The organism is Massilia rhizosphaerae (assembly GCF_016093545.1).
Taxonomy (GTDB): domain Bacteria; phylum Pseudomonadota; class Gammaproteobacteria; order Burkholderiales; family Burkholderiaceae_D; genus Telluria; species Telluria rhizosphaerae.
Genome location: NZ_JADKYX010000008.1, coordinates 113,492 through 228,834, shown reverse-complemented (window position 1 = coordinate 228,834; position 115,343 = coordinate 113,492). Strand labels below are relative to the sequence as shown.

The 115,343-nt window shown below is 63.9% G+C and carries 99 protein-coding genes, 2 tRNA genes and 1 pseudogene (2 of these 102 running past the window's edge); 74 read left to right on the top strand and 28 right to left on the bottom strand.

Going from position 1 to position 115,343, the window contains the following annotated elements:
- Together ISF28_RS14420 and ISF28_RS14415 are read left to right on the top strand one after the other, a co-directional pair.
- A protein-coding gene (locus ISF28_RS14420) for an RHS repeat-associated core domain-containing protein (RefSeq protein WP_198117873.1) crosses the window boundary here: on the top strand, nt 1-1,120 show its end. The gene continues 3,155 nt to the left of window position 1, outside the view; the window shows 1,120 of its 4,275 coding nt (coding positions 3,156-4,275); its start codon lies off the left edge, out of view; its stop codon occupies nt 1,118-1,120.
- Between the two features lie 776 nt (nt 1,121-1,896).
- Complete coding sequence (locus tag ISF28_RS14415) at nt 1,897-2,535, top strand: hypothetical protein (protein WP_198117872.1); 639 nt, start codon at nt 1,897-1,899, stop codon at nt 2,533-2,535.
- Nucleotides 2,536-2,651: 116 nt separating this feature from the next.
- Here the strand turns inward: ISF28_RS14415 and ISF28_RS14410 are convergent.
- The 3 genes and pseudogenes from ISF28_RS14410 to ISF28_RS14400 form a co-directional block, all read right to left on the bottom strand.
- Nucleotides 2,652-3,474: pseudogene (locus ISF28_RS14410) on the bottom strand (IS5 family transposase).
- Between the two features lie 46 nt (nt 3,475-3,520).
- On the bottom strand, nt 3,521-4,540 hold the full coding sequence (locus tag ISF28_RS14405) for a CapA family protein (RefSeq protein ID WP_198117871.1): 1,020 nt from the start codon (nt 4,538-4,540) through the stop codon (nt 3,521-3,523).
- Between the two features lies 1 nt (nt 4,541).
- On the bottom strand, nt 4,542-5,186 hold the full coding sequence (locus ISF28_RS14400; RefSeq protein WP_198117870.1) for a dienelactone hydrolase family protein: 645 nt from the start codon (nt 5,184-5,186) through the stop codon (nt 4,542-4,544).
- A 395-nt stretch (nt 5,187-5,581) separates the two neighbouring features.
- On the opposite strand from ISF28_RS14400, the gene ISF28_RS14395 reads away from it, so the two are divergent.
- The 35 genes from ISF28_RS14395 to ISF28_RS14225 all read left to right on the top strand — a co-directional run bounded on the left by ISF28_RS14395 (nt 5,582) and on the right by ISF28_RS14225 (nt 35,281).
- Nucleotides 5,582-6,385, top strand: a complete 804-nt coding sequence (locus ISF28_RS14395) for an ABC transporter ATP-binding protein (RefSeq protein ID WP_198117869.1) — start codon at nt 5,582-5,584, stop codon at nt 6,383-6,385.
- Complete coding sequence (gene mlaE / locus ISF28_RS14390) at nt 6,382-7,161, top strand: lipid asymmetry maintenance ABC transporter permease subunit MlaE (protein ID WP_198117868.1); 780 nt, start codon at nt 6,382-6,384, stop codon at nt 7,159-7,161. Before ISF28_RS14395 ends, mlaE begins: the two co-directional genes overlap by 4 nt.
- A gap of 18 nt (nt 7,162-7,179) precedes the next feature.
- Nucleotides 7,180-7,653 carry an outer membrane lipid asymmetry maintenance protein MlaD gene (mlaD, locus tag ISF28_RS14385; protein WP_198117867.1) on the top strand — a complete coding sequence of 158 codons (474 nt, stop codon included), beginning with the start codon at nt 7,180-7,182 and terminating at the stop codon, nt 7,651-7,653.
- Nucleotides 7,650-8,555, top strand: coding sequence for an MlaA family lipoprotein (locus ISF28_RS14380; protein ID WP_229519082.1), 906 nt, complete (start codon nt 7,650-7,652; stop codon nt 8,553-8,555). Before mlaD ends, ISF28_RS14380 begins: the two co-directional genes overlap by 4 nt.
- Nucleotides 8,556-8,632: 77 nt before the next feature.
- A complete protein-coding gene (locus ISF28_RS14375) occupies nt 8,633-9,286 on the top strand; it encodes an MlaC/ttg2D family ABC transporter substrate-binding protein (RefSeq protein WP_198117866.1) in 654 nt (217 codons plus the stop codon).
- 2 nt (nt 9,287-9,288) lie between these two features.
- The gene (locus ISF28_RS14370) at nt 9,289-9,564 is read left to right on the top strand and encodes an STAS domain-containing protein (protein ID WP_198117865.1); all 276 of its coding nucleotides are present in this window, start codon (nt 9,289-9,291) and stop codon (nt 9,562-9,564) included.
- A gap of 108 nt (nt 9,565-9,672) precedes the next feature.
- Nucleotides 9,673-10,632 (top strand): ABC transporter ATP-binding protein, encoded by a 960-nt coding sequence (locus ISF28_RS14365; RefSeq protein WP_198117864.1) that lies wholly within the window; start codon nt 9,673-9,675, stop codon nt 10,630-10,632.
- Nucleotides 10,629-11,396, top strand: a complete 768-nt coding sequence (locus tag ISF28_RS14360; RefSeq protein ID WP_198117863.1) for an ABC transporter permease — start codon at nt 10,629-10,631, stop codon at nt 11,394-11,396. The genes ISF28_RS14365 and ISF28_RS14360 overlap by 4 nt, the downstream gene beginning before the upstream one ends.
- Nucleotides 11,397-11,402: 6 nt before the next feature.
- Nucleotides 11,403-11,639, top strand: coding sequence for a BolA family protein (locus ISF28_RS14355; RefSeq protein ID WP_198117862.1), 237 nt, complete (start codon nt 11,403-11,405; stop codon nt 11,637-11,639).
- Between the two features lie 6 nt (nt 11,640-11,645).
- Complete coding sequence (gene murA / locus ISF28_RS14350) at nt 11,646-12,896, top strand: UDP-N-acetylglucosamine 1-carboxyvinyltransferase (protein WP_198117861.1); 1,251 nt, start codon at nt 11,646-11,648, stop codon at nt 12,894-12,896.
- A 50-nt stretch (nt 12,897-12,946) separates the two neighbouring features.
- On the top strand, nt 12,947-13,621 hold the full coding sequence (hisG, locus tag ISF28_RS14345; protein WP_198117860.1) for an ATP phosphoribosyltransferase: 675 nt from the start codon (nt 12,947-12,949) through the stop codon (nt 13,619-13,621).
- A 4-nt stretch (nt 13,622-13,625) separates the two neighbouring features.
- Nucleotides 13,626-14,954: a histidinol dehydrogenase gene (hisD, locus tag ISF28_RS14340; RefSeq protein WP_198117859.1), complete on the top strand. Its 1,329-nt coding sequence runs from the start codon at nt 13,626-13,628 to the stop codon at nt 14,952-14,954.
- Nucleotides 14,955-14,959: 5 nt separating this feature from the next.
- Entirely contained in the window at nt 14,960-15,790 is an 831-nt protein-coding gene (locus tag ISF28_RS14335) for a DNA-methyltransferase (RefSeq protein ID WP_198117858.1), read from the top strand.
- Nucleotides 15,787-16,896: a histidinol-phosphate transaminase gene (hisC, locus tag ISF28_RS14330; protein WP_198117857.1), complete on the top strand. Its 1,110-nt coding sequence runs from the start codon at nt 15,787-15,789 to the stop codon at nt 16,894-16,896. The genes ISF28_RS14335 and hisC overlap by 4 nt, the downstream gene beginning before the upstream one ends.
- A gap of 20 nt (nt 16,897-16,916) precedes the next feature.
- A complete protein-coding gene (gene hisB / locus ISF28_RS14325) occupies nt 16,917-17,507 on the top strand; it encodes an imidazoleglycerol-phosphate dehydratase HisB (RefSeq protein WP_075793780.1) in 591 nt (196 codons plus the stop codon).
- A 22-nt stretch (nt 17,508-17,529) separates the two neighbouring features.
- The gene (hisH, locus tag ISF28_RS14320) at nt 17,530-18,171 is read left to right on the top strand and encodes an imidazole glycerol phosphate synthase subunit HisH (protein ID WP_198117856.1); all 642 of its coding nucleotides are present in this window, start codon (nt 17,530-17,532) and stop codon (nt 18,169-18,171) included.
- Nucleotides 18,172-18,195: 24 nt separating this feature from the next.
- The gene (hisA, locus tag ISF28_RS14315; RefSeq protein ID WP_198117855.1) at nt 18,196-18,972 is read left to right on the top strand and encodes a 1-(5-phosphoribosyl)-5-[(5-phosphoribosylamino)methylideneamino]imidazole-4-carboxamide isomerase; all 777 of its coding nucleotides are present in this window, start codon (nt 18,196-18,198) and stop codon (nt 18,970-18,972) included.
- A 9-nt stretch (nt 18,973-18,981) separates the two neighbouring features.
- Nucleotides 18,982-19,743: an imidazole glycerol phosphate synthase subunit HisF gene (gene hisF, locus ISF28_RS14310; protein ID WP_198117854.1), complete on the top strand. Its 762-nt coding sequence runs from the start codon at nt 18,982-18,984 to the stop codon at nt 19,741-19,743.
- 18 nt (nt 19,744-19,761) lie between these two features.
- The gene (hisI, locus tag ISF28_RS14305) at nt 19,762-20,196 is read left to right on the top strand and encodes a phosphoribosyl-AMP cyclohydrolase (RefSeq protein ID WP_198117910.1); all 435 of its coding nucleotides are present in this window, start codon (nt 19,762-19,764) and stop codon (nt 20,194-20,196) included.
- Entirely contained in the window at nt 20,193-20,534 is a 342-nt protein-coding gene (locus ISF28_RS14300) for a phosphoribosyl-ATP diphosphatase (RefSeq protein WP_198117853.1), read from the top strand. Before hisI ends, ISF28_RS14300 begins: the two co-directional genes overlap by 4 nt.
- Nucleotides 20,535-20,551: 17 nt before the next feature.
- Nucleotides 20,552-20,926, top strand: coding sequence for a histidine triad nucleotide-binding protein (locus ISF28_RS14295; RefSeq protein ID WP_198117852.1), 375 nt, complete (start codon nt 20,552-20,554; stop codon nt 20,924-20,926).
- 96 nt (nt 20,927-21,022) lie between these two features.
- Nucleotides 21,023-21,274 (top strand): Sec-independent protein translocase subunit TatA, encoded by a 252-nt coding sequence (gene tatA, locus ISF28_RS14290; RefSeq protein WP_198117851.1) that lies wholly within the window; start codon nt 21,023-21,025, stop codon nt 21,272-21,274.
- Nucleotides 21,275-21,292: 18 nt separating this feature from the next.
- Complete coding sequence (gene tatB / locus ISF28_RS14285; RefSeq protein WP_198117850.1) at nt 21,293-21,802, top strand: Sec-independent protein translocase protein TatB; 510 nt, start codon at nt 21,293-21,295, stop codon at nt 21,800-21,802.
- A 49-nt stretch (nt 21,803-21,851) separates the two neighbouring features.
- A complete protein-coding gene (tatC, locus tag ISF28_RS14280) occupies nt 21,852-22,607 on the top strand; it encodes a twin-arginine translocase subunit TatC (protein ID WP_198117849.1) in 756 nt (251 codons plus the stop codon).
- Nucleotides 22,608-22,845: 238 nt separating this feature from the next.
- Nucleotides 22,846-23,058 carry a hypothetical protein gene (locus tag ISF28_RS14275; protein ID WP_198117848.1) on the top strand — a complete coding sequence of 71 codons (213 nt, stop codon included), beginning with the start codon at nt 22,846-22,848 and terminating at the stop codon, nt 23,056-23,058.
- A 122-nt stretch (nt 23,059-23,180) separates the two neighbouring features.
- Nucleotides 23,181-24,137, top strand: coding sequence for a hypothetical protein (locus tag ISF28_RS14270; protein WP_198117847.1), 957 nt, complete (start codon nt 23,181-23,183; stop codon nt 24,135-24,137).
- Nucleotides 24,134-25,450: an HlyD family secretion protein gene (locus tag ISF28_RS14265; protein WP_198117846.1), complete on the top strand. Its 1,317-nt coding sequence runs from the start codon at nt 24,134-24,136 to the stop codon at nt 25,448-25,450. The genes ISF28_RS14270 and ISF28_RS14265 overlap by 4 nt, the downstream gene beginning before the upstream one ends.
- Entirely contained in the window at nt 25,447-27,603 is a 2,157-nt protein-coding gene (locus ISF28_RS14260; protein ID WP_198117845.1) for a peptidase domain-containing ABC transporter, read from the top strand. Before ISF28_RS14265 ends, ISF28_RS14260 begins: the two co-directional genes overlap by 4 nt.
- Before the next feature lie 141 nt (nt 27,604-27,744).
- A complete protein-coding gene (locus tag ISF28_RS14255; RefSeq protein ID WP_198117844.1) occupies nt 27,745-28,302 on the top strand; it encodes a PAAR domain-containing protein in 558 nt (185 codons plus the stop codon).
- Nucleotides 28,299-29,090 (top strand): polymorphic toxin type 44 domain-containing protein, encoded by a 792-nt coding sequence (locus tag ISF28_RS14250; protein ID WP_198117843.1) that lies wholly within the window; start codon nt 28,299-28,301, stop codon nt 29,088-29,090. The genes ISF28_RS14255 and ISF28_RS14250 overlap by 4 nt, the downstream gene beginning before the upstream one ends.
- An 11-nt stretch (nt 29,091-29,101) precedes the next feature.
- A complete protein-coding gene (locus ISF28_RS14245) occupies nt 29,102-29,473 on the top strand; it encodes a hypothetical protein (protein WP_198117842.1) in 372 nt (123 codons plus the stop codon).
- Nucleotides 29,474-29,608: 135 nt separating this feature from the next.
- Nucleotides 29,609-32,437 (top strand): type VI secretion system Vgr family protein, encoded by a 2,829-nt coding sequence (locus tag ISF28_RS14240; RefSeq protein WP_198117841.1) that lies wholly within the window; start codon nt 29,609-29,611, stop codon nt 32,435-32,437.
- Nucleotides 32,438-32,440: 3 nt separating this feature from the next.
- On the top strand, nt 32,441-32,992 hold the full coding sequence (locus tag ISF28_RS14235) for a hypothetical protein (RefSeq protein ID WP_198117840.1): 552 nt from the start codon (nt 32,441-32,443) through the stop codon (nt 32,990-32,992).
- Nucleotides 32,993-33,002: 10 nt separating this feature from the next.
- A complete protein-coding gene (locus tag ISF28_RS14230; RefSeq protein WP_198117839.1) occupies nt 33,003-34,760 on the top strand; it encodes a C40 family peptidase in 1,758 nt (585 codons plus the stop codon).
- Between the two features lie 20 nt (nt 34,761-34,780).
- Nucleotides 34,781-35,281: a hypothetical protein gene (locus ISF28_RS14225; protein ID WP_198117838.1), complete on the top strand. Its 501-nt coding sequence runs from the start codon at nt 34,781-34,783 to the stop codon at nt 35,279-35,281.
- A gap of 106 nt (nt 35,282-35,387) precedes the next feature.
- Here ISF28_RS14225 and ISF28_RS14220 read toward each other — a convergent pair whose 3' ends face one another.
- From ISF28_RS14220 to ISF28_RS14210, 3 genes are all read right to left on the bottom strand, one after another.
- On the bottom strand, nt 35,388-37,253 hold the full coding sequence (locus tag ISF28_RS14220; protein WP_198117837.1) for a DUF885 domain-containing protein: 1,866 nt from the start codon (nt 37,251-37,253) through the stop codon (nt 35,388-35,390).
- Nucleotides 37,254-37,416: 163 nt separating this feature from the next.
- Nucleotides 37,417-38,238: a hypothetical protein gene (locus ISF28_RS14215; RefSeq protein ID WP_198117836.1), complete on the bottom strand. Its 822-nt coding sequence runs from the start codon at nt 38,236-38,238 to the stop codon at nt 37,417-37,419.
- Nucleotides 38,239-38,295: 57 nt separating this feature from the next.
- Nucleotides 38,296-40,233: a S9 family peptidase gene (locus tag ISF28_RS14210; protein ID WP_198117835.1), complete on the bottom strand. Its 1,938-nt coding sequence runs from the start codon at nt 40,231-40,233 to the stop codon at nt 38,296-38,298.
- A gap of 419 nt (nt 40,234-40,652) precedes the next feature.
- On the opposite strand from ISF28_RS14210, the gene ISF28_RS14205 reads away from it, so the two are divergent.
- A complete protein-coding gene (locus ISF28_RS14205; RefSeq protein WP_229519081.1) occupies nt 40,653-41,387 on the top strand; it encodes an alpha/beta hydrolase in 735 nt (244 codons plus the stop codon).
- A gap of 31 nt (nt 41,388-41,418) precedes the next feature.
- Here the strand turns inward: ISF28_RS14205 and ISF28_RS14200 are convergent, their stop codons facing one another.
- Both ISF28_RS14200 and ISF28_RS14195 read right to left on the bottom strand, forming a co-directional pair.
- A complete protein-coding gene (locus ISF28_RS14200; RefSeq protein ID WP_198117834.1) occupies nt 41,419-45,597 on the bottom strand; it encodes a DEAD/DEAH box helicase in 4,179 nt (1,392 codons plus the stop codon).
- Nucleotides 45,598-45,605: 8 nt separating this feature from the next.
- Nucleotides 45,606-47,549 carry a dipeptidyl-peptidase 5 gene (locus ISF28_RS14195; RefSeq protein ID WP_198117833.1) on the bottom strand — a complete coding sequence of 648 codons (1,944 nt, stop codon included), beginning with the start codon at nt 47,547-47,549 and terminating at the stop codon, nt 45,606-45,608.
- A gap of 150 nt (nt 47,550-47,699) precedes the next feature.
- On the opposite strand from ISF28_RS14195, the gene hemE reads away from it, so the two are divergent.
- From hemE to ISF28_RS14180, 3 genes are all read left to right on the top strand, one after another.
- A complete protein-coding gene (hemE, locus tag ISF28_RS14190; protein ID WP_198117832.1) occupies nt 47,700-48,782 on the top strand; it encodes a uroporphyrinogen decarboxylase in 1,083 nt (360 codons plus the stop codon).
- A gap of 541 nt (nt 48,783-49,323) precedes the next feature.
- Entirely contained in the window at nt 49,324-51,330 is a 2,007-nt protein-coding gene (locus tag ISF28_RS14185) for a primosomal protein N' (protein WP_198117831.1), read from the top strand.
- A gap of 158 nt (nt 51,331-51,488) precedes the next feature.
- Nucleotides 51,489-52,925, top strand: a complete 1,437-nt coding sequence (locus ISF28_RS14180; RefSeq protein WP_198117830.1) for a dihydrolipoyl dehydrogenase — start codon at nt 51,489-51,491, stop codon at nt 52,923-52,925.
- A 29-nt stretch (nt 52,926-52,954) separates the two neighbouring features.
- Here the strand turns inward: ISF28_RS14180 and ISF28_RS14175 are convergent, their stop codons facing one another.
- On the bottom strand, nt 52,955-53,440 hold the full coding sequence (locus ISF28_RS14175) for an SRPBCC family protein (protein WP_198117829.1): 486 nt from the start codon (nt 53,438-53,440) through the stop codon (nt 52,955-52,957).
- Nucleotides 53,441-53,736: 296 nt separating this feature from the next.
- Here ISF28_RS14175 and ISF28_RS14170 point away from each other — a divergent pair, with 296 nt between their 5' ends.
- The 9 genes from ISF28_RS14170 to ISF28_RS14130 all read left to right on the top strand — a co-directional run bounded on the left by ISF28_RS14170 (nt 53,737) and on the right by ISF28_RS14130 (nt 65,393).
- On the top strand, nt 53,737-55,800 hold the full coding sequence (locus ISF28_RS14170) for a UvrD-helicase domain-containing protein (protein WP_198117828.1): 2,064 nt from the start codon (nt 53,737-53,739) through the stop codon (nt 55,798-55,800).
- A 109-nt stretch (nt 55,801-55,909) separates the two neighbouring features.
- Nucleotides 55,910-58,105 (top strand): DUF4214 domain-containing protein, encoded by a 2,196-nt coding sequence (locus ISF28_RS14165; RefSeq protein ID WP_198117827.1) that lies wholly within the window; start codon nt 55,910-55,912, stop codon nt 58,103-58,105.
- A gap of 106 nt (nt 58,106-58,211) precedes the next feature.
- Nucleotides 58,212-58,415 (top strand): SlyX family protein, encoded by a 204-nt coding sequence (locus tag ISF28_RS14160; protein WP_198117826.1) that lies wholly within the window; start codon nt 58,212-58,214, stop codon nt 58,413-58,415.
- Nucleotides 58,416-58,906: 491 nt separating this feature from the next.
- On the top strand, nt 58,907-60,133 hold the full coding sequence (locus tag ISF28_RS14155; protein WP_198117825.1) for a GNAT family N-acetyltransferase: 1,227 nt from the start codon (nt 58,907-58,909) through the stop codon (nt 60,131-60,133).
- Between the two features lie 213 nt (nt 60,134-60,346).
- On the top strand, nt 60,347-60,706 hold the full coding sequence (locus tag ISF28_RS14150; RefSeq protein WP_198117824.1) for a hypothetical protein: 360 nt from the start codon (nt 60,347-60,349) through the stop codon (nt 60,704-60,706).
- 874 nt (nt 60,707-61,580) lie between these two features.
- On the top strand, nt 61,581-62,012 hold the full coding sequence (locus ISF28_RS14145) for a hypothetical protein (RefSeq protein ID WP_198117823.1): 432 nt from the start codon (nt 61,581-61,583) through the stop codon (nt 62,010-62,012).
- A gap of 32 nt (nt 62,013-62,044) precedes the next feature.
- Nucleotides 62,045-62,653: a TMEM175 family protein gene (locus tag ISF28_RS14140; protein WP_198117822.1), complete on the top strand. Its 609-nt coding sequence runs from the start codon at nt 62,045-62,047 to the stop codon at nt 62,651-62,653.
- 226 nt (nt 62,654-62,879) lie between these two features.
- Entirely contained in the window at nt 62,880-65,006 is a 2,127-nt protein-coding gene (locus ISF28_RS14135; protein ID WP_198117821.1) for a M3 family metallopeptidase, read from the top strand.
- 105 nt (nt 65,007-65,111) lie between these two features.
- Nucleotides 65,112-65,393, top strand: a complete 282-nt coding sequence (locus tag ISF28_RS14130) for a DUF4404 family protein (RefSeq protein WP_198117820.1) — start codon at nt 65,112-65,114, stop codon at nt 65,391-65,393.
- 178 nt (nt 65,394-65,571) lie between these two features.
- Here the strand turns inward: ISF28_RS14130 and ISF28_RS14125 are convergent, their stop codons facing one another.
- Together ISF28_RS14125 and ISF28_RS14120 are read right to left on the bottom strand one after the other, a co-directional pair.
- The gene (locus ISF28_RS14125) at nt 65,572-66,342 is read right to left on the bottom strand and encodes an FRG domain-containing protein (protein ID WP_198117819.1); all 771 of its coding nucleotides are present in this window, start codon (nt 66,340-66,342) and stop codon (nt 65,572-65,574) included.
- Nucleotides 66,343-66,365: 23 nt separating this feature from the next.
- Nucleotides 66,366-67,139, bottom strand: coding sequence for a DUF4747 family protein (locus ISF28_RS14120; protein WP_198117818.1), 774 nt, complete (start codon nt 67,137-67,139; stop codon nt 66,366-66,368).
- A gap of 365 nt (nt 67,140-67,504) precedes the next feature.
- On the opposite strand from ISF28_RS14120, the gene ISF28_RS14115 reads away from it, so the two are divergent.
- On the top strand, nt 67,505-69,769 hold the full coding sequence (locus ISF28_RS14115; RefSeq protein ID WP_198117817.1) for a YgiQ family radical SAM protein: 2,265 nt from the start codon (nt 67,505-67,507) through the stop codon (nt 69,767-69,769).
- 216 nt (nt 69,770-69,985) lie between these two features.
- On the opposite strand, the gene ISF28_RS14110 is transcribed toward ISF28_RS14115, so the two are convergent.
- Both ISF28_RS14110 and ISF28_RS14105 read right to left on the bottom strand, forming a co-directional pair.
- Entirely contained in the window at nt 69,986-71,122 is a 1,137-nt protein-coding gene (locus tag ISF28_RS14110; protein WP_198117816.1) for an AI-2E family transporter, read from the bottom strand.
- Complete coding sequence (locus ISF28_RS14105; protein ID WP_198117815.1) at nt 71,119-71,601, bottom strand: cyclic nucleotide-binding domain-containing protein; 483 nt, start codon at nt 71,599-71,601, stop codon at nt 71,119-71,121. The genes ISF28_RS14110 and ISF28_RS14105 overlap by 4 nt, the downstream gene beginning before the upstream one ends.
- A gap of 245 nt (nt 71,602-71,846) precedes the next feature.
- Here ISF28_RS14105 and ISF28_RS14100 point away from each other — a divergent pair, with 245 nt between their 5' ends.
- Entirely contained in the window at nt 71,847-73,001 is a 1,155-nt protein-coding gene (locus ISF28_RS14100) for a GGDEF domain-containing protein (protein WP_198117814.1), read from the top strand.
- Nucleotides 73,002-73,012: 11 nt separating this feature from the next.
- Here the strand turns inward: ISF28_RS14100 and ISF28_RS14095 are convergent, their stop codons facing one another.
- The 4 genes from ISF28_RS14095 to ISF28_RS14080 all read right to left on the bottom strand — a co-directional run bounded on the left by ISF28_RS14095 (nt 73,013) and on the right by ISF28_RS14080 (nt 74,970).
- The gene (locus ISF28_RS14095) at nt 73,013-73,651 is read right to left on the bottom strand and encodes an ABC transporter ATP-binding protein (RefSeq protein ID WP_198117813.1); all 639 of its coding nucleotides are present in this window, start codon (nt 73,649-73,651) and stop codon (nt 73,013-73,015) included.
- Nucleotides 73,642-74,715 (bottom strand): hypothetical protein, encoded by a 1,074-nt coding sequence (locus ISF28_RS14090; RefSeq protein ID WP_198117812.1) that lies wholly within the window; start codon nt 74,713-74,715, stop codon nt 73,642-73,644. Before ISF28_RS14090 ends, ISF28_RS14095 begins: the two co-directional genes overlap by 10 nt.
- Nucleotides 74,716-74,776: 61 nt before the next feature.
- A tRNA-Asp gene (locus ISF28_RS14085) sits at nt 74,777-74,853 on the bottom strand.
- 41 nt (nt 74,854-74,894) lie between these two features.
- Nucleotides 74,895-74,970, bottom strand: a tRNA-Val gene (locus tag ISF28_RS14080).
- A 359-nt stretch (nt 74,971-75,329) separates the two neighbouring features.
- Between ISF28_RS14080 and ISF28_RS14075 the strand changes: the two genes are divergently transcribed.
- The 5 genes from ISF28_RS14075 to ISF28_RS14055 all read left to right on the top strand — a co-directional run bounded on the left by ISF28_RS14075 (nt 75,330) and on the right by ISF28_RS14055 (nt 84,229).
- Entirely contained in the window at nt 75,330-77,552 is a 2,223-nt protein-coding gene (locus tag ISF28_RS14075) for a TonB-dependent receptor (protein WP_198117811.1), read from the top strand.
- Between the two features lie 616 nt (nt 77,553-78,168).
- On the top strand, nt 78,169-80,022 hold the full coding sequence (locus ISF28_RS14070; protein WP_198117810.1) for a S8 family peptidase: 1,854 nt from the start codon (nt 78,169-78,171) through the stop codon (nt 80,020-80,022).
- Nucleotides 80,023-80,237: 215 nt separating this feature from the next.
- The gene (locus ISF28_RS14065; RefSeq protein WP_198117809.1) at nt 80,238-82,028 is read left to right on the top strand and encodes a S8 family peptidase; all 1,791 of its coding nucleotides are present in this window, start codon (nt 80,238-80,240) and stop codon (nt 82,026-82,028) included.
- Between the two features lie 138 nt (nt 82,029-82,166).
- Nucleotides 82,167-83,243, top strand: coding sequence for a DNA polymerase IV (gene dinB / locus ISF28_RS14060; RefSeq protein ID WP_198117808.1), 1,077 nt, complete (start codon nt 82,167-82,169; stop codon nt 83,241-83,243).
- Between the two features lie 89 nt (nt 83,244-83,332).
- Entirely contained in the window at nt 83,333-84,229 is an 897-nt protein-coding gene (locus ISF28_RS14055) for a recombination-associated protein RdgC (protein ID WP_198117807.1), read from the top strand.
- Nucleotides 84,230-84,356: 127 nt separating this feature from the next.
- On the opposite strand, the gene ISF28_RS14050 is transcribed toward ISF28_RS14055, so the two are convergent.
- The gene (locus tag ISF28_RS14050; protein ID WP_198117806.1) at nt 84,357-85,979 is read right to left on the bottom strand and encodes a catalase; all 1,623 of its coding nucleotides are present in this window, start codon (nt 85,977-85,979) and stop codon (nt 84,357-84,359) included.
- An 89-nt stretch (nt 85,980-86,068) separates the two neighbouring features.
- The gene (locus ISF28_RS14045) at nt 86,069-86,554 is read right to left on the bottom strand and encodes an asparaginase domain-containing protein (protein WP_198117805.1); all 486 of its coding nucleotides are present in this window, start codon (nt 86,552-86,554) and stop codon (nt 86,069-86,071) included.
- Nucleotides 86,555-86,688: 134 nt separating this feature from the next.
- Here ISF28_RS14045 and ISF28_RS14040 point away from each other — a divergent pair, with 134 nt between their 5' ends.
- Nucleotides 86,689-87,453, top strand: a complete 765-nt coding sequence (locus ISF28_RS14040) for an L-asparaginase (RefSeq protein ID WP_198117804.1) — start codon at nt 86,689-86,691, stop codon at nt 87,451-87,453.
- 116 nt (nt 87,454-87,569) lie between these two features.
- Here the strand turns inward: ISF28_RS14040 and ISF28_RS14035 are convergent, their stop codons facing one another.
- Nucleotides 87,570-88,571: a D-2-hydroxyacid dehydrogenase family protein gene (locus ISF28_RS14035; RefSeq protein WP_198117803.1), complete on the bottom strand. Its 1,002-nt coding sequence runs from the start codon at nt 88,569-88,571 to the stop codon at nt 87,570-87,572.
- A 442-nt stretch (nt 88,572-89,013) separates the two neighbouring features.
- Between ISF28_RS14035 and ISF28_RS14030 the strand changes: the two genes are divergently transcribed.
- From ISF28_RS14030 to ISF28_RS14005, 6 genes are all read left to right on the top strand, one after another.
- A complete protein-coding gene (locus ISF28_RS14030) occupies nt 89,014-90,879 on the top strand; it encodes a phosphoenolpyruvate carboxykinase (GTP) (RefSeq protein ID WP_198117802.1) in 1,866 nt (621 codons plus the stop codon).
- 244 nt (nt 90,880-91,123) lie between these two features.
- Nucleotides 91,124-93,007 carry an acid phosphatase gene (locus tag ISF28_RS14025; RefSeq protein ID WP_198117801.1) on the top strand — a complete coding sequence of 628 codons (1,884 nt, stop codon included), beginning with the start codon at nt 91,124-91,126 and terminating at the stop codon, nt 93,005-93,007.
- A gap of 104 nt (nt 93,008-93,111) precedes the next feature.
- Nucleotides 93,112-93,429, top strand: coding sequence for a CU044_2847 family protein (locus ISF28_RS14020; protein WP_198117800.1), 318 nt, complete (start codon nt 93,112-93,114; stop codon nt 93,427-93,429).
- A 116-nt stretch (nt 93,430-93,545) separates the two neighbouring features.
- On the top strand, nt 93,546-95,483 hold the full coding sequence (locus tag ISF28_RS14015; protein WP_198117799.1) for a CHAT domain-containing protein: 1,938 nt from the start codon (nt 93,546-93,548) through the stop codon (nt 95,481-95,483).
- Nucleotides 95,480-95,971: a hypothetical protein gene (locus ISF28_RS14010; protein ID WP_198117798.1), complete on the top strand. Its 492-nt coding sequence runs from the start codon at nt 95,480-95,482 to the stop codon at nt 95,969-95,971. The genes ISF28_RS14015 and ISF28_RS14010 overlap by 4 nt, the downstream gene beginning before the upstream one ends.
- 130 nt (nt 95,972-96,101) lie before the next feature.
- Complete coding sequence (locus tag ISF28_RS14005; protein WP_198117797.1) at nt 96,102-97,676, top strand: GH39 family glycosyl hydrolase; 1,575 nt, start codon at nt 96,102-96,104, stop codon at nt 97,674-97,676.
- An 18-nt stretch (nt 97,677-97,694) separates the two neighbouring features.
- Here the strand turns inward: ISF28_RS14005 and ISF28_RS14000 are convergent, their stop codons facing one another.
- Both ISF28_RS14000 and ISF28_RS13995 read right to left on the bottom strand, forming a co-directional pair.
- Nucleotides 97,695-99,089, bottom strand: coding sequence for a YfcC family protein (locus ISF28_RS14000; protein WP_198117796.1), 1,395 nt, complete (start codon nt 99,087-99,089; stop codon nt 97,695-97,697).
- 13 nt (nt 99,090-99,102) lie between these two features.
- Nucleotides 99,103-100,221: a succinylglutamate desuccinylase/aspartoacylase family protein gene (locus ISF28_RS13995; RefSeq protein ID WP_198117795.1), complete on the bottom strand. Its 1,119-nt coding sequence runs from the start codon at nt 100,219-100,221 to the stop codon at nt 99,103-99,105.
- 291 nt (nt 100,222-100,512) lie between these two features.
- On the opposite strand from ISF28_RS13995, the gene ISF28_RS13990 reads away from it, so the two are divergent.
- The 4 genes from ISF28_RS13990 to ISF28_RS13975 all read left to right on the top strand — a co-directional run bounded on the left by ISF28_RS13990 (nt 100,513) and on the right by ISF28_RS13975 (nt 106,252).
- Nucleotides 100,513-101,469, top strand: coding sequence for a MurR/RpiR family transcriptional regulator (locus tag ISF28_RS13990; RefSeq protein WP_198117794.1), 957 nt, complete (start codon nt 100,513-100,515; stop codon nt 101,467-101,469).
- A 20-nt stretch (nt 101,470-101,489) separates the two neighbouring features.
- On the top strand, nt 101,490-104,207 hold the full coding sequence (locus ISF28_RS13985; protein ID WP_229519079.1) for a TonB-dependent receptor: 2,718 nt from the start codon (nt 101,490-101,492) through the stop codon (nt 104,205-104,207).
- The gene (locus tag ISF28_RS13980) at nt 104,194-105,420 is read left to right on the top strand and encodes a cyanophycinase (RefSeq protein ID WP_198117792.1); all 1,227 of its coding nucleotides are present in this window, start codon (nt 104,194-104,196) and stop codon (nt 105,418-105,420) included. Before ISF28_RS13985 ends, ISF28_RS13980 begins: the two co-directional genes overlap by 14 nt.
- 85 nt (nt 105,421-105,505) lie before the next feature.
- On the top strand, nt 105,506-106,252 hold the full coding sequence (locus tag ISF28_RS13975; protein ID WP_198117791.1) for a hypothetical protein: 747 nt from the start codon (nt 105,506-105,508) through the stop codon (nt 106,250-106,252).
- Nucleotides 106,253-106,261: 9 nt separating this feature from the next.
- On the opposite strand, the gene uvrA is transcribed toward ISF28_RS13975, so the two are convergent.
- Nucleotides 106,262-109,111, bottom strand: coding sequence for an excinuclease ABC subunit UvrA (gene uvrA / locus ISF28_RS13970; protein WP_198117790.1), 2,850 nt, complete (start codon nt 109,109-109,111; stop codon nt 106,262-106,264).
- 492 nt (nt 109,112-109,603) lie between these two features.
- Between uvrA and ssb the strand changes: the two genes are divergently transcribed.
- The 6 genes from ssb (at nt 109,604) to ISF28_RS13940 (ending at nt 112,135) form a co-directional block, all read left to right on the top strand.
- Complete coding sequence (ssb, locus tag ISF28_RS13965) at nt 109,604-110,104, top strand: single-stranded DNA-binding protein (protein ID WP_056437874.1); 501 nt, start codon at nt 109,604-109,606, stop codon at nt 110,102-110,104.
- A gap of 168 nt (nt 110,105-110,272) precedes the next feature.
- Nucleotides 110,273-110,812, top strand: coding sequence for a type IV toxin-antitoxin system AbiEi family antitoxin (gene abiEi / locus ISF28_RS13960; protein ID WP_198117789.1), 540 nt, complete (start codon nt 110,273-110,275; stop codon nt 110,810-110,812).
- Entirely contained in the window at nt 110,805-111,161 is a 357-nt protein-coding gene (locus ISF28_RS31400; protein ID WP_198117788.1) for a nucleotidyl transferase AbiEii/AbiGii toxin family protein, read from the top strand. Before abiEi ends, ISF28_RS31400 begins: the two co-directional genes overlap by 8 nt.
- Nucleotides 111,139-111,684 carry a nucleotidyl transferase AbiEii/AbiGii toxin family protein gene (locus ISF28_RS31395; RefSeq protein ID WP_502572575.1) on the top strand — a complete coding sequence of 182 codons (546 nt, stop codon included), beginning with the start codon at nt 111,139-111,141 and terminating at the stop codon, nt 111,682-111,684. The genes ISF28_RS31400 and ISF28_RS31395 overlap by 23 nt, the downstream gene beginning before the upstream one ends.
- Nucleotides 111,685-111,698: 14 nt before the next feature.
- Complete coding sequence (locus tag ISF28_RS31190) at nt 111,699-111,842, top strand: winged helix-turn-helix transcriptional regulator (protein WP_198117786.1); 144 nt, start codon at nt 111,699-111,701, stop codon at nt 111,840-111,842.
- Nucleotides 111,839-112,135 (top strand): putative quinol monooxygenase, encoded by a 297-nt coding sequence (locus ISF28_RS13940; RefSeq protein WP_198117785.1) that lies wholly within the window; start codon nt 111,839-111,841, stop codon nt 112,133-112,135. The genes ISF28_RS31190 and ISF28_RS13940 overlap by 4 nt, the downstream gene beginning before the upstream one ends.
- Before the next feature lie 50 nt (nt 112,136-112,185).
- Here ISF28_RS13940 and ISF28_RS13935 read toward each other — a convergent pair whose 3' ends face one another.
- The 5 genes from ISF28_RS13935 to ureE form a co-directional block, all read right to left on the bottom strand.
- Complete coding sequence (locus tag ISF28_RS13935) at nt 112,186-112,779, bottom strand: hypothetical protein (protein WP_198117784.1); 594 nt, start codon at nt 112,777-112,779, stop codon at nt 112,186-112,188.
- A 367-nt stretch (nt 112,780-113,146) separates the two neighbouring features.
- On the bottom strand, nt 113,147-113,671 hold the full coding sequence (locus ISF28_RS13930) for a HupE/UreJ family protein (protein WP_198117783.1): 525 nt from the start codon (nt 113,669-113,671) through the stop codon (nt 113,147-113,149).
- On the bottom strand, nt 113,668-114,300 hold the full coding sequence (gene ureG, locus ISF28_RS13925) for an urease accessory protein UreG (RefSeq protein WP_198117782.1): 633 nt from the start codon (nt 114,298-114,300) through the stop codon (nt 113,668-113,670). The genes ISF28_RS13930 and ureG overlap by 4 nt, the downstream gene beginning before the upstream one ends.
- A gap of 19 nt (nt 114,301-114,319) precedes the next feature.
- Complete coding sequence (locus tag ISF28_RS13920; protein ID WP_198117781.1) at nt 114,320-114,982, bottom strand: urease accessory protein UreF; 663 nt, start codon at nt 114,980-114,982, stop codon at nt 114,320-114,322.
- Nucleotides 114,979-115,343 carry the 3' portion of an urease accessory protein UreE gene (gene ureE / locus ISF28_RS13915; RefSeq protein ID WP_198117780.1) on the bottom strand. It continues 157 nt past the right edge of the window, so only the last 365 of its 522 coding nucleotides appear in the window; its start codon lies beyond the right edge, outside the window — the gene reads right to left on this strand; the stop codon is at nt 114,979-114,981. The genes ISF28_RS13920 and ureE overlap by 4 nt, the downstream gene beginning before the upstream one ends.

The window sequence follows — 115,343 nt, the reverse complement described above, 5'->3', positions numbered from 1 at the left end:
CAACCTGGTGATGGACACCCAGAGCAACCGGCTGAGCAGGTGGAGCACCGTCGCGAACGACCAGTACCGCAATTTCACCTACGACGTGTTCGGCAATCTCTCGTACGAGGTCAGCACGGGGAGCGTTGGATGGAGTTATCGACACGACGCCTTCAACCGCCTGGTGAGCTACACGGTTGTGCCCCCAGGGTCTGGCGGGAGCTATACCCTTGGCACTTACACCTATAACGCGTTCAACCAGCGCGTGCGCAAGGTGACGCTGCAGTACGGCACGACCAACTTCGTGTACGGACCAAGCGGGGAATTGCTGGCCGAGTCCGGCCCAACCTCTACCGACTACGTTTGGCTGAACGGCCAATTGTTCGGGATCGCGCGCGCGGGACAGTTCTACGCCAGTCACAACGACCAAGTCGGGCGGCCGGAGGTGTTGACGGACAGCGGCGGCACGCCGGTGTGGCGGGCGGATAATACGGCGTTCAACCGGACGGTCACGCTGAATACGGTGCCGTTGAATATCGGGTTTCCGGGGCAGTACTATGATGCGGAGTCGGGGCTGTGGTACAACTGGAATCGGTATTATGATGCGACGCTCGGGCGATATATCGAGAGTGATCCCATCGGCTTGGCAGGTGGCGTTAACACCTATGCATATGTCGGGGGGAACCCGATAAGCAGATTTGACCCGTATGGGTTGCGTGATGTTGATGTGTATATATGGCGCGCTGAAGGCACCACGAGTGTCGGTCATGTAATGGTCACAGAGGCAAACACCACGCAGGTGATACTTAGTCAATTTCCTAGCAATGGATTACCTATAGGGCCGAACGAGACAAAATCCTTTGCGGAGACGCTGGCCGCAGAGCGGCGGCCAGCGTCTGAGGTTTGGCGGATTAAGGTTCCCAATGACGCCGCGTTTGATGCGTCAGCAGCACGGGAGCGCGGCCTGAAGCGCTGGACAGCGATCACTTCGAATAGCTCCACCCAGTGCTCAATTGCTGCTTCAAGGGCGTTAAAAGCCGGTGGGGTTGGGCTCAATACAGTCACGACCGACACACTTATGCCGGGGTTCTTTGCAAATGCATTGCAATCGACTCCTGGGGTTGGTGTTCGACTTCGGTAGTGATATATGTCGAAAGGTTCCTGATCATGAAGGTGATTGCGGCAATATATTCACTGGTGTTGGGCGGGGTCGCACTGTGGACATGGGTTGTATACTTTCATTACAAAGGTACAGTAGGCGAGCATCTCCTTCCCGGAATTCTTTTGCAGCTCGTAACACTGCCGTCCTCTCTCCTAACGGAGTGGATAGTTGAACTGGTGCCGTGGGTTCTGAGTAGTCCAGTCGCAATTCTGTCAATAATGACTGGACTCGGCGGAATTCAGGCGGCAGTGGTTTGGTTGGTCGCTCTGCGTTTCAAGTTTCCGGGGGCTTAACGTATATGCATATGTGGATGGAAATCCGGTTAGTAGTTTCGACTTTCTTGGACTATGTGAGTGCAAAGTAAAAGCGGAACTTACGGCCGTTGGGCCAGGGCAGGCGAATGGCGATGGAGCTCTGTTCTCAGCGTATCCCAAGAGTACAGGAGGCTCTATTCGTGGCGGGACTATGGGCACTGTGGCAGTTCAGAGAGGTTTTCTCGGCCTCACTACTCGACAACTCAGGCAATATGGTACCCAAATTAGCATTACGGTTGAGGATGGTGGCGCTATTGCTGCAAATGGCGGGCCTTCAGGGGCGCTTACTGTCTCGGATTACGGGGATCAAAATATTCAGAATACTCCCGGTGTGGCGATGGATATATATCGTTTTGGCACTATGAGTGGCGCCAAGGCATTCGGTAGAAGGAAAATGGATATTGGGATTAAGGCGCCAGATGGAATAGGAGCAGTATGTCCATGAAGCTAAAAATCTTTTCTTGTGTATTTTTTTTCTTTAGTTTCATTTGTGTTTGTATGCAATCGCGGGCTTCGTGCTTGGGGGAGCGATCTGGTAAAGGTGAATTTCAATGGAGTGAAGCTAATTCCATTCGATCACGTAATGGAAGCTGGCAGTTGGAGGTACATCCTGTACTCACTAGTGATGAGAATGAATCACCTGTTGTTCTAAGACAGTGCGCAACGGATCGAAGCAAAGTTGTTTTAATTCTCGAACGTAGTGCAAGCGTTTATTTTTCATTGAGTGGTAATGAATTTATTATTATCAATCGTCCGGTGAGGAATAAATATGAGATATTGACTGGGAAGTCGGCTTATTTGTTGGCTAATGAGCGGCACTTGTTGAATAGAAGCGTGGGTACTCTAATCTATGACGCGATTTCAAAATCACTGTATCCGTCTCAGCCAGTGTTTTTTTTGCCCAAGCTTGAAAATTGGGAGAATGGTTTGATGAGATTTGTGATTAGTGGTCAAGCGGCTGTTGACGGAGCTCAAGAGATCTCAGACTATTGCTTTCAAGTTGAATATCGAGTGACCGATGGGAATGTAAATGTTAAGCCTGCAGAAGCCAAGGGTGGAATGTGTGTATTTAATCCATGAGACACTTGAGCCGGTTGCAAAACTATTTCTCTGAGCGAGACGGAATCAGAAAGGTGCGCTGTCCGAGCGCGTTTTCGTGATGCCGGACGAGTTCCTTGAGGATTATGGCGGCGGGATCATGGCCGATGTCGTGATGAGGACGTGGCGATACCGCCCACAAGACTGCGTCGATGATACCCGGTCCACTTCTCCCAGATTTTGCGGCCAAGCCGGCGTGTGGCATCCAGGATGGCGTTACGGGCCGCGGCGCCAGGACGTCGATCTTTCCACGGCTTGCATTGCGGCGCGTCGGGATAATCGCCGGCGCACCACGCCGCTCGATAGCCGCATGACAGTCCTTCGTGTCATAGGCGCCGTCGCCACTGACGCGGGCGATCATCTCGTCAGTGTCGATCTGATCGAGCAGGCATGGCAGCATCGGCGCATCGCCGGTGCCGTTGTCGGACACTTCGATGGCCCGGATTTCCAGCGTGTCCACGTCGATGCCGAGATGGACCTTGCGCCACTGACGACGGTAGTCGGTGCCATGCTTTTTGGTCTTCCATTCGCCTTCGCCCAGCATCTTGATGCCGGTGCTGTCGACCAGCAGGTGCAGTCTCGTCGTCGTCGGGTGCGCTCCGATCGTCACCGCCAAATTCTTCTGACGCCGGCTGATCGTGCTGAAGTCGGGTACTTTCCAGTCGAGGCCGGACAGTTTGAGAACGCTTTGCGCCATATCCATCGCCTGGCGCAAGGGCAGATTGAACAGCCCTTGATGGTCAGGCAGAACTGGATTGCCGCTTCGCTGTACGTCGGGCTGCGGCCGCGCTTACCGCTGGCACAGCCTTGCCAGTGCATGTCCTTGTCCAGCCAGATGAGCAGCGAGCTACGCGTCTTCAGCGCCGCATTGTATTCTTTCCAATTGGTCGTTCGGTACTTCGGCTTTGCAGGCACACTCATGCCGTCAGTTTACCCGTGCCCCGTCTTTCCCGCTGCCGGGGCGGATTTATGCAACAAAGCCCTCGTGCGCCGTGGCGGCGTCCGGTTCGATGGCGAGCGTATCGCCATCGAGCCGCGCAGCAGTCCCCAGGTCGCGGCACAGCGCCTGCATGCGCGTGTGAATCCACGTGCGCTGCGTGTGGTCGGCCGGCGCCGCGCGGCCGTGGCGGATGAAGATCGGGTGCAGCACGATGCGCTCGAGGGCGTCGTCGCCCAGGCGCACCTCGAACAAGAGTTGGTGGTCGTTGCGCAGCTCCGGGTCGACGGCGTAGTCGTCGACGAGGTCGCCGGCCGCGTACAGGATCGGACAGCCCCGGTACAGCTCGACGCCGTGGAAGACGTGGGCGCTGTGCCCGTAGACGATCTTCCAGCCTACGTCGATCGCGGCGCGGGCTAGGCGGCGCAGGTGGGCGCTCGGTGCCGTCACCATGTTCGGGCCCCAGTGCAGCGACAGGATGGGCCAGCGCACGCCGGCCGTGCGCAGGGGCGCGAGCGCGCACGCGAAGGCGTCGACGGCGGCCGCCTCGTCGTGCAGGTCCAGCCAGGCGATGCCGGGATGGTCGTCCGTCGCGGCGAAATCGTCCTGGTGGTCGCAGAACGCCGCCATCCCGACCAGCACGTCGCCGCACGGCACGACGGCCGGCGACTGCGCCCACGCGAGGTCGGGGCCGGCGCCCGTGTGGGCGATGCAGCGGGCGTCCAGGGTGCGCAGGGTGTCGGCCAGGCCCTGCACGTCGTAGTCGAGGCTGTGGTTGTTCGCCAGGCTGACGAGCCGCACGCCGGCATCGAACAGCGCCTGCCCGGCGCCGGGCAGGGCGCGGAAATAAAACGCCTTGGGGGCGCCGTGCCACTGCAGCGCGCTGTCAGTGAGCGCGCACTCCAGGTTGACGATGGCGAGATCGGCCGCGCGCAGCAGTGGGGCGACGGCGCCCAGCGGCGCGTGGATGCCGTCGCGCAGCATGACGTCGCGCACGTGGCGGCCCAGCATGGCGTCGCCGCCGAACATGAGGCGCAGGTCGGCAGTCATGTCAGTCGGGCCGGAAGTGCAGGGCGAACCAGTCGGCGGCTTGTTGCGCCACGTCGTCCAGCGCGCCCGGTTCCTCGAACAGGTGCGTGGCGCCGGGCACGATGGACAGCCGTTTCATGCAGCCCAGCTCGCCATAAGCTTGCTCGTTCAGGGCGATGACGGGCTCGTCGGCGCCGCCGACGATCAACAGGGTGGGTGCCTCGACGGCGCGAAGCGTGTCGCTGCCGGCCAGGTCGGGCCGCCCGCCGCGCGAGACGACGGCCGCGACGGGCACCGCCGGGTCGGCCGCCAGTTGCAGCGCGGCGGCGGCGCCCGTGCTCGCGCCGAACAGGCCGAGGGGCAGGGCCATCGTCGCTTCCTGCGCGCCGAGCCAGGCGGCGGCCGCGCGCAGGCGGGCCGTCAGCAGGGGAATGTCGAAACGGTTATGGTATTGCTTGTCCTCGTGCGGCGTGAGCAGGTCCAGCAGCAGGGTGCCGATGCCGGCGTCGCGCAGCACGTGCGCCACGTGGTTGTTGCGCGGGCTGAGCCGGCTGCTGCCGCTGCCGTGCGCGAACAGGACGACGCCGAGCGGATCGTGGGGCAACTCGAGCATGCCTTCCATCGCCGCCGCGCCGCTGTCGATGCGGACCAGGGCCTTCGTCGTCATTGCCGATCCTCCTTTTGATGGTTGGACCGTCGTCGCAAGCGAAGATTCGCCGCTTAATTGTTAAAAATAGCACGCTCACGCATCGTGCGACAGGCCGGCGTCGCGCCGTTCCCGGCAACCGGCACGCGCCGCGTTCGGCGGCGCTGGACGGCGGTCCATGACGGCGCATACAAGCTGGTTTCCGTATGGCATTTGTTACGGTTAGGTAATGGTTCGAAACAATGTGGCGTATGCATAATTTAGTAAAAACAAGCACTTATGCTCGAAAATATCTGACTCATTATTTAGTAATGTTGTAATATCACGTCGATAACATGGCCGGAATCGGGGCGCGTCCTGCAGGCCTTGCCGTTTCTGCACTACAATACGGGATTCTCCAAATACCCATATTCACTGTGTCCAACCTCGTCGAAATCCGCGATCTGCATTTTTCGTATGGCGATCGCCCGATCCTGCAGAACCTGAGCATGGACTTCCCGCGCGGTAAGCTGATTGCCGTCATGGGCGGCTCCGGTTCGGGCAAGACGACGGTGCTGCGCCTCATCGGCGGACAGATCAAGCCGCAGCAGGGCACCGTCGCGGTGAACGGCGAGGTCGTGAACCGGCTCGACACGGATGGCCTGTATCGCCTGCGCCGCAAGATGGGCATGCTGTTCCAGTTCGGCGCCCTGTTCACGGATTTGACGGTATTCGAGAACGTGGCGTTTCCGCTGCGCGAGCACACGGAACTGCCGGAAGAATTGATCCGCGACCTGGTCCTGATGCGCCTGAACGCCGTCGGCCTGCGCAACGCGGCCGGCCTCAAGCCGAACGAGATCTCGGGCGGCATGGCGCGCCGCGTCGCGTTGGCGCGCGCCGTCGCGCTCGATCCGGACCTGATCATGTACGACGAGCCGTTCGCCGGCCTCGATCCGATCTCGATGGGCGTGACGGCCAACCTGATCCGCAACCTGAACGACGCGCTCGGCTCGACGTCGATCGTCGTCTCGCACGACGTGAACGAGACTTTCATGATCGCCGACTATGTGTATTTCCTTTCCGCCGGCAAGATCGTCGCCGCGGGCACGCCGGACGAGATGCGCCGCTCGACCGACCCGTACGTCAAGCAGTTCGTGAACGCGGAACCGGACGGGCCCGTGCCGTTCCACTATCCAGGCAAGTCGCTGGCCGAAGACCTGGGCCTGGGGGGCAAGCGATGACCAATTTCCTGGCATTCATCGGTGCCTTCGTCCTCGACACCTTCGCCCGCATCGGCTTCGTCACGCGCTCGTTCTTCGGGCTGGCGGCCAAGGCGCCGGGCGCGCTGCGCCGGCCGGCATTGATTTCGGAACAAATCCACTTCATCGGCAATTACTCGCTGCTGATCATCACCGTGTCCGGCCTGTTCGTCGGCATGGTGCTGGGCCTGCAGGGTTATTACACGCTGAGCCAGTTCGGCGCCTCGGAAAAGCTCGGCCAGCTGGTCGCATTGTCGCTGCTGCGCGAGCTGGGGCCGGTCGTGACGGCCCTGCTGTTCGCCGGCCGCGCGGGCACGTCGCTGACGGCGGAAATCGGCCTCATGAAGGCCGGCGAGCAATTGACGGCCATGGAGATGATGGCCGTCAACCCGATCCAGCGCGTGCTGGCGCCCCGTTTCTGGGCCGGCCTGGTCGCGATGCCGGTGCTGGCCGCCGTGTTCTCCGCCATCGGCGTGATCGGCGGCTACCTGGTCGGCGTCAAGCTGATCGGCGTCGACGAGGGCGCGTTCTGGTCGCAGATGCAGGCGAACATCGACGTGCGCCGCGACATCATGAATGGCGTCATCAAGAGCTTCGTGTTCGGCATGGCCGTGACGTTCACGGCGCTGTTCCAGGGCTATGAAGCGCAGCCGACGCCGGAAGGCGTGTCGCGCGCCACCACGCGGACCGTCGTGATCGCGTCGCTGATGGTGCTGGGCCTGGACTTCGTCATGACCGCCTTGATGTTCAACAAATAATCTAGTTGGGAAAAACTTATGCATCGCAAATCCATTGACGTCTGGGTCGGCCTTTTTGTTCTGTTGGGTGCGCTATCGCTCCTATTCCTGGCGCTCAAAGCCGGTAACATGAGCACGATTTCGTTCAGCAAGACGTACTCGATCACGGGCAAGTTCGACAATATCGGCGGCCTGAAGCAGCAGTCGGCCGTCAAGAGCGCGGGCGTGGTCGTGGGCCGCGTGGGCGATATCGCGTTCGACGACAAGACCTTCCAGGCCATCGTCCGCCTGGATCTGAATCCCGCGTACAAGTTTCCGAAGGACAGCTCGCTGAAGATCCTGACCTCGGGCTTGCTGGGTGAGCAATACATCGGCATCGAAGCCGGCGGCGACACGAACAATCTCGTCGAAGGCGACCGCATCACCCGCACGCAATCGGCCGCCGTGCTCGAAGATTTGATTAATCAATTTATTTACAGCAAGGCAGCCGAAGGAAAGGACGGTGGCAAATGATGAACCGCAATGACTCCGCCGCGCCGCGCACCCGCACCGGCCTGGCGCTGACACTCGGTGCAGCCGCGTTGCTGAGCGGCTGCGCGACGACCGCGAATCCGAAAGATCCGTTCGAGAAGTTCAACCGTGCGATGTTCAGCTTCAACGACACGGTCGACCGCGTCGCCCTGAAGCCGGCCGCCACCGCCTACAAGAACGTCGCCCCCAGCTTCGTGCAAACGGGTGTGAACAATTTTTTTGGTAACTTGACGGATCTGTGGAGCTCGCTGAACAATTTCGCCCAGCTCAAGGGGCAGAACGGCATGAACGATTTCATGCGTTTTGCCGTGAACTCGACCCTGGGCCTGGCCGGCGTGCTGGACATCGCCACGCCGGCCGGCATGCGCAAGCACAACGAAGACCTCGGCCAGACCCTCGGTTATTGGGGCGTGCCGAGCGGTCCGTACTTGATGTTGCCTTTGCTGGGCCCATCTACGGTGCGTGACACCGCGGCCTTGCCGGGCGACTGGTGGGGGGATTCGTGGACCCATGTGAACGATATTCCGTGGCGCAACGGCGGCATTGCCCTGCGTGCCGTCGACCAGCGCGCCAGCGTGCTGGACGCGTCGAACCTGCTGGAAGACGCCGCCCTCGATCGCTACGAGTTCATCCGTGACGGTTACATGCAGCGCCGCAGCAGCAAGGTGCTCGACACGGACAAGGCGCAGGAGCGCGCCGACAAGGTCCACGAAAAGCTGGAAAAGGTGAAGGAAAAGGTCGAATCCAAGCTGGGCGTGCAACTGGGGCCGAAGCCGGAGCCCGAAGATGACGGGGAACTCCCCGCGCCTGCGCCCGCGGCAGGTTCGGCACCGAATAATCCGCCCGTTCCGGCGCCCGTGTCATCCGAACCGGCCCGGAAATAGTTAACTACGGTACAGCCAGGCCGTCCGCGCAGCACGCGGGACCGCCGGGCCAGACCCAACCAAGATAAAGGAAGCGTATGAAGCCCATCGCACAATTGATCGTTACCGCCGCAGCCGTGGCTGTTTCCACCAGCGTCCTGGTGGCGCCGGCCCGTGCCGCCATCGAAGCACCGGACGCCCTCGTCAAGCGCGTCAGCACCGACGTCATCGACAGCGTCAAGGCCGACAAGGACATTCAGGCCGGCAATACCAAAAAGATCATGGACCTGGTGAACGCCAAGATCCTGCCGTACGTCGACTCCGACAAGATGACCGCGCTGGCCGCCGGCCGCTTCTGGCGCCGGGCGACGCCGGAGCAGCAGAAGCAGTTGGCGGAAGAATTCCGCACGCTGCTCGTGTACACCTACGCCGGCGCGCTGTCGCAGATCAAGAACGAAACCATCGAATTCAAGCCGTTCCGCGCCGATCCGTCCGACCCGGAAGTCGAGGTGAAATCGCAGGTCAACCTGACCCGCGGCGAGCCGATCACCCTGAACTACCGCCTGTCCAAGGGCCCGCAAGGCTGGAAGATCTTCGACCTGAACGTGATGGGCGCCTGGCTGGTGGAAACCTACAAGAGCACCTTCGCCTCGGAAATCAGCAAGGGCGGCATCGACGGCCTGATCAAGAAGCTGCACGACCGCAACGAGCAGCTGGCCAACAAGCCCCTGAACAAGGCGCCGCAGAAGTAAGCATGGCGGAAGCGAACCCCATGCTCTCGCTCGAAGCCCTGACCTTCGGCAACGCCCAGGCGGCGTTGGCGCAGGGCTGCGCGGCCGTGTCCGCCGGCGAAACCGTGTTCGACCTCGGCGGCGTCAAGGCGGCCGATTCCTCGGCCCTGGCCCTGATGCTGGCATGGCAACGCCGCGCGCAGGAGCAGGGGCGCAGCCTCAAGTTCATCAACGTGCCGGCCAACGTCGATGCGTTGGCAAAGTTGTACGGCGTGGACGGGTTGTTGGGACGCGCCTGACCCGCCGGCATCCGCATCCGAAAACGCCACGGCCCGGAACGCCGTGGCGTTTTCTTCTATAATGGCCCGTTTTCCCCGTACGGTTTCGATCCCCCCGATCCCCAACGCATGACAGCAGCCATCCAGATCGACAGCGTCGAGAAAAGCTACAAGGGCTTCAAGGCCCTCAAGGGCGTTTCATTGAACATCGAGCAAGGCGAATTCTTCGGCCTGCTCGGCCCGAACGGCGCCGGCAAGACCACGTTGATTTCGACCATCGCCGGCCTCATTCGCCCGGACGTGGGCAGCGTGCGCATCCACGGCCACGACGTCGTCCGCGATTTCCGCGAGGCGCGCATGAAGCTGGGCGTCGTGCCGCAGGAACTGGTGTTCGACCCGTTCTTCACCGTGCGCGAGACGCTGCGCCTGCAATCGGGCTACTTCGGCCTGAAGAACAACGACAAATGGATCGACGAGGTCATGGAAAACCTCGACCTCACGCCCAAGGCCGACGTCAACATGCGGGCGCTGTCCGGCGGCATGAAGCGCCGCGTCCTCGTCGCCCAGGCCCTCGTGCACAAACCGCCCGTGATCGTGCTGGACGAGCCGACGGCCGGCGTCGACGTCGAACTGCGCCAGACCCTGTGGAAGTTCATCTCGCGCCTGAACCGCGAGGGCCACACGGTCGTCCTGACGACGCACTACCTGGAAGAAGCGCAGGCGATGTGCCAGCGCGTGGCCATGCTCAAGACGGGCAATGTCGTCGCGCTGGACACCATGGCGCAGCTGCTGCGTCGCGTGTCCGGTTCGTCGCTCGTCGTGCACCTGAAGCACGGGACCTTGCCGGAAGGCCTGCGCCACCTCGTCGCCCACGACGAGCACGACGAAGGCAAAGGAAATGGTAACGGCGACGGCGGCAACAAATACACCCTGCGCGTGAACGAATACAGCGAGGTGGAAGGCATCCTCGCGCGCCTGCGCGAATCCGGCGCGGAGATCGACGAGATGCAGCTGCAGCAGGCCGACCTGGAAGACATTTTTATCCAGATCATGGAAGGCGCATCTCAAGCTGGAGCAACCGTACGATGAACCTGTTCTCCGTGGGCTTCAAGACCCTGTTTTACAAGGAAATCCTGCGCTTCTGGAAGGTCGCCACGCAGACGGTCGCCGCGCCCGTCGTCAGCGCCATGCTGTACCTGCTGATCTTCGGCCACGTGCTCGAGGGCCGCGTGGAGATGCTGGATGGCGTCAACTACACGTCCTTCCTCGTGCCCGGCCTCGTGATGATGAGCGTGCTGCAGAACGCGTTCGCGAATTCCTCGTCGTCGCTGATCCAATCGAAAATCACGGGCAACCTCGTGTTCATCCTGCTGCCGCCGCTGTCGCACGTGGAGATCCTGTCGGCGTACGTGACGGCGTCCGTCGTGCGCGGCCTCGCCGTCGGCCTGGGCGTGTTCGTCATTACGGCGTGGTTCGCGCACCTGAGTTTCGTCGCCCCGCTGTGGATCGTCGGGTTCGCGCTGCTGGGCGCGGGCATCCTCGGCACGCTGGGCGTCATCGCCGGCATCTGGGCGGAAAAGTTCGACCAGCTGGCCGCATTCCAGAACTTTTTGATCACGCCAGCAACATTTTTGGCCGGCGTGTTCTATTCCATCAAGAAACTTCCGCCGTTCTGGCTTGCAGTCTCGCATTTCAACCCGTTCTTTTATATGATTGACGGGTTCCGCTATGGTTTCTTTGGCCAGTCCGACGTGTCGCCCTGGACCAGCCTGGGCATCGTCGCCATCTTCTTCGTGGCCTTGGCCGCTATCGCAATCAATCTGCTTCGCCGCGGCTACAAGCTGCGTCACTGACAAAACATGGTTACTACACCCGAACTGATTCACGGCTACCTCCAGAAAGGCCTGGAGTGCACCCACCTGGAAGTGGAGGGCGACGGCCAGCATTTCAGCGCCGTCATCGTGTCCCCCGCGTTTGCCGGCAAGAGCCGCATCCAGCGCCACCAGATCGTCTACGCCGCCCTGGGCGACCGCATGCGCGAGGAGATCCACGCCTTGTCGATGAAGACGCTCACTCCGGACGAGTACCAAGGATAACAACGCATGGACAAGCTCCAGATCGTCGGCGGCAAGCGCCTTTCCGGTGACATCCCCATCTCGGGCGCCAAGAACGCGGCGCTCCCGATCCTGTGCGCGGGCCTGCTGACGGCGGACGACCTGCGCCTGTCGAACGTGCCGCGCCTGCACGACGTGCGCACGATGCTGCGCCTGCTCGAGCAGACCGGCCTCAAAGTCACGCAGGACGACGAGAACGTCGTGCTGAACGGCGCCGCCATCAACACCCTCGTCGCACCGTACGAACTGGTGAAGACGATGCGCGCGTCGATTCTCGTGCTGGGCCCGATGCTGGCGCGCTTCGGCGAAGCCAAGGTGTCGCTGCCGGGCGGCTGCGCGATCGGTTCGCGTCCCGTCGACCAGCACATCAAGGGCCTGCGCGCGATGGGCGCCGAGATCACGATCGAGGGCGGCTACATCCACGCGAAGGCGCCGCGCCTGAAGGGCGCCCGCATCTACACGGACATGATCACCGTCACCGGCACCGAGAACCTCCTGATGGCCGCCACCCTGGCCGATGGCGAGACGGTATTGGAAAATGCCGCGCGCGAGCCGGAAGTGACGGACCTCGCGAACATGCTCGTCGCGATGGGCGCGAAGATCGACGGCATCGGCACCGACCGCCTCGTGGTGCAGGGCGTGGACAGCCTGCACGGCACCGAACATTCGGTCATTTCCGACCGCATCGAAGCGGTCACGTTCCTGTGCGCCGTGGCGGCGACGGGCGGCGACATCCGCATCACCCGCACCCGCACGGACATCTTCGACGTCGCGCTCGACAAGCTGCGCGAGATGGGCGTCGCCTTGAGCGTCGAAGGCGACAGCATCCGCGCGCGCATGGACGCCAGGCCGCAGCCGGTGTCGTTCCGCACCACGGAATATCCCGGCTTCCCGACCGACATGCAGGCCCAGTTCATGGCCGTGAACACGATCGCGAACGGTCCGAGCCGCGTCACCGAAACCATCTTCGAGAACCGCTTCATGCACGTGCAGGAAATGAACCGCCTGGGCGCGCAGATCTCCACCGAAGGCAACACCGCATTCATCAAGGGCGTCGACCGCCTCGTGGGGGCGCCCGTGATGGCGACCGACCTGCGCGCGTCGGCCTCGCTCGTGATCGCCGGCCTGGCCGCCGAGGGCACGACCCTCGTCGACCGCATCTATCACCTGGACCGCGGGTACGACCGGATGGAGGCGAAGTTGTCGGCGGTGGGCGCGGATATCGTACGCATCAAATAAAGCACGCGGGCCGGCCCGTGAACGGACCGGCGCGCCAGAACGGCATTCACATGAACGACACTACTCGGGACAGCTCGCAGCTGATCCTTGCCCTGTCCAAGGGCCGCATCTTCGAAGACACGCTGCCGCTGCTGGCCGCGGCCGGCATCGAGGTCCTGGAAAATCCGGAAACCTCGCGCAAGCTGATCCTCGCCACCAACGATCCCGGCATCCGCGTGCTGATCGTGCGCGCCACCGACGTGCCGACCTATGTCCAGCATGGCGCCGCCGACTTCGGCGTCGCCGGCAAGGACGTGCTGCTCGAGCATGGCGGCGAGGGCCTGTACCAGCCGATCGACCTGCGCATCGCCTGCTGCCGCATGTCCGTCGCCGTCAACGCCGGCTTCGACTACGACAACGCCGTGCGCCAGGGCGCGCGCTTGCGCGTGGCCACCAAGTTCGTGCACACGGCGCGCGAGCACTTCGCCAAGAAGGGCGTGCACGTCGACCTCATCAAACTGTATGGCTCGATGGAGCTGGCGCCGCTGGTCGGCCTGTCCGACGCCATCGTCGACGTCGTGTCGACGGGCGGCACGCTGCGCGCCAACAACCTGGTCGAAGTCGAAAAGATCATGGAGATCTCGTCGCGCCTCGTCGTCAACCAGGCCGCGCTGAAACTGAAGCGCGAGCGCCTGCAACCGATCATCGACGCGTTCGAACGCGCATCCAAGCAGCAGCAAGGCTAACGACATGTCCATCACGATCCGCAAACTCGATTCCACCGCCGCCGACTTCCAGCAGACGCTTTCCAACCTGCTGGCGTTCGAAGCCGAGACCGACGACGCCATCGAATCGGCCGTCGCCAGGATCCTCGCCGACGTCAAGGCGCGCGGCGACGCCGCCGTGCTGGAATACACGAACAAGTTCGATCGGCTCCCGAACGGCGGCGCCACGAGCATGGCCGCCCTCGACGTCGAACAGGAAGAACTGCAAGCCGCATTGGACTCGCTGCCGGAGTCGCAACGCGCCGCGCTGCGCGCCGCCGCGGAGCGCATCCGCGTGTTCCACGAGCGCCAGAAGCAGGAACTGAACGGTTTTACCTACACGGAGCCCGACGGCACCGTGCTGGGCCAGCGCGTCACGCCGCTGGACCGCGTGGGCATCTACGTCCCCGGCGGCAAGGCCGCGTATCCGTCGTCCGTGCTGATGAACGCGATCCCCGCGCAAGTGGCCGGCGTGAAGGAAATCGTGATGGTCGTGCCGACCCCGGACGGCGTCAAGAACCGCATGGTGCTGGCGGCCGCCGCGATTGCCGGCGTCACGCGCGTGATCACCATCGGCGGCGCGCAGGCCGTCGGCGCGCTGGCCTACGGCACGGCGACGATTCCGCCGGTCGACAAGATCGTCGGCCCGGGCAATGCCTACGTGGCCGCCGCCAAGCGCCGCGTGTTCGGCGTCGTCGGCATCGACATGATCGCCGGTCCGTCCGAGATCCTCGTGCTGTGCGACGGCACGACGGACCCGGACTGGGTCGCGATGGACCTGTTCTCGCAGGCCGAACACGACGAGCTGGCGCAGGCGATCCTGCTGTGCCCCGACGCCGGCTACATCGCGCAAGTGGAAGCGAGCATCCACAAGCTGCTGCCGACGATGCCGCGCAAGGACACCATCGCCACGTCGATGACGGACCGCGGTGCCCTCATCAAGGTGCGCGACATGGAGGAAGCGTGCGCGATCGCCAACGCCATCGCCGCCGAGCACCTGGAGATTTCGGCCGAGGATCCGCTCAAGTGGGCCGACAAGATCCGCCACGCGGGCGCGATGTTCCTGGGCCGCTTCTCGTCCGAATCGCTGGGCGACTATTGCTGCGGCCCGAACCACGTGCTGCCGACGTCGCGCACCGCGCGCTTCTCGTCGCCGCTGGGCGTGTACGATTTCCAGAAGCGTTCGTCGATCCTGTTCGTCTCGCAGGCCGGCGCGCAAACGCTGGGCCGTGTCGCGGCCGAACTCGCGTACGGCGAAGGCCTGCAGGCCCACGCGCGCAGCGCAGAATTACGGATCGAAGAAGGGAAGAACTGAGCGTCATGACATCCTGGCTCGATCAGGTCTTCTGCGAGGATGCGCTGGCCGGCATGGCGCGCATCCCCGACGGCAGCATCGACCTGATCCTGACGGACCCGCCTTATAATCTCGGCAAGGATTACGGCAACGGCTCGGACCAGCAGAGCGTGGAGGATTACCTCGCGTGGACCGAGCGCTGGATCGACGTCGCGCTGCCCAAGCTGAAGGACAACGGCAGCCTGTACATCTTTCTCACGTGGCGCTTTGCGCCCGAAATCTTCGTCATGCTCAAGCGGCGCATGACGATGATGAACGAGATCATCTGGGACCGCCGCGTCCCCTCGATGGGGGGCAGCACGAGGAGCTTTTCCTCCGTGCACGACACCATCGGCTTCTTCGTGAAGCGCAAGGATTATTATTTCGACTTGGACTCCGTGCGTATCCCGTACGACGCCGAGACGAAGAAGGCGCGATCGCGCTCGATCTTCGTGGGCGCCAAGTGGCTGGAAGTGGGTTACAACCCGAAGGACCTGTGGAGCGTGTCGCGCCTGCATCGCGAACATGCGGAACGGGTCGACCATCCGACGCAGAAACCGCTCGAGATCATCGAGCGCATGGTCAAGGCGTCATGCCCGCCGGGCGGCGTCGTGCTCGACCCGTTCATGGGCAGCGGCACGACGGCGCTGGCCGCCAAACGCATGGGCCGGCATTTCGCCGGTTTCGAATTGAACCCCGCCTACTGCGCGATCATCGCGGAACGCTTGTCCGCCCCCGCGCAGCCGGCCACGAAAAAACGCAAAGGCCCCCGTGCCGATGTGTCAACCACCGCCACCGAAGGAGTGAACCAGGAATGACCCGCATCGACAACCTCATCGCCAACACGATCCGCGAAGACGTCCGTGCCGGCCATCATTACGTCGTCCCGGATTCGAGCGGCTACATCAAGCTGGACGCGATGGAAAACCCGTACCAGCTGCCGGATGCGTTGCGCGCGGAACTGGCCCAGCGCCTTGCGGACGCCGTCCTGAACCGCTATCCGGTGCCGTCGTACGCGGGCATCAAGGAACGCATCCGCGCCAAGCTGGGCGTGCCGGCCGGATTCGACGTCATCCTCGGCAACGGCTCCGACGAGATCATCTCCATCTTGTGCACCGCCTGTGCGCGCCAGAGTCCGAACGATAAAGGCGGACGCGCAGTCGTGCTGGCGCCGACGCCGGCCTTCGTGATGTTCCAGCGCTCGGCCCAGTTCGCGGGCATGGATTTCGTCGGCGTGCCGTTGAAAGCCGATTTCTCGCTGGACCGCGCCGCCATGCTGGCCGCGATCGCCAAGCACAAGCCGGCTCTCGTGTTCCTCGCCTACCCGAACAACCCGACCGGCAACCTGTACGACGAGGCCGACATGGTCGCCATCATCGAGGCGCTGGGCGAGCACGGCATCGCCGTCGTGGACGAGGCCTACCAGCCGTTCGCCCGCACGAGCTTCATGGACAAGCTGCCGCAGTATCCGAACCTCGTCGTGATGCGCACGCTGTCCAAGCTGGGCCTGGCCGGCATCCGCCTCGGGTACCTGGCCGCCGCACCCGTCCTGCTGGAACAATTCGACAAGGTGCGTCCGCCGTACAACGTCAACGTCCTGACCCAGGTGGCGGCCGAATTCGCGCTCGACCACGTGGACGTGCTGGACGAGCAGGCCGCCCGGTTGAACGAAGCGCGCGAGATTCTCGCCGCGGCGATGGCCGCGCTGCCGGGCGTGACGGTGTTCCCGTCCAGCGCGAATTTCATCACCTTGCGCGTGCCGGACGCGGAAAAGACCTGCGCTAAACTGTTCGCGGAACGGGTGTTGATTAAAAATTTGAGTAGAATGCATGAATTGCTGGCCAATTGCATCCGTGTTACGGTCAGCACCCCGGAAGAGAATTCCGTATTCCTGAATGCCCTGAAGGCTTCGCTGCAAGCCTGAATACCGCCGAGCACCTTGCAATGACCCGCACCGCAGAAATCACGCGCAACACCAGCGAGACGCAGATTCGCGTCGCGCTGAACCTGGACGGCACCGGCCGCCAGAAACTCAATACCGGGGTGCCGTTCCTCGACCATATGCTCGACCAGATCGCCCGCCACGGGCTGATCGACCTGGAAGTCGAGGCCGTCGGCGACCTGCACATCGACGATCACCACACCGTCGAGGACACCGGCATCACGCTCGGCATGGCTGTGGCCAAGGCCATCGGCGACAAGAAGGGCATCCGCCGCTACGGTCACGCCTACGTGCCGCTGGACGAGGCGCTGTCGCGCGTCGTGATCGACTTTTCCGGCCGCCCGGGCCTGGAATGGCATGTGCCGTTCACCCGCGCGACGATCGGCCGCTTCGACGTCGACCTCACCATCGAGTTCTTCCGCGGCTTCGTCAACCACGCCGGTGTGACGCTGCATGTGGATAACCTGCGCGGCGTGAACGCGCACCACCAGTGCGAGACTGTTTTCAAAGCGTTCGGCCGTGCGCTGCGCATGGCCGCCGAGCTGGATGCGCGCGCCGCCGGCACGATCCCGTCCACCAAGGGCAGCCTGTAAAGAATTCTCGAAAAACCGAATCATGAACAAGATTGTTGTGGTCGACTACGGCATGGGCAACCTGCGTTCGGTTGCGCAGGCGCTGCGCGCCGTCGCGCCCGAAGCCGACGTCCAGATTTCCGGCGACGTGGCCGCCATCGACGCGGCCGATCGCATCGTCCTGCCCGGCCAGGGCGCCATGCGCGACTGCATGCGCAGCCTGCGCGAGTCCGGCGTCGAGGACGCCCTGCTGCGCGCCGCCAAGACCCGTCCGATGATGGGCGTGTGCGTGGGCGAGCAGATGCTGTTCAACGCGAGCGACGAAAACGGCGGCGTGCCCGGCCTGGGCCTGTTGCCGGGCAGGGTCGTGCGCTTCGACCTCGACGGCAAGCTGCAGCCGGACGGCTCGCGCTTCAAGGTGCCGCAGATGGGCTGGAACCGCGTGCGCCAGTCGCGCGCCCACCCGCTGTGGGACGGCGTCGCCCCGGACAGCTATTTTTATTTTGTGCACAGCTACTATGCCAAGCCGGCCGACGCGCACGACGCCATCGGCGAGACTGACTACGGCGGCATGTTCTGCTGCGCGGTGGCGCGCGACAATATCGTCGCCACCCAGTTCCACCCCGAGAAAAGCGCGGCCGCCGGCCTCCGCTTGTATCGTAATTTCGTCCACTGGAATCCCTGAATTTTTTCTCAACCGACTACGACCATGCTGCTGATCCCCGCCATCGACCTGAAAGACGGTCACTGCGTTCGCCTCAAACAGGGCGATATGGACCTTGCCACCGTGTTCTCCGAAGATCCCGCCGAGATGGCGCTGCACTGGCTCAAGAAGGGGGCGCGCCGTCTGCACCTCGTCGACCTGAACGGTGCGTTCGCGGGTAAACCGAAGAACGAAGAGGCGATCAAATCCATCCTGCAAGTCGTGCAGGACTACGCCGTGGAGCACGACCTGGACGAGATCCCGGTCCAGCTGGGCGGCGGCATCCGCGACCTCGACACCATCGAGCGCTACCTGGACGACGGCATCACCTACATCATCGTGGGCACCGCCGCCGTCAAGAACCCCGGCTTCCTGCACGACGCCTGCGGCGCCTTCCCGGGCTCCATCATCGTCGGCCTGGACGCCAAGGACGGTAAAGTGGCAACCGACGGCTGGAGCAAGATGTCCGGCCACGAAGTCATCGACCTGGCCAAGAAATTCGAAGGCTATGGCGTCGAATCGATCGTCTACACCGACATCGGCCGCGACGGCATGTTGAAAGGCGTGAACATCGAAGCGACGGTGCGCCTGGCGCAGGCCGTCAGGATCCCGATCATCGCCTCGGGCGGCCTGCACAACCTGGCCGACGTGGAAGCGCTGTGCGCCGTGCAGGACGAGGGCATCGAAGGCGTGATCTGCGGCCGCTCGATCTACGAAGGCACGCTCGACCTGACCAGCGCGCAGGAACGCGCGGACGAACTGACCGAGGGCGCACAAGCCTGACCTGATCCTATGCTCGCAAAACGCATCATCCCCTGCCTGGACGTCACCGGCGGCCGCGTGGTCAAGGGCGTCAACTTCACCGAACTGCGCGACGCCGGCGACCCCGTCGAGATCGCGCGCCGCTACAACGAGCAGGGCGCCGACGAGATCACCTTCCTCGACATCACGGCGTCGTCCGACGGCCGCGACCTGATCCTGCCGATCATCGAGGCGGTGGCGTCGACCGTGTTCATCCCGCTGACCGTGGGCGGCGGCGTGCGCAAGGTCGAGGACGTGCGCCGGTTGCTGAACGCCGGCGCGGACAAGGTGTCGATGAACACCTCGGCCGTGACCAACCCGCAGCTCGTGTACGACGCATCGCAGAAGCATGGCGCCCAATGCATCGTCGTCGCCATCGACGCCAAGCAGGTCGCGCCCGGCAAGTGGGAAGTCTTTACCCACGGCGGCCGCAACCCGACCGGCCTCGATGCCGTCGAATGGGCCCGCAAGATGGAAAGCCTGGGCGCCGGCGAACTGCTGCTCACCAGCATGGACCGCGACGGCACGAAGTCCGGCTTCGACCTGGGCCTGACGCGCGCCGTCTCGGACGCCGTCGGCATCCCCGTGATCGCCTCGGGCGGCGTGGGCGGCCTGCAGGACCTGGCCGACGGCGTGCTGGAAGGCCATGCCGACGCCGTGCTGGCGGCCAGCATCTTCCACTACGGGCAGCACACTGTCGGCGAAGCCAAGCGCTTCATGGCGGAGCGCGGCATTCCGATGCGCCTCGACTGATCGATGGAACCGACGACCATGGTGACCCCGACCACCCCCCCGACGATCCCCGCCCAACCCTGGCTCAAGAAGGTCAAATGGGACGAGCACGGCCTCGTGCCGGTGATCGCCCAGGAAGCCGGCACCGGCGACATCCTGATGTTCGCCTGGATGAACCGCGAAGCCCTGGCCAAGACCGTGGAGCTTGGCGAGGCCGTGTACTGGAGCCGTTCGCGCAAGAAGCTGTGGCACAAGGGCGAAGAGTCCGGCCACGTGCAGAAAGTGCTGGAAATCCGCCTCGACTGCGACGAAGACGTGGTGCTGCTGAAGGTCGAGCAGGCCGGCGGCATCGCCTGCCACACCGGTCGCCATTCCTGCTTCTTCCAGAAGTTCGAGGACGGCGACTGGCACAACGTCGAGCCCGTGCTGCAGGACCCGGACACGATCTACAACAACTCGAAAAAAACGAAATGAGCACGCAACTGGAACGCCTGGCGGCCGTCATCGAATCCCGCAAGCCGGCCAACGGCGGCGACCCCGCGGCCTCGTATGTGGCGAAGCTGTTCGCCAAGGGCGACGACGCCATCCTGAAAAAGATCGGCGAGGAAGCCGTCGAGACCGTGATGGCGGCGAAAGACGTCCGCGCCGGGGCCGACCCGTCCAAGCTGCTGTACGAAACGGCCGACCTGTGGTTCCATTCGATCGTCCTGCTGGCGCAGTTCGGCCTCACGCCGCAGCAGGTGCTGGACGAACTGGCGCGGCGCGAAGGCATTTCCGGCATCGCGGAGAAAGCGGCGCGTCCGCAAGACTAAGACCTGGAGCGTAGAACATGGATAACTGCATCTTCTGCAAGATCGCCGCCAAGCAGATCCCGGCCAGCGTGGTGTACGAGGACGATGAACTGCTCGCCTTCAAGGACATCAACCCGGCCGCGCCCGTCCACCTGCTCGTGATCCCGAAGCAACACGTGGACAGCCTGTCCGATTGCACGGACGCGCACGCCCAGGTGCTGGGCAAGATGCTGGCGCTGGCGCCCAAGCTGGCGGCGGAACACGGCATCGCCGTGAAAACCGGCCCGGACGGCCGGCGCAGCGGCGGTTACAAGACGCTGTTCAACGTCGGACCGGACGGCGGCCAGGAAGTCTATCACCTGCACTTGCACGTGTACGGCGGCCCGCGGCCGTGGCGTGGTCTCGGTACGTAATTCCCAAAGGAAAGAAGGCATTCCCGCCCCGTATGCCTTATACTGGTGTGGCTTTAGCTTACGCTGATCGGGCTGCCGCCCGGCAAGGAGAATACAATGGGTTCGATGAGTATCTGGCACTGGCTGATCGTGCTGGTCGTGGTGGTGGTGGTGTTCGGTACGGGCAAGCTGCGCAATGCGGGCCCGGACCTGGGCAAGGCCATCAAGGGTTTCAAGGATGGCATGAAGGGCGAGGAAGACAAGCCGTCCGGCAATGCGTCGCAGCCACAGCAGCCACAGCAGCCGCAGCAGCAGGTCGCCGACAAGTCGACGATCGACGTCGACGCGCGCGAAAAGACCCGCCATTAAGCCTGTCACTGACCACGCATGATCGATCTCGGTCTTACCAAACTCGCCGTCATCGGCGCGGTGGCGCTGGTCGTGATTGGCCCCGAGAAATTGCCTAAGGTGGCGCGCATGGCCGGCACCCTGTACGGCCGCGCCCAGCGCTACCTGCACGAGGTGAAATCCGAGGTCTCGCGCGAGATCGAAATGGAAGAGTTGCGCAACCTGCACAAGGACATCCAGGACAGCGCGCAGAGCTTCAAGTCCGAAGTCGAGACCTTCAAGTCCGACGTCGAGAATACCGTCTCGACCCATCTGAACGACGTCGAGTCGGCCTGGCGCGGCGACACGGCCGTCATGCCGACGGCGACGGCCACGCCGGACGACATCGAGCGCAAGGCGCGCGACTTCCGCCGCAAGAAGCTGGCGAAGACGTCGAGCATGCCGGCCTGGTACAAGAACCGCCAGAATACGCGCCAGCACGTGTTGTCCGGCGCCGCGCGCGTGCGCAAGTTCCGTCCCGGCCCTACCTCCAACACCAAATTTTTCTAGATGATGGCAGGCATAGCTGCAAACGCCAGCCGCCACACACTTGCGCCAGATGACTGAAGAAACCGCGGGCGAAGAAACCTTCATCTCCCACCTGGTCGAGCTGCGCGACCGCCTGATCAAGGCGACCTACGGCATCGTCCTCGCGTGCGTCGTGCTGCTGCTGTGGCCGGGGCCGGCGCGCATCTACGATTTCCTCGCCGCCCCGATGCTGGCCGCGCTGCCGGCCGGTTCCAAGATGATCGCCACGGGCGTCGTCGCGCCGTTCCTCGTGCCGATGAAGGTCACCTTGCTGATCGCGTTCATCGTCTCGCTGCCGTGGGTGTTTTACCAGGTCTGGGCCTTCGTCGCGCCCGGCCTGTACGCGCACGAAAAGCGGCTCGTGCTGCCGCTCGTGATCTCGTCGTCGATCCTGTTCATCGCCGGCGTGGCGTTCTGCTATTTCCTCGTGTTCGGCCGCATCTTCCACTTCATCGGCAATTTCGCGCCGAATTCCATCGCCGTGATGCCCGACATCGAGAACTACCTCGATTTCGTCATGTCCATGTGCCTGGCGTTCGGTGCCACGTTCGAGGTGCCGGTCGTCGTCGTGATCCTCGTGCGCATGGGCATCGTCAGCGTCGCAAAACTGCGCTCGATGCGCCCGTACGCCATCGTCGGCGCGTTCGTGATCGCCGCCGTCGTCACGCCGCCGGACGCCGTCAGCCAGCTGGCGCTGGCCGTGCCGATGTGCCTGCTGTTCGAGCTGGGCCTCATCATGGCGCCGATCTTCGTGCGCGTGACCCAGGCGCCCGAAGAACACGCCTGATCCTGACGGCGGCCGCTCCTGGCCGCCGGTGTGGGTCCCCATCTTGCTCACAGTTTCGTTCCTGTTTGCAACGACATTTCTCAAAGTAAATTTGCGGCAAGGTTGAGCTAACGCCAGGGATGGGTTTGTCCCGTTCCAAACTGGCGGGTTCACGAGCCGCTTAGCATGATCTCCAGGGAATCGGCCGTGGCCGGTCCCCGGCGGGCGCCTTGCCCGGTTTTACTCAATGGAGAACACCATGCGCAATTTGAAGAGCAATGAGCTGCAACACGTCTACGGTGGCGGTTGTTCGGGCGGCGGCAGTGGCGGCGGCAGCGGCCACAGCCACAGCCATAACCACAGCCATAGCCACAATCACAGCCACAGCCATGGAAAGAGCCACAGCCATGGCCGGAGCCACAGCCACGGACGCAGCCACAGCGGCGGCGGCGGTGGCGGCTGCGGCTGCTGATTCGCTTTGCGCCGTCCGGCCCCGCTAGGCCGGCACGAACGCGGTGTGCGCCGGGACGATTGTCATCGATGTTCCCGGCGCCCGTCCGCACGCTGTGAGTTCACTCGAGCAGGAGCCCCGCCATGAAACGAGAACCCGCCCCGGTCGCCGCCATCGCCCCGCTGGAGCAAACGCCCCACTACGAAGCCTGGCTGCTCGGACAAGCGCCCTTGCGCAAATACCTCGATTTCGTCGGCGACGTCGGCATGCCCGGCCTGAGCGGCGCGCGGCCAGATCTCGTGCGCGAATGGACGGCGGCCGAGCTGGTGTACGAGGAGTTGGCGCGCACCGAGGCCGGCAGCGCCGACCACCCTTCCTGCCCGCCGCTCGACCCCGCGCTCGTGCCGCTCGTCGAGCAGGTGCGCTCGAGCCCGCGCTACACGCGCACGTTCGACAGCCTGCCCACCCGCATCCAGATGGTCGACCTGGCCCATCTGGTCGTCTGCCAGAACCACGTCACGCAGACGTTCGTCGACGCGATCTGCGCACGCCTCGGACCCGACCCCGACCCCGCCACGCTGTTCCGCAGCTGCCTGCCGCTCGACGAAGGCGCGGGCCCGGTCGAGATCCGCGCGCTGGGCTCGAAACGCTATCAATTCCGCTCGCCGTCCACCGATTTCCGCTTCCACGAACCGGTGATGCTGCGCGAGGACCAACTGTGCGGGCACGAAGCCTTCGGCGCGATCGCGGGCGCGCTCGGCCTGGTCGTCGGTTTCAGCTGCAACTTCCTGAACGCCGTGTGCGACGCCGACAGCGGCCGCCTGCTGCTGCACAACGGCTACCACCGCGCCTGCGCGCTGCTCGCGCTGGGCGTGCGCTACGCGCCCTGCGTCGTGCAGACGGTCGGCTCGCGCGACGAGCTGGACATCGTCGCCAAGCCCGTCGTGGCCAGCGACCCGGGCTACTTCTTCAACGCGCCGCGCCCGCCGTTGCTCAAGGACTTCCTCGACCCGCGCATCTGCAAGCGCGTGCCGATCAAGCGGATGATGCGCGTCATCGAACTCAGTTACGAAGTGCGCGACTACTACATGGAAGCATGATGGACGGCTCGGGGGGCGGCTACGACCCGGACGACGACGCGGCGCTGCCGCTGTTCCGGCCGGAGCTCCTGCGCGAACGGCAGACCCCGTGGCTGGGCACCGTCCTGCTCAAGCCGCGGCCGATGCACGTCTGGTTCGGCGCCCTCGCCGCGCTGACGGTGGCCGCCATCGTCAGCGCGCTGTGCCTGGCCAGCTATACCAGCAAGGCGCGCGTGTCCGGCTGGCTCGTGCCGGCGCAGGGCATGGTGCGCGTGTATGCGCCGCATGCCGCGGTGGCGACGCGCGTCTTCGTGCGCGAGGGCGACGCGGTCGCGGCGGGCCAGCCGCTGGCCGCGCTGTCGGCCGAGGAACGCAGCGCGGCCCTGGGCGATACGCAGGCGCGCGTGGCGCGCGAGCTCGAGGCGCAGCGCGACAGCCTGAGCGCGGAAGGGCAGAGAAGCGACCAGCTGCTGCGCCAGCAGCGCGCCAACCTGGCCGAGCGCGTGGCCGCCATGCGCCGGGAAGAGCAGAGCATGGAAGAGGAGATCGCGCTGCAGAAGACCCGCACCGACATGGCGCGCCAATGGGAGAAGCGGCTGCGCGACCTGCAGAAGATCGGCTTCGTGCTCGAACAGCAGGTGCGCAGCGCGGCCGAGGACACGGTCGAGCAGGCCGCGCGCGGGCAGACGCTGGAGCGCAACCTGATCACCCTCGGGCGCGAGCGCGCCGCCCTCGAGGGCGAATTGAAGGACATCCCGCTGCGCATCGCCGCGCAGGAGGAGACGGTCAAGCGCGGCCTGGCCGTCACGGCGCGCGACCTGGCCGAGACCGAGGCGCGGCGCGCCCTGACGATTCCCGCGCCGCAGGCCGGCACCGTCACCGCCATCCACGCCACGCCAGGGGCCGCCGTGCATCCGGAGACGCCGCTGCTGTCGATCGTGCCGCAGGGATCGCGGCTCCAGGCGCACCTGTACGCGCCCAGCCGCGCGGTCGGTTTCGTGCGCGCCGGGCAGCGCGTCCTGCTGCGCTACCGCGCTTACCCGTACCAGAAATTCGGCCACTACCGCGGCACCATCGCGAGCGTGTCGCGCAGCGTGATCGAGCCGTCCGAACTGCCGCCCGGGTTCGCGTCCGGCGGCGCGCCGGGCGGTTCGGGCGAGCCGCTGTACCGGATCGTCGTCGACCTCGAGCGCCAGGACGTGACGGCCTACGGCAAGCCGGTGCCGCTGCAGAGCGGCATGCAGCTCGACGCCGACATCCTGCTCGACCGCCGCCGGCTGTACGAATGGGTACTCGACCCCTTGTTCACGCTGACCGGGAGCTGGCACCGATGACGCAGACCGACTACGGCGCCATGCTGGGCATGCGCCTGCCGCTGATCCTGCAGACCGAGGCGGCCGAATGCGGCCTCGCATGCCTGGCGATGGTCGCCGCCTACCACGGCGGCGACACCGGCCTGTCGGCGCTGAGGCGCCGCTTCGGCCTGTCGCTGCGCGGCGCGTCGCTCAAGGACATCGTCGCCATCGCCGGCCAGGTCGGGCTCGACGCGCGCCCGCTGCGCCTGGAGCCGGACGAACTGCCCTTGCTGTCCACGCCCTGCATCCTGCACTGGGACCTGAGCCACTTCGTCGTGCTCAAGCGCGCGAGCGCGGGCGCCGTCGTGATCCACGACCCGGCCTTCGGCGTGCGCCGCCTGTCGCGCGCCGAGGCGCAGCGCCATTTCACGGGCGTCGCGCTGGAACTGAGTCCGGCCCAGGCGTTCGTGGCGCCCGAACCGGAGCCGCGCCTGCGGGTGCGCGCGCTGTTCGGCCGCATCGTCGGCGTCAAGCGCTCGCTGGTGCTGCTGGCGGCGATGGCGCTGGCGATCGAGACGCTGGGCGTGACGACGCCGTTCCTGATGCAATGGATCGTCGACGAAGCGCTGGTGAGCGCCGACCACGACCTGCTGCTCACGCTCGCCTGCGCGCTGCTGTTCATGCTGATGCTGCGCGTGGCGATCAACGCGATGCGCGGCGCCACCCTGATCGCGATCTCCAGCACGATCAAGGTGGCGGGGCGCGGCGGCCTGTTCGGGCATCTCGTGCGGCTGCCGGCCCGCTATTTCGAGAGCCGCCACCTGGGCGACGTCATGTCGCGCTTCGGCGCCCAGGAAATCATCCTGCAGGCGCTCACCACGGACCTGGTCGAGATCCTGCTCGACGGCCTGATGTCGGCGGTGACGCTGGTCGCCATGCTGTGCTACGCCCCGGGCCTGGCCGGCCTCGTGCTCGCCGGCGGCCTGCTGTACGCGCTGGTGCGGGCGCTGTCGTATTCCTCGCTGCGCAACGCCCAGGCCGAATCCATCATCTGGGGCGCGCGGCGCGACAGCCATTTTCTCGAAACCCTGCGCGGCATGAAGACCATCAAGCTGTTCAACGCGCAGGCGTCGCGCCAGACGCACTGGGTCAACCTGCTCGTGCAGACGGTGAACCGGCAGGTGACGACGCAGCAGCTGGGCGTGATGTTCCGCGCCGTGAACGGGGCCGTGATCGGCGTGGTCGGCGTGCTGGTGATCTGGCTGGGCGCCGAACGCGCGCTGGCCAACGCGTTCTCGATCGGGATGCTGCTCGCCTTCATCAGCTACAAGGACCAGTTCCTGTCCCGGATCAGCGCCCTGATCGACAAGACGCTCGACTTGTGCATGCTGCGCCTGCACGCCGAGCGCCTCGCCGACATCGCGCTGACCCCGGCGGAACCGGACGACGCCGCGCACACCGGCATGCCCTGCCGGGCGCCGCTGGCCATCGAACTGCGCGGCCTGCGCTTCCGCTACGGCGCCACCGATCCGTGGATCCTGGACGGGATCGACCTGACGATCGCGCCGGGCGAATCGGTGGCGATCGTCGGCCCGTCCGGCTGCGGCAAGACCACCTTGCTGCGCCTGCTGGCCAGCCTGCTCGAACCGACCGCGGGCGAAGTCGTCGTCGACGGGCGCCCGCTGGCGCCGGGCGCGGTCGGCCGTTACCGCGCGCTGATCGGCGTCGTGCTGCAGGACGACCAGCTGTTCGCCGGCTCCATCGCCGACAACATCAGCTTTTTCGCCGACGCGCCCGACCAGGAGCGCATCGAAGCGTGCGCGCGCCAGGCGGCCGTGCTGGACGACGTGCGCGCGATGCCGATGGGTTTTCATACGCTGATCGGCGACATGGGCACCGTGCTGTCGGGCGGCCAGAAGCAGCGGGTCCTGATCGCGCGGGCGCTGTACCGTGAGCCCGGCCTGCTGCTGCTGGACGAAGCCACCAGCCACCTGGACCTGGCGCGCGAACGCTCGGTCAACCTGGCGGTCGCGCAGCTGCCGATGACGCGCATCGTCGTGGCGCACCGGCGCGAGACGATCCTGGCGGCCGACCGCATCGTCGTGCTGGAAAAGGGCAAGGTCGCGGCCGACCTGCGCGGACCCGAGGGCCGCGCGCGCTTTCTCGAGATGAGCGCGGCGACCCTGGAGTAGCGGCGTTTTACGGACAGCTGCCGATCACCTAACCACCTGACCGACCTCCATCGTTGTGAAATCGCCGAGTCGCGTGCGATACAATTCATTTTGTTGCTGTTAGAATATTAACTTTATTCTAACGACGACTGTGTCACGACAATGAGCATCATCGGCTGGATACGTGAAGGTGACGCCGCCTCCTGCGGCGGGCACGTCGAACACGGGCACCCGACCTATATGAGCCACGGCAAGCCGCTTGCCCACGACGGCAGCCCCATGAAATGCAGAAAGAACTGCGTGGTCAAGGCGGAAGAGCACCACTTCACCCTGCCGGACGGCCTGCCGCAGGCGCTCCATGGCGACAAGACCAGCGGCGGTTGTCCGCTGATGTCGACCCTCAACGGCATCCATGGCATCGACGACCCATCCGGCGCACCGGTCGCCACAGCCTATTTTCAGCCGGCGGCAGCTGCGCTGGCGGCTGGCGTCGCCGCCGCGCCGCTGGACGACGAGCCGTGGGTTCCCGGACGATACGACGACCGCTATGTGCTGGTGGGTGCGAGCGACGGCGAACCGCTGGCCCACGTCGATTACGCGATCGAGCGCGAGGACGGCAGCGTCGAGCACGGCACCACCGACGCGGAAGGCCACACTCACTTGCTCAAGCAGACGCTGGAACAGGAACATGTGCGCATCTACTTGGTAGACAACGCATGAGCACCGTGCTGGACAAGAACGGCAGGCCGATGCGCCTGGTCGCGGCCACGAATACGACCCCGGTGGCCGACGCCGAGGCCAAGAAACTGCGCGTCTGCAACCATGGTAACGACGTGGTCGCCATTGCCGAGTACATGGTCGCGGAAATGCAGCGCAACCCGTTCAGCGAGCAGGGCAGGAAGATGACGGAGGCGAACGCCTACGACATCCGCAAGGAAATGGACGCCTGGAATGCGCTGCCGTGGTACGCAAAATTTGGCGGCCCGCCCGACTATGGCGGTATCGCCATGGGCAAGAAGACGGCAGCTTATACCATCTGGGCCGAGCGGGTCGGGCCTGGACGGCCCTGGGATCACAAGCCGATCCTGGCCAAGCGCCTGAACAAACAAAATATCTTCCGCAAGGGCTGGCAACGCTACGGCGACAACGACTACTTCTACGATATCTGGTCCAACATCCATTATGGCTACGTGGGCGTCGCCTGCGGTTTCAGTCCCGACGAGTTGCTGGGTGGTGCCGGGCTGGCCCAGGCCGGCAGCGACATCGGTCGCGATCTCGCGAGGTTGCGCTTTCCGCGGGTCCAGCACCATCCTGAGAATGGCAACTGGGCCAATGCGCTCGACGATATTCCAGACCATATTTCCATCAAGCTGGGCGTGGACCTATACATGCAGGCCAAGCCGGCCGCGCTGACGGTGGCGCTGCTTCTCAAGGCCATCGCCGGCGTGCCCATTCCGTGGGGCACGGACGACAACAGGGCCAAGCGCCCGCACCAATGCTCTCCATGAAAAGCTCATCCATGCTTAAAAAACTGCTGGCCATTGCCGGGGCAATCGCTGCGCTTTGGCTCGTGTTCGCCGTGAACTCTTTTACGTTGCCGGTTGTCTTCCTGCATTACTCCGCTGCCGCCACTGCGCCCGTGACTTATTTCTTCAACGAAGACAACGACATCGTCAAGGACCATCTGGTGCCCGGCGAGAGCATCGAGTTCCGTACCGCCCGCCGTCTCCATACCGATTATTTCATCGACGTGAGCCTGCCGTTCGCAAGCCGTGACGGCGTGGAAATCAGGCAGCCGTTCAGCCGCGTCGACATCTATATCGGGCCCGATACGAAGATCGAGCGCACCGTGGTGAAAACCGACTTCCTGGCCCGCGTCGCTTCCAAATAGTGCCGTTCGACACAACCTGTAACACCATTCAATTGCATTACGGGATTATTTGCTTAAAATGCACGTGTGTTACTGAGGGAAATTATTCGTGTTACTTTTTAAAGCGGCGCGGCAAGCGTAGGGAACAGGAAGCAGATGCAAACAGCTGTCCAAACAATCCATGATCTGATCGTCGGCGCCGCGCAAAACAAGCGCATTCTGCGCGTCTACTTCCCGCACGCTGACGGTCCTGACGCACAATTGCTGGCCAACCAGCTCGACGCATTCGAGTCCTTGTCGCGCGACTTCGAGTACCGCGTCGAACTGCTCTCCGACAGTGCCATGCTGGCCCTGAAGGAGATGCAGGGCAAGCTGATGACCGTTGAACTGGTACGCGGCGACGGCAGCCTGCGTTATTTCAGCGGCTACGTCTTCAGCTTCCGGTTGGTGCGCACCGACGGCGGCTTCGTATTTTACGAAGCCATCCTGGGGCCCTGGCTGAAATACCTCAGCCTGCGCAAGGACAATTACTTGTTCCACGGCAAAGCGCTGCGCCAGCAGACCGAAAGCATCTTCGCCGACTATTCCGTCCTGCCCGACTGGGATTGCCGCATCCAGGGCGAGGACCCGCCGATGACGGACGCATGTCAGTTCGACGAGACCGACCACAACTACCTGCACCGCCGCTGGGAGGCGGCCGGCTGGCACTACTGGTACGAGCACACGGCGCAGGGACACAAGCTGGTGTTGTCCGACGACTCGCGCTACGCCGACGCCATCGACGGCACCGGCCAGGTGCGTTTCCAGAGCCAGGGTGGCGCAGTCGAGGAGGACGGCATCGCCCAGTGGTCGCCGGTGCGCACCATTGCGCCGTCCAGCGTGGCCTTGACTGCATTCGACTTCAAGCAGCCGCAGCCTGCCCAGGTCACCATGCCGACGGTGAACCAGCAGGGAAGCGTGCTCGGTGTCGAATCCTACGAATACACCGGCGCCTACGGTTTCAACGGCCGCCAGGACGGCGACCGCCTGGCGCGGCTGCGCATGGAAGAGGCGGAAGCAGCCGCCAAGCACTTCGAAGGAAGGGGCAACAACCGCTTCGTCCAGCCGGGACGCTGGTTTCGCCTGTGCGACCATTTCCTCGTCGACGCCGGCTTCTCCGGCGACGACGGCAAGGACGAATTCCTGGTGCTGGAAGTGCGCCATCTGGCGCGCAACAATTATTTGCAGAACACCCTGCCAGCGGATTACAGCAATACCATGCACTGCATCCGCAAGCAGATTCCCTGGCGGCCTGGACGCGGCTACAACAGCACCGACACGCGCATCCTCGCCCCGCAGACGGCCACCGTGGTGGGCCCGCAGGGACCGGACAGCATTCATACCGACGAGTACGGCCGAATCCGCGTCCAGTTTCACTGGGACCGCGAGGGCGTAGAGGACCAGCGCAGCTCGGCCTGGCTGCGGGTGGCCAGTTCCTGGGCCGGCGGCGAGCTGGGCGCGGCAGCCGTGCCCCGTGTGGGCAGCGAGGTGATCGTGCAGTGGCTGGGCGGCTCGCCGGACCGGCCCATCGTCACCGGCAGCGTTTTCAACGAGCGTAACATGCCGCCCTGGCAACAGCCGACCCAGCACGCGCTGACTGGCCTGCGCAGCCGCGAGCTGGCACCCAACACCGGCAATGCCGCAGGCGGGCGCAGCAACCACCTGATCCTGGACGACACCTACAACAAGATCCAGGCGCAGCTCAAGAGCGACCACCAGCACAGCCAGCTTTCGCTGGGCTACATCACGCGGGTCGAAGACAACAGCGGGCGCAAGGACGAACGCGGCGAGGGCTGGGAACTGGCCACGAACGCCTGGGGTGTGGCGCGCGCCGGCATGGGCATGCTCCTCACCACCGAAGCGCGCGACAATGCCGCCGGGCACGCCAAGGACATGGGCGAGACGGTCGGCCGTCTGAACGCCGCGCGTGAGCGCCACGACAAGATGGGTGACCTGGCCCAGCAGCACCTGGCGCAACAGTCGGGCGTCGACCAGGCCGTTGCCGGCGCGGCGCTCGCCGCGCAGAACGAGGCCATCCGCGGTAGCGGCAAGGCCCAGGGAGAATTGAGCGAACCGCAGCTCGTGTTGTCCAGCCCGGCCGGCATCGCCGCTAGCACCGCGCGCAGCATGCATCTGCAGAGCGACCGCCACACCGTGCTCACCACGGGCGAACACCTGTCGATCTCGACCGGGAAGAGCCTGCTGGCCAGCCTGACCGAGAAACTCAGCGTGTTCGTCTACAAGGCGGGCATGAAACTGTTTGCGGCCAAGGGCAAGGTAGAGATCCAGGCGCAGAGCGACAACGTCGAGATCATCGCCGAACAAGTACTCAAGCTGATCAGCACCAAGCAAAACATCGAGATCGCGGCGGACAAGGAAATCCTGCTGCATGCGGGCGGCAGCTTCATCCGCATCAGTGCCAAGGGCATCGAACAAGGCACTTCCGGCAAATGGGAGGTCCACGCGGCCAGCCATGCCGCGACCGGCCCGCAGAACCTGGACGCGTCGTTTGCCGCGATGCCGGCCGCCGAAGTCGGCCCGCACAGCCTGCGCTTTGCCTTCCCCGGCGCCGATGCCACCGTCGTGGCCTTGGGCATGGTCGGCAAGCCGTACCGTATTCTCGACAAGCTCGGCAAGCAGGTCGCTACCGGCGTAGTCGGCCATGACGGCCGCCTGCCGCGCCTCGAATTCCCGGACAACGACCAGCTTACGCTACATGTTGGCGAGGATAGCTGGCGCAGCGTCAAGCTGGAGGCGAGCGAACCGATGCCCGAGTTCGAACGGCTGGACGACGAGTTCTACCGTGAGGAGGACGAAGAGGAGCCGGCATTCGAACCGGAAGACTTCGGCCCTTATGCCTCCCGGCTGGAAGGTCTCGATGCATCGCTCCACCTGAGTCCCAATCTGCTTCGCAAACTCATTACCAATCCCGAAGGGGACGATTAAGTCATGATCAAGAGCATTTTCAAAACACTCGTGCTGGCGTCGTGCGTGGCACTGGCAGGCGGCGCCATTGCCGCGACGCCGACCGGCGCCAGCAGCGTGTCTTCGGAACAGCAAGGCATGCATCAGTGGCAGGTCTTGGGTGGCAAACTTATTTTGATCAATGGTACGTACCAGGACATTCTTGTCTATAAGCGCAGCCTGACGTTTTACTTCGAGAGCAAACCTGGCGAAGAGTGGATGCATGCCCCGATCATCGATGGCGACAAACGCAATGCACTCACCTGGTTCAGCATTTCCCAGGGTGAGCAGACCGTCGCGGATGCTGCCGTGGTGGCCCACGTCAACAACGTCGAGCTTGTGATCGCCGAAACGAAACCGCGCGTCGTCGCGCCGATCTCGGTCACCTGGTACCGGTTCACCGAGGCCGGCGACAACGAGACGGACGGCCCGGCTTATTTCTTCAAGAAGACCTCCTCCACGACCTATCCCGCCAATGCGAAATTGACGGTCGACCAAGTGTTGCAAAAGGAAGTCGCCGCCAAAATGAAGAAATAGGATTGCAGCCATGAGTCGCGAATTCATCAGTGCCAGATACGACGCCGATACCTTGACCGTCGATTACGCCAGCGACGATGGTACGCACCTGCTGCGTACCGGCGGCACGATTGCATGGCGCTTCAACAACCCCGGCAACATCCGTCCGCCTCGGAAGGGCAAGCAGATGATCATGGGCGCCATTGGCGTCGGCAAGACCAAGAAAAATGCCTCATTCCTGATATTCAGGAGTTACGCCGAGGGCCGACTGCAGAAGAAGCAATTGCTGCGTCGCGCCTACAACGACCGTACCATTTATACGATGCTGACCGGTATTCCCAACCCAGATGAACCAGGGACGCTGATGAAGGGCTATGCGCCGGCCACGGACAAGAACGATCCGCTTCGTTATGCCAATGCGATCAGCAAGCATACAGGTTTGCCGATCACGACCAGGCTGAGCGACATTTCCGACGCCAAGATGGAAGAGGTCCTCGATGCCATGGAAAAGTTCGAGGGCTTTCATGCTAATCAGAATACGCGCCACGAACTGGAAGTGCCGACGACGCTGGTAACGGTGTCCGACGGCGCCATGCCGAAGCCGGACCTTCCGACGCAGATCAAGATCGGTGACAAGACCTACGAAAAAAAGACGGACCCCAGCGGCCAGTTACCCAGGATCGCCCACACGGAACCCGGCAAGAAGGTCGAGATTCATTTCCCCGATGTGACCGGCGTCTGGAAAAAACAGTTCGAGTTCGTGATGGACGGCGTGTCCAGTGCCTACGTGCTGCTGCACGACCTGGTCAGCTACGAAGCACCCACCGCGCCGAAGAAGCCGCCGGCCAGCGTCACCAACCCGGCGCGCAAGCCGTTCGACCACGTCGTGGCGCACAAGGAAACCCTCGGCATCCTGGCGGGACGCTTCGGCACGACCGTGGGCGAGATCGTGAAGGACAATCCCGCCATCAAGGATCCCGCCAAGATCTACGTCGGCCAGGTGATCGGCATCTACGGCCCGCCGTCGGGCAGGCGAAAGACCCCCGCGGCGCGTCCGGTGCCCACGGCGAAACCGAAGCCGGCGGCGGGCGCGAAGGCACCCGCCACGCCACCTGCGACCAGCGCCGACCTGACGCGCAGCAAGAAAGGCACGGGCGAGCCGTTGGCCATCGTGCCGGCCGACCAGAAGACGGCGCCGTGGATGCCGGTGGCGATCGAGGAAGCGAAGAAATGGGCCGGAATGAAAGAGGACGTCATCACCAAGACCGGGAATTTCCACAAGCGGCTCGGGCTGGGCGGCAACATGGTCACCACGCCCTGGTGCGCATCGTTCGCCAATTATTGCCTGATGACGGCCGGTGCGCCCTACGAGAAGAGTGCGTCGTCGCAGTTTGCAACCTGGTCGAAGAAATTCAAGAAGATCGACAAACCGGTGTACGGTGCTCTCATGGTGATGCGCAATTATTTCGCGGGCACGAACAAGGCGCATGGCACCGGGCACGTGACCTTCGTGTATGGCAAGACGACGGACGGTGATATTGCCGGCCTCGGTGGCAACCAGAGCGATCGATTGAAGCTGTCGCTGTATAAAGTTACGGATGTGTCTGCCAGGTTCAAGCTGAATGGCACGCCGCTCGAGCAAAAACTCCATGGCTTCTATATTCCGGTGACGTACGAGGAATACGCTAAGTCGCAACCAGAGCCTGAAATCGTCGATATCGACGACGCCAACAAGAATTTCCTGAATATCGCCTACGCTGTCTCGAGTACGAACGAAAAAACACAATGATGACGATCTCTTTCAAACACATGCTAACGCTGGCAGCGCTGATCGCCTGCGCTGCGGCAGCCCATGCCGGCTCTCCCGACGGATTGAGTATCGCCGCCGTCGGGAACGCCTCGGGCGCGCCTTATACTGGCGCGATCAAGCAATTCGTCGCGGACCACAAGGCCCACAAGGTCGCCGACTGTAACAAATACATGCTGAATGTCGCCAACGTCTATTTCACGAACCTGCCGCCGCAGCTGACCGGCGACCTGGCCGTGGCGGCCGTGAACGACAAGACCAAGCGCAAGCGGCTCGGCAAGCTGCTGACGCGCTTTCGCGATGCAACGATCGAGCACGGCTTCGATGCCGCGCTGGCGTACGAGGTCAAGGATGGGAAAGTGCGCCTGTATGGCATCTCCGGCGACCCCGACGACAAAGTCCTCGTATCGAGCCTGACCCTGGACGAGGCGCAGGACCAGAAAAAATTCAATGTTGCCGTGTGCAAGGCAGTTGCCGCCTTGTTCGTGTTGACGGCGCCTTGACTATCGTTGGTGTGCCAGTGCGAACACCTGCTGCGCCTAGCCATCGGTCACCACGAGCGCATCGCCGCCTGCCCGCTCGCGCGGGGATCGGCGGCGTGCGCTTCACTTACCGCATCAACTCCCCGATGATCTTCACGGGCGCATTCCCGTAGCTGAGGAACTGGTCGTGGAATTGCTTGAGGTTGAAGCGGTCGCCCAGTTGCTCCTTGCGGCGTTCGCGCAGTTCCATGATGTCGCTGTAGCCGCTGAAATAGCTGGAGAGCTGCACCGACGACAGCTGCGCGCGGCGCCATTTTTCGGCCGCTTCCTGCGGCGTCTGGAAGGCCTGGCGCACCAGCAGGTCCATGGCCTGGTCGCGCGTCATGCCCAGCACGTGCACGCTGTAGTCGAGGATCGCGTTGGACACGCTGCGCAGGTTCCACTTGCACCACATCAGCCACAGCTCCGGCGCGTTGTCGCCATAGCCCGAATCCAGCATCATGCGCTCGCCGTACACGGCCCAGCCTTCGACCATCGCGCCATTGCCGAACAAGGCCTTCACCAGCGACGGCGAACGGTTCGCGTTCATCAGCTGCGTGTAGTGGCCGGGAATCGCTTCATGGATGTTCAGGATTTGCAGCATCCAGTTGTTGTACTCGCGCAGGCTGCTTTCGGCCTGCTCGGGCGTGAGGTCGTCCAGCGGCGTCACGTTGTAGTACGTTTTGTCGCGCGGACGGTACGGGCCCGGCGCGTCGATGCTGGCGCCGGCCACGCCGCGCTGGTACAGCGGCGTCTCGCGCACGACGAGCGGCTTGCTCGGGTCGATCGACACGAGGTCGTGCGAGACGACCCAGTCCTGCAGCTGCGGGATCTGGCGGCGGATCTCGGGCAGGAAGTTCGCCGGCGTCGTGTGCTGCAGCGAGAGCTTGTCGATCACCATGCCGATTTTTTTATACCGGTCGGTCGGCTTCGGGGTGCTGCCCATCGTCTTGTCCCACAGCTGGTCGGCCAGGCCGTCCATGCGGGTCAGGAGTTCGTCGCGCGCGGCCAGCGCCTTGCGGTAGGTCTGCTCGCCCGTGTTGGCCGACTGGATCTCGAAGGCGAATTTTTGTTCGTACAAGTCCTTCCCGATGCGGAACGAGCGGGCGCGGTGCATCTGCATCTGCGATTTGTCGAGGTCCGTCAGGAAGTCCACCCAGCCCAGCACCGCCGTGCCCGCGTTCGCGACGCGCAGCGCGAAGATCGCCTTCTCCTGCGGCGTCAGGATCGAGTCCTGCGCGGCCTGGCCGAGGTCCGCCAGCACGACGAGCGTGCCCGGCGCCTGCTGCAGCGCGAGCTGCGTGTGCTCGTGCGTCGGGTTGACGATGGACGCGCGCGCGGCCTGGTAATACGCCGGCACGTAGGCCAGGCGCTTCAGGATCGTGCGCAGGCGCTGCGCCTTGGCCGCGTATTCCGTGTTCAGGATCAGGTCGAGCGGCTGCGCCACGTTGTACTCGGCCGGGTTCCATTCGAATTCGCGGAACGTCGTCAACTGCCAGCGGTCGTATTTCAGCTTGTTGAGCAGGACGGCGAGGTCCGTGCGCTGGTTCGGCGACAGCCTGTCGGCGTTCAGCTTGCCGAACTTGTCGAGCCATTCGTCGATGAAGGCGAGCCGCTTCGCGCGCGAAGCGGCGTCGGGAATCGTGATTTTCGCGGCCACGTCGAACTTGCCGACGGAGATGCCGTCTTCCGGATCGATGCGCCACAGCGCGGTGAGGAATTGCATGGACAGCGAGTCCATGAAGCGGTCGTTGCGGTTCTGCGGCGCGGCGACGATGCGCGCGGCGGGCTTGTGGACGGCGTGTGCCTTCGCGGTGTGTGTCTTCGTGGCGTGCGCCCTGGTCTTGGCGCTGCCGCTCGCGGCGGCCTTGTGATGGTGCTTGGGGCGCGCACTCGCCGGCGCCAGCGCGACGCTGGTCAGCAGGACGGCAAGTGCGATTTTCGATTTCATCATGTTCTATCTGCCTGGGTGAATGAAGGGCCAGATGGGGGGGCGTCAGATTAGCATCATTCGAGATGCTTGAGGGCATCTGAAACAATACGTCACGAACGTGCCATGACGGCAACCGTCGTCAACGTCCCCGCAATGGCGCTCATCGGCAATAAAATCAGACCCATTAGAACCGGTAGGCCACCTTTACACCCGCTTCCGTGGTTCGGTTACGGGGCTCCTGGATGTACTTCTGCCCATAGCTGTCCCGGTCCGGCATGCCGTTGACGAGCAAGGGTGCCGTGTCCGACGCCTCGATCCGCCAGTAATCGATGTACGGCTGGACCTCCCAGTGTTGCGTCGCATAAGCCAGATGCAGCTTGACGCCGAAGCCGACGCGCTGCGTGCTGGACACATCGCCGTATTCCTGCTGCGCATCCGACAGGCGGGTATCCTGGCGACCGTGCAGCAAGGGGTCCCACTCGACGCTGGCCTCGGCCCGTGCGCCGTCGTGCAGGGCGTGTGCGAGCGTGACGCCGACGGGCAGGTAAAACATGGCATTGGTGCGCCGGTTGCCGGCCTGGCCCAGGCTGTTCACGCCGCGCAGATCGTTGTACAGGTAGCGATAGCCCAGGCCCGCGAACGGCGCGACGTCCAGGCCGCCGTACCGCAGCAGGCGTCCAGCCAGGGCGCGTGCCTCGACATAGTAGTCGCGCTTGTCGCTTTCGGCAGCGGACCCATAGCGCGCGTCGGAGCGGTAGTCGACGTTGCCGGTAACATAGCGCAGGGCGGCTGCGCCGAAATAATCCGCTGCAAGCCCGCCGTTCACGCCGAACTCGGCGGCGACTTTGCTGCCTTCGATCTTCATGATGCCGGGCTCGCGGTATGCATAAGACGCAATGCCGATGCCGGCGCTGAAAGAGGGTGCCGCGGCCTGGCCGTCTTGCGCATGCGCCTGTACCGACAGGAGCGCAAGCAGACCGGGCATAAACAATTTACGCAGTTTCATGGAATCGTCGATCGGGTTCAAGGGAGAGTGACGGCCGGATGACGGGCCGCGGCGCTGTCAAAACAGGAAATAGCCGAGTTCGTAGAAATCGAAACCGCCGTCCGATCCACCGAGGCAGCGCGCAAGAAACCGCTCGCTCTTGCGGTACAGCTTGAGCCTGTCCTTCCAGTTGGTGAAGTCGTGGCCGGCGCCCGGCACCGACCAATATTCGAGCGGCTTGCCGGCGCGCTGCGCCGCCTGCGCGAAGGCGGCGGCCGTGGCGGCGCTGACCCGGTCGTCGGCGCTTCCCTGCACCAGCAGCAGCGGCCGGGACAGGCGATCCGCCAGGAACGCCGGGGACCGCCCCCGCATCGTCGCGCGCTGTGCGCTTTGGGCGGGATCGCCGACATAGCGCCGCACCAGGGGGCCATCGAAATGCCATGCGGGCGCCAGGTCCTCGACGAGCTCGATCAGGTCGAGCGGGCCGTTGACGGCAATCCCGCACGCAAAACGTTCGGGCGCCGTCGTCACGCCCATCGCGGCCGCGTAGCCGCCATAGCTCCAGCCCATGATGCCCACTTTGCCGGGCACCGCCAGGCCCTGCGCCAGCGCCCAAGCGGCCGCGTCGTCGAGATCGTCCTGCATCTTGCCGCCCCATTCATCGAATCCGAGCGCCTCGAAGTGCCGGCCGTATCCGGTTGAGCCGCGAAAATTAACGTCCAGCACCGCGTAGCCACGATTGGCCAGGAACTGCGTCTGCGCGTCGTAGCCCCAGACGGTCCTGCTCCATGGTCCGCCATGCGCCAGGACGATCAAGGGATGTGGACCCGCGCCATCCGGCCGGGTCAGGTAGCCATGCAGGCGCGTGCCGTCGCGGCTCGGCAGTTCGACGGGCTCCATGCGGCGCAGCGCGCGGCGGAACGTCCTGGTGCTGGCGGCGCCAACCAGCACCGTTTGCCCCGTGTCGAGATCGGCCAGGTAGTACTCCTTGCCGGTATCGGTCGTCAGGCTCAGCACCAGCTTGCGTACCGCGTCATCGGTATTTTCGATGCCCAGCCGCACCGGCCGCCGTGCGGCGAGGATCTCCTCGACCTTGCCGAGCCGCGGATCCAGGACGACGTTGCGCGGATAGTCCGGCTCGCTGACGGCGACCAGCGGCACGCCGCTGGCGGGATCGGTATAGACGGTCGAGATGTCGACCGCCGCATCCTCATGGATCAGCCTCGTCTTCCCGGTATCGATGTCCAGGCCGATCAACGCGACCCGGTCGGCGTCCTTGTTGCTCAGCAAATATGCCTGGCGCGATGCGGTCGACACGCTGAGCACGGTCACCCGGTCATCGTCGTTCCACGTGTACACGTCGGCGTAGCCGCCTTCGGACGTCAGGACCTGGAATGTATTGCGCGCCTTGTCGGTACGGATCCTGCCAGCCAGGCGGCCGGCCGTATCGGTCAGCCACGCCCGGACCGTTCCATCGTTTTCCGCAATTAATTCGGACTTGCCGGAAGCAAGGCTGACCTCGAACAGATCGAAATAACGCCGGTCGCGCGCATTATTCGACACGAGGATGTGATCATTATCGCCGGCAATCTCGCTGACGATGAGTGACGTTCCCTTTTCTCCAGGGGTGTATACCGAAAACGATTCCGTGCCTTCTTTCGCGCTCAACACGGCAACGACACGGTTGGCCGTGCCGGATAGCGCCAGCGAATCGGATACGACATGCTGGCTGTCGCGCGTCCAGGCGAAATTCCAGATGTCGTGGGAATTTTTCGAAAATACGCGGCCGCTTTCCAGATCCTTGATAAACAAGGCCAGGGACGTTCCTTTCACGGCAAGCCAGGCGATCTTTTTGCCGTCCGGCGAAATCTTGTAGGCGAAATTCGAATCCCGATTAGTGGCGAATTCGTGCGTCGCGATCCATTGACGCGCACCGTCTTCCGCCGCGTTTGCGCGGGAAACGGCACATCCACCGAACAAGACCAGCAAACCCAGGAAAACAAACAGCTTCCACAAGCACTTCACGATTCCCTCACCATCTCAACCTCATGCTGCCGGGTCATGCCGTGATAGCCGCACCGATGCAAATTACCTGATAGAAATAATACTTTACTATAAATTTTTACATTTCCGGTAACTCATCACGTAGACCGGTCGGTTCATCACATGCCTGCCCACTGAGCCACGATCTGGAAGACACTTCCAATACGCCCGAGAAGGGACGTCTAATGAAAACCGTGACAGGGGACACAGTGCGTACATGTTTCTTGATTAGTCTGGCTGCTTTCTTGATCAGCTTCGCCTCGGCCCGCGCTGCGACTTGGCAGCCGTCGCCGGGACATCTACAAATTCCCATTTGGCCTGGTGCAATACCCAATGCAATATCTACCCAACAGCCAGAGTCGGTAGTCGCTGCGACAGAACACGGTGGATGGATGCAGATCAATGACGTCAGCAATCCAACGATGACGGTGTACCCGCCGAAGGGTGTGAACACCAGAGCCGCCATCATCGTATTTCCTGGTGGAGGATTCCGAGTCCTGGCCATTGATTTGGAAGGGACAGAAATCTGCGACTGGCTGACATCACGTGGGATCACTTGCGTATTGCTCAAGTACCGTGTCCCCGGAGGGAACGACTACTGGGATGAAAAATGTCGGTGCAGGATCTTTCCGAAAATACCACTTGCGCTACAGGATGCTCAGCGCACCATTAAGCTGGTGCGGTCGAAGGCAAGAGAACTGAACCTAAACCCGCGAAAGATTGGCGTCATCGGCTTCTCGGCAGGGGGATATCTGGTCGCGCAGACCAGCAACATTGTTGCGCCTGCCTATGCGCCGGTCGATGCCGTAGACAAGCTAAGCAGTCGCCCTGACTTTGCTATTGCGCTTTATCCGGGTCACCTTTGTCGCTCTGGAGCACTCGAATCAAGCATTCATGTAACGAAAGAAACGCCGCCGACATTTCTGCTGCAAGCTTGGGACGACCCGGTCGACCCCATCTGCAACAGCACGCTCTATGCCCGGGCGCTCGATCAGGCAGGTGTACCGGCAGAGGTTCATTTTTTTGCAAAGGGAGGGCACGCTTTCGGTCTTAGGGACAAAGACCATCCGATTGCGGCCTGGCCATCGATGGTGGAAAGCTGGCTCAAGGAAACAGGAGTTCTATAAAGGAGGGGACCATCGATTTTGTCAGGCGTGCTTATTGTTCGGGTACGAGTCCGCGACCGATACCGGCCGGACGCGGGCTCGCCGACCCCGCCAGCCCCGCCTGCAGCATGGCCAGCATGTCCGCCGGCGACATGCGCGCGGCGAGGTCCGTCCCTTCCAGCAGGCTGTCGGCCAGGTCGCGCTTGTGCCGGTGCAGGTCGACGATGCCTTCCTCGATCGTGTGGCGCGCCACCAGCCGGTAGATCGTGACGGGCCGCTGCTGGCCCATGCGGTGCGCGCGGTCGCTGGCCTGGTCTTCCACTGCCGGATTCCACCACGGGTCCATGTGGATCACGTAGTCCGCCGCCGTCAGGTTGATGCCGACGCCGCCGGCCTTCAGCGAGATGAGGAACAGGTCGCCGTCGCCGGCCTGGAACGCGTCCACGCGGCGCTTGCGCTCCTGCATCGGCGTCGATCCGTCGAGGTACTGGTAGCGGATGCCGCGCTCGTCGAGATGCTTGCGGATCAAGGTGAGGTGGTCGACGAACTGGCTGAACACGAGCGCCTTGTGGCGGTTCTCCAGCAGTTCGTCGGCGAGGCGCGCGAACGTTTCCAGCTTGCTGCTGCGGATGCCGCTGTCCGGCGCCACGAGGGCCGGATTGCAGCACGCGCGGCGCAGCTTCATCATCTCCGCCAGGATCTGGATCTGTTTTTGCGATTGCGGTGCCTCGAGGGCCGCGAGGCGCTCCAGGGCTTCCCGCCGCAGCGATTCGTACAGCGCCATCTCTTCTTCCGACAGCTGCACGGGCAGCACGACCTCCGTGCGCGGCGGCAGCTCGGACAGCACCTGCGCCTTCGTGCGGCGCAGGATGAACGGCTGCGTGAGGCGGCGCAGCCGCGTGCGCGCGGCCAGTTCCGCGCGCTTGTCGGTTGCCTTTTCGATCGGGCCGGCGAACCGCATCTGAAACTGGTCGCTCGTCCCGAGCAGGCCGGGATTGATGAACCGGAACAGGTTCCACAACTCGCCCAGGTGATTCTCCAGCGGCGTGCCGGTGGCGACCATGCGGAAGTCGCCTTGCAGCGACATCACGGCGTTCGACCGGCGCGTGTATGCGTTCTTGATCGCCTGCGCCTCGTCAAGCACGATCGTGTGCCAGCGGATGCCGTCGAACAGCGCGGACTCCAGCTGCAGCAGGCCGTAGCTCGCGACGATCACGTCGAACGGGCCCGCCTCCTTCAGCATCGCGGCGCGGTCGCCGGGCCCGAACAGTTTCACGTTGAGGGTCGGCGCGAAGCGCTCGGCTTCCGCCAGCCAGTTCGTCGCGACGGACGTCGGCGCCACGACGAGCGTCGGCCCGCCCGGCGCGCGCGCCAGGATCAGCGCGAGCGCCTGCAGGGTCTTGCCGAGTCCCATGTCGTCCGCGAGGCAGGCACCGACGCCCCAGTGCGCGAGGCGCGCCAGCCATTCGAAGCCTTCGACCTGGTAGTCGCGCAGCTCGGCCTGCAGGGTGTTCGGCAGTTGCGGCCGGAACGCAGCATTCTCCCGCATGTGCTTTAAGTGCGCGCGCCAGGCCTTGTCCGCGTCGACGCCGCCGGCGTCTTGCGCCATTTCTTCCAGCGCGAAGCTGGCGAGCGGGTGGAAGCGCAGCGCCTCCTGGTCGGCATCGCTGTAGGCCGATAAATCCAGCAGGCGGCGGTGCAACTCGTGCGTGAGCGCGAGGAACTGGTTGTCGCCGAGCGCGATGAAACGGTCCTCGCGCACGCGCGCGAGCAGCTCGCGCAAGTCCATCACCTTGTTCTCGTCGACCTGCACCTCGCCGTTCGCGGCGAACCAGTCCTTGTCGCGCCGGATCTGCAGGCGCACGGACTTCGACGTGATCTTCTTCGACACGCGGAACGACTCGCCTTCCGGCCACGCGACGAGGACCTTGGCCGCATCCAGCTCCTGCAATTGCACGACCAGTTCCAGGCAGTGGATCGGCGCCGCGAGCAGCCATTCGCCGTGCTCCATCTCCGCCTGCTCCAGCGCGGGCAGGTCGGCCAGCAGCTGGCGCTCGGCCTCGCGTTCCGCGTTCAAGTCGCGCCGCGCTTCCGTGCGCACGCCGGCCACGTCGGCGATCACGCTTTCGGCGCCGTCGCCCGGACGGAAGTACGGACCGGTGCCGGGCAGCGGCCGCACCATCACCTGGATGCGCAAGCCCTGCTGGTAGGGCAGCAGGTTGACGTGCAGGCGCGGGTCGGCCGCCACCTGCTCGATGTCGGCCGCGCTGCCGCCGATGTCCGACTGCACGGTGACGATCGCCGAGATCGCGCCGATCGCCTGCAGCACGCGCATTTCCGCTTCGAGCGGCACTTCCAGGCCGTCGCCCACGATGGCGCCGATGCGGCGGTGCTCCTCCTTCACGCGCACGATGCGCAGGCGCGTGGGCGTCTCCTTCACGACGACCACGTCGCCCTGCTGCTCGCGCAGGGGCGGCACCAGCGAGATCACGACCTTGCCGCCGCCGGCGCGCACGACCAGCTGCGGCTCGCCCGGCAGCAGTTCGACGCGCGTGCCGGGGGAATCCATCCAGAACAGCAGCGGATGGCCGACCAGCGCGGCCAAGGCCTTGTCCAGATCGAATTCGTAGCGCGTGCCCGTGCCGCTGTAGTAGCGGTAGGCGCCGATGCTGGCGGCGGCTTGCACGTCCTGCGCGGTGAGGAAGTCGAGTTCCGCCGCGTCTTCCGCGAGGCGCTTGAGGCCCAGCGGCCGGCCGCGCGTCCAGCCGCCCTGCGCGTCGCGCTTCTGCTCGCGCGGCTCGATGGCGCGCACGCCCAGGTGCGCATCCCACCCGATGAACCACGCCAGGCGCGATTCCTTCACGACTTCCACGTTGACGGGCGGCTGCAGGTTGATGAGGGCGTTCAGCTGGCGCTCCCACGGCTGCTCGCGCTCGAACCACAGCGCGAGGTCGACGAAGCGGTGCCGCTGGCGCAGCGCGATCGCCTGCTTGTCGATGCCCACCATCCCCATTTGGCCCAGCACGGACGCGATCTGCGCCGCGATGAAGTCGAAGCCCGCGGCATGCGCCAGCTCGAACTGCTGCTCCAGCATGCCGCGCTTGTCCGCCAGCTGCGGCATGCCGAGCCACCAGTGCAGCAAGGCCCGGAACATCACCGGCTGCAGGCTGGTTTCCCAGTTGCGCGACGGGAGCACCTCGGCATCGACGGTGCCGCCGCGGATCTGGCGCAGCATCGACAGCTGCTGGTAGACTGCGGTGTCGTGGCTTTGCACGGCGCGCGTGGCGCTGTCCAGGTAGCTTTCCGCCGCCTTCGCGTGCTTCGGGTCGTCGCTCCTGAGCAGCGCCGTCACGTACAGGTGGCCGCCGATGCCCTCGAACACGGCCTTGCGCTTGCCTGTCTCGCGCCGCAGCAGTTTTAACGCTTTGTCGAAGCCGGCCAGCGCGGGTGCCGTGTCGCCGCGCAGCAGCTGCAGCACGCTGCGGTAGAACAGCGTCGCGGATTCGTCGAGGTCGACGAGAAGATCGCCGGCCGCGTCGAGGCGGCCGCACAGGATCAGGTGTTCGGCCAGCGCCGTGCGCAGCGCCATCGACGCGCCGCCTTGCGCCACGTGGTCCTCCGCGTGCGCGCGGAGCGCCGGCGCGCTGGCGGGCTCGCGCTGCGCGTGGGCCACGAGGACGGCGAGCACGTCGTCGCGCACGAGACCATTGATGCGCTCCATCAGGTCCGGCTCGAACGGGCGCGCGCAGATGTCGACGAGGGGATGCAGGTACGCGGCCTCGTGGCAGCGCAGGCAGGCGGCCAGCAGCGGGGCGATGGTCTTGGGGCCTTCGCCGGCCAGCAGGGCGAAGCGCAGCAGCGCGACGCCCTGGCGGTAGCTGCGCAGCATGGGCGTGCCCTGCCAGTCGACGCGCAGCGGCGTCGCCTGCTGGTAGACCTCGCGCAGTTCGTTGAAGCGGCGCGCGCGCAGCGCCCACCGGATGGCGGGCCAGGCCACGTCGGAGGCGATCGTGTAGCCGCGCGAGGGCAGCTCGCCGACCAGGCCGTCGGCGCGCAGGCGTTCGAGCGGTTCGGCCAGCTCCTGTTCGTTCGCGCTGGCCGACAGCGGCGCCAGGTGCTCGTGGATGCGGCGCCGTCCCATCGGTTCGCCGGCCAGCGCCAGCAGCGCGAGGATCAGCTTGCGCTGTTCGTCGCAGGCCTCGACGACCGCGTGCAACACCTCGTCGCTCATGCCGGCACTCATTTACCCAAATTCTCGATCTCGACGGCGGGCAGGCTGGCAGGCACCGGAATGCCGAACACGCGCAGGTAGAAATACAGCTCGGCTTCCAGGGTGCGCACGATGCTGTCGGCCTTGCGGAAGCCGTGGCCTTCGCCCTCCAGCGTGACGTAGGCGACGGGCACGCCGCGCGCGCGCAGGGCGCACACCATCACTTCCGATTGCGGCGGCGGCACGACCTTGTCGTCCAGGCCCTGGAAGAAGATCATCGGCCGGTGCAGTTTATCGGTGTGGTTGATCGGCGAGCGTTCGGCGTACACGCGGTCGGCGTCGGCCTTCGGCGCGATCAGGTATTCGTTGTAGTGCGACTCGAACTTGTGCGAGTCGGCGTCCAGGCCCTTCAGGTCGGACACGCCGTAATAGCTGGCGCCGGCCTTGAACACGTCGTGGAAGGCGAGGGCGCACAGGGTCGTCAGGCCGCCGGCGCTGCCGCCGCGGATGACGAGGCGCTCGCGGTCCACGAGATCACGGTCGGCGAGATAGCGGGCGCCGGCCACGCAATCCTCGACGTCGATCACGCCCCACTGGCCCTTGAGCAGGTCGCGGTAGGCGCGGCCGAAGCCCGTGCTGCCGCCGTAGTTCACGTCCAGCACGGCGAAGCCGCGGCTCGTCCAGAACTGCGTGGCCAGCTTCAGCGTGCTGGCCGCCATGCCCGTCGGGCCGCCGTGGCCGATCACCATCAGCGGCGGCCGCTCGCCCGGCTGCGGGGCGTAATCGTTGTTCGTGGGCGGGTAGTAGAACGCGTACGCGGTGCGCCCGCCTTCGCTCGGGTAGCGGATGCTCTGCGGGACGGACAGGTAGCCCACGTCCGGCAGCTGCTCGATCGAGCGCGCCAGCACGTCGCGCCGGCCGGTTACCAAATCGATGCAGGCGATTTCCGCGGCCACGGTGGGCGCGCCGCCCAGCAGCGCGACGGTGTCGTTCTCGACGCGCAGTTCGCGGATTTCCTGGTACGGCGTGTCGATCACCGCCAGCTTGCCGCTGCCCGTGTCGAGGCGCGCGAGGCGGCTCACGCCATCCTCGATGTAGGTGCAGACGATCTCGTTGGCGGAACGGAAGCCGTACATGCTGTTCCCGAAGGTCCAGTGCGGGCCGCCAAATTCGGCCGCGCGCGGGCACACGGCATGCACGACGACGTGGTCGTAGCGGTACAGGTTCCACCAGCCGCTGCGGTCGGAGACGAAGTACAGGGTGCCGTCCGGCGACCATTCCGGCTGGACGATCGCTTCTTCTTCGCCGCCCGCGATCAGGCGGCCGTCCAGCAGCGTGCCGTCGGCGCCGATCTCGGCCAGCCACAGCTCCGTCCCCTGCCACGGCATGCGCGGGTGATCCCAGCAGAGCCACGCGACATGCTTGCCGTCCGGGGAAATGCGCGGCGACGAATAGAAATCGTTGCCCTCGACGAGGACGGTCTCGCTGTCGTCGGCGCCCAGCGCGCACAGCGTGTTGACCGGATACGTGGCGCCGGCCGAATGGTCTTCGCGCACGCCGATCAGGCGCCGGTGCGCGCGGTCGAGCACGAAGTCGGCCCAGCGCCTGGCGCCGCCTGCGCTGACGGGCACCGGTTCGCCGCCGCCCGCGCGGTCGATGCGGTAGACGCGGTTGTCGGCAAAGTTGGAGAACCAGATGTGGCTGTCCGCGACGAGCGTGGCGCCGCCGCCGTACTCGTGCACGCGGGTGCGCACGTTGAACGGGGCCGGCGTCAGTTCCTGGATGTCGCCGCCGCGCCGCCGCAGCAGCGTGTTGCGGCCGCCTTCCTTGGCGCGGCCGGCCAGCCAGTACACCTCACCGCCATCGAGCAGCACCTGGGACAGCGGTGTGGCGCCGGCCGCGACGGCGGCGGCGGTGATCGGGGAAGCCCAGGCGCCGCAGGGCGCGGCCTGTTTGCTGATGGAGTCGGTCATGGTCGGTCCTGAAGATTGGGGACGGGCAGCGGGAAGACAAGCATTATATGTGTCTGCCGCCGGACGGTATGTCCGGCAAGTGCGGTATGCGGGCGCGCGGGATGCGATAATAGAAGTTTGCCCTTCCAATTCCCGACCGGATTGTCAGCCATGCCACAATTTGCCCCGCTCCAGAACGACACCTTCCTGCGTGCCCTGCTGCGCCAGCCGACGGACTACACGCCGGTGTGGCTGATGCGCCAGGCGGGGCGCTACCTGCCGGAATACCGCGCCACGCGGGCCAAGGCCGGTTCGTTCATGGACCTGGCCAAGAATCCGGACTTCGCCACCGAAGTCACGCTGCAGCCGATCGACCGCTATCCGCTGGACGCGGCCATCCTGTTCTCGGACATCCTGACCGTGCCGGACGCGATGGGCCTGGGCCTGTATTTCGAAGAGGGCGAGGGCCCGAAATTCGAGCGCAACGTGCGCACGGAAGCCGACGTGGCCGCCCTGCGCGTGCCCGACATGGCGTCCTTGCAGTACGTGTTCGACGCCGTGACGTCGATCCGCACCGCGCTGAACGGCCGCGTGCCGCTGATCGGCTTTTCCGGCAGCCCCTGGACCCTGGCCTGCTACATGGTGGAAGGCGGCGGCTCGCGCGAATTCCACACCATCAAAAAGATGCTGTATGCGCGTCCGGACCTGATGCACCGCGTCCTGGAGATCAATGCGCAAGCCGTCGCGCAGTACCTGAACGCCCAGATCGACGCGGGCGCGCAAGCCGTCATGATCTTCGATTCCTGGGGCGGTGCGCTCGCCGACGGCGCCTACCAGGCGTTTTCGCTCGCCTACATGCAAAAGGTCGTGTCGCAGCTGAAACGCGAGAAGGATGGCGTGCGCATCCCCGCCATCGTGTTCACGAAGGGCGGCGGCCTGTGGCTGGACGAGATGGCCGCCATCGGCGCCGACGCGCTGGGCCTGGACTGGACCGTCAACCTGGGCCGCGCGCGCGCGCAGGTGGGCGACCGCGTCGCCCTGCAGGGCAACCTGGATCCCGCCATCCTGTTCGCCGGTCCGGAGCAGATCCGCGCCGAGGTGGAGAAGGCGCTGGCCAGCTACGGCACCCCGTCCGCCGGCCACGGCCACGTGTTCAACCTGGGGCACGGCATCTCGCAATTCACGCCGCCGGAGTCGGTGACGGCCATGGTGGACGCCGTGCACGACTTCAGCCGCCGCCAGCGCGCGGCCTGACGCCGCCCCAGCCCGGTATCCGGGCAATCACACTTATTCACAAAAAATCGAACGGGGCCGGCGGGAACTGTGGAAATGTACAGTGCCCGCCCGCATATGGTAAGTGATTGATTTTATGGGATTTACTGTCGAGGTGACGGTAGGGCCCGGAGGAGCTTCCGAGGGAGTGACCACTTATCCACCGAAGCTGTCAGCCCATTGTTCACAAAGTTATGCACAGATTCTGTGAATAATCTCGAAAAGTGCTTCGTTTACCGTGGTTTACGAGTTTTCTTCAAGTATTGCATCAAGTTTTTGCTGCACTGCGGACAAGTTTTTCATCGGGAAAGGCACAGTTATGCACAGAAGTGCGCCAGCGATGGGATATTTGGTGCTCTCCTGGCTGAAAAATGTAAGTCATTGAATTGACAGGATAATTTTTAGGCTGCACATAGAGAATTTCCTAACGTTTTGAGCTAGCGTAAACCTTCTCCACGGTCAACTTTTCCATTTTCCACAAAGTTTTCCACAGTTCTCCACAGCTTCTCGACAAGGTCCCGGATTGTCCTACTGCATCCTGCAAATCGCGCTCGACACGCCGCTCGACAGCCTGTTCGACTACCGCTGGGCATGCGAGCCCGGTCGCGAGCCGGAAGTCGGGCAGCTGGCGCTCGTGAACTTCGGGCGGCGCGAAGCGGTCGGGCTGATCGTCGCCGTCAAGCACGAGACCGACGTCCCCGCCGACAAGCTCAAGGACGCCCTCGCCGTGCGCAGCCAGCTCGCGCCGTTGCCGGCGCGCTGGATCGCGCTGGCGCGCTTCGCGGCAGTCTATTACCACCGGCCGCTGGGCGAGGTGGCGCTGCCGGGCCTGCCGAAAAACCTGCGCCTGTCGACGACGGTGGCGCTGGACCGCGCGCTGAAAAAACTGGCCAAGCTGCCGGACGCGCACGATCCGGTCCCGGCCGACATGCCCGTGCTGAACGCGGCCCAGCGGCAAGCGGCGGACGCCATCGGCGGCGCGCAGGGATTCAGCCCGCTGCTGTTGTACGGCGTGACGGGCAGCGGCAAGACCGAAGTCTACCTGCAGGCCTGCGCGCAAGTCCTCACGCGCGACGCCGACGCGCAGATCCTGATCCTGGTCCCCGAGATCAACCTGACGCCGCAGCTGGAAGCGAACATCCGCGCGCGCTTTCCCGGCGTGATGCTGGCGACCCTGCACAGCAGCCTGTCGGAAGGCGAGCGCATGCTGCACTGGCTGGCCGCGCACACGGGCCGCGCGCGCATCGTGCTGGGCACGCGGCTGGCCATCCTGGCGTCGCTGCCGAACCTGAAACTGATCGTCGTCGACGAGGAGCACGACCCGTCGTACAAGCAACAGGAAGGCCTGCGCTACTCGGCGCGCGACCTGGCCGTGTGGCGCGCGCGCCAGCTGGGCATCCCCATCGTGCTGGGGTCCGCGACGCCGTCGCTGGAAAGCTGGCACCACGCGCAGACGGGCCGCTACCGCAGGCTCGAATTGCGCGAGCGCGCCGTGCGCGATGCCGTGCTGCCGCGTGTAAAACTGGTCGACATGGAGCGCGACAAGCCGAAAGAGGGTCTCACGTCGGCCCTGATGCAGGCGCTGCGGCTGCGCATGGAACGGGGCGAACAGTCGCTCCTGTTCCTGAACCGGCGCGGCTATGCGCCGGTGCTGTGCTGCGAAGCGTGCGGCTGGATCAGCAATTGCACGCGCTGCACCGCGTTCATGGTCCTGCACCGGCCGGAGCGGCGGCTGCGCTGCCATCACTGCAGCCTGGAGCTGCGCATCCCGCACGCGTGCCCCACCTGCGGCAACGTCGACCTGCAGCCGCTGGGCCGCGGCACCCAGCGCATCGAGGAAGGCCTGCAATCGCTGTTCCCGGACGCGCGCATCCTGCGCATCGACGCCGATTCCACGCGCCGCAAGGGCAGCGCCCAGGAAGCGTTCGACACGGTGCACCGCGGCGACGTCGACATCCTGATCGGCACGCAGATGGTCGCGAAAGGCCACGACTTCAAGAAGCTGACGCTCGTCGGCGTGCTGAATCCGGATACCGCCTTGTTCTCGCAGGACTACCGCGCCAGCGAGCGCTTGTTCGCCCAGCTGATGCAGGTGGCGGGCCGCGCCGGCCGCGCCGGACTGGAATCGGAAGTGCTGATCCAGTCGCGCTATTGCCAGCATCCGCTGTACGGCGCGGTGATGCGGCACGACTACGACCGCTTCGCCGGCAGCCTGCTGGAAGAACGGCACCAGGCCGCGCTGCCGCCGTACATGTACCAGGCGCTGCTGCGCGCCGAGGCGCCCGAGCTGGCGACCGCGATCGCCTTCCTCGAGGCCGCGCGCGACGCGGTGCCGTCGGACACGGTCGTCATCAACGAGCCGATCCCGATGACGATGACCCGCGTGCACAACGTCGACCGCGCCCAGCTGCTCGTCGAATCGAATTCGCGGCCGGAATTGCAGGCGTTTCTCACCGCGTGGGTCGACGCGTTGCGCGCGATGAAGTCGCGGGTGCGGTGGTCGCTCGAGGTCGATCCACTCGATATTTGATGGGTGACGTTTGGTGGGCGGAGGCCGCCCACCCTACGGCATCGGCAAATCGTAGGGTGGGCACCCCGTGCCCACCATGCCAACCGAAATGTCTCCGCTCCAAGCCGAGTTCTTGAAAAAAGCGTATCGTCACGCTCGTGAACTCCGCGGAGGTGAGGATGAAGAAACTGAAGGTCGATGTCGCCGTGATCGGCGCCGGTACGGCCGGCCTGGTCGCCTACCGCGCCGCCAGGGCGCAGGGCGCGCGTACCGTGATGATCGAGCGCGGCGTGTACGGCACCACGTGTGCGCGCGTGGGCTGCATGCCCAGCAAGCTCCTGATCGCCGCCGCCGAGGCCGCCCACATGCTGCATGTCGCGCCCGAGTTCGGCGTCAATCCAGGCACGGTCCGCGTCGACGGCGCGGCCGTGATGGCGCGCGTGCGGCGCGAGCGCGACCGCTTCGTCGGCTTCGTGGTCGAGGGCGTCGACGCCATGCCGATTGATGACAAGGTGCGCGGCCACGCCCGCTTCGTCGATCCGCACACGCTGATGGTCGACGACCACACCGAAATCGCGGCGTCCCGCATCGTCATCGCGACCGGCTCCAGCCCGACCCGCCTGCCGGTCCTCGAGAACGTGGGTCCCGGCGTGATCACGAGCGACGACGTGTTTTATTGGGACGACCTGCCGCGCTCCGTGGCCGTGATCGGCACGGGCGTCATCGGCCTGGAAATCGGCCAGGCGCTGTCCCGCCTGGGCGTGCGCACGCGCCTGTACGCGCGCGGGGGCAGCGTGGCGCAGCTGTCCGACCCCGTCGTGCTCAAGACGGCCTCGCGCGTGCTGTGCGAGGAACTCGACATCCACTTCCAGTCGCGCATCCTGCGCGCCCAGCAGGACGGCGATGACGTCGTGCTGACGACGGGCCGCCACGACGAAGCCATCACGGAACGTTTTCAATACGTGCTGGAGGCGGCCGGGCGCACGCCCAACGTGCACGACCTCGGCCTGGAAAACGCCGGCGTCAACCTGGACGGCAACGGCATTCCCTTGTTCGATCCGCGCACCATGCAGTGCGGGAACAGCCACATCTTCATCGCGGGCGACGCCAACCACGAGCGCCCCGTGCTGCCGGAAGCGGCGGACCACGGCAAGATCGCGGGCGACAACGCCGGCCGCCTCCCGGACATCCGCCCCGGCCTGCGCCGCGCGTCGCTGACGGCCGCGTTCACGGAGCCGAACATCGTCTCCCTGGGCGCCAGCTACAAGGCGCTGTGCGCGCCGGGCAAACCGAAGTTCGCGGTGGGACAGGTGTCGTTCGAGAACCAGGGCCGCAGCCGCGTGATGTTGCAGAACAAGGGCATGCTGCGCGTCTACGGCGAGTACCGCACGGGCCGCTTCCTGGGCGCGGAGATGATCGCCCCGCGCGGCGAACACCTCGGCCACCTGCTGAGCTGGGCCGTGCAGTCGCGCCTGACGGTCGACCAGATGCTGGAGATGCCGTTCTATCACCCCGTGGTCGAGGAGGGCGTGCGAACGGCGTTGCGCGACCTGGCGGCCAATCTCGCGAAGGGCGAAAGCGACATCGACCCCGACGAGGTCGAGCCGGGGACGTAATATGGCGGCGGTGCCGCCTTGTCAGGTCGTCAATTCAACCGGCTGGCGTCCAACTTCCCTTCGGACGCCAACTGCCGCACGATCTTGACGGTATCGATGTCCGCCTCCTTGTACGCCGACTTCTTGAAATCCTCGTACATCCGGCCCGTCTCGTCCGTGGCCGACACATTGCCGTCGTCGTAGCGGAAGCGCACCACCAGCGCGTGTTCCGTCGGCGTCTCGATGGTCATGGTCAGCAGCGACTGGGCGATGTCGCCTTGCGCCGGCACTTCGTAGCGCACTTCCTGCAGCGGCGTCAGGACCACCTTGTCGTCGATGACGAGGTCGCCGTAGCGCAGGCGGCGCGCGAAGCTGCCGCTGGTCCGTTCGCTGATCGTGCACTCGTCCAGGTGCGGCACGAACAATTTCGGATCCTCGGCGCGCAGCACCAGGCCGCGCCACAGCTGTTCGCGGGTGATGGTGTCCATCAGCGGGTTGAAGGGATCGTTAATCTCAATCAGGTGTTCAAATTTCATGTCGAATATCTCGTGCAAGCAGCGCCGGGAGGCGCCGACGGGACGATGGTAACGCATCCCGTGTCCGAACCGCGACACATCGATCAGGCATTTGCAGGAACTCGTCCAACTCCGCGACGAGTGATGACAATTTGCGGCCCCGTCCCGGGGATGACGTCGCCCACTACCGCCGATCTCCCGCGCGTTGCCGGCGCGTCAAGGCATGTCCGCAACACGGCCGCGCGCATTTGCGCCGGCCCGCTTCAGCGCAAGGACGAGCTTCGTTACAATGCAGAGCTCTTCCATACAAGGTTCCCATGTCCAACGCCCCGAATTTCGGCCTGAACGGTCCGCAAAGCGAAGCCGTGCTCTATCTCGACGGTCCCTGCCTGGTGCTGGCCGGCGCCGGCTCGGGCAAGACGCGCGTCATCACCCAGAAGATCGCCTACATGATCGAGCACCGCGGCTACGATCCGCGCACGATCGCCGCGCTCACGTTCACGAACAAGGCGGCGCTCGAGATGCAGGAGCGCATCGGCAAGCTGCTGAAACAGCCCAAGCAGGCCAAGCAACTGACCGTGTCGACGTTCCACTCGCTGGGCGTCAAGATCCTGCGCCAGGAAGCGGCCGGCGTCGGCTTGAAGGACCGGTTTTCCATCATGGACAGCGACGATTGCTACACGGTCGTCTCGGACCTCGCCGTCACGACGGACAAGCAGGAAATCCGCCGCATCCAGACCGCCATCTCGCTGTGGAAGAACGGCCTCGTCGACCCCGAGGACGCGATCCGCGACGCGCGCGACGAGGACGAGGCCCAGGCCGCCCGCATCTACCGCAGCTATGTCGCGACCTTGCAGGCCTACCAGGCCGTCGACTTCGACGATCTGATTCGCCTGCCTGTCGAGCTGTTCCGCAACAACGAGCCGATCCGCGACCGCTGGCAGCGCCGCCTGCGCTACCTGCTGATGGACGAGTACCAGGACACCAACACCTGCCAGTACGAGCTGGTGAAACTGATGGTGACGGGCCTCGGCAAGAAGCCGATGTTCACGGCCGTGGGCGACGACGACCAGGCGATCTACGCGTGGCGCGGCGCGTCGGTGGAAAACCTGCGCACCCTGCAGACGGATTTCCCCGACCTGAGGGTGATCAAGCTGGAGCAGAACTACCGCTCCACGACGCGCATCCTGCAGGCGGCCAACGCCGTCATCGGCAACAACCCGAAATTGTTCGAGAAATCGCTGTGGTCCGAGCACGGCCTGGGCGAGCCGATCCAGGTGCTGGGCATGCCGAACGACGAGACGGAGGCCGACCAGGTCGCGATCATGATCTCGGCCGACCATTTTCAACGCAAGAACAAATGGTCGGACTTCGCGATCCTGTACCGCGGCAACCACCAGGCGCGCGTGATCGAGCAGGCGCTGCGCAAGGAGCGCATCCCGTACACGATCTCGGGCGGCCAGAGCTTTTTCGACAAGGCCGAGATCAAGGACATCATCGCCTACCTGCGCCTGATCGCGAACGAAGGCGACGACCCGGCCTTCATCCGCGCCATCACGACGCCCAAGCGCGGCGTCGGCATGGCGACGCTGGAAGCGCTGGGCGAATTCTCGAAACAGTGGAATTGCTCGCTGTTCGAGGCGGCGCTGAAGGGCGGCATCGAAGCCAGGCTGCAGGACCGGCAACTCATTCCGCTGCGCGAGTTCTGCCATTTCATCAACGCCATGGAAGCGCGCGCCACGCGTCCGGGCCCGTCCGGCAGCGGCGACAACGCCGCCGAGCTGCTCGACGACATGATGAAAGAAATCAATTACGAGCACTACCTGTACGAGAACTTCGACGACCGGGCCGCGCAGGGCAAGTGGCAGAACGTGCTCGAGTTCGTCAACTGGTTGAAGGAACGGGGCCGCGGCGGCCGCGACCGCGACGGCGAGGAAAAAAACCTGCTCGAACTGACGCAGATGGTGGCGCTGATGTCCATGCTCGAAGGCCAGGACGAGGAGCCGGACGCCGTGCGCATGTCGACCCTGCACGCGTCGAAGGGCCTGGAATATCCGCACGTCTACCTCGTCGGTTGCGAGGAAGGCATCCTGCCGCACAAGGGCGACCCGGACGACCCCGTCGAAAAGATCGCCGCCCGCATCCAGGAGGAGCGCCGCCTGATGTACGTGGGCATCACCCGCGCCCAGCGCAGCCTGCACGTCACGTGGTGCAAGAAGCGCAAGCGGGCGGGCGAGCTCGTGCATTGCGATCCGTCGCGCTTCATCAAGGAAATGGCACTCGACGTGGGCGACGCGCCGCCGAAGGAAAACGAGGTGCTCACGCCCAAGGAACGCCTCGCCAATCTGAAAGCCCTGCTGGCTACGCCCAAGGCCGTTTGAGGCCTGTTCCGCGCACGGTGCGCACGATTGAAATTCTTATTTGACTTCAACTGTTGCGCAGGAAATACTCACATAAATCAATTTTCGCGCAGCAAGCATCGTTAATGTAATGGCTACCGTATCTGACATCACGACCACGCCCCTCTCCGGGTTGAACCATATCGATGCCCTGCTCGATACCGGTCCGGACTGGAACTACCTGACGAATTCGTCGGGCACGCCGATTTACACGCTCGCCTTTACCTTTTCGGTTTCCGCCGGCACCGAAGATCCCACCGACGCCGCAAAAAGTTTCACGGGCGCGCAGCAGGCGTTTTCGGCTTCCCAGCAGGATGCGACCCGCGCCGCCCTCGCCTACATCTCGAAGCTGACCGGCATCCAGTTTGCCGAGACGGGCGACGGCAACGCCGCGCAGCTCCACTTTTCCGACGTCAACCTCATCACGAGCAATGTGACGGGCCTGTGCAGCTGGCACAGCAGCTACGGCTACAGCGACGTCCAGCTGACCAGCTACGATGCCGACGCGTACGTTTATCTCGATAACGTCGAATGGAATTACCAGAACGCCATCCTGGCGCCGGGCGGCGAGGGTTATCAAACCCTGCTGCACGAGATCGGTCATGCGCTCGGCCTGAAGCATCCGTTCGACGACAACATCAACCTGCCGTCATCCGAGGACAACACGGCGAACACGCTGATGTCCTACACCGACGTCGGGGGGCCGTATTCGACTTACCAGCAGGACGACATCGCCGCGCTCATGTGGCTGTATGGCGGCGACGGCCTGCGCGGCAATCTGGGCATCGATTCGACGACGGGCGGCGAGTACCTCGTCGGCACCAGCGGCGTGGACGTCCTGACCGGGACCGGCGCCAACGACAAACTTGAAGGCGATGGAGGAAACGATATGATCGATGGAGGAGCAGGCACCGACACTGCCGTATTCCGCGGTGTTCGTAGTCACTATACCTTGAGTGCGCTGGCCAACGGCAACCTGCAGGTGACCAGTACGGACGGCAGCGACGGCGTCGACACGCTGCATTCGATCGAGTTGCTGCAATTCGCGGACCAGACCGTCCGGAGCGCGGATGTCGTGAATGTCGACACCACGCCGCCCACCGCGCCCACGCTGGCCGTGACCAAGAACGCCAACGGCTATGCGACCGGCAGCACCCCGGTCGTGACCGGCACCGCCGAGGCGAATTCCACGGTCAAGGTCTTTACGGCGGACAGTACCCTCATCGGCACCGCCACGGTCGACGCGAGCGGCGTATGGAGCCTGACGACGAAGGCCTTCGCCGACGGCACGGGTTACTCGATCTTCGCCACGGCCACGGACGTCGCCGGCAACACGTCCGCGGCCAGCGGCGCGGTCACGTTCAACATCGACGCGCACGCGCCCGTCGTTCCAACGCTCGCCCTGCAATACACGCAGGGCGCCAATGTGGCCACGCTCAGCGGTACGGGAGAAGCGGGCACCCACATCGATGTGGTGCGCGCGGGCGCGACCGTCGACGACTACATTTTCATCGCCGGCGCCACGGTCGGCGCCGACGGCAAGTGGATCGTCACGACCTCGCCGCTGCCCAACGGCAGCTATCAGGTCAACGTCGCGTCGTCCGACCTGGCCGGCAACGCGACCGCGAGCCTCAACAACGTCACCTTCACCGTAGACAACAGCGCCAACCTGTCCGGCACGTCCGCCAACGATACACTGACGGCGCCGGCCGGCAACAACGCGATCGACGGCCAGGACGGCATCGACACGGTCGTGTACGGGGGACCGCGCGCCAACTACCTGGTGGCCAAGGAGACCTGGGGCTATGGCGTGACGGACATGGTCGGCAACGGCGGCCACGACGCCGTCATCAACGTCGAGCGCCTGCAGTTCGACGACACCGCGGTGGCGCTGGACCTCACCGGTCACGCGGGCCAGGCGTACCGCCTGTACCAGGCCGCACTCGACCGTCCGGCGGAAAGCACCGGCCTGGGTTTCTGGATCTATCAGCTGGACCACGGCCTGACGCTGGACGGCATGGTGCAGGACATCATCAACACGCAGCCGGAATTCATCAAGAAATATGGTTCGAATCCGACCGACGCCGAGTTCGTGAACCTGCTGTATGCGAACGTGCTGCACCGGGCACCCGACGCCTCCGGCTACGACTACTGGTTGAAGATATTGACGAACCACGACGCGACGCACGTCGACATCGTCAAGTTTTTCAGCGAAAGCCCGGAAAACCAGGCGCAGGTCATCGGCTCCATCCAGGACGGCATCGCTTACACACCCTGGCACGGCTGATTCCGGTCTTCCCGCCCGATGTCACGAGGAGCCGCTTTCGAGCGGCTCTTTGCTTTTGCGCGAGGCAGTATCATGCGCCTTTTACTTTTTATCCGAGGATCGCGACGTGAGCGACGAAAACCGTTTTATCGACATCGAAATCAAGCTGTCCGACCAGGAAAACCTCGTCGATGCCCTCAACCGCACGGTCTACGAACAGGGCCGCCGCATCGACCAGCTGGAAGCCCTGGTGGCCAAATTGGCCGAACACGTGCGCACATTGCGCGATGCCGGGCAGGGGCCGGTCAACGAGCGACCGCCTCATTATTGACGTCGGAATCGGCCAGGGTGGGATTCACAATTGAAGCAACAATTTGGCCGAATGAGAAATTCATGACGACTGCCGGTTACTTTAGTTACTGAGGAAAGAAGAAACAATATTGCACAAATGTATTTTCTGTTTGTTTTGTGCAACGATTACATTTGAGTAAATTGATTGCGCGAAAGAGATTCTCCGAGAATTCGAAAATTCTCATGAACATCAAATTTCGTACTTTTTCCTTTATCTTTCCTATTTTCAATAGTAAATCTGCTGTTTTTGACGTTTGTCAGCATTTTGCGCATATGGCGGGGTGCTACATCGATTTTCACAATATGTCGTCCTCATTTCCCCTATCTAATCTGTAATCAAATTTAACTGTACGTTAAAGATGAGCTCAAGATAGCATCCAGTAAATACATGTTGCTTTGCAGCGTGTCTTCAAGCCCGCGAAACGTTACATCGCGGGTCTTCATTTTCTGGCGAGGACTGACAAGATGTTCATGCGTAACCTTGAAATGACCCGCGAATTGGCGCTGCCGGCGCCGGCGCCGCTGGTCGTTCGCTCCCGGACGATACGTAGTCCGGACCGGTACGAACTGAACGTCGCGACCGCGTATCACGACCGTCCTGACATCCTGGAGGCATGGCACCGGATGCTGGATGGCGCCGCCAGTCCCGAAGCGTTGTACCAGTCCCCGCAATTCTTCGATCACCTGACCGACATGCGGCAAGGGCGGGACGCGGGGCACGAACTGTTCATCGTCCGCCGCAGTATCGATTACGCGATCGTCGGCTTCGTACCGGTGCGCACCATCGAGTGCGCGCTCGAGTTCCGCATCGGCCCGGTGTCCCTGTTCAAACGCACCCTGCGCGCCTGCCAGATCCTCGGCAGCGTGCCGCTGCTCGACCCTGCGGAAGACGGGCTCACCGAGTTCGTCGTGCAGCAATTATTCAAGCGCTATGCAAAGTGCGACGTCCTGTACATGCAGGCCGTGCCGGAAGAATGCGGGGCCGCGCTGGACGGCATCGCGGGCGCATCGGCGTATGTGCTGAACGGCTGGCGCGCGTGCCATACGCAGCCTTTGCCGAACGGAGTCGACGCCTATCTGCAGAAATTCGGTTCCAAGAAGCGCTACAACCTGTCGCGCCAGGTGCGCCTGCTGACGGAAGCGGCCGGCGCGCTGCAATTGGTGCGTATCGAGGCGCCTGGACAGGTCGCATCCATGCTCGACGCGCTGGCCGCCATCGACGCGTCCCCGGCCGCGGCGCGCGCCGCCGAGCAGGCCCGGCTGGAAAGCCTGGCGCGCCAGGGCCTGCTGTTGTCCTACGTGATCCGTTGCGGCGACGAAGACGTGGCCGTCGTGTACGGGACGCGTTCGGCATCCGTCTGGCACACTTATAAAATCACGTGCCAGCAGAAGTATCTGCACCTGTCGGTAGGCACGAGCGCAATCCACCTGGCGGTGCAGGACGTGCTGGCCCATTTCGCGTTCAAGGCCATCGACTTCGGCTACGGCACGCCGAACGCGGACTTCCGATCGACCCACGTGCTCGAATCGCGCGGGCTCGTGCTGCTGCACCGCGCGCGCAGCGGGACGGCCTTGCTGCTGAAAGTCCACGGCATGTACAACGCTGCCAATGACGCCCTGGTCCGGCAGGTCAAACGGGCGCAGAAATGGCATGCGCAACGCAGGCTGGCGGCCAAAAAGGCCGTTGCCGTGACTTGATCGCGCCGGTCTTGCCGCCGCAATGGCCGCCGTGTGCGGCCGTTTTCTTTTGTGTGCGGGCTATGGGCGCGCAAAGTTTTTTCTAGGAAACTAGATGCGGTACACTGGACGGTGTTGCCTTTATGGTATCGATGCGGACGACAATGCTTCGGTCCGCAAACCTGTTCCTTTGTTCAGAGAGACGAAATGCGAAAAATTTGCTTAGGTATGGCGGTGGTTGCTTTCCTGACCGTCGGTTGCGCCCCGCTGATGCCCGCGCCTGCGGAAAAGATCCAAACGCTTCCAGTCGTCAAGATGGGTGACGTACCGCCGAGCGGCACCGAGTACGTCTTGTACATTCCAGCCAACTCGCCTATTCCATTAAAAGTCAGCACGCACGGTTCGCTATTCAAGAATGAACAGTCTGTCATCGGCACGACGACCTTCGCCAAGGACCTGTACATCTACAAGTATTGGTCGAGCTACGATCGAAAAACCTGGGAAAACTCGCATCGTCTCCTGAACGTCAACTTTGCTGGCGGCATGGATGTGTCCGGGCTGAACGTCAATATCACGTTGGATCAGAACCGTTGAATTGCGTGCTGCCGGGCGCCGTCTTTGACATTCGTTGATTCGACGCCGGCACTTTTCCCCGAACCATAAGCTGATTAATAGCCCCGGAGACAGAGTAAGAATCAAGTATGTCTATCAAAACCGGCACTAGCCAGCAGAGCAATACGAACCGTACACTGAGCCTTGCAAACCAGGAGGAGCCCATATAGGACGATCGCGATCCCTTGGTTGGCATCTGCCCTGCACATATATGAAACAGACTAAGCGAGTTCGCCGCCACTCTTTGCGGCGCTGCCAAACAACCGAAGAACTCAAGTATTGGCATAACATATGGCAACGTGCACGTCGCTTCAGGGTCGATCTGCCCAACAAGAAGTGGTGTGACTACTGGCACGTCCATTTTGACTGGGAAAGTAGAGGTATGCGCAGCCGTTCGGAACACCGAAAACATATCCGACCTTTGATGTTGGCCTTTGCCCGAGCAAGAAATGAGCTCAAAGATCAGGCGCAAAGTTCTCAGGTCTTTGTTTGCATTTACCCGTCCGATCCTGGATCGGATGGGTTATACGTGCATACACCGAACCCCTACAGTGCGTTTCCTGCAGCATTCGAGGATTGCAAATTCACCGATACTTGCCCGCCTTTACTCGTGGGCTTGGTCAATATGCGGCACTGCAGAATCGGCGTTTCTGTGCATGGAAGTGATGTAAGTTACACAATCCTTGCAAGCTGATTTCGACTTGAGCGGCGTGCGCCACACCCCTTTTTGAGGTCAACAATGACATCATATTCCCGGCTCCTTGGCCGATTTCTTGCCGCATGTGGGAGCATCTACCGGAACAAGCTCCAGTATGCGAATTGCCCCATCAAATCCACATTGTGTTAAAGCCTGCCGATGAAGAGCTTGCTGACGAGGTACTTCAGCTTCCTACGGGGGCTCCTGAAGATTTTGTTGCCGATTGCCCTGCTGGCTTGTTTCGGTGCACCATTTTTTGGCTATCTTGTCCGCTGGGCTCCAGCAGATGAGGCTCTTGCGCGATACAAAGACGAAACAGCAGTCATGGTCGGGGGAAGTTATCGGTCTCATACATGGACTTCCGATAAGGAAACGCAGACTTTGGTATTTCGCGAACGTGTATATGTTCTTTTTCCGTCCATTCTGAGAGAGCTGAAAACTGTCACGGTAAGCCAGCAGAACAATGAGCATTACAAAACATCAGAAGACCAAAATGGCGTCGCAAACCTGCTGGTAATGTATGGTCTTATCCTGTTCGGTAACTGGTGGTTTTGGGTGCGAAAGCCAGTCAAGCCTGGTTTTACCAGATAGATACTCACTCGCGAGAGACGAAAAAGGAAAAAATGGGCAAGAACAGGCTGGAAGCCTTCAGCGACGGCGTCATCGCCATCATCATCACCATCATGGTGCTGGAACTCAAAGTCCCGCACAGCCCGGATTTCCAGGCGCTGCTGCCGCTATGGCCCGTATTCATGAGCTACGTGCTCAGTTTCATCTACGTGGGCATCTACTGGAACAACCACCACCATATGCTGCACGCCGTAAAGGAAGTGAGCGGCGGCGTCCTGTGGGCGAATCTGCATCTGCTGTTCTGGCTGTCGCTGATCCCGTTCGTCACCGCATGGATGGGCGAGAATCATTTCGAGACGGGGCCGACCGCGGCGTACGGCTTTGTCCTCTTCATGTGTTCGATCGCCTACCTGTTGCTGGTGCGGGGCCTGATCGCCAATCATCCGAAGAATGCAACGCTGGCCAAGGCGATCGGCAACGATCGCAAGGGCAAGCTGTCGTGCATCCTGTACCTGGTCGGCGTGGGGCTGTCGTTGTTCGTGGCCTCGTTGGGGTTTCTCGTCTATGCGGCCGTCGCCATCATGTGGCTGATTCCGGACCGGCGCATCGAGGACAAAGTCGCCGAAGAGACCGAGCAGGAAGAGCAATCGGAACGGGGCTGAACCTTCCCGTATAACCTTTTTTTCGGCCGTAAATATGTAACATACGGCAATATCCCTGCTATGCTTCACGGGCACTTGCCGCCGGGCTCGCCCCGGCGGTTTCCATTCCGGTGTCCGTACGTGATCGATAAGCCGTCCGGCACGGATGGGGTGCGCGCAGCACAAAAGAGATCGGCCCGTGGCACAAGCACGGGCGGATCCGATAACCCTCCGGAGATCCCAACCCATGAACCGTTCGCACATCCTGGCCGTCGCTGTTACCGCAGCCGTCGCCAACCTGGCTTATGCCGCCCCCGCTTCGCTGCTGCCGGCGTCCAACCCGTTCGCCAAGCCGAGCACCTTGCAATTCCAGTATCCGGCCTTCGACAAGATCAAGAACGAAGACTTCGCGCCGGCGTTCGAAGAAGGCATGCGCCAGCAAAGCCTGGAAATCGACGCGATCGCCAATAACAAGGCGGCGCCGACCTTCGACAACACGATCGTCGCGATGGAACGCTCGGGCCAGTTGCTGAATCGCGTCTCGACCACGTTTTATAACCTGGTCGGCTGCAACACCAATCCGACGCTCGACGCGCTCGACAAGGATCTCGCGCCGAAACTGGCCGCCCACAGCGACAAGATCCGCCTGAACGCAAAACTCTACAAGCGCATCGAGACCCTGTACGACAAGCGCGCCAAGCTGCATCTCGATCCCGAATCGGCCTATCTGCTCGAGCGCTACCACACCGACTTCGTGCGCGCCGGCGCCAAGCTGTCCGCCGCCGACAAGGAAAAGCTGAAGGCGTACAACGGCAAGATCGCCGCCCTGCAGACGCAGTTCAGCCAGAACGTGCTCAAGGAAGCGAACGCGTCGGCGCTCGTCGTCGACACCCGCGCGGAACTGGCCGGCATGTCCGACGAGGCGATCGCCGCCGCCGCCGCGCTGGCGAAGAAGGATGGTCTCGACGGCAAGTTCAAGGTGCCGGTCGTGAACACGACGCAGCAGGCGCCGCTGTCCGTGCTGACCAACCGCGCCACGCGCGAGAAGCTGCTGGCGCTGTCGCTGGCGCGCGGCAGCCACGGCGGCGATTACGACAACCGCCAGGTCGTGCTGGACCTGGTCCGGGCGCGCGCCGAGCGCGCCAAACTGCTGGGCTATCCGAGCCACGCCGCGTACATGCTGGAAGACCAGACCGCCAAGACGACGGACGCCGTCAACAGCCTGCTGGCCGAATTCGCCACGCCGGCCGTGCGCAACGCGAAAAAAGAAGCCGCGGAGATCCAGAAGGTCATCGAGCTTGACGGCGGCACCTTCCAGGCCACCGCTTACGATTGGAATTACTACACCGACAAGGTGCGCCAGGCACGCTATGCGTTCGACGAGAACCAGCTGCGCCCGTATTTCGAATACAACAACGTGCTGCTGAATGGCGTGTTCTACGCCGCCAACAAGGAATACGGCCTGACTTTCAAGGAGCGCCACGACCTGCCGGTGTACAACCCGGACGTGCGCGTGTTCGACGTGTTCGACGCCGACGGCAAGCAACTGGCGATTTTCCTGCACGATCCTTACGCCCGCTCGAACAAGCGCGGCGGCGCGTGGATGAACGCCTATGTCAGCCAGAACAAGCTGCTGGGAACGCATCCGGTCATCGCGAACCACCTGAACATCCCGAAGCCGGCCGCCGGCGAACCGACCCTGCTGACGTACGACGAAGTGCGCACGATGTTCCACGAGTTCGGCCATGCGCTGCACGGCATGTTCTCGAACGTGACCTACCCGCGCTTCTCGGGCACGCGCGTGCCGCGCGACTACGTCGAGTTCCCGTCGCAGGTCAACGAGATGTGGATGGCCTGGCCGGAAGTGCTGGCCCATTACGCCAAGCACTACCAGACGGGGGCGCCGATGCCGAAGGAGTTGCTGGATAAGGTCCAGGCGTCGTCCAAGTTCAACGAGGGCTATCGCACGACGGAATACCTGGCCGCCGCGATCCTCGACCAGAAATGGCACCAGCTCGGCGCCGGGCAGATCCCGACCGACGTCCTGGGCTTCGAGGCGACGGCGCTGCACGACGCCGGCGTCGATTTCCCGCTGGTCCCGCCGCGCTACCGCACCACCTATTTCTCGCACGTGTTCTCGGGCGGCTATTCGGCCGGCTACTACGGCTATTTGTGGGCCGAGAAGCTGGACGCCGACACCGTCGAATGGTTCAAGGAACACGGCGGCCTGCTGCGCAAGAACGGCGACCGTTTCCGTCAGATGCTGCTGTCGCGCGGCGGCACGATGGATGCGATGGAGATGTACCGCAACTTCCGCGGCCGCGATGCGAGGATCGAGCCGCTGCTGGAGCGCCGTGGGCTGACGGGCGAGTAAGCGGGCGAATAAGCGGGCGAATAAGCGCCATGCGGCGGGGCATCGCGATGGCGGTGCCCCGCCATCGGGTGTAGACTTCTCACAACATCATGATGTGAGAAAGCTATGCTGCCCGACAACGAAAACACCCTGAAAGCGCACCTCAAGAATCTGCACCGCAGCCTCGAGGAGACCGGCGAGGTCGACGACGAACTGGAAATGCTGCTGCGCCAGCTCGACGGCGACATCAAGCACGTCCTTACCAAGCGCGCCGAGGACCCGGACGCGAACACGTACGGCCTGGCGTCGCGCACGCAGGAGCTGACGGCCCGGTTCGCGCTGCGCCATCCGCACCTGGAGCCCGCCTTGCGCGAGCTCGGCAACATCCTGGCGAGCATGGGGATTTAGGTGCGTATGCAAGAGTTATTGGTCACTGTTCAGCCTCTATGAAGGACTGCTGGAAAATCGTGAAATTCCGTCTAAAAAATAGGCAAAAACAGCTGAAATTCGGACGTTTATTCAGCAAAAATATGATGTTTTTGCAGTGCTGTCATAGGGCTGAATAGTTCCAGTTATTGTTGCTTTTTCAAAAGGTATATGCCTGGAGTTCCATTTTTATGGATCTGGCCAAGCCAGCCAAATCTCCGTAAATTACTTTGGAGTTAATATTCATTTTTCGCAGTGCCACGTAAATATTTTCGTATAGTCGACCAGGGATACAAATTTTTTTGATTTCGCACTGACTATATTGATCTGAGTTTACTATTGACTCGATCGTTGATTCTAAGTTTCCCGCTATTAAGAATGTGCCGCATTGACGGTCAATTCGAGCGTTTAATTGATCTGGCTCGGTTATCCACGCTATGTCATACGAATAGCGATCAACGATATTTTCAAATATTTCGTCTTGTTTGCCGTGCATGCTCGTTCGCGTTTCTGTAAATTTGCTGTCACGACCCCGAATAAACTGGAATGAGGAATCCATGATCGCGGTATAGTCAATCGCGTAGATCGCTAGGTCCTTTTGCGTTTGAGGGGTGTATGACTCAAGCGCAAAATACAGGGCAATGTACGGACTCGCTGTGAAATCTATTAACCTCGTAGGCATGCCATAATGCTGCATTACTGAGAGCCATGCCAACTTCGATTGAGGTACGTGCTCGTCTCCGCAATAAATATGATATTTGGAACGAAAATTCTCAAGGGAATAACCTTCGAATTTTCTAGCATTTGTCGCGTCCCAGCGATTACCTAAGAAACGCTCAAGTGCAGAGCTAAGTGGCCATTCAGCATCGGCGTGACCCCTAAAGATATAATTATTAGGCAATTCGTTAAGGCTACGTGACAACTCTTCCATCGATTGGACTGTGCTCTTGGTAATCATTTTCTTACTGAAAAGTAATTTTCTCGAACTGCGGCAAGAATTATGCTTCTATGCGCTTCTGAATCGACAAGTAATTTTGTTGCATTGCCTTCAAAAGAAATGGAGACTAGCCGGCTACCTTTTTGGGGTTGTATTAATGCTGAGGCGTTATTACCAGTTGCTGCAGTTGATTTTGCAACTGAGGCAACAGCCTCTTCATTTAAATTTTCACCTTTTACTGCGACGACACCGTTTGTTGCTTCTAGTGTTTGGCAATAAAAAGACATGGGTTTTTGAAAAAGCTCATCTGCATCTACTGGATTAGGTCCTGTGAATTCTGCGACAAATCTTTTGATTGCATACGCTGTGCGAATTTTTTTGAGAAAATCGTCGGGATCGGGAATGATGTCAACGCGTACTTCAACTCCAGCGTTTTGGATTGTTTCAGATTTCGAAAAAAGAGCCTGGATTTTTCGAGAGATTAAGCGAACCGAGGACGCAACTTTTGCCTTCTTTGCGATTGCGAGTACGCCATACTCCAAATCAAAATACACGTATGTGTAAGGTCCTGAATCATCTAATTCCTCGATAAAATCACCCGTGTTGTCATCAAACTTTTCGACAGTGGTTTTAGTTGTTCGGCCTACGGCAAAACGCCCTCCGTTATCGTCAAAATATTCAATGTTGCCGATATGCCAAGTGTGATTGCGCCGCAGCCCGATCGATGGTTTTTCAACAAGCACTTTTTCGAAGAATTCTCGTGGAGATAACCCTTGGTAAAACAATTTCATTTGTGCCGGCTTAATGAACTTTAATCGGTACAAATGGAGCTCAGTAGTTGCCATAGGAAGCGAATGTTTTAGATAAAGTCGATGAATGTAGTTATCATCACATATTTGCGCTGTGGAAATTCTATTAAAAAGTAACAGCACAGTTAAATTTGTGATATAAATGACAATAATGTCAGATGCACAAATATGTGCACATTGAGTTCTGCGGCTTGTTGAGCGATATCGCGCGGGCTCGGTAATATCCCTGTCAGCACGGGAATTTAGAGCGCAGGGATCTGCCGAGGATGAGTCAAGCCATTGAAAACTAAGCCATTTTTACAGGGGGCGGCAGCTTAATACAGCGTTTTCCGGTAAAATGCCGGCCAATGAACTCCCCTGCCAATCTTTTCGCGAACGTTGCCAAACGTTCCAGCCGCGCCCCCGCCGCCCCGTTCTTGCCCATGTCCCGCGCGGAGATGGACAAACTGGGCTGGGATTCGTGCGACATCATCCTGATCACGGGCGACGCCTACATCGACCATCCGAGTTTCGGCATGGCGCTCGTCGGCCGCCTGCTGGAGGCGCAGGGGTATCGCGTCGGCATCATCAGCCAGCCGGACTGGACCTCCGTGGAACCGTTCCGCGCGCTGGGCAAGCCGAATCTGTACTGGGGCATCACGGCCGGCAATATGGATTCGATGATCAATCGCTATACGGCCGACCGCAAGATCCGCTCGGATGACGCCTACACGCCGAACGCCGAGCCCAATAAACGTCCCGACCGCGCCGTGACCGTGTACTGCCAGCGCGCGCGCGAGGCGTTCCCGGGCGTGCCCGTCATCGCCGGCAGCATCGAGGCGTCGCTGCGCCGCATCGCGCATTACGATTACTGGTCGGACAAGGTGCGCCGTTCCGTGCTGTTCGATTCGAAGGCCGACCTCGTCCTCTTCGGCAACGCCGAACGGGCCCTGGTCGACGTCACCCGGCGCCTCGCGGCCGGGGAGAGCATCAAGACGATCCGCGACCTGCGCGGCACCGCGTTCCTCGTGCCGCACGGCTGGTTGCCGGACGAAGAATGGACCGTGCACAATTCCACGCGCGTTGACGTGCCGGGCCGCATCGACCCGCAACCGAATCCGTATGCGATGGCGCTGGAAGATCCGAAGCAATGCGCTCTCGACAACGCCGCGCCGGAACCGGCGGTGAAGCCGGTCGTCATCATGACGCGCGAGGAGCGCCAGGCCGCCGCCCGCGAGAAGGCGCGCAAGACCGTCGTGCGCCTGCCGTCGTTCGAGACCGTCAGCGAGAATCCGGTGATGTATGCACACGCGTCGCGCGTGTTCCACCTGGAATCGAACCCGGGCAATGCGCGCGCCCTCGTGCAACAGCATGGCGACCGCGACGTCTGGCTGAACCCGCCGCCGCTGCCGCTCGCGATGGACGAGATGGACGGCGTCTACGACCTGTCGTACGCGCGCGCGCCGCACCCGAGCTACGGCAAGGCGCACATCCCGGCGTGGGAAATGATCCGCTACTCCGTGAACATCATGCGCGGCTGCTTCGGCGGCTGCACGTTCTGCTCGATCACCGAGCACGAGGGGCGGATCATCCAGAGCCGGTCGGAGCCGTCGATCCTGCGCGAAATCGAACTGATCCGCGACACGACGAAGAATTTCGCCGGCACCATCACCGACCTGGGCGGGCCGACCGCGAACATGTACCGCCTGTCGTGCAAGGACAAGAAGATCGAGGAAACGTGCCGCCGCCTGTCGTGCGTGTATCCGAGCATCTGCAGCAACCTCGGCACGGACCACAGCAAGCTGATCTCGCTGTACCGCAAGGCGCGCGCCATTCCCGGCATCAAGAAGATCCTGATCGGCTCGGGCCTGCGCTACGACCTCGCCGTGCGCTCGCCGGAATACGTCAAGGAACTGGTCACGTACCACGTCGGCGGCCTGCTGAAGATCGCGCCGGAGCACACGGAAGAGGGCACGCTCTCCAAGATGATGAAGCCGGGCATCGGCACGTACGACGAGTTCAAGGCGCTGTTCGACAAGTACTCCAAGGAAGCGGGCAAGAAGCAATACCTGATCCCGTACTTCATCGCCGCGCATCCGGGCTCGACGGACGAGGACATGCTGAACCTGGCGCTCTGGCTGAAGAAAAACAATTTCCACCTCGACCAGGTACAAACGTTCACGCCGACCCCGATGGCGATGGCGACGACGATGTACCACACGGGCAAGAATCCGCTGCACAAAGTCACGGAGGATTCGGAAGACGTCATCACGGCCAAGAGCGGCAAGACCCGCAAGTTGCACAAGGCCTTCCTGCGCTACTACGATCCGGAAAACTGGCCGACCTTGCGCGAGGGCCTCAAGCGCATGGGCCGCGGCGACCTGATCGGCAACGGCGAGCGCCACCTGGTGCCGCCGGCCGGGGCCGAACAGGAAGTCGCTCCGCAGCGTGGCGGCGAACGTCGCCCGCCCGTGGCGCCGCGCAACGACGCGCCGAAGGGCCGCGTGATCGAGGTTGCCGCCCGGCGCAACGGGCGCCGCGGCGAGCCGGCGCCGTTCATGGCACCGCCGTCGAAGGCGAAGGCGGGCATCCTGTCGACCATCAAGGCGAAGCCCAGGGCGGGCCGCAAGTAAGCCGACAAAAAAATTCGGGGTCAGAGCATATTTGGGCGTGAATTCGGGGTCAGAGCACGCTTATTTTTGTCCCCTGAAGATATTGCCTGCATAGAATTCGCCCAATTCGAGTGGAATGCACCGGGCATCGCGACGGCCCGAGGCGTGGAATTCTGCTCTCAGGATCTTGCTACAAAAAGTGCTCTGACCCCGAATTTGTGCTCTGACCCCGAATTTTCAGACGCTCAGGTCCGCGCTCGCTTGCTTGTCCCTCAGCCTGCGCGCATAACGGTGCCGGGCCCGCAGCCGGGGATTGGTCATCAGCCGTCCCATGGTCTCGCCGACCACCATCACGACGCCCAGCAGCGGCAGCACGAGCATCAGGCCGGCCACGCCGGACAGGGCGCCGCCGATGAAGATCATCAGCACCGTCACCAGCGGGTGGATGTGCAGGCTGCGGCCCAGCGTCAGCGGCATGAAGACGAAGTCGTCCAGCAGGCGCGCCAGGATGAAGACGACGATCGCGCCGTAGGCGATCAGCGGGTTGCTCGGCGCATCGGTGGCGGCGACGACCACGACCATCATGCAGCCGACGATCGAACCGACGAATGGCACCCATGCCAGCAGCGCGGAAATGAATCCCAGCAGCAGCGGCGACGAGACGCCGATCACCCACAGGCCGAAGCCGAGCACGATGGTGTCCAGCACGGTCAGCTTCAACAGTCCCTCGAAATAGCGGCGCGCCGTCTGGTCGACCTGGTGCAGCAGGAACAGCGTGCGTTCAAAATATGCGTTCGGCACGGCGCGGGCGAGGAATTTTTTGAAGCGCAGGCCGTCGCGCAGGAAGAAGAACGCCAGAAACGGGGCCAGCAGCAGCGACGGCAGCCAGCCGGCCGCGCCCAGCAGGATGGACGTCAGGTGACGCTGGGCGAAATTATCCGTGTAGGCCTTGAAGCGTTTGTTGACGATCGACGTCAAATGCATCTCGGCCAGGATCGGGAACTTGGCTTCCAACAAGGTCATCGTATTGCGCACGAACGCGACGCCGCCGTCCAGGTACAGGGCGCCCGTCTTGTGCCAGCTGTCGGCGTCGCCGGGGGATCCGGTCCACGTCATCGTCACGAGCAGCAGCAGGGCGCTGGCGCCGTAGAACACGACGCACACGAGCGTGGCCGAGACGTTGCGGGTAAAACCGGCGCGCAGCAGGCGCTGCATCGGGCCCAGCAGGATGTAGTACAAGACGGTGCCGAGGATGAACGGCAGCACCAGCCACAGCATGTGCTCGAGAAGCACCAGCAGCAGGCACGTGATGCCGATGATGCCGATCCAGACGAACGGGCCGCTGCGCTCGTCGCGAAGGGCGCCCTGGATCATAGCGCCTCCACGTGGGCGCGGTCGTCGAGCCAGCCGCGCAGGCGCTGGCCGATGTGGCGTGCCAATGCCAGCGAGATCTTGTAGCCGATCACGGCATCCGTTTCCATCAAGGCCAGGAAGTCGTCGCGGAAGAACACCGCCAGCTCGCAGGCGTCGACGGCGCGGACCTGGGCGCTGCGCGGCGAGTTGTCCAGCAGGGCCAGGTCGCCGAAGAAACTGCCGGCGCTCAGTTCGCCCACGATCTGGCGTCCCCTGCTGTGGCTGCGGCTGATCTGCACGCGGCCGCTCATCACCAGGTACAACGCCTGGCCTTCCTCGCCTTCGTCGAACACGATCTCGTCCGGCAGGTAGCGCCGTTCATGCATGAGGCCGTCGACGAATTTGATTTCCAGAGGCTTGAGGGAACGGAACAGCGCCGTGTTCTGCAACCGGAGTTGGCGGGGGGACAGCGTGGACGATTTCAGGAAACCAAAGATCACGAAAGCTCCGGGAGATGCAGCTGAGTGGCTGTTCGGCAATTATGAACGATTCAATTGTCCTTGCGCAGCAACTCATTGTGGGTGGGATTGGCAATCGCGCAACGCTTGGCAATCACGGTGCATAGCACGCCATCGTCGAGGTAAATCGTGCGTGCGTTCGATTGAAAAACGTGTAATATAATTCCCTCTGGCAATAAACATTACCTTAATTGCATCATCTCACACTTCCCACGAGGAGGAACCGAGTGATCGATATCCAGACTTTCGTGCTGGCGCTTGGCGTCGGTAACACGGCGTTTGCCTTGCTGATGGCGGGTTATATGCGTGGCGCGGCACCGAACCCGGGCCTGCGTACCTGGATGTGGGCGCGGCTGTCGTCCGGCCTGGCGCAGATTTGCTGCTGGGTGGCGCCGCACGCCGGCCTGCCCCTCGTGGAGCAACTGGCCGCGTTCGGTTGGGTGGGCGGTGTCGCGCTCGAATTGGCGTCGTATTGCGTGTTCTTCGGGTTCCGCAACTGGCGCCGGATTCTCGCGCCGGCCGCCGTCGCGGCCCTGTTCATCGTGGCCGCCGCGGCGGTGGTGCAGGCGTCGCGCGAACAGATGATGCAAGTGGTGGCCGTGATCGTCGCCCTGTTCGCGTCCGGCGCCGCCGCCATCCTGCTGCGCCCCCAGGCCGACGCGCCGCTGCTGCAGCGTATCATCGGCGTCAACGATGCCCTGTTCGCCATCGCGATCTGGATCTGGATGGCTGTCGCCAATGGCGGCATCGGGACGTTCGATGCGAATCCGGTGTATGCCTTTGCCTATCTGGCCAGCTATCTCCTGATGATCGTCAATGGATTCGGCTTTTTGTTGTTGTGCAAGCTCAAGGACGACCAGCGCATGCAGCGCCTGGCGACGATCGACGGCTTGACGGACGTGCTGAACCGCCGCGCCTTCTTCGAGCGCGCCGAAAGCGCGCGCCAGCAGGCGCTGCGGCTGCGCAAGCCGATCGCCTTGATGATGCTCGACCTCGACCATTTCAAACAGCTCAACGACAGCTTCGGCCATGCCTGCGGCGACGACGCGCTGCGCCTGTTCGCCGACACTGCGCGCATGAGCCTGCGCGAGAACGATGTGATGGGCCGGCTGGGCGGCGAGGAATTCGCGCTGGCGATGCCGGGCACGTCGCTGGCGGGCGCGCAGCAGGCGGCCGAGCGTCTGCGCGTCGCCGTGGCCGAGGCGCCGGCACCGGCGTGCGCCGCCGCCTATCGCATGACGGTCAGCATCGGTGTCGTGCTGATCGACCAGGGCGAGGAATTGACGGCCGCCCTGGCGCGCGCCGACCACGCCCTGTACGCCGCGAAGACGAGTGGGCGCAACCGTGTCGAGGTCGGCGCGCCGCTCCTCAAGCGGGCCTGAGCGGCCGGCGTTCAGAGCACGCCGGGCTGCGCGTCCAGGTCGAGCGTGGCCGTCGGCGCGATGCGCAGGTCCAGGTGGCTCGTCAGCACGATGCAGCTCGTGCCCACGGCGGCGCGGCGCGCGAGTTCCACCTCCAGCACGTCGACCGCTTGCACGTCCAGGCCATTGAACGGTTCGTCCACCAGCAGCAGGCGGACCGGCAGGGCGAGCGCCAGCGCCAGTTGCAGCTTTTTGTACTGGCCCAGCGACAGGCCCGATACCGGTTGCGCGCCGATGTCGGCGATGTGGAAGGCGTCCAGGTGCCGGCTCAGTGCGTCGCGGTCGGCGTCGACGTAGAGCGCCAGGTGCAGCTCGAGCCATTCGCGCGCCGTCAGCCAGTCCAGCGCCGGCGCTTCGCCGCCGCAATAAAAGCTCAGGCGGCGAAAGGCGAGTGCGTCGGTGACGCTGTCGAGGCCGTCCAGGCGGATGTGGCCGCGGCTCGGCGCCAGCGCGCCGCCCAGCAGTTTCAACAACGTCGTCTTGCCGCGGCCGTTGCGGCCGCGCAGCCAGGTAAGGCCCGGTCCCAGCTGCAGGTGCAGGCCGAGGAACACGCTGCGCGTCGCGAAGTGAAAGCCGAGGTTGCCGACGTCGACGGTTGGATTCAATCCCATAGTTTGCTTCCGGTGGCGCACAACAGCATGATGGCGAACGCGACGAGTGCCATGCGGCCGCGTGCGGTGAAAGGAGGCGTCAGCATCAACACGGGCGGCATGCCCCAGGCCAATGCGAGATACAGATGGCCGGCCGTTCCATGCCAGGCGTGGGCTGCCGCGCCGACGCCGGTCAGCACGGCCGGCGCGGGCGTCATGGCAAGCAACGCCATGGCGCGGGCACGACGGGCCAGCGCGCCGACGTCGACCGGCCAGCCGGCCGCCAGCACACGCACCCGCGCCAGTTGAGCGCGCAGCGCCTGGTCGGCCTCGTGCGCGAGCAACACCAGCAGGACGCTCGTCAGCACGGCGACGAACGCGCGCGGCAGCGCTTGCGGCCCCGTCATCCACAGCGCGGCGGCAGCGGCGGTGGCGGCGAGCAGCACGCACTGGCGCGCGCCAGCCGCATTGCGGCGCCACAGCGGCAGCCAGAACAGCCGATGCCACAGGGTGAGCCAGCCGGTACGGGACGCGGGCGGATGGGTGCCGGCGGCGGCTTCCAGCGGTGCGCGTCGTTCCCGTTGCGGCAGGCCGGCGCCCCGCAGGAGCAGAAACGTGGCGCACGTCCAGGTCAGCAGGAACGACAGCACGGTTCCAGTGACGGCTTGCGGCGGCGCCAGCCAGCCGGGCCGTTGATAGAGCCAGATCGCCAGCGAGGCCGCGTACGCCAGGGCCAGCGGCGCGGTCAGCAAGGTGGCGACGGCGGCGGATGCGCGCAGCAGCAAGCCGGGCGGCACCGGCAGGGAATACAGCCACGCGCGCACGTGCGCGGGCACGACCCGGGACCGCAGCAGCGCGACCGGTACGCTCATCGCGATGCCGTGCAGGCACAGCAGGGGCAGGGCGAGCGGCAACGGCTCGGCGGCCGCGAGCATCGCAGGCAGGGCGGCGAAGGCGACCAGGCCGATGAATGCTGGACCCAGGACCAGCATGACGATCTCGGCGGAGCTGCGCAGGCGCGCAGCCAGTTGCGCGACGGCGTGGCGGGCGAGGCGGATCCGGAACCGGATGTAGGGGTGCGTCATCGATAGAGTAGAGGCATGAAACGAAAAAAGGTCCGACGAATCGGACCTTTTTTCTTGATACTGGCGGAGCGGACGGGGCTCGAACCCGCGACCCCCGGCGTGACAGGCCGGTATTCTAACCAACTGAACTACCGCTCCGTTTACTCTGATCGGTTCTTCACTTCGCAAGAGCTGAAACCTGGTGGGCGCTGAGAGGGTCGAACTCCCGACCTAATCCTTGTAAGGGATCCGCTCTACCAACTGAGCTAAGCGCCCGTCACTCTGTTCCAGAGGTTTTCTTGCCTGACGTTTGTCATCACGTCCGAAGAGGCCCGAATCATAGCGTATCCCTTCAAAAACGTGCAAGGGTTTTTCAGAAAAAAGTGAACAGGGATGTAAAGGCCCACATTCTCATATACAACAAACTGTTGTAAGGATGTAGGCGCCCATTCGTATTCCTTGCATAAGGCGATACACATAATCGACAATTGCCGTTTTACACGCCGGCAATATTTAGACATCGACAATCAGGTGCGAGTTTGCCGAGGCCCATGGCCTGCCCTACGAGGGTGCCGCAGGAGAGACTGGCGGAGACAACGCGGCAGTTTTTTTCACTCTTCCCTAGGAAAAACTCAATGATCAAGATGTCCAAGATGCACAAGCGCGTCATCGCCGCGCATGGCGCGGTGCTGGCGCTGGCTGCCGTACCCGGCGGCGCGGCCCTGGCGCAGACGACGCCGGCGAACCAACTGCAGACGGTGACCGTGACCGCGCAGCGCCGTACCGAAAATATCAAGGAAGTACCGGTGTCCGTGACCGCCATCAAAGGCGAAAAACTGGACGTGCTCGTGTCGGGCGGCCAGGACATCCGCCTGCTGGCCGGCAAGACCCCCAGCCTGAACGTTGAGTCCTCGAACGGCCGCACCTTCCCGCGTTTCTATATCCGCGGCTACGGCAACACGGATTTCTCGACCTTCGCATCGCAGCCGGTGTCGCTGATCTATGACGACATCGTGCAGGAAAACCCGATCCTCAAGGGCTTCCCGATCTTCGACCTGGCCGGCGTGGAAGTGCTGCGCGGTCCGCAAGGCACGCTGTTCGGCCGCAACACCCCGGCCGGCGTCGTGAAATTCGAATCCGAGAAGCCGAACTTCAAGAAGGTCGAGGGTTACTACAACCTGTCGTACGGCACCCACGGCACCGCCAACGTCGAAGGCGCCGCCAACGTGCCGCTGTCGGACAAGTGGGCGATGCGCGTGTCGACCCTGCGCCAGCACCGCGACGACTACGTCGACAACTACAGCGACGTCGCCAAGACGAACAAGACCGCCGAACTGGACGGCTACAACGAACACGCGGAACGCGTGCAATTCCTGTACAAGCCGGGCACCACGTTCAGCGCCCTGTTCAACGTGCACCAGCGCACGACCACCGGCAGCGCCCGCCTGTTCCGCGCGAACCTGATCAAGAAGGGCACGAACGACATCGTCGACGGCTACGACCTCGACAGCATCGTCACGAACGCCCAGAACTTCCAGAACCTCAAGACGAACGGCGCCAACGCCCGCATCACGTGGGACCTGGGTCCGGTCCTGTTCCACTCGATCACGGGTTACGAGTCGGTCGGCAGCTACTACAGCCGCGGCGACATCGACGGCGGCACGCCGCAGGGTCCGGGCTTCATCCCGTTCCAGTCGGAGACGGGCGGCTTCATCGACGACCTGAAGCAGTACTCGCAGGAATTCCGCGTCGAGTCGAAGGCGGGTGGCCCGCTGCAATGGCAGGCCGGCGTGTACTACTTCAAGGAGGACGTGACGGGCGGCAGCGACGGCTACAACAGCGCCACCGGCGCCCGGACGTCGCGCCAGGCCAGCGAGCAGAACAACAAGGCCTGGGCCGCGTTCGGTTCCGTCGTCTACAACATCAACGACGCCCTGTCGGTGCGCGGCGGCCTGCGCTACACGGACGACAAGAAGGACTTCCGCACCGTCACCGCGACCGGCTTCACCCCGGTGGGTCCGAACAGCGTCAGCGAAAGCCGCGACAAGATCAACTGGGACCTGTCGAGCACGTACAAGCTGAACCGCGACGTGAACCTGTACGCGCGCATCGCGACCGGCTTCCGCGCCCCGAGCATCGCGCCGGCCTCGACCTTTGCACCGGTGGGCATCACCGTCGCCGACGCCGAGACCATCACGTCGTACGAAGGCGGCATCAAGGCCGACCTGTTCGAGCGCCGTGCCCGCGTCGCGTTCTCGCTGTACGACTACGACATCAAGAACCAGCAGCTGACCGTGGTCGGCGGCAACACCAACGTCACCAAGCTGATCAACGCGAAGAAGACCTCGGGCCGCGGCGCCGAGTTCGACTTCGAAGGCCTCGTGACCCCGGATCTGCGCGTCGGCGCCAGCAGCTCGTACAACTTCACGGAAATCCGCGACCCGAGCCTGTCGCTGACCAAGTGCGCGGCCTGCACGATCACCGATCCGATCAATGCAGCCGGCCACGTCGTCATCGACGGCAACCCGCTGCCGCAGGCACCGAAGTGGATCGTCAACCTGAACGCCCGCTACAGCATGGCGGTCGGCGACGGCGAGTTCTACGTCTACACCGACTGGTCGTACCGTTCGAAGATCAATTTCTTCCTGTACGAAGCAAAAGAGTTCACTGGCAAGCCGCTGACGGAAGGCGGCCTGCGCCTGGGCTATCTCTGGGATGACGGCAAGTACGAAGTGGCCGCCTTCGGCCGCAACATCCTCGACCAGCGCCGCATCACGGGTGCGATCGACTTCAACAACCTGACGGGCTTTACCAACGAACCGCGCACCTACGGTGTTCAGTTCAAGGGCAATTTCTAAGCGCTATTTGTCAAGTTGTCACACGGAAAGGCCGCGAGCGATCGCGGCTTTTTTTTAATTCGGGGTCAGAGCACAAATTCGGGGTCAGAGCAAAGTTTTGATCAATTTCTCGACACACATGAAAGTGCCGAGGTCAGCCTGTGGCGTCAACGCGGCGTGGCAACGCAGTTCAATCTGATTCGATAACTTTTGCGTTGCAGATCTTGCGCCGGAATGTGCTCTGACCCCGAATTTTCGCGAAATGTGCTCTGACCCCGAATTTCCCGTCGCTTTGCATACGATTGAGATATCTCAATATTGTGAAATTGGATATGTGCGCAACGCTTAATGGTTACGAAACATTGTTAATTCATGGGAGGCGCCGGCGCGATATCTTCTTTTGCTGAGTTCACATTTTCCCGAAGAATCTAGGTTTTAGCGCTATCAAGCGGCGAATGTGTTGTAAATGCATCGAATTTAATTGTGAATTTTCTACACGTTCATTTCTTTCGCGCTAATCTGCCATGTCCGCTTTTCAGATGGACAATTGGTCTCCAAAAAGAGACCAATAAAACTAGATCTCAGGCAATCCGCCTGCGGAAAATCAACTTTTGTGTTTTTCTAAAAAGGAATAAACATGAAGTCTCAGCAATCGAAGTATCCGGCAGCTGTATTGAAATTGTGCGTCGTGGCCGTCCTGGGTCTCGGCGCCGGCGTCGCGGGCGCGGGGACGCCCACGACCGGGATGGCCATGCCCGCCGCGCAGCGCATGGCCGTGTCGGACCTGACCGACCGCATCATCGTCAAGTACAAGGACGAGAGCGGCCCCGTCGTCGTCAAGGGCGCGAAGGGCATGCAGGCGGCCGTCGTCCGTTCCGCCGCGCCGCTGGCGGCCGCACGCAAGGCCGTGATCGACCGCGCCGGCCAGCAGTTCGGCATGCTGGTCAAGGAATCGCATTCGATCGCCACCGGCGCCCGCGTCTTCAAGCTGGACCGCAAGGTGCGGCTGGCCGACGCCGCCAAGCTGGCGGCCGACCTCAAGGCGCGCGACGCATCGGTCGAGTACGCCGAGCCGGACCGCATGATGCACCCGCTGTTCACGCCGAACGATTCGATGTACAGCCAGCAGTGGGATTACTTCGAAGCGACCGGCGGCATGAACATGCCGGCCGCCTGGGACAAGTCGACCGGGTCCGGCATCCGCGTGGCCGTGATCGACACGGGCTACCGTCCGCACGCCGACCTGTCGGGCCAGATCCTGGCCGGCTATGACTTCATTTCCGACACCGCCGTGTCGAACGACGGCAACGGCCGCGACAGCGACGCCAGCGATCCTGGCGACTGGGTCACGGCCGGCGAGTGCGGTTCCGGCCAACCGGCCGAGAACTCGAGCTGGCACGGTACCCACGTGGCCGGCACCATCGCCGCGCTGACGAACAACGGCACCGGCGTCGCCGGCATCGCGTACGGCGCCAAGATCGTGCCCGTGCGCGTGCTCGGCAAGTGCGGCGGCTACACGTCGGACATCGCCGACGGCATCATCTGGGCCTCGGGCGGCACCGTGTCCGGCGTGCCGACCATCGCGGCGCGCGCCCAGGTGATCAATATGTCGCTGGGCGGCAGCGGCGCCTGCGACACGACGACGCAGAACGCCATCAACAGCGCCCGCTCGCGCGGCACCGTCGTCGTCGTGGCGGCCGGCAACGAGTCCCAGAACGCCAGCAACAGCAACCCTGCCAACTGCGCGGGCGTGATCGCGGTGGCGGCGACGAACCGTTCGGGCGGCCGCGCGTCGTACTCGAACTACGGCACCATCGTCGACGTCGCCGCACCGGGCGGCGACAGCGGCGATGGCATCCTGTCGACCTTGAACGCCGGCACCACTTCGCCGGGCGCCGACAGCTACGCGTCGTACATGGGGACGTCGATGGCGACCCCGCACGTGGCGGGCGTCGTCGCGCTGATGCTGGCCAAGAACCCGAGCCTGACGCCGGACGACGTCGAGTCGCGCCTGAAATCGAGCGCACGGCCGTTCCCGGCCAGCTGCTCGGGCTGCGGCGCAGGCATCGTCGACGCCTCGGCCGCGATCGACGCGGCTGCCGGCACGGGTGGTGGCGGCGGCGGCACGACGATGTCGGAAACGGAGTCGAACAACACGATGAGCAGCGCCGACAGCGTGACGACGTCCGGCACGACGGTCAACGGCACGATGGGCAGCTCGTCGGACACGGATTATTTCGTCGTCCAGCTCCCGGCCGGCAAGACCTTGAGCGCGACGTTGACCCCGAACTCGAGCTCCGACTACGACCTGTACATCTACAACAGCGCGGGCACCTTGTTGTCGTACAGCGAGAACGGCACGGGTTCCGTGGATTCAGCGACGTCGTCCAACACCGGCTCGTCCACGTCGCCCCGCTATGTGCGCGTCGTGTACTACGCCGGCGGCACGGGGTCGACCAGTGGTAAGTACACGCTCAAGCTGACCTGGTAATCGTCGGCAGTGGTGGGCATTTGGGGCCCCCGGCCCCAAATGCCCACCCTACGGCAATTGTTGTGTGGGCACGTTTCATTTCACGTAATTACCGTTAAAATTCAATTACTTAACTAAAATTTTCCTGTTGTAAAAATCCCGAAAGCGGCCCCATGCGGGCCGTTTTTCGTTACGCTGCCCAGTTCGCCTAATTTGGTTACCCGAAAGGATGCAGCATGCCGCAGCGCCACCAGATCTCTCCTTTGCTCAACATGTGTGCGGCGGTCCTGATCGCCGCCGCCCCGCTCGTTGCCGGCGCGGCCGGCCAGGGCGCGGCCCAGGTCTCGCATGCCGTCGCCCAGACGGACCGCCTGATCGTCAAGTACAAGGATGACGTCGACAATTCCAAGGGCGCCATGCCGGCCCGCGCCCTCGACCGCGCGCGCCAGGCCGTGATCGACCGCGCCGGCCAGACCTATGGCGCCACCTTGCGCGCGCTGCGCGCGACGGCCACCGGCGCGCACGTCTTCCAGCTCAACCGCACGATGTCGCTCGACGAGGCGCGCCAGCTGGCCGCCGAGGTCAAGGCGCGCGACGCCAACGTCGAGTACGCCGAGCCGGACCGCATCATGGTCCCGCTGGCCACCCCGACCGACCCCAGCTACACCCAGCAGTGGGACCTGTACGAGACCACCGGCGGCATCAACGCCCCGGCCGCCTGGGACAAGTCGACCGGCGCCGGCGTCAACGTGGCCGTGATCGACACGGGCTACCGTCCGCACGCCGACCTGTCGGGCCAGATCGTGCAGGGCTACGATTTCATTTCGACGGCGACCGTCGCCAACGACGGCGGCGGCCGCGACACGGACGCCAGCGACCCGGGCGACTGGACCCCGGCCGGCAGCTGCGGCACGGGCATCCCGGCCGCGGACGAGAACTCGAGCTGGCACGGCACGCACGTGTCCGGCACGATCGCCGGCAAGGCCAATAACGGCCTCGGCATCGCAGGCGTCGCCTACAACGCCAAAATCGTCCCGGCGCGGGTGCTGGGCCGTTGCGGCGGCTATATGTCCGACATCGCCGACGCCATCGTCTGGGCCTCGGGCGGCAGCGTGACGGGCGTGCCGGCCAATGCCAACAAGGCGCGCGTGCTGAACCTGTCGCTGGGCGGCAGCGGCGCCTGCGACACGACGACGCAGAACGCCATCGACAGCGCCCGTTCGCGCGGCGCCGTGGTCGTGGTCGCGGCCGGCAATTCGAACACCGATGTCGTCAATTCCACGCCCGCCAATTGCGCCGGCGTGATCAGCGTGGCGGCGACGAACCGTGCGGGCGGCAAGGCGTCGTATTCGAACTACGGCAGCAGCGTCACCATCGCGGCACCGGGCGGCGATTCCGGCGCGAGCATCCTGTCCACGCTGAACGCGGGCACGACGACGCCGGCGTCGGACACCTACGCCTGGTACATGGGGACCTCGATGGCGACCCCGCACGTGGCAGGCGTCGTCGCGCTGATGCTGTCGGCCAACCCGAACCTGACGCCGGACGACGTCGCCGCCAAGCTCAAGTCGACGGCGCGCCCGTTCCCGGCCGCGTGCTCGGGCTGCGGTGCCGGCATCGTCAACGCCAGCGCGGCCGTGAACGCCGCGCTGGCGGCAGCGACCACGAGCGTGCCGACCCAGAACGAGGTGGAGTCGAACAACTACATCTCGAGGGCCAACGCCGTGAACACGGCGGGTACCGTCGTCAACGGCAATATCTCGGCCACGAACGATAACGATTATTTCGTCGTGCAAGTCCCGGCCGGCAAGACGCTGACGGCCACGCTGACCGAAGGTTCCGCGTCCGATTTCGACCTGTATGCCTACAACAGTGCCGGCACGCAGCTGGCGCTGAGCACCAACGGCGCGGGCAGCAGCGACGCCGTTTCCGTCGCCAACACGGCGACGACGACGCAGGCCCGCTACATCCGCGTGCGCTACCACGCCGGCAGCACCGGCGCCTACAAGCTGAAATTGAGCTGGTAAGCGGGCATCGGCCGCCGGGTTCGGAATGGGGGGCGCGTACCGCGGGGTGTGCGCCCTTTTTCATCGCCCGGCGGTGCGTGACTTGCAAAACTGCATCGATCCGCGCGATACTGTATAAAATAACAGTATAATTCCACAGTGAACGACCTGGTCCGCAAGATCATCCACTGCGATTGCGATTGTTTCTACGCCTCCGTCGAGATGCGGGACGATCCCTCCCTGCGCGGCCGGCCGCTGGCCGTGGGCGGGCGGGCCGATCAGCGCGGCGTGGTCGCCACCTGCAACTACGAGGCGCGCCGCTTCGGCATCCATTCGGCGATGGCGACGGCGCAGGCCGTCAAGCTGTGCCCGGGCCTGATCCTGATCCCTCCGAACATGGAAAAGTACCGGATCGCGTCGCGCCAGATTATGGACATCTACCGCGACTACACGGACCTCGTGGAACCGCTGTCGCTGGACGAAGCCTATCTCGACGTGACGAATTCGCCGCACTGCAAGGGCAGCGCGACGTTGATCGCGCAAGAGATCCGCCGGCGCATCTTCGAGACCGTCGGCATCACGGCGTCGGCCGGCGTGGCGCCGAACAAGTTCGTCGCGAAGATCGCCAGCGACTGGAACAAGCCGGACGGATTATTTCTCGTCAAGCCGGGCGAGGTCGACGCCTTCGTCGCCGCCTTGCCGGTCAAAAAATTGTTCGGCGTGGGCAAGGTGACGGCCGCGAAGCTGCACAACCTGGGGGCGCAGACGTGCGGAGACTTGCGGGACTGGAGCATGGACAAGCTGCAGCAGCATTTCGGCGCGTTCGGCGCGCGGCTGTACGACTTATGCCGCGGCATCGATTATCGCGACGTGAATCCCGTGCGTGAGAGAAAGTCGATCAGCACGGAAGAGACGTACACGCCGGATGTCCCCGACCTGGCCGGCTGTCTCGCGCTGTTGCCGGATTTATATGAACACCTGCTGGGCCGGATCAAGCGCAACAATGCTGAAAAATTCATCAACAAATTATTCGTAAAAATCAAGTTCGCCGATTTCCAGCGCACGACCGTCGAGTGCGTGGGCTACGCGCCGAACATGGCGACTTACCGTCACCTGATGGAGGCGGGCTGGCTGCGCGCGAGCCGTCCCGTGCGGCTGCTGGGCGTCGGCGTGCGGCTCAGCGATACGGCGACGGTTGAGCAGCTGAGTCTGTTTGACGAACGTGCAACACATTAAAAAACCCTGGTCGACGACGTGATTCTTGCCGCTGGTCAGCGTGTAGAATGTCGTTCCTCCGTAATACTGAGATAACCGAAAGCAACGTTATGTGGTTCAAGAATCTTCAGATCTACCGCCTGCCCGCACCGTGGAATTTCTCCCCTGAACAGATGGAAGAGGCCCTGCAGTCGCAGGCGTTCACGCCCGCCAGCAGCAACGAATTGCTGCGCCAGGGCTGGGATTCGCCACGCGGCAACGGCAAGCTCGTTCACGTCGTCAACAAGCAGATGCTGATGATGCTGGGCACGGAAAAGAAATTACTGCCGAGCTCGGTCATCAACCAGGTCGCCAAGGCCAGGGCCGCCGAGATGGAAGAGCAGCAGGGCTTCCCGCCGGGCAAGAAGGCGATGAAGGAACTCAAGGAGCGCGTGGCCGACGAGCTGCTGCCGCGCGCCTTCTCGATCCGCAGCAATGTGTGGACGTGGATCGATCCGGTCAACGGCTGGCTCGTCGTCGATGCCGCCAGCCCCAGCAAGGCGGACGACGTCATCAAGCTGCTGCTGAAGGCCGTCGACAAGCTGCCGCTGGAATCGCTGCGCGTGCAGCGCTCGCCGGTCGCCGTGATGACGGGCTGGCTGGAATCGGACGAGGCGCCGTACAACTTCACGATCGACCAGGACACGGAACTGCGCGCCACGGGCGAAAGCAAGGCCGCCGTGCGCTACGTGAAGCACTCGCTGGACCCGGAAGACATCCGCCGCCACATCGCCAACGGCAAGCAGTGCACGCGCCTGGCGATGACGTGGAACAGCCGCATCTCGCTGGTGCTGACCGAGCAGCTGGCGGTCAAGGGCATCAAGCCTCTGGACGTGATCAAGGAAAACGAGACCATCACCTACAGCGACGACGAGCGTTTCGATAACGACGTCATGCTGATGACGGGCGAGCTGGCCAAGATGCTGACGGACCTGGTGGAAGCACTCGGTGGCGAGGCCAAGGCGTAATCTTACGGTGTGCATGGTGGGCACGGGGTGCCCACCCTACGGCAATCACTCGTAGGGTGGGCGCCCCGCGCCCACCGATTACGTCGCACCCAAAACGGCCTGGATGCATGTCCGGGCGGTCTATTTTTCACTTCACCGACGCCACTTCCTCCGTGGTCGCCGGCTCCTTCTTGCCGCCGCCGCTTTCCGGCTGACCGCCCGAATACGTCGCCCCTTGCCGGTTTTCGCCCGGCGCCGGCTTGCCCGGCAGCGGCGGCAGAGCCTTCGCTTTCTCCAGGTCGATGCCGGCGATCTCGGCCACGCGCCGGCCGTAGTCCTCGTCGCAATGCCACAGATGCCACACCATGCGCAGCTGGATCACGTCCGGACATTTCTTGAGGTCGCCGCCGATATTGTTGACGAGGTCGTCGCGTTCCCAGTCCGCGAGCGTGCGGTAGCGGTCGCCGGCCTGCCGGTAGTCGTCGGCCGTGCGGCTCGTCTGGTAGCGTCCCAGGTGGCCCTCGACGTGCTGGTGATAATCCTTCTCGGGCTGCGGCGCTTCGCCGAGGCCGCCCAGCAGGCTCGGTTCGTAATTGATGTGCTTTTCCGCGCCGCCGCCGTCGACGTAGTACGCCATCTGGCCATCGCGCTGGTTCGTGCGCGCCATGGCTTGTTCTTGCGGCGCATTGATCGGTAGTTGCAGATAGTTCGGGCCGACGCGGTAGCGCTGCGTGTCGGAGTACGACAGCGTGCGGCCCTGCAGCATCTTGTCGTCCGAAAAATCGATGCCGTCGACGAGCACGCCGGTGCCGAAGGCGGATTGCTCGGTTTCGGCAAACACATTGTCCGGGTTCTTGTCGAGCACCATGCGTCCCAGGGGCAGCAGCGGGAAGCGGTCTTCCGGCCAGCGCTTCGTGTCGTCCAGCGGATCGAACTCGAGTTCCGGGTGCTCGCCGTCGTGCATGATCTGCACGCAGAATTCCCATTCCGGAAAGTCGCCGCGCTCGATGGCGTCATACAGGTCGCGCGTGGCGTGGCTGGTGTCGTGCGCCTGGATCTCGGCGGCTTGCTGGCTCGTCAGGTTGCGCACGCCCTGTTTCGGCTGCCAGTGGAATTTGACGAGGTGGGCGATGCCCTGGTCGTTCACGAGTTTATAGGTGTTGACGCCCGCGCCTTCCATCTCGCGGTAATTGGCCGGAATGCCCCACGGGCTCTTGACCCAGGTAACCATGTGCAGCGCTTCCGGATGGCTGCAGATGAAATCGTAGAAGCGCCACGGCTCCTGCTGGTTCGTGACGGGGTCGGGTTTGAAGGCGTGGATCATGTCCGGGAACTTGATCGCGTCGCGGATGAAGAAGACTTTCAGGTTGTTGCCCACGAGATCCCAGTTGCCGTCGACCGTTTTGAGCTTGACGGCGAAGCCGCGCGGGTCGCGTGCCGTTTCGGGCGACTCCTTGCCGCCGATCACGGTCGAGAAGCGCACGAACACGGGCGTCCGCACGCCGGTCTCGTTGAGCACGCGGGCGCGCGTGTATTTGCTGGCGGGTTCGTCGCCGATCTTGCCGTAGGCCTCGAAATAGCCGTGCGCGCCCGTCCCGCGCGCATGCACCACGCGCTCGGGGATCCGTTCGCGGTCGAAGTGGGTGATCTTTTCGATGAACTGGTAGTTCTCGAGGGTGGCCGGACCGCGTTCGCCGACGGAACGCATGGCCTGGTTGTCGCGGACGGGATGGCCCTGGCGCGTCGTCAGGGTGGGGCGCTGCTCGCTCATCGCATGGCTCCTTCAGGTTCGTTGAAGAACCATTATAGGAATCGACGAAAGTGCGCAGCGCCCGGAAGAACGCGGGCTGCCGGCCCGTGTCAGAGCGCCTGGAACACGCCCGCCGCGCGGTTCTTCGTGACGTTATCCCAGGTGAACACCTTGCCGTTCATCGCCACGTAGACGCCCGGCGGCAGCATCTGCGCGGCGGCGCAGGCGAAGCCGAAGTTGAACAGCGCGTCCGAGTTGGCGATCTCGTACGGGATCATGGCGCCCGTGAAGACGATGGTCTTGTCCGACGTCGCGGCGCCCAGGACCTCGGCCGTTTCGCGCATCGTGTCGGTGCCGTGCACGATCACGATCTGCTGTTCGGACGCGGCCTGGCAGGCGGCCAGCACGTTCTGGCGGTCGGCATCCTGCATGTCCAGAGAATCGAGCAGCGACACGACTTGCAACTCGACGGGAATGGTCATGCGGGAGCGTGCGATAACCTCCGGCAGGTGGCTGTCGGCAAAGCCCAGAACGCCGTTGAGTTCATTGTAGTGTTTGTCGAAAGTGCCGCCGGTGGCGATGATCCGCAAAGTCATGATGATTTGAAAACTCGGTGAAAAAAGGTGGTAATGATAGCCCCAAACGGTAGTGTATCCGTATGCGTCTGCGCTAGAATCGTTCGGATCGGATGAGTATCCTTTCTCCTTTTTTGGGCCGAGCCCGCCTTCCAATGAAACCCGTCGCACCCGGAACCGTCATCTTCCACCGCCATCGCGGCTATGGCGTCATCACCCACGTCAACCTGTTGACGGGCTGGATCTCCGCACGCTTCGGCAACGAAACGCGCACGCTCGACCTGAACCTGTCGACCGACGAGGTGCAGCATGCCGACGGCGAGGCGATCCTGTTCCGCCGCTCCCCGCCGGACCGCATGCCGCATGCGCGCCTGATGGCGATGGTGCGCGAACTGCACAAGGCCGGCTACGAAAAACTGTACCTGTATTCCTGGCCCAAGCCGTCCGGCCTGCACTGGCGCTGGCACCTGTTCACGGGCCAGCGCGACTGGATGCAGCGTCCCTGGCGCGAAGGCTGGTACGGCTCCGGCGCCGACTACAACAACAATCCCGTGATGGGGTGGGGCGACGCGCCCGGCGCCACCACGGACGAGCTGATCCACGCGCTGGCGAAGTTCGACCCGGAAGGCCTCGCGCGCGCGCTCGGGCGCGACGAAGACCATACGGCCTGGTTCGCGAACGTCTGCGATGCGCTGCTGCCGGGTTACATGTATTCCTTCGACATGGAACTCATGCAAAAGGATGCGAGCGGCGGCCTGGTCGAGATGCCGCCGGTGCCCGTCGTGCCCGTGCGCGCCGGGTTGCCGGCCTATGCGGGCCCCGTGATCGAGTGGCCGCCCGGCTGGGCCGGGCTGTGGACGCGGCGGCACGAAATGCCGATGCGTAAGCCCAATTTCACGGGCGAACCCGAACTCGGTTAAATTCGCATTCCAATGAGGAATCGTAGGGTGGGCACCCGTGTTTGATGCCCCCGGCATCAAACACCCACCAAACGTTTGCGGACCACATGCGGTTGGTGGGCGGAGGGCCGCCCACCCTACGACAGCGCCTCGGGGTTCAGGACGTCAGGGTTCAGGATGTTGGTGGGATTCCCATTCGCAAAATTCACCACGTTCTCGAACGCCGCCCGGAAATATACCTCGTAGCTGTCCCGCTCGACATACCCCACGTGCGGCGTCGCCAGCACGGTCGGAATTTTCAGGATGTCCGCGTCCGCCGCCAGCGGCTCGCTCGTGAACACGTCCAGCGCCGCCTGGCCCGGCCGGCCCTTGCGCAGCGCGGCCTCCAGCGCGCCTTCCTCGACCAGTTCCGCCCGGCTCGTGTTCACGAACAAGGCATCGGGCTTCATCCGGGCCAGGTCGTCGGCCGTCACGATGCCGCGCGTCGCATCGTTCAGGCGCAGGTGCAGGCTCACCACGTCGGCCTGCTCGAAGAACGCCTCGCGCGTCGGCGCGGCGCTCAGGCCGTCCGCAGCCGCGGCGGTCCGGCTTTTCTCGCTGCCCCACACCATCACCTGCATGCCGAACGCCTTCGCATAGCCCGCGAGCATGTGCCCGATCTTGCCATAGCCCCAGATGCCCAGCGTCCGGCCTTTCAGCACCCGGCCCAGGCCGTTGAGTTCGGGGTTGATCGACGCCGTCTGCCACAGCCCATCCTTGAGGTTGTTGGCGTAAGGCACGATCTTGCGGCTGGCGGCCATGATCAGCGTCCACGTCAGCTCGGCCGGCGCGACGGGCGAGCCGACGCCTTCCGCGATCGCCACGCCCTGTTCCGTCGCGGCCGCCACGTCGATGTGGCCGGCGACCTTGCCCGTCTGCGATAGCAGCTTCAGGTTGGGCAGCTTGGCCAGCAGTGCGCGGGAAAACGCGGTGCGTTCGCGGATCAGGACGAGGGCGTCGAACGGCGCCAGGCGGATCGCCAGCTGGCCCAGTCCGCGGGTGGAATTGTTGAACACTTTGACATCGTGACCGTCCAATAAACGGAAGCATTCGAGGCCGCGGATGGCGTCCTGGTAATCGTCAAGGATGGCAATTTTCATGGAGTTGGCAGATGTTATCGACAAGAAAGTAATGAAATAACAGAATATGGATAGAGGAAAATAGCCTACTACTTTAGTCAACCAAAATTCCTACATTTTTGTTATTGAAGCATTTGAAACGCGTTTGTGCAGGTGTAGAATCGACCAGAAATAAGAGCCCAGGATGTCAGATTGACATTACTTGCGGCCAGCAGCACACGTTCCAACCAGTCCGCCGGCAGCGCGCACACGCGTCCCCGGATTGGCGACATGACCGCCGTAGCGCCGAGCCGTGAACCGCACGGATTCCTTGGTGCGGGCCCACGAGGCCATCCCTGACGACGATCCTGCCGGGACAAGATTAACGGGATTCCGACCGCCGCGCGCACCGCAGGCCGCCGCCTCTGCCGCACTGAAGGCCATCGGAATCGCCAGGAATTCTTAATTGGCATTGGAGGTATGTATGAACCAGCCCGTGATGGGCGGCGTCGCCGCACTGAACGTCCCAGCTTACATCAAGCACAACAAACTCATCAATTGGGTGGCCGAGATCGCGGCCCTCACGAAGCCCGACGCCATCCACTGGTGCGACGGCTCGGAAGAAGAGTACGACCGCCTGTGCGCACAGATGGTCGAGGCCGGCACGATGAAGCGCCTGAACCCGGCCAAGCGTCCGAATTCCTACCTCGCCTGTTCCGACCCGAGCGACGTGGCGCGCGTGGAAGACCGCACGTTCATCTGCTCCGCGACGAAGGAGCAGGCGGGCCCGACCAACAACTGGGTCGACCCGAACGAAATGCGCCAGACCTTGAACGGTCTGTTCGACGGCTGCATGGCCGGCCGCACGATGTACGTCGTGCCGTTCTCGATGGGGCCGCTGGGTTCGCCGATCGCGCATGTGGGCGTGGAACTGTCGGATTCGCCGTATGTCGCGGTCAATATGCGGATTATGACCCGCATGGGCAAAGCCGTGTACGACGTGCTGGGCGCGGACGGCGATTTCGTCCCGTGCGTGCACACCGTCGGCATGCCGCTGCAGCCGGGCCAGCAGGACGTGCGTTGGCCGTGCAACTCGACCAAGTACATCGTGCACTATCCGGAAACGCGCGAGATCTGGTCGTTCGGTTCGGGCTACGGCGGCAATGCGCTGCTGGGCAAGAAGTGCTTCGCGCTGCGCATCGCCTCCAATATGGGTTACCAGGAAGCCCAGCAGGGCGGTCCGGGCTGGCTGGCCGAGCACATGCTGATCCTGGGCGTGGAATCGCCGCAGGGTGACAAGAAATACGTCGCGGCCGCGTTCCCGTCCGCCTGCGGCAAGACGAACTTCGCGATGCTGATCCCGCCCGCCGGCTTCGAAGGCTGGAAGGTCACGACCATCGGCGACGACATCGCCTGGATCAAGCCGGGCGCGGACGGCAAGCTGTACGCCATCAACCCGGAAGCGGGCTATTTCGGCGTCGCCCCGGGCACGAACGAAAAGACCAATCCGAACTGCATGGCCTCGCTGCGCGAGAACGTCATCTTCACGAACGTGGCGCTCACCGACGACGGCGACGTGTGGTGGGAAGGCATGACGAAGGAAGCCCCGGCGCACCTGATCGACTGGCAAGGCAACGACTGGACCCCGGCGTCCGGCACCAAGGCCGCGCACCCCAACGCGCGCTTCACCGTTGCCGCCACGCAGAATCCGGTGATCGACCCGGCCTGGGACGATCCGGCCGGCGTGCCGATCTCGGCCTTCATCTTCGGCGGCCGCCGCTCGACGACGGTGCCGCTCGTGACGGAAGCCCGCAACTGGACGGAAGGCGTGTACATGGCCGCCACGATGGGCTCGGAAACGACGGCCGCCGCCGCGGGCAAGATGGGCGTCGTGCGCCGCGACCCGTACGCGATGCTGCCGTTCATCGGCTACAACATGAGCGACTATTTCCAGCACTGGCTCGACCTGGGCCGCAAAGTGGCCGAGAAGAATCCGGAGGCGCTGCCGAAGATCTTCTGCGTCAACTGGTTCCGCACCGACGAGAACGGCAACTTCGTGTGGCCGGGCTATGGCGACAATATGCGCGTCCTGAAATGGATCCTGGACCGCAGCGAGGGCCAGGGCGGCGGCATCGAGCACATGTTCGGCACCACGCCGACGTATGGCGACCTGAACTGGACCGGCATCGAATTCACGGTCGAGCAGTTCACCTTGATCACGTCGATCGACAAGGACGCCTGGCGCGAGGAGCTGAAGCTGCACACCGAGCTGTTCGACAAGCTGGCCTACCGCCTGCCGCAGGAACTGGTGGCCACCAAGGAGCAGCTGGAGCAGCGCCTGGCCGAATAACGCCGGCCGGAAAAAGAGCAGTGGGGAGACGACGGCTGCCCGATGAGGCAGCCGCAAAAAAACTGGAAAAGGGGACAGGTTCGCGCCTGTCCCTTTTTTCATGGCGATTTCAGCAAAATCTTCCCATCTTTGGCACCGTTTCACGCCCGGTTTCATGATGCCCGCGCACGCGTCACCGCTTCACGTGCCCGTCACATTGCAAAGGAATAATGCGCCGCTCCGACACACTGTTTCCGGAGCAACCATGCCACGATCCCACGCCGTCCTGTCCCGCCACGCAATTGCCGCCGCCGTCCTCGTCCTGCTGTCCGCCTGCGGCAGCAGCGACTATGTCGATGTCGCACCGGTCTCGACCGCACCTTCGGCACCGGCCGATCCCGGCGTCGTCGAGAACGTGCCGGCACCGTCCGTCGCCGCGTTCGTCGACAATGCTGCAACTAACCAACGCAGCGAGCTGACGATCGACGTCAACGCTGGCGTGCGCGCGCTGGCGCCCTTCCTGGAATTATGGACGCCCGTCGTGCAGACGGTCGACGTCAGCACGTGGAACGGCCTGCCGGACCAGGGTACCGTGCTCAACCAGGCCGTGCACGACAAGAACATCCAGTACGTCGTCGACGCGACCACGCAGCGCACGGCCGCGCAGGCCACCAGCGCCTACCTGGACGACCGCCAGAACCAGGCCTACAGCATCGTCGACGGCATGGGGCCGTTGACGGCCGCCTGGCGGGCCGGCTCCAGGGCGACGACGACGATCACGAGCGTGGCGCCCGATGCGACGACCGTGAAATACGACGACGGCGGCAACGGCGCGGGCGACGACACCACGGCCGAGTTCGGCTCCGTCGTGTCGTTCATCAACGCGATGCGCAATAATGGTTCGACGGAACCGTCCAAGCGTTTCTACAAATACCCGCGTCCGTGGCGCTGGAGCAGCGCCGTCAAGGTCGTGCCCGCGCTGGAGCCGGCGAAAAGCCCGACGCCCGCGACGGACGGCGGCTTCCCCAGCGGCCACACGAATGCGGCGATGCTGAACTCGCTGGCGATGGCCTACGCACTGCCGGAGCGCTTCCAGGAAATGATCTCGCGCGGCATGGAGCTGGGCGAGAACCGCATCCTGGCCGGCATGCATTCGCCGCTGGACGTGATGGGCGGCCGGATGCTGGCCGAGGCCATCTTCACGGGCAACATCAACGCGGCCGCCAACGCGACGCTGAAGCAGAAGGCCTATGCCGACGCCCACGCCTGGCTGGAGGCGCAGACGGGCACGAATGCCGATACCTTGTATGCTTACGCGCACGGGGCGCCGGTCGCGACGGACCGTTTCGCCGATCACGACACGAACAAGGCCAACTACCTGCGCCGCATGACGTTCGGCTTTGCCCCGATCAAGGCGACGGATGTCCCCGCCGTCGTGCCGAAGGGCGCGGAAGCCATCCTCGAGACGCGCCTGCCCTACCTCGACGCGATGCAGCGCCGCGCCGTCCTGCGCAGCACGGCGCTGCCGTCGGGCTATCCGCTGCTGGACGATGCCGAAGGCTGGGGCCGGTTGAACCTGTTCGCCGCGGCGGACGGCTACGGCGCCTTCAACGGCAGCGTCGTCGTGACGATGGACGCGTCGCGCGGCGGCTTCTGGGCGATGGACGCCTGGCGCAACGATATTTCCGGCAGCGGCAAGCTGACCTTGAAGGGCACGGGCCGCCTGGTCCTGACCGGCAACAACAGCTGGACGGGCGGCACCGAGATCGCCGGCGGCACGCTGGAAGCGGATTCGAATGCCGCGCTGGGCACGGGCGACGTGTACGTCGACAGCGCCGGCACGCTCGCGAGCGCGGCGCCGGGCCAGCTTGTCATCGGCGGCAATTACGCCCAGCTCGACAAGGGGACGCTGGATATCGCCCTCGGCGCGAACCAGGCGGGCACGGTGGCGGTGCGGGGCACCGCGACGATCCTCGGCGGCACCTTGCACCTGACATTCTCCGGCGGCTTCAAGCCGGCCGTCGGCACCACGTACCAGGTGCTGTCGGCCGCCAGCCGCAAGGGTGTGTTCGCGGACGTCGTTGCGGATGGTCACAAGTCGACCGTCATCTACAGCAACACGGGCGTTTCCGTGCGCATCGACGGCTGAGGAGGTGGAGGGGATTGATGCAGCTTAATCGCGTGGCCGACCCGATGCGCATAATGGGACGGCAGATGTCCCCTCCGCGATCCGACGAATGGAGCGTAAATTTCATGAATAAACTGCTTGAATTTAGTGTTCCAGGCGGCATTGTTGTCGTCGAATCCGCCGAAGCAGGGCCGGCCAATGTGGTGCGTGGTTCAGGCATCGCGAGGGTCACGGAAAAGGTCGGCATGTCTCTGGGCGATACGTTGTCCGTGGTGCATCCGGTTGCCGATGCCACGCTTGCTGCCCTCCGCGAACTGGCGCCGGCACCGGCCTCCGTCGAGATCGAATTCGGCCTGAACTTCAACGGCAGCATCGGCGCGTTCATCGCGCAGACCAAGGCCGAGGCGAGCCTGCACATCAAGCTTGTCTGGAAGCCGGCGTAGCCGGAACAGGTCCGAGGGAGGAACAACCACGGGAGAATTGTGCTGTCCAAGTCATATGGCAGCGACGCCTCCGAAAGGATGACGCCGGGCTCCGTCCGATCAGCCTCGGAGGTGCAATGAATTATCAGAACTTTGATCTAGAAATTATCTCTTCGCAAGGTGACCAGAGCCTGCATGCGAGGGTGCTCGAATCCCCGCAGGGCGACTCGCCATTCGTCGATGTGGCATGGCCGTTCGAGGCCGAAGAGGAAAACGAATTCCTCGCCGAAATGTATGGCGGGTTGAGGCAGCGTCGGGCGCGATCGACCAAGATGAACACCATCCAGGATTTCGGCGGGAGATTGTTCGATGCGGTGTTCACGGGCGATATCGAGCACCTGTTCCGTGCCTCGCTGGATGCGGCGTATCGCGCAGGGACCGGCTTGCGCATCCGCCTGCGCTTGCCCGACGACAGCGCACTGCATTCAAGGCCGTGGGAATTCCTGTTCGATACCGAGAGCCGGGAATTCCTGGCAGTCAGGGAACATACGCCCCTGGTCCGTTACCTGCCGGTGGCACAACCGATCCCGCCCATTACGGTAGAGGGGCCATTGCGCATCCTCGTGGCATTGGCCGCACCGTCGGATCACCCTCGGCTCGACGTCGCACGCGAATGGGAAATACTGATGAATGCGCTGGAAGCGCCGGTGTCCGCCGGCCAGGTCGAACTGCGGCGCGTGCCGGGCCGCTGTACCTTCGACAACCTGCGCGATTCGCTCCGCCATTTCGGTGCGCACATCTTCCATTTCATCGGGCACGGCATTCCGGGCGCGCTCGTGCTCGAGCAGGAGACGGGCAAGGGACTGGAAATGGAAGCGACGCATCTGCGCTCAGCCTTTCCGAGCGGCGCGCTGCCGCGGCTCATCGTCCTGAATTCCTGTTCTGGCGCGATCGGCGAAGACATGCCTTTCTCGGGCCTGGCACAAGGCTTCCTGCGGCAGGGCGTACCGGCCGTGGTGGCGATGCAGGCATCGATTACCGATGACGCCGCGCTGATCTTTACCCGCTATTTTTATCGCGACCTGATCGAAACCGGCACCGTCGACGCGTCTCTGACCGAAGCAAGGCTGCGCATGCAGGGCAACGGCCATCCCATCGAATGGGGCACGCCGGTGCTGTATATGCGCGCACTGAGCGGCCAGCTGTTCAAGCCGGGCGCGAACCTCAATGAGCGGAAAACCCCGACAGAGGCGCCGCCGAAAGAGATCGTATTGCCCCGGCCGGAACCCATTGCGCATGACAGGAACAAGAGGCAAAGAGAGATGCCGGTAAGGGACAGTACGCCGGCGCTCAGGCCCAGGCCCGAGCCGGGTCCGACGGAACGGAAGCGGCCAAAGGACCCGCTGAAAAAGGAAAATCCGCCGTCGCTCCAACCGCCGCCAAGTCCGGGAGAACGCAAGAAACCCAGAGAGAGCCGGGTGGTGGAATCTACCCTGCCGATCAAGCTTGAGCCGAAAATGGACACATCGGCGCCGGCACCGCCGGTCCGGCCGGAACCCAGGTTCGACGTACCCGAAGTGCCGGTGATGCTCCCACCGGCACCGCCGCAGGCGGCGAACATCTCGCCCGCGGAGGAGCAGAGCCCGCTTGTCAAGACTTTTGCCAGGTACTGGCCGGCTGCCGGTCTGGCCGCGTTTTCCCTTGTCGCAACCGGGGTTTACTTGGCTGTCCGCGACAGCCCCGCGCCGCCGCCAGCGAAGCCATCGGCAATATTGCTGCCATCACCGAGCCCGCCTTCTCCGGCACCATCGACCGCGCCACGGCCGTCCGCACCGGTGACGGCGCCGAAATCGGATGGCGCCGGGCGCGCGCCCTCCTTCGTCGAGGACAAGGCCGAGGAGGCAGCGACCAAACGATCCGATATCCATGTGCGTTCGCGCGCGGCGCGCAAAGTCGTCACGCAGCAGGCAGCACGCAAACGGACTGCGCCTGCGGCCACCGACAATTGCAACGATCCCGATGTCAGCGCAAGGCGTATCGACTGCTTGTTAAAAAATAATCGGAGGCAGCCATGAAGTCCCGTTTGCAAAGCGTGGTGGCGGCATTGGTGCTGGCCGGATCGTCATCCGGCCTTGCCGCGCAGGAGGATTGCAGCGCAAAAATCAACACGATGGAAAAAATCGGTGATATCCAGGCGGCACTGCATTGCCTCGACAGCCGGATGGCCGCCGAAAGCGAGCGCGCAAAGGCGGAAGCCGAAAAAAGCCGCAAGCAAATGCTCGCAAAGACGACTGGCTTCGATATCGCCATCGCGAATGTCCGGAATGTGTCCCTGGACGAAACCACCAATGGCGTCTGGAAGGAAATTCCGGATTCCGAGGGCGCGCACGCGTGTTTTCTCGGCTCGGTGCGATTGCCGCTAGAGGGTTTATGCCAGATAAGCTACCAGGGTGCCCAGGAGCGTTGGGCGTATAACATCAGCGATCCCAAGCGCGCGGGTTTCATGTGCACCGCGACCTGCGTATGGATGGGTGTCGTCCCGAAGCCGCAGCCCAAGGAGTAGCCGGCGGTTCGTGTTGTCGAATATTTTTCGTTTTACTGATGCATCGTTATCCATTATCCTTTGCGTCTGGATGAGTGTTAGCGCAAACATTTCATCGCCCAGTCATTTGACACCGTAAAGGACAATAATCATGAGACACCGCCGCAAGTTGTTGGGCAGCGCACTCGCGCTGGTTTTCGCGTCTTCGTTTGCCCATGTCGGCACCGCCCTGGCCGCGGACGCCGCGCGCCAGATCGTCATCGACGCCAAGGCGCCGACCGTCGCGCGCGACCATTTCGCCGACCTGTCGGTGGGCTCCGACTATCCGGGCACGCTGATCCGCGACGACAGCCTGGCCCAGCTGAAAATCGCGAAGGAAGAGCTGGGGTTCCGCTACATCCGCTTCCACGCCATCTTCCACGACATCCTCGGCACCTATAAAGTCGTCGACGGCAAGCCCGTGTACGACTGGACGAAGATTGACTACCTGTACGACAAGCTGCTGGGCATGGGCATCAAGCCGTTCGTCGAGCTGGGCTTCACGCCGGACGCGATGAAGACGTCGAACCAGACGATCTTCTACTGGAAGGGCAATACGTCGCACCCGAAACCGGACCAGTGGGCGGCCCTCGTCGACGCCTTCGTGCGCCACATGCAGCAGCGCTACGGCAAGGACGAAGTGCGCAGCTGGTTCTTCGAAGTGTGGAACGAACCGAACCTGGACGGCTTCTGGGAAAAGGCCGACCAGAAGGCATACTTCGAATTGTTCGACCTGACGTCGAAGACCCTCAAGGCGATCGACCCGGCGCTGCGCGTGGGCGGTCCGTCGACGGCGGGCGCGGCGTGGGTGCCGGAATTCCTCGCCCATACGAAGCAGAGCGGCGCCGCAGTCGACTTCATCACGACGCACACCTACGGCGTGAACGGCGGCTTCCTGGACGAAAACGGCAAGGGCGACAACAAGCTGTCGCCGTCGCCGGACGGCATCGTCGGCGACGTGCGCAAGGTGAGGCAGGAAATCGAAGCGTCCTACCTGCCCAAGCTGCCGTTGTATTTCACCGAGTGGAGCACCAGCTACTCGCCGCGCGACCTCGTGCACGACTCCTACATGAGTGCCGCGTACATCCTGTCCAAGCTGAAGGCGTCGGAAGGCCTCGCGCAGGGCATGAGCTACTGGACGTACACCGACCTGTTCGAGGAACCGGGTCCGCCGACCGCGCCGTTCGAAGGCGGCTTCGGCCTGATGAACCCGCAGGGCATCCGCAAGGCGTCCTGGTTCGCCTACAAATACATGCACGAGCTGGGCGACCGGCAGGTGCCCACCAGCGACAAGCAAAGCTGGGTGACGAAGGACGCGAACGGCGTGCAGGTGCTGGCCTGGGACTTCCAGACGCCGGACATGGGCAACATGAGCGACCATCCGTTCTTCGGCGCGGTCCAGCCGACGAAGAACGAAGCGCCTTTGACGCTCGCGCTGAAGGGCATGAAGCCGGGCACGTATAAAGTCCAGGTCTACCGCACGGGCTTCAAGGCGAACGACGCGCAAACGGCCTACATCGAGATGGGCAAGCCGAAGACGCTCTCCAAGGAGCAGCTCGCGCAGCTGCAGGCGCTGACGGTGGACAAGCCCGAGACGCGCACCGTCAAGGTCGCGAAGAACGGCAGCGCGAGCGTGCAGGTGCCGATGCGCGTCAACGACGTCGTGCTGGTGAAGATCGTCAAATGATCGGACGCGGTGGGGCGCTCAGCCCCACTGCATCAGGCATGGCGGCACCAGCAGGGCGAGGGCCAGCACGAGGTAGATCAGCTGCAGCGGGATCATCCACCTGGCCCACGTCAGCCACGGCACGCGCGCGAGCGCGAGCACGCCCACCGTGATGCCGGACGTCGGGATCATCGGCGTCGAGAGTTCTCCGAGCTGGAACGCGAGGATCGCGGTCTGGCGCGTCACGCCCACCAGGTCCGCGAGCGGCGCCATGATCGGCATCGTCAGCGCGGCCTGGCCCGTGCCCGAGTGGATGAAGAAGTTGATTACCGACTGGATCAGGTACATCTTCTGCGCCGCGAACACGGGATGGCTCGACTGCACGAGCGGCATCAGGCCGTGCAGCATCGTGTCGACGATGTGGGCGTCGCGCGCGAGGATCATCGTGCCGCGTGCGACCGCGATCACGAGCGCCGTCGGCGCCAGGTCTTTCGCCCCCTGCATGAACGCCGCCACCCAGTCGTCGGGCCCCAGCCGGCCGACGATGCCCACGACGATCGCCATCGACAGGAACAGCGCCGCGATCTCGTCGATGTACCAGTCGAATTTCACGACGCCGATCACCATCGATCCGAGCGCCAGCGCGAAGATCGCCAGCACCGCCTTGTGCCGGCCCGTCATGCGCTCGCTCGTTTGCCCGGACGGCGCGGCCGCCGCCTGTTCCCGGCGCCGCGCCTGGTCCAGCACATAGGTCGGGCTCAGCGTCGGGGTGTGCTTGACGCGGGCCGCGTACCACATCAGGAAGACGATCGTGACGAACGTCGCCGCCGCCCACACGATCAGACGATAGCCGATCCCCGAAAACACGGGCACGCCCGCGATGCCTTGCGCGATGCCGACGTTGAACGGATTGAGGAAGGCGGCGCCGAAGCCGGCCTGCGAACCGAGAAAGGGAATCGACACGCCGACGATGGTGTCGTAGCCGAGCGCCAGCGCCAGCGGCACGAAGATCAGGACGAACGGGATCGCCTCCTCGCTCATGCCGAACGTGGCGCCGCCGAGCGAGAACAGGGTGACGAAGACCGGAATCAGCGCGGCGCGCGCGAGCGCCGAGTGCTCGTGCATGCGGGCGACCGAGCGGATGCCCGTGTCGATCGCGTCGGTTCTCTGCACGACGGCGAACGCGCCGCCGACGACCAGCACGAAGCCGATGATCTGCGCCGCCTCCACGAAACCCTTGATGGGCGCCTTCATCAGCGCCACCAATCCCTGCGGGCTGCTGGCGACGTAGTGGAACGACGCCGGGTCGACGAGCTGCTTGCCGTTCATGAGATGCGTCTCGTACTTCCCGCCGGGGACGAGCCACGTCGCCAGCGCGATCAGCGCGAGGATCGCGAACAGCAGCACGAAGGTATTGGGCATCCGCAGGCGCATGCTCGTTTGCTCCTTATTGACTCAACAGCGAACCGGAACGGAAGGGCGTCGTGCCCGCGATTTTGCAGACGTGCATGCCGCGCAGCAGGTGGCGGTGCGCGGTGCTGGCGAACAGCAGCCCGTCGCGGCCGGCGCGCACGGCGGCCGTTTCGCCCGTGACGGGGTTGACGATGTCGGCGACGGCGTCGCCCGCCTGGACGTGGTCGCCCAGGGCCTTCAGGAACACGAGCACGCCCGATTGCGGCGCGTGCAAGGGCTCGACGGCGTCGAGCGGCGACGCCGCGCACAGCGGCTCGGGCAGCGCGGCCGGCGGCAGATCGAGGGCGCCTTCCTGCGCCAGCCATTGCAGCAGCGCCCGCGCATCCTGTTCGGCCAGGTCGTAGCGCACGTCCATCTCGCCGCGCAGTTCCACGGTGACGGCGGCGCAGGCGGGCGGGATCTGCGTCGCGGGGCCGAAATGCGCGGCGAGATCCCACCACAGCCGGCTGCACGCTTCGTCGAACGGCTCGCCGCCCGAGCCGGCCGACAGCAGATAGGCGCGCGCGCCCAGCAGCGCCGCCAGCGGTGCCACGCGCTCGGCCAGCGCGGGGCCGGTGTACATGTGCAGCAGGGCTTCGTTGTCGCTGTGCAGGTCGAGCACGATGTCGGCGTCGATCGCCAGCGCCAGCAGCGTCTTCTTCAGTACCTGGGTCGCGTCGGTGGGCGCCCACCGTTCGACGGCGGCGCACGCCTGCGCGCGGATCGCGGCGACGTTCGCGGCCGCATCCGGCCCGAGCTTGCCGGCCAGCGTGGATTTGAGTTCGTCCGCCACGTGGGGAAAGGCGCGGTTGAAATTCACGCCGGTGGCGAGGTCGAAGCGTCCGAACGGGATGCCGTGCACGACCTGCGACAGGCCGATGGGATTGGCGGCCGGGACGAGGATCACTTCGCCGCGGACGCGGCCCTCGGCATCGAGCCGTTCGAGTTCGCGCCGCAGGCAGTGCGCGACCAGCATCGCGGGGACTTCGTCCGCATGCAGCGCGGCCTGGATGTAGACCTTCCTGCCGCCGCCCGCGCTGCCGTAGTGGTAAGCGGTGAGCTGGGACGTGGCGAGGCCGGGTTCCGCGGCGATCGGGTAAGTCGTCGTATGCATGCGCAAGATCTCCTGGCGGGCACGTTGAAAAACCTGCTGCGCGTTGCAGATTCGTGGGGGCGCCTAGCCCTGCGATGCTCACTGTACTGCTCGTACAGCTGCGCTTCTCGACGAAATCTGCTGCCGCTCGCGACGGTTTTTCGAGGCGCCCTGGCGTCGGCTGCTGCGGCCGATTATGTATGAATTTTTACACAACGTAAATCGATGAAAGCCGATTTTCAAAAACTTGTTGAAATCGGCGTCGCACCTGTTTTACATTTAAAAATATTAACTCATTGATATCCGATTTCGATGACGCCTCCCGTCCCGCCCAGCGCTTCGCCCGACGTCGGTTTCGCCGCATCCTCGCTCGGCCGGTCGCTGCTGCGGGTGCTGGCCGAGGGCTCGGCGTCGAACCGCGCGATCGCGGATTACGTGCTGCGCAACCAGGTGCGCGTGACGGCGCTCGGGATCGAGGAGCTGGCCGACGCGTGCGCCGTGTCGACGGCGACCATCAGCCGCTTCGCGCGCGATCTCGGTTTCAAGAACTACGCGGCGATGCGCGGCGCGGTGGCGGAGACCTTGCAGTCCGTGCTGCAGCCCGTCGAGAAGCTGCGCAGCACGATCGCGCGCCGCACGGCCAAGGTGTCGCCCGCGCTGGAAAGCCTGGGCTATGCCGAAGCGGCCCTCACGGCCACCAGCCGCGCGCTGGCCGGCGCGCAGATCGACAGTATCGGCGCCGTGCTCACGAAGGCGCGCACCGTGTACGTGCTGGGGTTCGGGCTGTCGTCGTTCCTCGCGGGTGCGCTCGCGATGCATTTGCAGCCGTTCTGCCGGCACGTGGTGGAAGTGGCCGCGAGCGGCGGTACGGAGGTGGCGGCCAGCCATCTCGCCACCGTCACCGCGCGCGACGTGCTGGTCGTGGTCTCGCTGCCGCGCTACACGCTGGACGCCGCGTCGCTGACCCGGTTCGCGCGCGACGCCGGCGCGACCATCGTCTCCATCACCGATTCTCCCGCGTCGCCGCTCGCCGAGCTGGGGCACCACGTGCTGTACGCGCACTGCGCGCACCCGGTGCTGCCCAGCAGTTCGAGCGCCGCGCTGGCCGTCATCGAAGCGCTGGCCGTGGCGCTGATGACGTCGAACAAGGCCAACGTCGCCAAGGCCGCGCGCCACACCGAGGCCATCGCGGCCTATCTCCACGGCGAACACCAGATCCGCGCCGGCGGCACGCAGAAAAAAGTCACCAAGAGAGGGAGGACCGCATGACCAAGCCCATATCGAGAGCCTTGCAACCGACCGTCCTGGCGGCAGTCATCGCTGGCCTGATGGCGCAGCAGGCGTATGCCCAGGCGCAGCCGGACGAACCGAAAATGCACCGCGTGGAAATCACCGGCTCGTCGATCAAGCGCATCGACACCGAAACGGCGTTACCCGTGCAGCTGATCACGCGCGCGGACATCGACAAGATGGGCGCGACGACCGCCGCCGAACTGGTGAAGAACATCAGCGCGAACACGGCGCCGCTGACGGATGGCCCGAGCATCTCGGACGGCACGTCCGGCCAGCGCGGCCTGAACGGCGCCAACCTGCGCGGCCTGGGCGTGTCGTCCACCTTGATCCTGCTGAACGGACGGCGCCTCGCCAACTTCGCCTCGCCGGGCGACAACTCGGGCGTCGACTTGAACAACATCCCGGCCGGCGCGATCCAGCGCGTCGAGGTGCTGAAGGACGGCGCGTCGGCGATCTACGGGACGGACGCCATCGGCGGCGTGATCAACTTCATCACGCGCAAGGATTACACGGGCATCGACCTGGCCGCATCCGCCGCGGGCACGCAGCAGGGCGGCGCGGGCAAGCGCACGCTGAGCCTCAGCGGCGGCACGGGCGACCTGTCCACCGACCGCTTCAACGTGTTCGGCGTGCTCGACGTGCAGCAGCTCGACCGCCTGCGCTCGGGCCAGCGCCGCTTCATCGCCGAGCGCCCGCTCGCCACGACCTTGCCGGCGCAGATGTCCAGCAACACGTTCCCGGCCAACGTCGACATCTCGTCCGCGCAGCGCGCCGCATTGATCGCCGCGGGCCTGCTGCCGGCCGGCAGCCGGGCCAGCCGCGTCAATCCGAGTTCGCCCAACTGCAATCCGCCCGCCACCGTCTACGCCGAAAAGGGACCGGGCGGCGCGGCGGGCTGCAGCTACGACTACATGGAAGACACGGAGATCTATCCGGATTCGCGCAAGATCGGCTTCATCGGCCGCGCCACGTTCCAGCTCGATCCGGACAACCAGCTGTTCGCGGAATTCGTGCAGAGCGAGGCGAAGACGAAGTACGTGCTGTCGCCGAACCCCGTCCGCATCCGCAATCTGCCGGTGAGCATCCTGCCGGACGCCTATCGCACGGCGCTGTCGGCGCCGGGTCTGCCGGCCACGTTCGGCGGCATCCGCTACCGGATGGAGGAAGCGGGCAACCGCAGCAACGAGGTGACGAGCACGGGACAGCGCCTGCTGCTGGGCGCGACCGGCACCATCAAGGGCTGGGACTACGACGTCGCGCTGGGCCGGGCCGAGAACAAGGCCGTCGACAAGTACGTGAACGGCTACGTCCTGTACGACAAGTTCGAGGCCGGCGTGCGCGCGGGGACCATCAACCCGTTCGCGCCGTCGTCGCAGGCGGGCCTGGACCTCATCGACGGCATCAAGATCGACGACGAGGCGAGAAAGGCGAAGGGCGTGTCCACCTCGCTCGACGGCAAGATGTCGCGCGCGTTGATGGCGCTTTCCGGCGGCGACCTGGCGCTCGCGGTCGGCGGAGAGTTGCGGCACGAGCACCAGACGTTCACGCCGTCGGACCTGCTCAAGTCGAACAACATCGCCGGTGACCGCGACAGCACGATCCCGGCCGGCGAAACGGCCGACGTGGAGACGGCGGACAATACGAGAAAAGTGGCGTCCGTGTTCACCGAGGTCGTGGCGCCGTTCACCAGGGAACTCGAGATGCAGTTCGCGCTGCGCTGGGACCACTACAGCGAAGTCGGGAACACGACGAATCCGAAGATCGGCCTGCGCTGGCAGCCGGCGCAATCGCTGCTGCTGCGCGCGTCGGCCGGCACGGGCTTTCGCGCGCCGTCGCTGTCGGACCTCAAGCGCCCGACGATCTTCGGCACGACGGCCGGCATCCTGACCGACCCGCAGTGCGTGAAGCAGGAAGGCAGCATCGACACGTGCACCGACCAGTGGGACGTCGAGCGCCGTTCGAACCCGAACCTCAAGCCGGAGAAATCGCGCCAGTTCACGCTGGGCGCCGTGTTCGAGCCGGTCAAGCGCACGAGCCTCTCCGTCGACTACTGGAACATCGAGAAGAAGGACGTCATCAGCACGCTGGGCGAGCAGGTCATCATCGAAAATCCGGAAGCCTACAACGGCAAGTACATCCAGCGCGACGAGGACGGCTTCATCTCCAACATCCTCCTGATGAAGGAAAACCAGGGCAAGCTGAAGACGTCGGGCTTCGACATCGGCGCCGAGTGGCGCGGCGAGCGCGGGCCGTGGGGCCGCTTCGGCGTCAACCTGTCCGGCACGCTGATCCTGCACTACGACCGCCAGTTCGGCCCGCAGGAGCCGTACCGCAGCAACCTCGGCGTGTTCCTGAACGACCAGGTGATCCAGAAGTGGCGCCACCGCGTGAACGTCGAATGGGACAACGGTCCGCTCGCGCTGACCCTGGCGAACCAGTATTCGACGGGCTACACGGACCAGAACACGACCTACGACCCGTACACGGACAAGCTGCTGCCGCCGAACCACGTGAAATACTATTCGCTGTGGGACCTGACGGGCAGCTGGACGGCCGGCAAGCGGCTCAAGGTGCGCGCCGGCGTGCTGAACCTGTTCAACGCCGATCCTCCGTTCTCGAACCAGGCATATTTTTTCCTGGCCGGGTACGACCCGAGCTACACGGACCCGCGCGGCCGCAGCGCGTTCGTGAGCGTGAACTATGCGTTCCGCTGACATGCTGACGCGCCTCTGTCTTGCGCTGGCGCTGGCGGTGTGCGCCGGCACCGTGGCGGCGGCCGCGCCGGACAATCCGAAGGGATCCCTCGTCATCGTCGGCGGCGGCCTGCGCGTCAACAATGCCGAGGTGTGGGAAAAGATCGTCGCGCTCGCGGGCGGCAAGGGCGCGCGCATCGCCGTGCTGCCCACGGCCGCCGAGAATCCCGCGAAGGAGGGACAGCTCACCGTGGACGCGCTGAACCGCTACGGCGCGCGCGCCTTCGTGGTGCCGGTCGCGCCGCGCCTGGCCGGTACGGATGTTCGCAAGGCCGCGGACGATCCCGCGCTGGCCGATGCCGTACGCAAGGCCGGCGGCGCGTTCTTCACGGGCGGCGACCAGGCGCGCATCACGGCATCGCTGCGGCACGCGGACGGCGGCAACACGGCCGTGCTGGATGCGCTGTGGGCGCTGTACCGGCGCGGCGGCGTCATCGCGGGCACGAGCGCCGGCGCCGCCATCATGAGCAGCACGATGTTCTACGACCCGCCGCTGGAAGTGATGCCGGTGCTGAAGAACGGCGTGGTGGACGGGAAGGACGTCGCACCGGGCCTGGGCTTCATCGGCACCGACGTCTTCGTCGACCAGCACCTGCTCGCGCGCGGCCGCTTCGGCCGCATGCTGCCGGCGATGGTGAGTCAAGGCTATACGCTGGGACTGGGCATCGACGAGAACACGGCCGTCGTCGTCGGACCGGCGCGCGACGTGACCGTGATCGGCTATCGGGGCGCGCTCGTGCTCGACCTGCGCGATGCGACGACGGACAAGGCGCAGCCGCACTTCAACTTGTCCAATGCGCGCATCAGCTACCTGGACAGCGGCGACCGGTTCGACCTGGTCACGCGGACGTTCACGCCGGGACCGGGCAAGGAACCCGTGGACAGGAAGTACGTCGAGCACCGCGCTCCAATTTTTTATACCGACATCCTCGGCAACACGGCGGTCGCGGACCTGCTGGAAAAGCTGGCGGACAGCGACCTGCAGCGCGCCGTCGGCGTGGCCTTCGAAGGGCCGGACAGCGCCGCGCCGGAACGCGGGTTCGAGTTCACGTTCACGCGCGTGCCGGACAGCGCGACCTACGTCACGAACCGCGAGGATGCGTATTCGGTCTACCGGATCCGGATGGACGTGCGGCCGGTGCGGGTTCACCAGCCGTTTTATACGGCGGAGTAAAGACCGGCCGCTTGACAGGCGTCGCCTGTCGAGAAATACTTCTCGTTTTGTTATCGATAACCGTCATCGAATCGAAAGGGAAGCCATGCCGCACCTACCGGGAACCTCCGCGTTCCTCGCCGCCTGCCTGATGACGTGGACACCGGCATTCGCCCAGGACGCCAGCCCGGCGGCGCCGGACGCGGACCCGCCGCCGCAGGTCGTGGTGACGTCGATGAAGGACCCGTACCGGATCGCGTACCGGAACATCCTGAAGGCGCTGGATGCGCAAGCCGACAATCCGCAGCTCGCACCGGGGGCGCGGATGCGCTGGATGCTGTTTGCGAAAGATGGAAGACCGCTGGCCCAGCCGCCGGCTATCACGGTCGCCGGCAGCGCCGGGCAGATTGACGTCGTGCAGGACAGCGATGGCGCGTTCGACCTGCCGGCGGCCGTGTCCGGGCTGGGTGACGACGTCGAATTGCGCATCGGCGCGAAGCGCGGCGACGTGCTGCTGGTGCCGCTGGTAGAAACGGGCGGCGTCGATGCGTCCAGCCGCCGGCTCGGCGACCTGCGGCTCGAGTGCGAGATGGCGTGGCGGCTGGAGTACGACGACATGCCGTTCGCGCTCAAGACCGCGATCAAGCTGATGGGAAGTCCGTGCGGATCGAAGCATTTCGGCGTGGCGTTCCACGTCCGGCACCGGCTCGCGTCCGCCACCATCGCGCGCGACGGCCAGGCCACCGCATTGCGGTTGGGCTGGCGGTCGCTGGCGTTTTACGCGCCGCTCTACGACGGCACGCTGGGCAACGATACGCCGGTCACGCTCGCGTACCGGCGCGACGACCCGTGACGGGCCGTCTTATTGTTTCAGCAGCGGCTTGAGATACTTGCCGGTGACGCTGGCCGGATTCGCGGCCACATCCTCCGGCGTGCCGTGCGCGACGATCGTGCCGCCGCCCGCGCCGCCTTCCGGACCCAGGTCGACGATCCAGTCCGCCGTCTTGATGACGTCCAGGTTGTGCTCGATGATGACGAGCGTGTTGCCCTGGTCGCGCAGGCGGTGGATCACCTTCAGCAGCAGGTCGATGTCGGCGAAGTGCAGGCCCGTCGTCGGCTCGTCGAGGATGTACAGTGTGCGGCCGGTGTCGCGCTTGGACAGTTCCAGCGACAGTTTCACCCGCTGCGCCTCGCCGCCCGACAAGGTCGTCGCGCTCTGTCCCAGCTTGATGTAGCCGAGGCCCACGTCCAGCAGCGTGTGGAGCTTGCGCGCGATGACCGGCACGGGCTTGAAGAACTCGTGCGCATCCTCGACCGTCATCTCCAGCACTTCGGTGATGTTCTTGCCCTTGTACTCGACTTCCAGGGTCTCGCGGTTGTAGCGCTTGCCGTGGCAGACGTCGCAGGGCACGTACACGTCCGGCAGGAAGTGCATCTCGACCTTGATCACGCCGTCGCCCTGGCAGGCCTCGCAGCGGCCGCCCTTGACGTTGAACGAGAAGCGGCCCGCGGAATAGCCCCGTTCCTTCGCCGTCGGCACCGTCGAGAACAGGTCGCGGATCGGCGTGAACACGCCCGTGTACGTGGCCGGGTTCGAGCGCGGCGTGCGGCCGATCGGCGCCTGGTCGACGGAGATCACCTTGTCGAAGTGTTCCAGGCCGTGGATGGCGTCGTGCGGCGCCGGCTCCGTCTGCGAGCCGTACAGGTGGCGCGACAGCGCCGGGTACAGCGTGTCGTTCACGAGCGTCGACTTGCCGGAACCCGACACACCCGTCACGCACGTGAGCAGGCCCACCGGCAGCTCCAGCGATACGTTTTTGAGGTTGTTGCCGGTCGCGCCCGTGATGACGAGCTGGCGGTCCGGGTCGGCCTGCGTGCGCTTCTTCGGCACGTGGATTTTCTTCTTGCCGGACAGGTAGGCCGCCGTCAGCGACTCCTTGCTCTTCATGATGTCCTTCAGGGACCCCTCGGCGATCACGGCGCCGCCATGCACGCCCGCGCCCGGGCCCATGTCGACGATGTAGTCCGCCGTGCGGATCGCGTCCTCGTCGTGTTCGACCACGAGCACGCTGTTGCCGATGTCGCGCAGGTGCTTCAGCGTCGCGATCAGGCGATCGTTGTCGCGCTGGTGCAAGCCGATCGACGGCTCGTCCAGCACGTACATCACGCCCGTCAGGCCCGAGCCGATCTGCGACGCGAGGCGGATGCGCTGCGCTTCGCCACCGGACAGCGTGTCGGCGCTGCGGTCCAGCGACAGGTAATCCAGGCCGACGTCGTTCAGGAACGACAGGCGCGCGACGATTTCCTTGATCACGCGCTCGGCGATGTCCTTCTTCGCGCCCGTCAGTTCCAGGTCTTTGAAGTAGCCGAGGCAGTCGCGCAGGGGCGTCCTTGCCACTTCATAGATCGCGCGCTGCTGCCGGCCGTTGCCGATCTTGACGTAGCGCGCTTCCGTGCGCAGGCGCGCGCCGCCGCAGGACGGGCACTCCTTCTCGTTGATGAACTTCGCCAGCTCTTCCTTCACCGCCATCGAATCCGTCTCGCGGTAGCGGCGCTGCAGGTTGTTCACGACGCCCTCGAACGTGTGCTCGCGGATCACCGTGCGGCCACGCTCGTTCACGTACGCGAACGGCACCGCCGTCTTGCCGGAGCCGAACATGACGACGTCCTGCGCGGACTTCGGCAGCTGCTCGAACGGCTTGTCGAGGTCGAAACCGTAGTGCGACGCGAGGCTCGTCAGCATCTGGTAGTAGAACTGGTTGCGGCGGTCCCACCCTTTCACGGCGCCGGACGCCAGCGACAGGTTCGGGAACGCGACGATGCGCTTCGGATCGAAGAACTCGATGTGGCCCAGGCCATCGCATTCCTGGCAGGCGCCCATCGGGTTATTGAAGGAGAACAGGCGCGGCTCCAGCTCCTGCAGCGAATAGCCGCAGACGTTGCAGGCGAACTTGTTCGAGTAGATGTGCTCCTTCTCGGTGTCCATCTCGTACGCGACGGCGCGGCCGTCCGCGATGCGCAGCGCGGTCTCGAAGCTTTCGGCCAGGCGCTGCTTGATCTCGGCATTCACCTTGACGCGGTCGATGACGACGTCGATCGTGTGCTTTTCCGTCTTCTTGAGCTTCGGCAGGTCGTCCACGTCGTAGATCTTGGCCGCGTGCGTGCCGCTCTGGATGCGGAAGCGCACGAAACCCTGCGCCTGCATCGCCTCGAACAGGTCGCTGTGCTCGCCCTTGCGGTTGGCGACGACGGGCGCCAGGATCATCAGCTTGGTCCCTTCCGGCATGGCCAGCACGGCGTCGACCATCTGCGACACGGTCTGCGCGGCCAGCGGCTCTTCCGGGTGGTCCGGGCAGTACGGCGTGCCGACGCGCGCGTACAGCAGGCGCAGGTAGTCGTGGATCTCGGTGACGGTGCCGACGGTCGAGCGCGGGTTGTGCGACGTCGCCTTCTGTTCGATGGAGATGGCGGGCGACAGGCCCTCGATCATGTCGACGTCCGGCTTTTCCATCAGCTGCAGGAACTGGCGCGCGTACGCGGACAGCGATTCGACGTAGCGGCGCTGGCCCTCGGCATACAGCGTGTCGAACGCGAGCGACGATTTACCGGAACCCGACAGGCCGGTGATGACGATCAGCTTGTTGCGCGGCAGGTCGAGATTGATGTTCTTGAGATTGTGCGTGCGGGCGCCGCGGATACGGATTTCTTCCATTGTTGTTTGAAGGCTTTCGAATGGTTGCGGGGCCGGCGCACGCAGATGACGGGTGAGCGGGCCGAACGGGAAAGCGCACTAGTTTACCTGTTTTTATTTACAGTGGTATGCCGACGCTCGAAAAAGTCTGCAAGGCTAGTCGGCATGATATGACGTCTTGTCAAGACCTGCCGTCATGACATGCCGTGCGGGAATGGCGGGTGCGTTCCGTATGTGGTCCGGGGGCGGGGCAATTCAATGGCAGACTCACCAGAAAACGGAAAAATTTTACTGGCTTGTATTGATGCGCATCTCTTCCAATTCGGGCACTTCGGCCGCATTTACGTGGTCTGAGCGGATGCTGCAAAACGGTTGTCCGCCAGAGCCGCGACGTGCGCAAAAAATTGCAACCTGAGGCAACGAAACAGGCATAATAGCGGACGCAATTCCCATCGTTTCCCTGGCGCCTAGTCAGCATGCAGAGCTGGGGACTATCCAAAGGAGCTTTACAAAATGGCATCAGTTAACAAGGTCATCATCGTCGGCAACCTCGGCCGCGATCCGGAAATCCGCTACATGCCGAGCGGCGACGCCATCGCCAACATCGCCGTGGCCACGTCCTACAAATCGAAGGACCGCAACACCGGCGAGCAGAAAGAACTGACCGAGTGGCACCGCATCTCGTTCTTCGGCCGCCTCGCCGAGATCGTCGGCCAATACCTGAAGAAGGGTTCGTCGGTCTACGTGGAAGGCCGCCTGCAGACCCGCAAGTACACCGACAAGGACGGCATCGAGCGCTACGCCACCGACATCATCGCTGAAAACATGCAGATGCTGGGCGGCCGCCAGGGCATGGGCGGCGGCGACAGCTACGGCGGCGGCGACGACATGGGCGGCTACGACGCCGCACCGAGTCGCCCGGCCCCGCGCCAGGCCCCGCCGGCCCCGGCCGCACGTCCGCAGCCGAAACCGGCGCCGAACTTCTCGGATATGGATGACGACATCCCGTTCTAAAGCATACCAGCCGCAGGGAAGTCGAAAAGCCCCATAACTCGTTGAAGTTATGGGGTTTTTTGTTTTCTTAAAACAGCGGATAGGGCAACGCGACCGTCATCAAGTATATTGAAACCCTATGTATTGTTAGGGTATGCTTGTACTTAACGGGGGATTCGAGGATGCCTTATGAACAAGATCGACGCTATTAACAAGCTTGCCGCGCTGGATCGTGCCGGTGTGTACGTGTTATCGAAGGGCGACCTCGCTAAGGCTTTTCCGCAGGAAAAAGAAAAGGCGCTCGAAAAATCTTTGCAACGCCTGGTAGGCGATGGGATCTTGCAGCGCGTCGCAAAAGGTGTGTACGTCAACACGATGGCCAAGTCAAAGAAAGGGCAAGTCATCGAGGACATTGCATCTGTGCTCAGACGTGGTCACTTTTCCTACGTCACAAGAGAGTCGATGCTTTCCGAGTATGGCGTTATCTCCCAGGTTCCCATGAGCCGCATCACGCTGATGACGACGGGGGCGAACGGCATTTATGAAACGCCGTATGGGGTCATTGAGTTTACGCACACGAAGCGCCGGCCGGCGGAGCTCATCGCGCGCACGATGTCGGTCAAAGGGCGGCCGTTACGTATCGCCACGAAGCAGGCTGCGCTGGCAGATCTCGTCCGCGCCGGCCGCAACACCGATATGATCGATAAGGAAGCACTTTCCGATGCCTGAAGACTTCAACGAACTTGTCGATGCCGCCATGCAGCAGCCGGGCCGCGCCGTCATGCGCCCAGTGGTCGAAAAGGAGATCCTTCACTACGATATTTTTTACGCGCTCGATGCGGCGGGTCTGCTGAAGGAACTGGTATTCCAGGGCGGTACGTCCTTGCGTTTGTGCCGTGGATCCAATCGTTTTAGCGAGGATCTCGACTTTGCCGGGGGCCGAGACTTCACCTCGAAAAAAATGGAGGCCATCAAGGCGTGTGTCGAGAAGCATCTCGGCACGCGCTATGGGCACCTTGCCCGACTACGAAAATGTCCGGGTCGACAAATGGCAAGTGACCGTCGAAACGTCCCCTGAACGTCGTGACATGCCGCGCCAACGCATCAAACTCGAGATCGCGAACATCCCGGCCTATACGAGCGAATTGGTTCCACTTCGCCAGAACTACGAGTTCCTGCTCGGTTACGGTCTCTTGCTGGTCAATGCCGAGTCGATCGACGAGATTCTTGCGGACAAAATGGTGGCATTTCCAGCCTCCGTGAAAAACATCCGGTATCGAGATATCTGGGATATCGCGTGGCTTCAACAACAAGGTGCAAAACTCGATCCAACGCTCGTGGAGCGCAAGATCGGGGACTACCACATCGACGATTACGAGCGGCTGCTCGGGGACGCGATTGCCAGGCTTCCAGGCCTCATCGATGGGAAAGCATTCGTCGACCAGATGACCAGGTTTATCGATGCCGATACCCTCGCACGCACGCTGCGCGAGCCCAGGTTTGCGGATTACCTGAAAAGTACGGTCGGCCAGGTTCTCAAGTCGATGGCGGCTCACCTTGCTGGAACGCGCGACGAAGCGGGCCATGGCTTCAAGATGTAGAAGAGGATGACGCGGTGCCGAAAGGCGTCGAATACAGTTTGACGGCGGCGTCGCGCACGTTGCTCCCGATTCTTCAGGCGTTGCACGAATGGGGTGTCGATCACGCGCGGCGTAACGGGATCGATTTACGTTTGCCTGAACAGGATCGGAGCACATGATGGTGATCGAATATGTCCGCTACAAGATACCGGCCGACCAGGCCGACCAGTTCGTTGCCGCCTATGCGGCGGCCGGCAACGCGCTGCGCCGGTCCAGCCACTGCCAGGGCTTCGAGCTGAGCCGGTGCGTGGAAGAGCCGACGTCGTTCATCCTGCGGATCGAGTGGGACTCGGTCGACGGGCACATGAACGGCTTCCGCAAGAGCCGCGAGTTCAGGGAGTTCTTTGCGAGCGTCAGGCCGTTCGTCGGCAACCTCGAAGAGATGCGGCACTACGAGGCGGCACCAAAATAGCCGCCCGCCGTGCAGGACAATTTATGGATGAGAGCCTGGATGTTTTCGCATCACGAGCCGACGCGATCTTTCGCCGCCTTTTTTTGTAATCTCAGATCGGCTTGCGTTTTCAGGGCCGCGTCTGATTTATCCACCCACTGGGTGTCGACCGGGAACCCGAGGTCGGCAAACCGGCTTGCGACATTGGCCAGCATCGCCTTGTTCCGATCGGCATATTCACTGTAGCGGCCGGAGTCATTGTTGATGTAGAAGACCGGCTCACGATCTTTCGCGCCGGGCTTCCCGAAGCGTAGCTCGCCGCCCATCCGGGCCTCCGGTTCCTTCAGACCGCCCACCAGCGTTGGATGGCCTAAGCCCAATTTCTCGCCCGAAGGCTGCTTGCTTTTCGCCAACATGAGCTGGCCATTCCGGGCGATGTTCCACTTGAACACGGCACCGGCTTGTAATTCGTCACCGATATTTTTCAGTTGCGCGGGCAGTTCCGGATTCAATATTGGGTTCAACACGATACGCCCAGGGTGGACAACCACCATCCCGTTCTGCGGGTTCCGTTCGGCAGCCTGGACGCCGGATGCTTTCCCGCTCTTGGCGCGCGGGGGCCGCGCGGCACCATATAACGTATCGAGATCGGGTGCCTGGCGCATCCGCTGCGCGCTCCATTCAGGAAATGCACTTGACGAAGCGTGGCTCCCGGCGTTGGACGGGGAGGGCGGAGCGCTCAGCGTCCTGCGTAGTGGCCGGTTGCCATTTTGCTGCTGCGACGGCAACTGCTTCAGCTGGGCGGTAGTTCTCAATATATGCGTGAGGCGTCCTGTGCTCGCCGATCCATGCGCCTGCGCCGAGGGGGATGCCTGGTTTGGCTCCGCAGAGTAATCCGCAGCAGGCCGGCCCACACCGGTTATCGACTTCGGAGCCATTGTTTAATCCCCTTCGTGGACTTTTCCGCGATAGCGCGAATATCGCTGAGTGACTTCGAACCGCAACATGGTTCCCATCTCGCCGTTACACCCGTCAGCCAAACGCCAGCATCCCGGTGCCGACCAGGGCAACCAGCGCCGGCGCCCGTTGCCGGAGCCGCGCGCTGCGCGCCGCCAGCAAGCCCAGCGCCATCAGCCCCATGCTCATGCAGATGGCGCCCGCGGCCGCGCCCGCGCCCACGATTTCCTGGCCGTGGGCGTGGCCATGCACCAGGCTGAATGCGGCGGCCAGGACGAGTCCCAGGCGTGCGGGAAGGTGGGCGGCGCCGAGGCCCATCAGGCCCGCCACCAGCACGCTGGCGGCCAGCAAGGGCTCCACGGCGGGCAGCGCCATCGGCGCGAACGCGCCGAGCGCCAGGCCGGCGCAGACGGTTGCCAGCGCCTTGCGCGGCACGCCCGCGGCGCGGCTCCATATGCCCAGCCCCGTCATGGCCAGCCAGTGGTCGAGCCCGAGCAGGGGGTGGGCGAGACCCTGGAGGAAGCCGGTGCCGCCGTGGCCCGGGTGGGCCCAGGCGCTGCCGGCGGACATCAGGACGATCAAGGTAATCCAGCGCTTCATGCCGCATGCTCCTGTTGGATGGCGCCCAGCAGGCCTTGTTCGCGGATGAACGCGACGACGTCCTCCACGCCGGCCCCGGTACGCAGGTTGGTGAAAACGAAAGGCCGCTCGCCGCGCTGGCGGCGAGCGTCGGCGGCCATGATGTCGAGGTTGGCGCCGACGTGCGGCGCCAGGTCGGTCTTGTTGATGATGAGGAGGTCCGAGCGCGTGATGCCCGGGCCGCCCTTGCGCGGAATCTTTTCGCCGCCCGCGACATCGATGACGTACAGCGTCAGGTCCGACAGCTCGGGGCTGAAGGTGGCGGCCAGGTTGTCGCCGCCCGACTCGACCAGGATGAGCTCGAGGTCGGGAAAGTCCGCCTGCAGGCGCGCGATGGCTTCCAGGTTGATCGAGGCGTCCTCGCGGATGGCGGTGTGCGGGCAGCCGCCCGTCTCGACCCCCATCAGCCGCTCGGGCGGCAGCGCCTGCGCCCGCAGCAGGATCTCCATGTCTTCGCGCGTGTAGATATCGTTGGTGATGACGGCCATGTCGTGGTGGTCGCGCATCGCCCGGCACAGCTGCTCGCACAGCGCCGTCTTGCCCGAACCGACCGGGCCGCCGACGCCTACGCGCAAGGGATTCGATTGCATGCTAGCTCCTTATTCTGCGTTACGACCGGTACAGCCGGCCGTGCTGGACTTCGTGGTACATGGACAGCTGGGCCAGTCCGGGCGACCAGCTCGATAATTCGTCGTCGGGCAGCGCGCGCGCCCGCGCGCAGGCGCGCTCGATCGCGGGCCGCAGCGCCAGCAGCAGCCGTTGCCCGGCCACTTGGCCGAGCGGAATCGACTTCACGCATGCCAGCACCTGGTTCTCGCTCCACGAGAACAGCATCGCCAGCAGCGCTTCCTCATGCGGCACCTGCAGCGCGTGGACCGCCCGGGCCAGCGCGGCGGGCAGGCAGGTGTCGCGCATGGCGGCGGCCGGAGCGAGGTCGAGATCGGCCAGCAGCCGGGCCAGCGAAAAGCCCATCTGCACCGTCTCCGCGCGCAGTTCGGCGCTTTCGCGCGACGCCAGGTAGCGTGCATTCCACTGCTCGAACGCGGCCTCGTCGCCGGCGCCGCACGCGGCCAGCAGGCGCCAGAACACGGCGCCGTCCCATGTCGCGAGCACGTCTTCCAGCTGGCGCTCCAGGTACTTTGCGGCGCTGGCGGGGCAGGTGACGCGGCCGCGTTCGATCGCCGTTTCCAGGCCTTGCGAATAACTGTAGGCGCCCACCGGCAGCGACGGACTGGCCAGCTGCAACAGGTGCAGCAGCGCCGTCGCGTTCACGTCCGCTCCACGTCGCCGGGACGGTGGATTTTCTGGCGCAGCGGGACGGGCGCCAGCAGGTGGCGCGGTTCGTGATCGTGGCCGTGGCCGTGTCCGCCCGCGCTGTAGGCGCCGGGTTCGGGGTGGAAGGTGGCCTGTTCCTCGGTCACCGTGGCGCCCAGGCCCGCCAGCATGTCGCGCAGGACCGGGTCGGCGCGGATGCGCAGGTGGTCGGCGCCGATCTGCACCTGGCTGTGCCGGTTGCCGAGGTGGAAAGCGCAGCGCACCAGCGCGTGCGGACTCGCCGCGCCGATGCGGTAGGTCGCTTCCTGTGCCGCGCGCACGCGCACCACGGCGCCCTCCGGCCCGGTCAGCAGGTCGC

Bases quoted from the DNA above. Each gene is read 5' to 3' on its own strand.
- ISF28_RS14415 (WP_198117872.1), top strand. From the start codon at position 1,897: ATGAAGCTAAAAATCTTTTCTTGTGTATTTTTTTTCTTTAGTTTCATT.
- ISF28_RS14405 (WP_198117871.1), bottom strand. From the start codon at position 4,540: ATGACTGCCGACCTGCGCCTCATGTTCGGCGGCGACGCCATGCTGGGC.
- ISF28_RS14400 (WP_198117870.1), bottom strand. From the start codon at position 5,186: ATGACGACGAAGGCCCTGGTCCGCATCGACAGCGGCGCGGCGGCGATG.
- mlaE (WP_198117868.1), top strand. From the start codon at position 6,382: ATGACCAATTTCCTGGCATTCATCGGTGCCTTCGTCCTCGACACCTTC.
- mlaD (WP_198117867.1), top strand. From the start codon at position 7,180: ATGCATCGCAAATCCATTGACGTCTGGGTCGGCCTTTTTGTTCTGTTG.
- ISF28_RS14380 (WP_229519082.1), top strand. From the start codon at position 7,650: ATGATGAACCGCAATGACTCCGCCGCGCCGCGCACCCGCACCGGCCTG.
- ISF28_RS14375 (WP_198117866.1), top strand. From the start codon at position 8,633: ATGAAGCCCATCGCACAATTGATCGTTACCGCCGCAGCCGTGGCTGTT.
- ISF28_RS14370 (WP_198117865.1), top strand. From the start codon at position 9,289: ATGGCGGAAGCGAACCCCATGCTCTCGCTCGAAGCCCTGACCTTCGGC.
- ISF28_RS14365 (WP_198117864.1), top strand. From the start codon at position 9,673: ATGACAGCAGCCATCCAGATCGACAGCGTCGAGAAAAGCTACAAGGGC.
- ISF28_RS14360 (WP_198117863.1), top strand. From the start codon at position 10,629: ATGAACCTGTTCTCCGTGGGCTTCAAGACCCTGTTTTACAAGGAAATC.
- ISF28_RS14355 (WP_198117862.1), top strand. From the start codon at position 11,403: ATGGTTACTACACCCGAACTGATTCACGGCTACCTCCAGAAAGGCCTG.
- murA (WP_198117861.1), top strand. From the start codon at position 11,646: ATGGACAAGCTCCAGATCGTCGGCGGCAAGCGCCTTTCCGGTGACATC.
- hisG (WP_198117860.1), top strand. From the start codon at position 12,947: ATGAACGACACTACTCGGGACAGCTCGCAGCTGATCCTTGCCCTGTCC.
- hisD (WP_198117859.1), top strand. From the start codon at position 13,626: ATGTCCATCACGATCCGCAAACTCGATTCCACCGCCGCCGACTTCCAG.
- ISF28_RS14335 (WP_198117858.1), top strand. From the start codon at position 14,960: ATGACATCCTGGCTCGATCAGGTCTTCTGCGAGGATGCGCTGGCCGGC.
- hisC (WP_198117857.1), top strand. From the start codon at position 15,787: ATGACCCGCATCGACAACCTCATCGCCAACACGATCCGCGAAGACGTC.
- hisB (WP_075793780.1), top strand. From the start codon at position 16,917: ATGACCCGCACCGCAGAAATCACGCGCAACACCAGCGAGACGCAGATT.
- hisH (WP_198117856.1), top strand. From the start codon at position 17,530: ATGAACAAGATTGTTGTGGTCGACTACGGCATGGGCAACCTGCGTTCG.
- hisA (WP_198117855.1), top strand. From the start codon at position 18,196: ATGCTGCTGATCCCCGCCATCGACCTGAAAGACGGTCACTGCGTTCGC.
- hisF (WP_198117854.1), top strand. From the start codon at position 18,982: ATGCTCGCAAAACGCATCATCCCCTGCCTGGACGTCACCGGCGGCCGC.
- hisI (WP_198117910.1), top strand. From the start codon at position 19,762: ATGGTGACCCCGACCACCCCCCCGACGATCCCCGCCCAACCCTGGCTC.
- ISF28_RS14300 (WP_198117853.1), top strand. From the start codon at position 20,193: ATGAGCACGCAACTGGAACGCCTGGCGGCCGTCATCGAATCCCGCAAG.
- ISF28_RS14295 (WP_198117852.1), top strand. From the start codon at position 20,552: ATGGATAACTGCATCTTCTGCAAGATCGCCGCCAAGCAGATCCCGGCC.
- tatA (WP_198117851.1), top strand. From the start codon at position 21,023: ATGGGTTCGATGAGTATCTGGCACTGGCTGATCGTGCTGGTCGTGGTG.
- tatB (WP_198117850.1), top strand. From the start codon at position 21,293: ATGATCGATCTCGGTCTTACCAAACTCGCCGTCATCGGCGCGGTGGCG.
- tatC (WP_198117849.1), top strand. From the start codon at position 21,852: ATGACTGAAGAAACCGCGGGCGAAGAAACCTTCATCTCCCACCTGGTC.
- ISF28_RS14275 (WP_198117848.1), top strand. From the start codon at position 22,846: ATGCGCAATTTGAAGAGCAATGAGCTGCAACACGTCTACGGTGGCGGT.
- ISF28_RS14270 (WP_198117847.1), top strand. From the start codon at position 23,181: ATGAAACGAGAACCCGCCCCGGTCGCCGCCATCGCCCCGCTGGAGCAA.
- ISF28_RS14265 (WP_198117846.1), top strand. From the start codon at position 24,134: ATGATGGACGGCTCGGGGGGCGGCTACGACCCGGACGACGACGCGGCG.
- ISF28_RS14260 (WP_198117845.1), top strand. From the start codon at position 25,447: ATGACGCAGACCGACTACGGCGCCATGCTGGGCATGCGCCTGCCGCTG.
- ISF28_RS14255 (WP_198117844.1), top strand. From the start codon at position 27,745: ATGAGCATCATCGGCTGGATACGTGAAGGTGACGCCGCCTCCTGCGGC.
- ISF28_RS14250 (WP_198117843.1), top strand. From the start codon at position 28,299: ATGAGCACCGTGCTGGACAAGAACGGCAGGCCGATGCGCCTGGTCGCG.
- ISF28_RS14245 (WP_198117842.1), top strand. From the start codon at position 29,102: ATGCTTAAAAAACTGCTGGCCATTGCCGGGGCAATCGCTGCGCTTTGG.
- ISF28_RS14240 (WP_198117841.1), top strand. From the start codon at position 29,609: ATGCAAACAGCTGTCCAAACAATCCATGATCTGATCGTCGGCGCCGCG.
- ISF28_RS14235 (WP_198117840.1), top strand. From the start codon at position 32,441: ATGATCAAGAGCATTTTCAAAACACTCGTGCTGGCGTCGTGCGTGGCA.
- ISF28_RS14230 (WP_198117839.1), top strand. From the start codon at position 33,003: ATGAGTCGCGAATTCATCAGTGCCAGATACGACGCCGATACCTTGACC.
- ISF28_RS14225 (WP_198117838.1), top strand. From the start codon at position 34,781: ATGCTAACGCTGGCAGCGCTGATCGCCTGCGCTGCGGCAGCCCATGCC.
- ISF28_RS14220 (WP_198117837.1), bottom strand. From the start codon at position 37,253: ATGATGAAATCGAAAATCGCACTTGCCGTCCTGCTGACCAGCGTCGCG.
- ISF28_RS14215 (WP_198117836.1), bottom strand. From the start codon at position 38,238: ATGAAACTGCGTAAATTGTTTATGCCCGGTCTGCTTGCGCTCCTGTCG.
- ISF28_RS14205 (WP_229519081.1), top strand. From the start codon at position 40,653: ATGCAGATCAATGACGTCAGCAATCCAACGATGACGGTGTACCCGCCG.
- ISF28_RS14200 (WP_198117834.1), bottom strand. From the start codon at position 45,597: ATGAGCGACGAGGTGTTGCACGCGGTCGTCGAGGCCTGCGACGAACAG.
- ISF28_RS14195 (WP_198117833.1), bottom strand. From the start codon at position 47,549: ATGACCGACTCCATCAGCAAACAGGCCGCGCCCTGCGGCGCCTGGGCT.
- hemE (WP_198117832.1), top strand. From the start codon at position 47,700: ATGCCACAATTTGCCCCGCTCCAGAACGACACCTTCCTGCGTGCCCTG.
- ISF28_RS14180 (WP_198117830.1), top strand. From the start codon at position 51,489: ATGAAGAAACTGAAGGTCGATGTCGCCGTGATCGGCGCCGGTACGGCC.
- ISF28_RS14175 (WP_198117829.1), bottom strand. From the start codon at position 53,440: ATGAAATTTGAACACCTGATTGAGATTAACGATCCCTTCAACCCGCTG.
- ISF28_RS14170 (WP_198117828.1), top strand. From the start codon at position 53,737: ATGTCCAACGCCCCGAATTTCGGCCTGAACGGTCCGCAAAGCGAAGCC.
- ISF28_RS14165 (WP_198117827.1), top strand. From the start codon at position 55,910: ATGGCTACCGTATCTGACATCACGACCACGCCCCTCTCCGGGTTGAAC.
- ISF28_RS14155 (WP_198117825.1), top strand. From the start codon at position 58,907: ATGCGTAACCTTGAAATGACCCGCGAATTGGCGCTGCCGGCGCCGGCG.
- ISF28_RS14145 (WP_198117823.1), top strand. From the start codon at position 61,581: ATGAAGAGCTTGCTGACGAGGTACTTCAGCTTCCTACGGGGGCTCCTG.
- ISF28_RS14140 (WP_198117822.1), top strand. From the start codon at position 62,045: ATGGGCAAGAACAGGCTGGAAGCCTTCAGCGACGGCGTCATCGCCATC.
- ISF28_RS14135 (WP_198117821.1), top strand. From the start codon at position 62,880: ATGAACCGTTCGCACATCCTGGCCGTCGCTGTTACCGCAGCCGTCGCC.
- ISF28_RS14130 (WP_198117820.1), top strand. From the start codon at position 65,112: ATGCTGCCCGACAACGAAAACACCCTGAAAGCGCACCTCAAGAATCTG.
- ISF28_RS14125 (WP_198117819.1), bottom strand. From the start codon at position 66,342: ATGGAAGAGTTGTCACGTAGCCTTAACGAATTGCCTAATAATTATATC.
- ISF28_RS14120 (WP_198117818.1), bottom strand. From the start codon at position 67,139: ATGAAATTGTTTTACCAAGGGTTATCTCCACGAGAATTCTTCGAAAAA.
- ISF28_RS14115 (WP_198117817.1), top strand. From the start codon at position 67,505: ATGAACTCCCCTGCCAATCTTTTCGCGAACGTTGCCAAACGTTCCAGC.
- ISF28_RS14110 (WP_198117816.1), bottom strand. From the start codon at position 71,122: ATGATCCAGGGCGCCCTTCGCGACGAGCGCAGCGGCCCGTTCGTCTGG.
- ISF28_RS14095 (WP_198117813.1), bottom strand. From the start codon at position 73,651: ATGGGATTGAATCCAACCGTCGACGTCGGCAACCTCGGCTTTCACTTC.
- ISF28_RS14090 (WP_198117812.1), bottom strand. From the start codon at position 74,715: ATGACGCACCCCTACATCCGGTTCCGGATCCGCCTCGCCCGCCACGCC.
- ISF28_RS14075 (WP_198117811.1), top strand. From the start codon at position 75,330: ATGATCAAGATGTCCAAGATGCACAAGCGCGTCATCGCCGCGCATGGC.
- ISF28_RS14070 (WP_198117810.1), top strand. From the start codon at position 78,169: ATGAAGTCTCAGCAATCGAAGTATCCGGCAGCTGTATTGAAATTGTGC.
- ISF28_RS14065 (WP_198117809.1), top strand. From the start codon at position 80,238: ATGCCGCAGCGCCACCAGATCTCTCCTTTGCTCAACATGTGTGCGGCG.
- ISF28_RS14055 (WP_198117807.1), top strand. From the start codon at position 83,333: ATGTGGTTCAAGAATCTTCAGATCTACCGCCTGCCCGCACCGTGGAAT.
- ISF28_RS14050 (WP_198117806.1), bottom strand. From the start codon at position 85,979: ATGAGCGAGCAGCGCCCCACCCTGACGACGCGCCAGGGCCATCCCGTC.
- ISF28_RS14045 (WP_198117805.1), bottom strand. From the start codon at position 86,554: ATGACTTTGCGGATCATCGCCACCGGCGGCACTTTCGACAAACACTAC.
- ISF28_RS14040 (WP_198117804.1), top strand. From the start codon at position 86,689: ATGAAACCCGTCGCACCCGGAACCGTCATCTTCCACCGCCATCGCGGC.
- ISF28_RS14035 (WP_198117803.1), bottom strand. From the start codon at position 88,571: ATGAAAATTGCCATCCTTGACGATTACCAGGACGCCATCCGCGGCCTC.
- ISF28_RS14030 (WP_198117802.1), top strand. From the start codon at position 89,014: ATGAACCAGCCCGTGATGGGCGGCGTCGCCGCACTGAACGTCCCAGCT.
- ISF28_RS14025 (WP_198117801.1), top strand. From the start codon at position 91,124: ATGCCACGATCCCACGCCGTCCTGTCCCGCCACGCAATTGCCGCCGCC.
- ISF28_RS14020 (WP_198117800.1), top strand. From the start codon at position 93,112: ATGAATAAACTGCTTGAATTTAGTGTTCCAGGCGGCATTGTTGTCGTC.
- ISF28_RS14015 (WP_198117799.1), top strand. From the start codon at position 93,546: ATGAATTATCAGAACTTTGATCTAGAAATTATCTCTTCGCAAGGTGAC.
- ISF28_RS14010 (WP_198117798.1), top strand. From the start codon at position 95,480: ATGAAGTCCCGTTTGCAAAGCGTGGTGGCGGCATTGGTGCTGGCCGGA.
- ISF28_RS14005 (WP_198117797.1), top strand. From the start codon at position 96,102: ATGAGACACCGCCGCAAGTTGTTGGGCAGCGCACTCGCGCTGGTTTTC.
- ISF28_RS14000 (WP_198117796.1), bottom strand. From the start codon at position 99,089: ATGCGCCTGCGGATGCCCAATACCTTCGTGCTGCTGTTCGCGATCCTC.
- ISF28_RS13995 (WP_198117795.1), bottom strand. From the start codon at position 100,221: ATGCATACGACGACTTACCCGATCGCCGCGGAACCCGGCCTCGCCACG.
- ISF28_RS13990 (WP_198117794.1), top strand. From the start codon at position 100,513: ATGACGCCTCCCGTCCCGCCCAGCGCTTCGCCCGACGTCGGTTTCGCC.
- ISF28_RS13980 (WP_198117792.1), top strand. From the start codon at position 104,194: ATGCGTTCCGCTGACATGCTGACGCGCCTCTGTCTTGCGCTGGCGCTG.
- ISF28_RS13975 (WP_198117791.1), top strand. From the start codon at position 105,506: ATGCCGCACCTACCGGGAACCTCCGCGTTCCTCGCCGCCTGCCTGATG.
- uvrA (WP_198117790.1), bottom strand. From the start codon at position 109,111: ATGGAAGAAATCCGTATCCGCGGCGCCCGCACGCACAATCTCAAGAAC.
- ssb (WP_056437874.1), top strand. From the start codon at position 109,604: ATGGCATCAGTTAACAAGGTCATCATCGTCGGCAACCTCGGCCGCGAT.
- abiEi (WP_198117789.1), top strand. From the start codon at position 110,273: ATGAACAAGATCGACGCTATTAACAAGCTTGCCGCGCTGGATCGTGCC.
- ISF28_RS31400 (WP_198117788.1), top strand. From the start codon at position 110,805: ATGCCTGAAGACTTCAACGAACTTGTCGATGCCGCCATGCAGCAGCCG.
- ISF28_RS13940 (WP_198117785.1), top strand. From the start codon at position 111,839: ATGATGGTGATCGAATATGTCCGCTACAAGATACCGGCCGACCAGGCC.
- ISF28_RS13935 (WP_198117784.1), bottom strand. From the start codon at position 112,779: ATGCGCCAGGCACCCGATCTCGATACGTTATATGGTGCCGCGCGGCCC.
- ISF28_RS13930 (WP_198117783.1), bottom strand. From the start codon at position 113,671: ATGAAGCGCTGGATTACCTTGATCGTCCTGATGTCCGCCGGCAGCGCC.
- ureG (WP_198117782.1), bottom strand. From the start codon at position 114,300: ATGCAATCGAATCCCTTGCGCGTAGGCGTCGGCGGCCCGGTCGGTTCG.